Genomic DNA, 91,052 nt, shown 5'->3' on the forward strand with positions numbered 1-91,052 from the left:
CACTACTTTGGCAGAAGTGTGATTTTTGGGATTCCCTGCAGGGGAGATGCGTGATTCATAGGAAGCCAGCTTTGATGGAGGCTGGCGATGGAAGAGGATTGGCAGCGGGATCTCGAGCATTGGCTTGAGCCGTATCTGCAGAAGTTGGGTAACAAGACGCGGCGGCGGATGTGCCCGGCCTATATCGCCGGCTTGATTGGCCCGGGCGATCGCAAGAGCATCCAGCCCATGGCGGCCCGCGCAGACGCGCTCAGCTATGACCGGCTGCATCATTTCATCGGTGCCGGGATCTGGGACAGCGCGCCGCTGGAGGCGACGTTGTGGCGGCAAGCGGATGAGTTGGTCGGTGGCGACAAGGCCTGGCTGATCATCGACGACACAGCCCTTCCCAAGAAGGGCAAGGCCTCGGTCGGGGTCGCGCCCCAATATGCTACGGTACTGGGCAAGAACGCGAACTGCCAAACGCTCGTGTCGGTGACCCTGGCTTCGGGGGAGGTGCCGGTCATGCTGGGTTTGCGGCTATACCTGCCGGAAAGCTGGACCAGCGACACGGCCCGGATGGAGAGGGCCGGCGTGCCCGAAGATTTCCGGGCCTATCGTACGAAGCCCGACATCGCCGTCGAGGAGATCGACCGCGTCATTGCTGCCGGCGTGCGCTTCGGCTGCATCCTGGCCGACGCCGGCTATGGCCTGTCAGCGCCATTCCGCCAGGCGCTCAGCGCACGAGGCTTGCGCTGGGCCGTTGGTATTCCCCGGCACCAGAAGGTCTATCCCGCAGACGTGCAGTTGATCTTTCCGGTGGCGGGGCGTGGGCGTCCGCGGGTTCGGCATGTGCCAGATGTCAAATCCCGAGCCGCCCATGCCATGCTTGAAGAGGTGAAGTGGCGGAAGGTCAGTTGGCGCCGAGGAACCAAAGGCCGCCTGACGGCTCGCTTTGCCGCCATGCGTGTGCGTATTGCAGATGGCGCGCCACAGCGGATCGGCGCTGCTGGCGCACAGCATATGCCAGGCGAAGAGGCTTGGCTGGTGGGTGAGCATCGCTCGAACGGCGAGCGAAAATACTATCTCTCCAACCTTCCCGCCGACACCGCGATCAAGGACGTCGCCGGCGCCATCAAGGCGCGCTGGATTTGCGAACAGGCGCACCAGCAACTCAAGGAGGAACTTGGCCTCGACCATTTCGAAGGACGATCATGGACGGGGCTGCATCGCCACCTTCTCATGACAATGATGGCCTATGCCTTCCTGCAAACACGAAGGCTCGCGCAGGCGGGGCGGAAAAAAAAGAGTCTCCGGACCTCCGCCTCAACCGAGCATGCCCGCCATCCGACAAGCCATCATTGACCGAATATCGCGACCTCCGCCAAACCAATGCCCTCACTGCGGTGAGAGCCTATCAGTCACGCATTCCACACTTCTGCCAAAGTAGTGCTTGGCCCTGGCGACAAAAGCCGCGATGTCCGCCAATATCTGGCTCGCGGTGCGGCCACTGCTCATGTCGTTGACCGACCAGTTGCACAATATATCGCTGACATAGGCGATGATCCCAATACGTAAGGCCGGTCGGGCAAAGCCGCTTGCGACGAAATCCTGGATCTTGGATCCGGACCGTGCCTGCATCGCGTGCGGAATGCCCGCCTGTTCCAGCGCCATGCGCGGCGGCCCGCCTGCCGTGCCTGTACCGGGGCCGGCATCGCCCGATACGCCGTAAAAGCGACTGTCGCCGCCGACCAGCACCGTGGGACCATGATCGGTGGCAAGGCCGATCAGCACGCCCGGCGCACCATCGATTTGCGCCCTTGCTCCACCATCGGCGGGAAGCACGCCAGTCTGCATCAACCGGTCGATGCTGGTTGACGTACCCCTTTGATCTTCACCCTCAGGCGTGCCAGGCCCGGTCATTGGAAAGTTGGCGCGGGTGTCACCGACCAGATTATCCTTCATGGATCGGTGCCACACCGTGGCACCAGGCGGGAATTCGGACAGGCCGAGCGCACCGGGTAAGACATCGTCCGACCATATCAGCCCTCCGCCGGGAATCGCGCCGATATCGCTGCCCGACCAGGTTACGCGCCCGACCGCCGGGCCGATTTCCAGCGCCCGTTGAATCAATTGCGGGCTGACTGCGGTTTCGGATTGGTCGGACCCGATGATGAATGCCGCATCGGCATAGCGCAGAGCGGTCATGTGCGCGTTGGACAGCATATCCTTTATGCGCCCGCTGGTCCGCGCCGAATTCGACGTCGATACATTGCCGATGCCATAGGCGCTTTCCCCGGCGCGGATGGTGCCAAGGCGCCATAGCGCTGCGGGGCGCGCGGTCACCGGGCCGCGCGCGCCGTGGCCAAAGCCATATCCCAGCCGCCCCATCAGGCCAGCGCCACGATGTTCGCCGCCGTCGTTCCCGTGGCGCGGACGTAACGGGCGCGGACATCCAGGACCTGCCCGTCGGCGACATGAAGGAAGCTGACGTCTGCCGCCCCGTCGACTCCCCGCAGCACGACCGTGCCGCCGGTGCCGACGTACAGCGCCTTTGGTACGACCGGCAATGCGTCACTGTCATGGGGAACGACGGCATAGGGCGCCCGCGCCGATGCAATCGGATTATCGATGAAGCTGGTATAGGGATCGGTCATCTTGCGCCTCCTGCGTAAAGAGGCGACTCACATATACCGGACCATGATCTGTAGGAAAGCAAATAGGATAGATGTTCCGAACGAATATATCCTATTTGGTTCACACTGATTTTATTTCCAGGCTGGCGCTGCCGGGACCGGTCGCCGGACTGTGTCGCCGCGCCGGCGCGCCCGTTGCTCCTCGATGGCGATGACCTCGAACAATTCGTTAGGGAAGCGGCGCGCGCGTTGACGCAATATATCTATGCCCGACGACAGATAGAGCGCGACGATCAGGATCATCATCGCGGACATATCGCCCAGTCCGGCGATATCCCCGGTCGCGATCCGCGCGCCACCAGCGACGATGACCAGGATCAGCATCGCCGCAAGCAGATCGGATCGACGCGAGTGGGGAAACGCCACGAGTAGCGTCGGGAAAAGGACCGCAACCATGCTGAGCGAGAGCCAGGATATGGTGGAGGACGACAAATGGGCCCGATCCGTTGCCAACATGACTCCAGCTACCAACAGAGCCAATGCCATCAGCCCAAGCGCGTAGCGCGTGGCCAGGATAAGGGATTTTGGATTGGGGAACATGCCAGTGCCTTCGTCGCCTTGTGATGCGGAAAACGGCATAGGCTCGACTCCCTTAAACCCGAATCACTCGTTAGGGTTAATTAGTTGAAAACCACAAATTAGCTGGGCAAGGTGCCGACGCGCCGCGCCATATTCATGTATCGATTGGCTATTGGCCAAATTGATCGGTCGTCGAAGCAGGGAGAGAACCATTTCCGCGCGCGTCAATGCCAAGTTGCGCCTTCCCAAGCACAAGCCAATCGTGCATGTCCGACCAGTCGTCCGTCACTGAGCGGGCAAGGGGGACGCGGATTGATGATCGACTGGGTGCACAGCCTTGCTGGCCTGCTCGTGGGCTTGCTCGTTGGAATAACCGGCGTGGGCGGCGGGTCGCTGATGGCACCCATCCTCATCCTGCTGGTAGGCGTCGTGCCGGCGACAGCCGTCGGGACCGACCTGTGGTTTGCTGCGATCACCAAAACCGTCGGTGGTGCCGTCCATCATCATTTTGGCAAGCCGGACTGGAGTGTGGTGCGTCGCCTGTTGATGGGCAGCCTGCCTGCGTCCATCCTGACCATCGCCTTATTGTCCAAGCTGCCCCGCAGTTCGTTCCAGAGCGATCTTATCCTTTCCGCGTTGGGTGTGTTGCTGATCCTGACGGCGCTCGCAACGCTTTCGCGCCGGCGCATCCACGATTTTGCGCGCGATTTGGAGCCTGAGCGCGCGCAGCGCATTCGGCGTATGCAATGGCCATTGACGGTGCTTGCCGGCTTCATCCTGGGCGTGCTTGTCACGCTGACGTCGGTGGGCGCGGGTGCCCTGGGGGCAACCATGCTGATCGCGCTCTATCCGATGCGCATGAAAGCGGCGCGCCTTGTGGGCACCGATATCATCCACGCCGTGCCGCTGACGGCCGTGGCCGGGCTGGGCCATCTGTGGATCGGCAATGTCGACTTCGCCCTGCTGGGTTCGCTTCTGGTCGGATCGATACCGGGTATCATCGCGGGATCGCTGCTGTCGTCCAAACTGCCCGATCGCCTGGTGCGGCCGGCGCTTGCGTTGGTGTTGTTGCTGGTCGGCATAAAGCTGCTGGCGGGTTAAATCGCTCATGCACGTCGCGACATTTCTTCAAGACCTGGCGGGCGGCGGCGCGGAGCGTGTGGCGGTCCTGCTGATGAACGGGCTGGTGGCACGGGGCGAACGGGTCACGCTGATCCTCGCGCGGCGGGAAGGTCCCTATCTCGACGATCTCGACCCCGCCATCGAACTGGTCGACCTTGGCAATCGCCGTTCGATTTCGAGCATTCGTCCGCTCGCCCGCTGGCTTCGTTCGGCGCGGCCGGATGTTCTCGTCAGCCATCTCACCCATGTTAATGTCGCGGCCGCGCTGGCCAACCGGCTCGCGCGGGCCGGCATCCCGCATGTGGCAGTCGAACATAACCAGATGGGGCAGAATTACGCGCTGCTGACCAACCGCTCGGTCAAGGTGGCCTATCGCCTGGCGCGGTTCGTTTATCCCGGCATTGCGCGAATTGTCAGCGTTTCGCAGGGTGTCGAGGCTGCTGTCCTGGCCTTCACGCGCGGGCGTGCGCATAATCATCAGGTGATCCATAATCCGGTCGTCACTGACGGGCTGGTGGCGCTTTCCGGCGAAGCCCCCGAACATCGCTGGTTGGCCGACGGGGCAGACATACCCGTCTTGTTGGGCTGTGGGCGTCTGCACCATCAAAAGGGTTTCGACGTCCTGATCAGCGCCGTGCGCCAGGTGCTGGACGATCGCCCGGTCCGGCTGGTCATTCTGGGCGAAGGCCCGCTGCGCCCGCAATTGGAGGCGCAACTCAGCTCTCTGAACTTGGGCGATCATGTCGATCTGGCGGGGTTCAGCCGCAATCCGTTCGCGATGATGCGCGCTGCGGACGCCTTCATATTGTCGTCGCGTTGGGAAGGGTTGCCGACCGTATTGATCGAAGCACTTGCCTGCGGCGCCAATATCGTTGCGACCGATTGCCCCAGCGGCCCAATGGAAGTGCTGGAAGGGGGCAAGTTCGGACGGCTCGTCCCTGTCGATGACAGTGATGCCTTGGCCAAGGCGATATGCGCGGCGCTTGATGCACCGCTCGACAGTGCATCGGCCATGGCGCGCGCATCCGATTTCACCCTGGATCGCGCGGTCGATAATTACATGGCGCTGTTCGACCATTTGCAGCCACGGCGCGGAAAGCCGTCGAGGGGATAGTCTCCCATCGGCGGGGCCATTTGCCATGCTGCCCCATAGATAGCCGGCAACATGCCCAGGGCACCCATGGGTCGCGGACGGCGCCCGACATGACATTGCCGACAATCGCGCCGGATAACACCTGATCTTTCATGGGCTTTTACGATTTCTTAGGCCAATGCGTCCAAATTGCGGTCCCCGGCTATGGAGCCCGCCAATGTCAGTTCGAGCGACCCTGTACAGCGATAATCGCGGCGCGCAGCGAATGCAGCTGGATCGCGCTTCTACCTTGCGCGATGATGACGATACGCCGTTCGACGTCCAGATCGAGGATATCTCGCTCACCGGCTTTCGCATGCAATTGCCTTTCGAGATTCTGCCCGATCAGGCGCTGACCATCGGCGTGCCGGGGGTAGGGATTCGACCGGTGCGGATCGTCCGCGTCGAAGGCGCGACCGCTGGCTGTATCTTCGTTCAGCCGCTCAATCCGGCAGAGCTCGACACGATTCTCCGCTTCGACAGTTCCGTCGTCCAGGAAAATTTCAATTATAAGCCCGGCCCTGCGAACATCGTGGAAAAAGACGGCTCGGCATTGTCCGAAGAAGCCGTCGGGCTCAGTCCGCCCCAAAAATTGGCAATTGTCGCTGGAGCGGCATTGACCATTTGGCTGCTGATTGTGGCGGCCATTTCCCTCATTTAGGGATACAGGCCGTTCAGTCCCCGCATTTGGTGGCACATTTTCAGCCAGGAATGGAAATATGCACGATGTACGTCGTGCCTGCGCAAATCGTGGCCTGCTCTGGGTGGCGGACTTTTTAGGGGAGCGGGCAGCTTTCGCCGCCCCGCGAACATCATCATCGCCGAATATCACCTCCCGCGCTTGCGCTTGAGAGATTTTCGGGCGTCCGACCCGGACGGCCCCTACTTCCGAAAATTTGGTCGGGACGAGAGGATTCGAACCTCCGACCCCCACACCCCCAGTGTGATGCGCTACCAGGCTGCGCTACGTCCCGACCGGAGGGCGGCCAATAGAGGCACATGGCGCAAGTTGCAAGGGATTCGATGCGGGCTTTTGCCAAGGCGTGCATTTCCCTAATCATATTGCCTCCCCGCCTGCATCTGTGGTAGCCGCCGCGGCTTGATCCGTGGGCGTTGCGTTCGTCCCGCGGCCGACAGAAACCAAGGCGCGACCTGCTTCAGGAAAGTCCCACCCATGTTCATATCGACAGCCTTTGCCCAGACTGCGGGCGGGCCAGCATCCGGCAGCGGCATATTGGTGCAGATGGCCCCGCTGGTCCTGATCTTCGTGGTATTCTATTTCCTGCTGATCCGTCCGCAGCAAAAGCGGATGAAGGCGCACAAGGCCAAGATCGACGCGGTGAAGAAGGGCGACCAGGTCATCACCGGCGGCGGCCTGTTGGGCAAGGTGATGCGCGTGGACGAGATTTACGCCGAGCTTGAAATCGCGCCGGGCATGAAGGTGAAGGCGGTCAAGTCGACCCTGACCGACGTGATCGACCCGACCACCGCCAAGCCAGCGAACGACTGATCCCACGATGCTGAATTTTTCGCGCTGGGCGGTCTTTGCAATCATCCTGCCGCTGGCAATCGGCGTGCTGTGCGCTGTTCCCAGCTTTCTGCCGGACTCGGTCGTCACCCGCTTGCCCGGTTTCATGCAGACCCGCGTGAATCTGGGCCTCGACCTGTCGGGCGGCAGCCACTTGCTGCTGGAAGCCAGCACGCAGGATGTCGCCAAGCAGCGGCTGACCAATATGGAGGAGCAGGTTCGCACCGAATTGCGCCGGGCTGATCCCCGCATCGCGATCGGCGACATCTCCAGCCGCGACGGGAAGCTGAGCTTCATGGTGCGCGAACCGTCCCAGGTGGACGCCGCGGTCGAGCGCATCCGCCAGCTGACGCAGGGCGCGGCACTGACCGGCCAGCGTGATTTCAATGTCGAGGTGGTCAACAGCTCCACCATCGTCATCACCCCGACCAGCGCGGGCATCAGCAACGCGGTCAAGAGCGCGATGGAAGTCGCGACTGAAGTGATCCGCAAGCGCATTGACGAAATGGGCACGCGCGAACCCACGATCCAGCAGCAGGGCGACAATCGCATCGTCGTGCAGGTGCCGGGCCTGCAAGACCCCAAGGCGTTGAAGGATCTGCTGGGCCAGACCGCCAAGCTGGAATTCAAGCTGGTCGATTTCACTGCCAACCCCGCCGAAGTGGCGCAGGGTCGCGCGCCGGTGGGCAGCGAAGTGCTGCCCTATCCCGACAATCCATCGGGCGTGCCGCTGATCGCGGTCAAGCGGCAGGTGATGGTGTCGGGCGAGGATCTGACCGACGCGACGCAGGGCTATGACCAGAGCAATCAGGCGATAGTCAATATCCGCTTCAACGGCTCTGGCGGGCGCAAATTCGGGCAGGTGACGTCGCAAAATGTCAACCGCCCCTTCGCCATCATCCTGGACGGCAAGGTGCTGTCCGCCCCCAACATCAACGAACCGATCCTGGGCGGCAGCGCGCAGATCAGCGGCAATTTCACCGTCGAAAGCGCCAATCAGCTGGCGATCGCGTTGCGGTCGGGCAAGCTGCCGGTCGCGCTGACCGTGGTGGAGGAACGCACCGTCGGGCCGGGCCTGGGTGCCGATTCGATCCGCGCGGGGCTGATCGCGTCGATCATCGCGGTGGTCGCGGTCGCGATCTTCATGTTCGTGAGCTATGGCCGCTTTGGCATGTATGCCAATCTGGCGGTCGCCATCAACGTGGCGGTCATATTGGGCGTGATGGGCATGTTGGGCGCAACCTTGACGCTGCCCGGTATCGCTGGCTTCGTGCTGACCATCGGTACAGCGGTGGACGCCAACGTGCTGATCTATGAGCGGATTCGCGAAGAACGGCGGCGCGGACGCAATGTCGTGCAGGCGATCGAACATGGCTATAAGGAAGCGAGCCGCACGATTTTCGAGGCGAACGTGACCCACGCCATTGCGGGCGGCATCATGCTCGCGCTCGGCTCCGGCCCGGTCAAGGGCTTTGCCATCGTGCTGCTGATCGGCATCGCGACCAGCGTGTTCACCGCCGTCACCTTCACCCGCATGGTCGTTGCCAACTGGGTGCGCCGCACCCGGCCGACGGACATCACGATATGATCGTGCCACTCCCCCTCTCTGCCCGTCATCCTGACGAAAGTCAGGATCCAGAGCGCCACGCGCAGCGCTCCGGGCACTGGATCCCGGATCAATTCCGGGATGACGAAGGAAGCCTGCCATGAAACTTCTCAAACTCGTCCCCGACAATACCAATATCGGCTTCGTTGTGATGCGGAAATGGGCGTTCGCGCTCACCGCCTTGCTGACGGTGCTGGCGGTTGGCGCGACGGCCTATAAGGGTCTCAACATGGGCGTCGATTTTGTCGGCGGCCTGATGATCGAGGCGAAATTTCCGCAGAATGTGGAAACCGACAAGGTCCGGGCGACCATCGGCACGCTGGGCGTGGGTGAAAGCTCGCTCCAGCAATTTGGCGATCCCAAGACAGTGCAGATTCGCCTGCCCTTGCCCGAACAGGGCGGAGCTGGCGCGGCCAATGCCGTGGTGGAAAAAACCCGTAACGCGATGACCGCGCAATTCCCCGGCGTCACCTTCTCCCGCTATGACACGGTGTCGGGCAAGGTGTCGGGTGAGCTGATCCAGAATGGCGTGCTGGCCGTCGTGCTGGCGATCCTGGGCATCGCGGTGTTCAGCTGGTTCCGCTACGAATGGCAGTTCGGCGTCTCCACCTTCGTCGCGATCGTCCATGACGTGCTGATGACGCTGGGCTTTTTCGCGGTGACGCAGCTGGAGTTCGACCTCAATATCGTCGCCGCCGTGCTGACGATCGTGGGCTATTCGATCAACGACAAGATGGTGATCGACGACCGTATCCGCGAAAACATGCGCAAATATCGCAAGATGGACATGAAGGCGCTGATCGACCTGTCGGTCAATGAAACGCTGCCGCGCACGGTGATGACGTCGGTGACGATCATGCTGGCGCTGGGCGCGCTGCTGCTGTTTGGCGGCCATGTGTTGCGTGGCTTCACCGCGGCGATGATGCTGGGCATTATCGTGGGCACGTACTCGTCGGTCTATGTGTCGTCCTCGCTGCTGATCTCGCTCGGCCTCACCCCGATGTCGTCGGAGAAGAAGGCGGGCAAGGCCAATATCGCTGCGCAGGCCGAACGGGTCGGCCCGCGTGACGGAGCGCAACCCTGAGCCGCGACAAGCGCATCGGCATCGAACTGCGCCGCGACGATAGTGGCCAGGGTCCGATCGTCACCGGATTCCAGGCGCGCGGTTTTCGGGTGCGGGACGATGTATTCCCGACCGGGCTGCTGCTCAGTCCGCTACGGGCGATGGCGTGGGACGACGCGCCAGCGATCGACGCGCTGACGCTGGGCGCGCTGGGCGATTTGTTCGATGGCGATCCGCGCCCTGAATTTCTGCTGCTCGGCACCGGCGCGGGATTGCGCCAGCCGCCCCGCACCTTCGTCCGCGCGGTCGAGGCGCTGGGGATCGGCGTCGAAGCGATGGACAGCCGCGCGGCCGCCCGCGCCTGGGGCGTGTTACGCGCCGAGGAACGGTGGATCGTCGCGGCGCTGCTGCCGCTCTGAGCCGACTGCTCAGGCGGGATTGTCCGCCATATAGTCCCAGCTCTGCTGGATCAGCGCCTCCAGCACACCCATGTCGATGCCCGACAATCGCTTGATATAAAGACAGCCTTTGCCGCGCTTATGCTTGCCCAGCGGCACGCAATCCTCGTCCGATATGCCCGATAAATAAAGGACCAGTTCCGCCTTGCGCGGGGAAAAGGCGATGCGGGTGGCGTCACCTTCGCGCCCGCTGTCATAGCGATAATGATAGCTGCCAAAGCCGATGATCGAGGGTCCCCACAGCCGTGGCGGCTGCCCCGACACGGCCTGCATCAGCGCGGCCAGCCGCTCTCCATCCTCACGCCGTTCGGGCGGTTCGACCGCGGCCAGGAAGGTGGCCACGTCATTATCGGTCTCGATCGTCTTGTTGCCGTCCTTGCCCATGGCTTGCCATCCCTGCCCGCTTTGCGTAGAGGCTAGCGCGTCATCTGGGGAGTAGCCAGCCGTTCCGACGCAAGGGAACGGGCCTTATGTCAACATATTTGGCCGAGAGGTCATGGCATGGGGGACGCGGAATTTCTGCGTAAGGCGAGACCAATGGCATCGGCGCTTTTCTGTCCGGCCGGGCGGCGAGCGACGGTGGCATTGCGTCTATCACTTCCGCCCGGCCCCGGACATTTGCTGATGGAAGCCCTTTCTACCTCCGCCGCGCTCGTCGCCCTTGCTGAAATGGGGGACAAGACGCAATTGCTGGCGATGCTGCTGGCCACCCGCTTTCGCAAACCGGTGCCGATCATCTTCGGGATTTTGGTCGCGACGATCGCCAACCATTTCCTCGCCGCCCTGCTGGGTCACTCGATTGCGGGGGTGCTGACTCAGGACTGGTTCCGCTATGCCGTGGCCCTGAGCTTCATCGCCATGGCCGCCTGGACCTTGGTGCCCGACAAGATTGACGAGGATGCGCCGCTGAAGGCGCCATCGAAGGCGGGCGTGTTCGTGACCACATTGGTCGCCTTCTTCCTGGTCGAGATGGGCGACAAGACGCAGGTGGCGACGATCGCGCTGGGCGCGCGCTTCGACAATCTGGTCGCGGTGACGATGGGGACGACGCTGGGCATGATGCTCGCCAATGTGCCCGCCGTGCTGTTCGGCGAAGCGCTGGCGAAGAAGGTGCCGATGCGCGCGTTGCAAGTCGGCGCGGCGTTGCTGTTCCTGCTGCTGGGCCTGTGGATGATCGCCGATCTGGCGGGCTGGATCGGGTAAGAGTCTTTTGGTGAATATGCTTTCGCACATTCGGACCGTACCGGCCCGCTCCTCCACCCGACCGCCCAATTAGGATATACTGTGGGAGGTCGGGTGGAGGAGCAGGTCGGTGCGGACTATAAAATGCGCTCTTTCGCGCATCTTCAAACAGTCTCTAAGCTGTTGTCAGCGCGGCGCGGCTGGGGCAAGGGAATGGGCGGTATATTCCCTCTCAGACGAACGTGGGTCAGGTGATGAAAGACTATCTGGTTACGATATTCGGCGGCGGCGGCTTTGTCGGTCGCCAGGTGGCGCAGGCGCTGCTGGCGCGCGGCGCACGGGTGCGGATCGCCCAGCGTAATCCATCCACTGCGCTGCGGGTCAAGCCGCTGGGTGGCCTTGGCCAGGTGCAGTTCATCGCCGCCGACATCCGCAATCCTGCGAGCGTCGCGCGCGCCGTGGCGGGCAGCGATGTGGTCATCAATCTGGTCGGTATATTGAAGGGCGATTTCGACGCCTTTCACCATCGCGGCGCGGCCAATGTCGCGAAGGCGGCGGCGGAGGCTGATGTAGGCGCGCTGGTGCATATGTCGGCGATCGGCGCGGATGCCGACAGCCCGTCGGCCTATGGCCGGTCCAAGGCGGCGGGTGAAGCGGCGGTCAAGGCCGTTTTCCCAACCGCTACCATCATCCGTCCGTCGATCATCTTCGGCGCGGAGGATCAGTTCCTCAACCGCTTCGCCGAAATCATCGCTATGCTGCCGGTAGTACCGGTGATCGGCGCGGCAACCAGGTTTCAGCCGGTCTATGTCGCCGACGTCGCGCAGGCCATCGCCAATGCGGCCGAACAGCCGGGCGTCCATGGCGGCCAGACCTATGAGCTGGGTGGGCCGCAGGTACAGAGCATGAAGGATATCAACCAGTGGATCGCCACGGCGACCGGCCGGGACAAGGCGCTGGTGGAGGTGCCGCATGCGGCGGCGAAACTGCTGGCGATGCTGCCGGGCGGGCCGATCACCAGCGACCAGCTGGCGATGCTGGGGCGCGACAATGTCGTGGCGCCGGGAGCCAAGGGGCTGGACGCGCTGGGTGTCGTCGCCACGCCGATGGCCGGGGTCGCGGACAAGTGGATGGTGCGCTATCGGCGGCATGGCCGCTTCGCCGGACGCGCGAGCGCCTGAATGGAATGATCCTCCCCTGCAAGGGGAGGGGGACCGTCGGTGTAGCTGATGGTGGAGGGGTGTCAGCCCATCGATAAGGCGACACTCCTCCGTCAGGGCTTCGCCCTGCCACCTCCCCTTGCCGGGGAAGGACTGAACAGGAGCCTGCCTGCATATGGATCATTATCTGACCGTCATCCTGCTGGGTATTGTCGAAGGGCTGACCGAGTTTCTGCCGGTGTCCTCGACCGGGCATCTCATTCTGGCCAGCGAATTGCTGGGCTATGATGCGTCAACCTGGGCGATGTTCAATGTCGTTATTCAGCTGGGCGCGATCCTGGCGGTCGTCGTGCTTTACTGGCGCACCTTCTGGGCGGTCGGCATGGGGCTGTTGCGGCGCGAGCCGGTAAGCTGGCGATTCCTGCGCAATCTGCTGATCGCCTTCATCCCTTCAGCTATTATCGGCCTCGCGCTCCACGACTATATCGAGATTTTGCTGGGCGCACCGCAAGTTGTCGCCTGGGCGCTGATCGTCGGCGGGGTGGCGATTCTGCTGATCGAGCGGGCGGTCAAGGAACAGCGTTTCCACGGCATCGCCGATATTCCCGCCATGCGGGTGCTGGGCATCGGCCTTGTCCAGTGTATTTCCATGATCCCCGGTGTCAGCCGGTCGGGCGCGACGATCATGGGCGCGCTGATGCTGGGCGTGGAGCGACGCACGGCGGCCGAGTTCAGCTTCTTCCTTGCTATTCCCACCATGCTGGGTGCGACCGCGCTGGAACTGATCAAGAAGGGCGATCAGATCACCAGTGCGGCGGTCGGGTGGGACAGTATCGCGCTCGGCTTTGTGGTGTCCTTCATCGTCGCGCTGCTGGTGATCCGCTGGTTCGTCGGACTGGTGTCGAAACATGGATTCGCGCCCTTCGCCTGGTATCGAATCGTGGCGGGAATCGCGGCTCTGGTGTGGCTGGGGACGAGATAGGGCCGAAACGGTCTATTTATACGGCCAGTTTTTGCGATTGTTTCGCAACTAGGCACCATAAGGGCGATTAATTAGTCAGATATACTGTCCTATATGGCAGAATCCGCGTGACTCCGTGGGTCTTTATGCTATGCGCGCCTCTGCAACTTGAGTCAGGGGCGTATCATGGCCGACAATCCGATGCTGAAATTCGTAGGCAAGGGACAAGCCTATCCCGACAAGCGCGATGCCGATGCCCGCGCCGACGATTTTCTGGAAATCAGCCGCAGCTTCATCCTGGACAAGGCGGAGGAGCAGGCGTCGCGCTGCTCGCAATGTGGTGTGCCTTATTGTTCAACTCACTGTCCGCTGCACAATCATATTCCCGACTGGCTGCGCCTGACCGCCGAAGGCCGCCTGCGCGAAGCCTATGAGCTGTCGAATCTGACCAGCACCATGCCCGAAATCTGCGGCCGCATCTGCCCGCAGGATCGGCTGTGCGAGGGTAATTGCGTCATCGAATTTTCCGGCCATGGTGCCGTGACCATCGGCAGCGTCGAAAAGTTCATCACCGACACCGCCTGGAAAGAAGGCTGGGTCGAACCGTTGGTCGCGGGCAAGTCGACCGGTCAGTCCATCGGCGTGATCGGCGCGGGACCGGCGGGGCTGACGACGGCGGAATATCTGCGCGCCGCGGGCCACGAAGTGCATGTCTATGACCGGCACGATCGCGCGGGCGGACTGCTGACCTATGGCATCCCCGGCTTCAAGCTGGAGAAGGACATTGTCATGCGCCGGGTCCAGCGATTGAAGGATGGCGGCATCGTCTTTCACGAAAATTTCGAGGTCGGCCGCGACGCGACGCTGGAAGCGCTGCGCGACAAGCATGACGCGATCCTGATCGCCACCGGCGTGTACAAGCCGCGCGACATTCGTGCACCGGGCGTCGGCGCGCCGGGCGTGGTCAAGGCGCTCGACTATCTCACCGCCTCCAACAAGGCGGGCTTTGGCGATGATGTGCCCGAACATGCCGACGGCACGCTGCTGGCGACGGGCAAGAATGTCGTCGTCATCGGCGGCGGCGATACCGCGATGGACTGCGTCCGCACCGCGATCCGCCAAGGGGCGAAGTCGGTGAAGTGCCTCTACCGCCGCGACCGGGAAAATATGCCTGGATCGCAGCGCGAAGTCGCCAATGCCGAGGAAGAAGGCGTCGAATTCGTCTGGCTGACCGCCCCGATCGCCTTTGAAGGCACCGAGCATGTCACAGGCGTGAAGGTCACGAAGATGCGGCTGGGCGCGCCCGACGCATCGGGCCGCCGCGCGCCCGAACCCGATCCGGGCAGCGAACATACGCTGGAGGCCGATCTGGTCATCAAGGCGCTGGGCTATGACCCCGAAGAACTGCCCAAGCTGTTCGGCGCGGACGACCTGTCGGTCACCCGCTGGGGCACGCTGCGCGTCGATCACAAGACGATGATGACCAGCGTGGACGGCGTGTTCGCAGCAGGCGACATCGTGCGCGGTGCATCGCTGGTGGTGTGGGCGATCCGCGACGGGCGCGACGTGACCGAGCATATGCACCGTTATTTGAAGGCGAAGGCCAAGGTGGCGGGCGAGAGGGTTGCGGCGTGAGACGGATACCACTTCTCACAGCGTCAGCGCTAATCGCGGCAATGAGCGTGCCTGCTATGGTCGTGCCAAGTATTGCCCAAACCGCGAAGGCTGACGACGATAGCGCTGCACGCACCGCCATGGCATCCCGATTGACCTCAGCGATGCAATTAGATCGACAGTTCGAGGCAGTCATTCCCTCAATCGTTGGGATCATTATGCCGCTGGTCATCAAAGACAATGGCGGCAAGGAGCAGCAGCTTCGCCAGATCATAACCGAAGAAATGAACAGCGCGTTCGTCGGTCGTAAGCAAGATTTGGTCGACAGCGCACGAGATGTTTATGCGGAAAGCTTCACATTGGGCGAACTGACCGACATGCTCACTTTCTACACTTCACCCACCGGCAAAGTGTTCGTCGACAAAATGCCCGCCATCACCATGCAACAAATGCAGCGCGGCGGAGTCATCGGCCAGAAAGCGGCCGCCGACGCACTGCCAAAGATTTTCGACCGTATGCGCGCCGCGCAAATGACAGTCCCCAAAGGGGTTTGACGCCATGACAAACGAAGCTGAACGCGCCCGCATTGCCGAAGTCGGCATGTACCGCCCTGAATTTGAAGGCGACGCCTGTGGCGTGGGCCTTGTCGCCGCCACCGATGGCCGCCCGTCGCGCCGCGTGGTGGCCTCCGCGATCGACGCGCTCAAGGCGGTGTGGCACCGTGGCGCGGTGGACGCCGATGGCAAGACCGGCGATGGCGCAGGGATCCATGTCGATCTGCCGGTGCGCTTCTTTGACGATGCGATTGCGGACTCCGGCCACAAGCCGTTGCCCAACCGCCTTGCCGTTGGCATGATCTTCCTGCCGCGCACGGACCTCAGCGCCCAGGAAACCTGCCGCACCATCGTCGAGAGCGAGATCATCGACGCGGGCTATACCATCTATGGCTGGCGGCAGGTGCCGGTGGACGTGTCGGTCATCGGCGAGAAAGCGCAGCGCACCCGCCCCGAAATCGAACAGATCATGATCGCCGGGCCAATGCCCGAAATTCGCGATCAGGCCGAGTTTGAGAAGGATCTCTATCTGATCCGCCGCCGGATCGAAAAGCAGGTGATCGCGGCGCAGATCAATGATTTTTACGTCTGTTCGCTGTCGTGCCGCTCGATCATCTACAAGGGGCTGTTCCTGGCCGAATCGCTGTCGGTTTTCTATCCCGACCTGCAGGATGAGCGGTTCGAGAGCCGGGTAGCGATCTTCCACCAGCGCTATTCGACCAACACTTTCCCGCAATGGTGGCTGGCCCAGCCGTTCCGCACGCTGGCCCATAATGGCGAGATCAACACGATCCGCGGCAACAAGAACTGGATGAAGAGCCACGAGATCAAGATGGCCAGCCTCGCCTTTGGCGAGCAGTCGGAAGATATCAAGCCGGTGATCCCGGCGGGCGCGTCCGATACCGCTGCACTGGATGCCGTGTTCGAGGCGATCTGCCGGTCGGGGCGCGACGCGCCCACCGCCAAGCTGATGCTGGTGCCCGAAGCGTGGCAGGCCGACAGCGGCGAATTGCCCAAGGCGCATCGCGACATGTACGACTATCTCGCCTCCGTCATGGAGCCGTGGGACGGCCCCGCCGCGCTGGCGATGACCGACGGGCGCTGGGTCGTGGCCGGGGTGGATCGCAATGCGCTGCGCCCGCTGCGCTACACGCTGACCGGCGACAATCTGCTGATCGTCGGGTCGGAAACCGGCATGGTCGTGGTTCCCGAAACGACGATCGTGCGGAAGGGCCGCATGGGTCCGGGCCAGATGATCGCGATCGATCTGCAGGAAGGCGAAATCTATGATGACGCCGCGATCAAGGACCGGATTGCCGGTGAACGCCCCTATGGCGAGCTGATCAAGGATTTCATGGCGATCGGCGACCTGACCGATGCGCCGACCGCCCTGCCCGGCTGGGACAAGGCGGAACTGACGCGGCGGCAGGTGGCGGCCAATCTGACGCTGGAGGATCTGGAACTGATTCTGGCGCCGATGGTCGAGGACGCCAAGGAAGCGATCGGCTCCATGGGTGATGACACGCCGCTGGCGGTCATTTCCGACAAGCCGCGCACGATCAGCCATTTCTTCCGCCAGAATTTCAGCCAGGTCACCAACCCGCCGATCGACCCGTTGCGCGAACGGCACGTGATGAGCCTGAAAACCCGCTTTTCCAACCTGCATAATATATTGGAGCAGGATGCGCAGAACAGCCATGTGCTGGTGCTGGAATCGCCGGTGCTGACCAGTGCCGAATGGGCGCGGCTGAAGGCGCATTTCGGCCCGGCCGTGGCGGAAATCGACTGCACCTTCCCCGCGACCGGCGGGCAGGAACAGCTGCGCGCGGCCATATCCCGCATCCGCGAGGAAGCCGAACAGGCGGTGCGCGAGGGGCGGACCGAAATTTTCCTGACCGATGAAGGCGTCAGCGAGGCACGCGCCGCGATTGCCGGCGTACTGGCTGCTGCCGCGGTGCATACCCATCTGGTGCGCAAGGGGCTGCGTTCCTATGCGTCGATCAATGTGCGCTGTGCCGAAGCGCTCGACACCCATTATTTCGCGGTGCTGATCGGCGTGGGCGCAACCACGGTGAACGCCTATCTGGCCGAAGCGAGCATCGCTGATCGCCATACGCGCGGCCTGTTCGGATCGCTCGATCTGGAGGCCTGTTTCGAGCGCTATCGCGTTGCGATCAACGAAGGCCTGCTCAAGATCATGTCCAAAATGGGCATTGCGGTCATCAGCAGCTATCGCGGCGGATATAATTTCGAGGCGGTCGGCCTGTCCCGCGCGCTGGTCAATGATCTGTTCCCCGGTATGCCGGCGAAGATTTCGGGCGAAGGCTATGCCTCGCTCCATTACAGCGCGATCCTGCGCCATCAGCAGGCCTATGACGCATCGGTCGTGCGGCTGCCGATCGGCGGCTTCTATCGCCAGCGTAACGGCGGGGAGGCGCACGCCTATTCGGCGCAGCTGATGCACCTGTTGCAGACGGCGGTGGCGACCGACAGCTACTCCACCTATCTGCAATTTTCGCGCGGCGTGCGCGATTTGCCGCCGGTCTATCTGCGCGACCTGATGGAGTTCAACTTCGCCCGCGAAGCCGTGCCGATCGACGAGGTGGAAGCCACCACCGAGATCCGCAAACGCTTCGTGACGCCGGGCATGTCGCTGGGGGCGCTCAGCCCCGAAGCGCATGAAACGCTGGCGATCGCCATGAACCGGATCGGGGCGAAGGCAGTGTCGGGCGAAGGCGGCGAGGATGCCGCGCGTTTCAAGCCCTATGAAAATGGCGACAATGCCAACAGCGTGATCAAGCAGATCGCGTCGGGTCGTTTCGGCGTCCATGCCGAATATCTGGCATCGGCCGAGGAGATCGAGATCAAGGTCGCCCAGGGTGCCAAGCCCGGCGAAGGCGGGCAGCTCCCCGGTTTCAAGGTGACCGAGTTCATCGCCAGGCTGCGCCATTCAACGCCCGGCGTGACGCTGATTTCGCCGCCGCCCCATCACGACATCTATTCGATCGAGGATCTGGCGCAGCTCATCTATGACTGCAAGCAGATCAACCCGCGCGCGCGTGTCTGCGTCAAGCTGGTGAGCCAGGCCGGGATCGGCACGGTGGCGGCGGGCGTGGCGAAGGCCCATGCCGACGTCATCCTGATCGCTGGCCATGTCGGCGGCACCGGGGCGTCGCCCCAGACGTCGATCAAATATGCTGGCACCCCTTGGGAAATGGGCCTGTCGGAAGCCAATCAGGTGCTGACCCTCAACGGGCTGCGGCATCGGGTGAAGCTGCGCACCGATGGCGGTCTGAAAACCGGGCGCGACATCGTGATCGCCGCGATACTGGGCGCGGAGGAATATGGCATCGGCACATTGTCGCTCGTCGCCATGGGCTGCATCATGGTGCGCCAGTGCCACAGCAACACCTGCCCCGTGGGCGTGTGCGTGCAGGATGAAAAGCTGCGCGCCAAATTCACCGGCACGCCGGAAAAGGTCATCAATCTGATGACCTTCATCGCCGAGGAAGTGCGCGAAGTGCTGGCACGGCTGGGCTTCCGCAGCCTGGACGAGGTGATCGGACGGACCGAGCTGCTCAAGCAGGTCAATCGCGGCGCGGAACATCTCGACGACCTCGATCTCAACCCGATCCTGGCCAAGGTGGATGCTCCCGACGACCAGCGCCGCTTCAGCCTGAAGCAATGGCGCAACGACGTGCCCGACAGCCTGGACGCGCAGATGATGCGCGACGCGAAGGCGGTGTTCGAGCGGGGCGAGAAAATGCAACTGACCTATACGGTGCGCAACACGCACCGCGCGGTCGGTACGCGCCTGTCGTCGGCGGTGACCGACAAGTTCGGCATGTCCACCCTGGCCGACGGGCATCTGACCGTGCGGCTGCGCGGGTCTGCGGGCCAGTCGCTGGGCGCTTTCCTGTGCAAGGGTATCACGCTGGAAATTTTCGGCGACGCCAACGACTATGTTGGTAAAGGCTTGTCGGGCGGCATCATCACGGTGCGTACCACCGTCTCCAGCCCCCTGTCATCCAAGGACAATACGATCATCGGCAACACCGTCCTCTATGGCGCGACCAGCGGTAAGCTGTTCGCGGCGGGGCAGGCTGGCGAACGTTTTGCCGTCCGCAATTCGGGCGCGCAGGTGGTGGTCGAGGGCTGTGGTGCCAATGGCTGCGAATATATGACCGGCGGCACGGCGGTCATCCTGGGCAAGACCGGCGCGAATTTCGGCGCGGGCATGACCGGCGGCATGGCCTTCATCCTTGACGAGGATGGCAGCTTCCCGTCGCGCGCCAACCCCGAAGGGATCGTCTGGCAGCGGCTGGAAAGCGAGCATTGGGAGGCGCAGGTCAAGGATCTGATCGCGCAGCATGCCAAGGCGACCGACAGCAAATGGTCCGGTACGATCCTGGAGGATTGGGACCGCTGGCGGCGCTATATCTGGCAGGTCTGCCCCAAGGAGATGCTCACCCGCTTGGCCCATCCATTGAGCGATGCACAGGCGGAGGTCGTCGCCGCCGAATGAGCGCTTAGGGGAGGGAGCCGCCTGCTGCCGTCGCGACGGCAGCAGGGAAGCGCTCCACCTGGGTGGGTTGCAGAACCGGGGGAGGCGTAGCGGCTTCTCCGGCGGCGAAGCGTGCAATCGGCTGGGGCAATTGATGGACCGGCGATGGCGGCGGTGGTGCGGGGACGGCCGTGTCCGCCTCCGCCTCTTGCGCCAGATAGTCGCGCACCACCGGATCGCTCATGCCATCGATCATGCCGTCGACGTCCAGCCCCGCCATATCCAAAGCACTGCGCCGTTCGGCCAGGCTGGGACCACAACCGGTACAGCGGATTTCGCTGGGACCGTGATCGGCCGGATTGAAGGCATAATCCGACGCGTCGTTGTCACCGGTCTCCGCATAGACGGCGCCCCCATCGCCGGGCAGGGCGGAGGATTGCGGGCTGGTGACATAGGCACCAAGGCCCAGCCCCATGACCGTCGCGGCGGCCAGTGTCATGCCCGATAGCATCCAATGATGCATGGTCCTGCCTTCCATCCTCTCGCGCGTCGCTGCCAGCCCTTCGGCGCACCGCATCCAGCCCACTGATCAATCATAACGCAGATGCAGATCGGTTGTTGCATGGGATAAAAGCCTTTGCTAATGGCCAGCGCCTACCAGATGCCGGTCCTGCCGGTTTCCCTTTGAATGTGCGGCCATGGCGGAATTGGTAGACGCGCAACGTTGAGGTCGTTGTGGGCGAAAGCCCGTGGAAGTTCGAGTCTTCTTGGCCGCACCATTCACCTGCTGACACGCAGGATCAGTCAAAATTAATCAGCCCCCGTCCCCGCAAGGGTCGGGATCGTCGCGCGCGGGTGCAAGGGCTTGCGGGATCGTGGTCCGACCGCCTATCTGGCGCAGGTGCGCGGGATTGCCCCGCCTGACGATGAAAGGATGCCGCCATGTCCCCCATAGATTGGGACCAGCCAGCCACCATGATCGACCTGGACGGCAAAGCGCCGCTGATCGGCACGATTCGCCAGTGCGCGCAGCATTTCGCGATTTTCAAGGCCGAAGCCAAGGCGCAGGCGCGGGTGCTGCTGACCCAGCCAGTCCATCGGGAGGGCCGCCGGACGCGCACCTGGCTGCTGGAGCCGGATGAAATCGCGCAACTGGTTGAACGCCTGCGCGCGGAAGGCTGATCGATCCGACTTTAAGGATGAGCAGCCTGCGCCGTAACAGCCGGATATTTCCCTGTCCTACAACAAACCATATGGGATAAATGATTCGCCTCGTTCCACCCAGGGAGGCGCAGCATGGATATCCATACGCTCATCGACGAAGTCATCGCCCGCGAAGGGGGCTATAGCGACCATCCTGCCGATCGCGGCGGGGCAACCAACTGGGGGATAACCCGCGCGGTGGCGCGGGACTATGGCTATGTCGGGGATATGCGGGCGCTGCCGCGCGCCACGGCGGTGGCGATCTACCGGCGGCTTTACTGGGATCAGCCGGGCTATGCCTTTGTCGCAGAAATCGCGCCTTCCATTGCGGCTGAACTGTTCGACACCGGCGTCAACATGGGCGTCGCCACCGCGACCGGCTTTCTCCAGCGCGCGCTCAATGCGCTTAACCGCAACCAGCGCGATTATTCTGACCTGACGCTCGATCGGGCGATCGGCGCGCGGACGCTCTCGGCGTTGCGCGCCTTCCGGGCGTTGCGGGGCAAGGCGGGTGAGGCGGTACTCTTGAAGGCGATCGAGGCGATGCAGGGCGAACGCTATATCGCGCTGGCCGAAAACCGTCCGGCCAATGAAACGTTCCTCTACGGCTGGCTGGCCAACCGGATCGGTTAGACGGCGGTGAATTCGTGCAGAATTCTCCACCCCGGGAACAGTGTGAACTTCGCCCGAAATTGCCCTTTCAGTCAGGATATACACCCCATGACAACCGACACCACAGCCACCGATCCCTGGGCCACCCGCGCCCGGCCTGCCTTTCTCTACGTCATCTATGCGCTGCTGCTCTGGTCGCTGCCGATGGGGCTGATCGCGGGCTGGCGGCCCGACATTGCGGCGGCGATTACGGCAGGGATGCGTGACTATCTCAACGCCCTGCCCGAACCGCTCTATGCGCTGTTTGGCACCGGCTATCTGGGCTACACCGCCGCGCGCGCCTGGGGCAAGGCGAAGGGGGCTGAACGGTAGCGCTTACGTCGTCACGCCGCAGGCCGCCCCCACTACATCGCCATCTTCCTTGACGAAGGGGGTAGGCAGCGGATGGGGCAGCAGGTCCAGTACCGCTTCGGATGGACGGCACAGCCGCACCCCCTTGGGCGAGACCACCAGCGGGCGGTTGATCAGGATCGGGTGCGCCATCATCGCGTCGATCAGCGCCGCGTCGGAAAGGCTCTCGTCGGCCAGGCCCAGTTCGCCAAAGGGCGTCCCCTTCTGCCGCAACAGGGCGCGGGGCGTGATGCCGGCGCGGGCTATGAGATGTTCCAGCAACGCCCGTGACGGAGGCGTCTGGAGATATTCCACGACATGCGGCTCGATCCCGGCATGGCGGATGATCGCCAGCGTGTTGCGCGACGTGCCGCAGGCGGGGTTGTGATAGATGATGATGTCGGTGGCGAAGGATATGTCCTTTGCGTCAGCAACAGGGGGTGAGTTCGGCGATCAGCGGGGCGCAGACATCTGCGTTGCCGCCACAGCAATCCTTGAGCAGGAACAAGGTCAGCGCGCCCAGCACGTCAAGGTCTGCTCGATAATGGACCGACCGGCTATGCCGCTCCGACTGCACGAGGCCCGCGCGGGACAGGATGGCCAGATGGGAGGACATGGTATTTTGCGGCACCCCTACCAGCCGGGCAATCTCGCCAGCGGGCAGGCCGTCGGGTTCATGGCGCACGAGCAGCCGAAAACTGTCGAGCCGCGTGGATTGGGCAAGGGCGGCCAAAGCGGCGATGGCAGGCTCATTTTCCATATATCCAGATTAATGGATATATTGGGTGAAGCAAGCGGATATGCGAAATCAGGCATGATGGAGGAAAAAAAACGCAAATGAGAGGGGCCGCCGGGTCGAAGCCCGACGGCCCATCATGTGCATGGTCAGCGGCCGGAAGTGCCGCCCAGGGGAAACGAAGGTCGCGCTATCTTCTCCACATGGAGACGGCCTGTATGTCGGCGCGCTTTATCTCGCGATGTGGAGGAAGATCGACGGTGATGCGTCGCTCAGCGGCGCGTTCCCCGAATGGACTTGACCGACCCCATTGCTGAACCATGAGACATCGGATCACCTCCTTTCGCTATGTTGAAGCCCGTTATGACCGACTTCGACTGCGTCATCGTGCGGCCACGGGATGGAATGTGAATCAGACGCGCGGCATGATCAAGACTTGTATTATTCTTTTTTTGAATCATACTTTCGCGTCCGCAAGTCGGATCCGCGTCGCTATCCGCGACAATCCTCGATCACCCGCGCAATTTCTGGCCAGGCTGGAACGATCAGCGGCTCCAATCCGGCCGCCTCGACCGCGAATTTGCCCCGGCTATAGGCGATCTGATCCAGCGCCGTGTCGGCAGCAGCGCGGATCGCGACGGTCTGCGGTACGGACGCAGCGGCGGTCGCAGGCCAGCTGGTCGCGCCATAGCTGGTCCGCAGCGTCATGGCACCTTGGCCCGCGCCGGTACGGATGATGCTGATCCGTCGCACGGCCCGGTCGCAGCGTATCGTCAGTTTCGTGTCGGCGGCAGTCGGACCGAACCGGGCAACCGACATGGCCGCGTCGGATTGCCAGCGCCAGTCGCCCGGCGCAGCGGGGCGATCCTGCCATTCGCTGGCCAGCGGTGCGGCGGGGCTGGCGGACTGCGCGGGCGCCGGGGTTGGCGTCGGTCGGGGCGCAGGGGTCGGCGCTGGACCGGCCTGGCGTGGTGCAGGTCCGACGCAGGAGCCAAGCAGGATGAGGAAAGGCGCGGCGAAGGCAAGGGGCTGGATAAGGCGCATCCTGCCTCCATGCCCAAGCATGGCGGGCGGCTCAACCGGAAAAGGGTGAGTAGAAGGCATGGCGGGCTAAGGTCGCGATGCGGCGCTGCCGATATTGACACCGCGCGCCCGAATCGCTAGGGCGCGGACATCCCGACACGCTGGTGAGCGGCAGTGCTTCGCGCACTGGCCGTCTTTTTTGCGTCCGGGGGTATACATCGGTTGCGCATCCACGCCAAGGACCGCGCAGCCCTGACGCTTTGAGATGGGGTGACGCCAATCGCCCCGTGGAGCAGGAGATTTATTGACCATGGCACGTATTGCGGGTGTTAACATCCCGACCAACAAGCGCGTAATCATCGCGCTCACCTACATTCACGGCATCGGCCGCAAGACCGCCGTCGACATCGCCACGAAGCTGGGCATCGACCACAGCCGTCGTGTGCAGGACCTGTCGGACGCCGAAGTGCTCCAGATACGTGAAACGATCGACGCCGACCTGACCGTCGAGGGTGATCTTCGCCGCAACACCGCGATGAACATCAAGCGCCTGATGGATCTGGCCTGCTATCGCGGCCTGCGTCATCGCAAGGGGCTGCCGGTTCGTGGCCAGCGCACGCACACCAATGCCCGTACCCGCAAGGGCAAGGCCAAGGCGATCGCCGGTAAGAAGAAGTAAGCGCCAGAGGGCGGGGCTAACAGCTTCGCTCTCCCGACTTCTTTTTTCAGTATTTCGAGTAGGATAGAGCAAAATGGCACGCGAACCCCAGCGCATTAAGCGCCGTGAGCGCAAGAACATCTCGGCGGGCGTGGCACATGTCAACGCCAGCTTCAACAACACCATGGTGACCATCACCGACGCCCAGGGCAACGCGATTTCCTGGTCCTCGGCCGGCATGATGGGCTTCAAGGGCAGCCGCAAATCGACCCCCTACGCCGCTCAGGTGTGTGCGGAAGATGCCGGTCGCAAAGCCGCCGAACATGGCGTCCGCACCCTGGAAGTCGAAGTCAAGGGTCCGGGTTCGGGTCGTGAATCGGCCCTGCGCGCCCTTCAGGCCGTGGGTTTCCACATCACCTCCATCCGCGACGTGACGCCGATCCCGCATAACGGTGTGCGTCCGTCCAAGCGCCGCCGCGTCTAAACACGGCTGAGCGATATGGCGGGCGGCGGACGCGCCGCCCGTTACCCGTCTGCATCGGCCGCAACGTCCTGTCGGGTCCAGGATCATAAGCGTTTCGGCCACATCCCCAGGGGAATTACATGACTGTCAACATGAAGAACTGGCAGGAATTGAAGAAGCCCAACGCGCTGGAAATCAAGCCAACCAGCGACGGCAAGCGCAAGGCGACCTTCGTTGCCGAGCCACTAGAGCGCGGCTTCGGCCTGACGCTTGGCAACGCGCTACGCCGGGTTCTTCTTTCCTCGCTTCAGGGCGCGGCGGTCACCTCGATCAAGATCGAGAACGTCCTGCATGAATTCTCGTCGCTCGCCGGCGTGCGTGAAGATGTCACCGACATCGTCCTCAACATCAAGCAGGTCGCGCTGCGGATGGAAGGCGATGGTCCCAAGCGGCTCCAGCTGTCGGCCACCGGCCCGGCTGTGGTCAAGGCTGGCGACATCAGCGTTGTTGGCGACATCGAAGTGATGAACCCGGACCTGGTGATCTGTCACCTCGATCAGGGCGCAACGCTGAACATGGAACTGACCGCTGACGTCGGCAAGGGCTATGTCCCCGCCGTCGCCAACCGTCCGGCAGACGCGCCCATCGGCCTCATTCCGATCGACGCGCTCTACTCGCCGGTGCGTCAGGTTGCCTATAAGGTGGACAATACCCGCGTCGGCCAGGAACTGGACTATGACAAGCTGTCGCTGACCGTCGAAACCGACGGCACCGTCACGCCGGAAGACGCGGTCGCATTTGCCGCGCGCATCCTGCAGGACCAGCTCCAGCTGTTCGTCCATTTCGAGGACGCGCTGCCCACCGCCGCGCCGTCGCAGGGCGGCCATGCGGTCGCATCGGCATCGGAAGGCGAAAGCGACACCAACCAGATCAATCGCTACCTCCTCAAGAAGGTGGACGAGCTGGAACTGTCGGTCCGCAGCGCCAACTGCCTCAAGAACGACAACATCATCTATATCGGCGATCTGGTCCAAAAGACCGAAGCCGAGATGCTGCGCACCCCCAATTTCGGCCGCAAGTCGCTGAACGAAATCAAGGAAGTGCTGTCGTCCATGGGTCTGCGCCTGGGCATGGACATCCCCGGCTGGCCGCCTGAGAATATCGAGGAAATGGCCAAGAAGCTCGAACAAGAGCTGCTGGGGTAAGTCGGAGCGAGCCGCGCAGCGCAGCAGCGCGGCGGTTCGCAACGCGAACGCGCACGACCGGCCAGCGGCGCATAGCGCCGACTGACGTCACGGGATTTACTCCCGTGACGGTTGCCGGGAGACAGAATGGGTGTCGGCGGTGGCCCTATATCACCGCCTGGTCTGGGCTACCTGAAACGGGCCCTTAACGAACGAAGGAATGAAATATGCGTCATAGAATGGGTCAACGTCGTCTTCAGCGCGCCACCGGCCATCGCGTCGCCCTGCTGCGCAACCTCGCCGCCTCGCTGATCAAGCATGAGCAGATCCTGACCACCACGCCCAAGGCGAAGGAACTGCGTCCCTATGTCGAAAAGCTGATCACGCTGGCTAAGAAGGGTGGCCTGTCCAACCGTCGCCTGGCCGACGCCCGGCTGAAGGACGATGCGCAGCTGGCCAAGCTGTTTGAAGTCCTGGCCGAGCGCTACAAGGATCGCAACGGCGGCTATACCCGCGTGATCAAGGCCGGTATCCGCGCATCGGACGCCGCACCGATCGCGATCATCGAACTGGTCGACCGCGACGTCAGCGCCAAGGGTCAGGACAGCGGCCCGGTGCAGAGCGCCGACGAGGATGAATACGAAGCTGCCTGATTGGTGCGGTCCTCCCCGCGAGGACTGGATGCTTTACCGACAGGCCGTGGCTCTTTAGGAGCCACGGCCTGTTCTGTTTGATAAAAGAGAATGAAAGAGGATGCGCGTTACGGCTCGCCTGTTCCTGCTGCCGCTGTTGTTGGCGGCCAGCCCGGTCGTTGCGGGGCCGGAGGTGGCTGCCATCGACGCGGCCGGGCAGGGCTTGCGCTATCCGGCGGCCAGGCGTCTCGACCTGATTGAGGATCATTTCGGCGTGAAGGTCGCCGATCCCTATCGCTGGCTGGAAAATGACCTGCGCGCGGATCCTGCTGTACAGGACTGGGTCGCTCAGGAAAATGCGCTGACCCGCCGCTATATCGACGGACTGCCGGGCCGCACGGCGCTCAAGGCGCGGATGCAGGCATTGCTCTCGCATGGCCGTTATACCGTGCCGCGCAAGGCGGGCGGGCGCTATTTTTACGGCTATAACAAGGGGTTGCAGAACCAGACCCCACTTTATATGCGCGAAGGGCTGGACGGCCCGCAGCGGTTGCTGATCGACCCCAATGAATGGGCGAAGGACGGCGCGAGCGCGCTGGCCGAGTGGACCCCGTCCCCAAACGGCCGCTATCTTGCCTTTGCGGTGCAGGAGGCCGGCAGCGACTGGCGCACGCTTCGGCTGCTGGACGTGGATACCGGCCGGGTGCTCGATGACCGGATCGATTGGGTCAAATTCTCGACCATGGCCTGGGATGGGCGTGGGGAGGGCTTCTTCTATTCCCGCTATCCCGCGCCGCAGGGGGATATGGCATTTCGGTCGGCCAATGAGGACCAGCAGCTTTTCTATCATCGCGTCGGCACAGCGCAGGCGCAGGACCAGCTCATCTATGCCACGCCAGATCGCCCGAAACTGAGCCATACCGCGCAGGTTACCAATGACGGGCGCTGGCTCATCATCAACTCCTTCCAGGGGATCGACTCGCGCCGCGAAATTCACGTCGCTCCGCTCGACGGTGGGCCAGTCACGCCCCGCCGTCTGGTCAAGGGACCGACGCAGGACTGGCGGCTGATCGGCAGTCGGGGGGCGACTCTTTATTTCATCACCGACGATCATGCCCCAGGGTCGCGCGTGGTGACGCTGGACGCAGCAAATCCCAGGCGCAAGCCGCAACCGGTGGTAGCAGAGCGTCCAGAGACGCTGGCGGGCGGTTCGCTGGTCGGCAACCGCCTGATCCTGGCCTATATGAACCAGGCTGAAACCATCGCCGAACTGGTCGAGCTGGATGGGCGCAAAGTTGGCGACGTGCCCTTGCCCGGCATGGGGACGGCAGCGGGCTTTGGCGGGCGCGATGGCGATCCGGAGACATTTTTCAGCTTTTCGGGCTTTACCACCCCGTCCAGCATCTACCGCTTTGATACCTCGACCCTGCAAAGCCAATTGTTCGCGCAGCCCGAACTGCCTTTCAATCCCGACGAATACGGGGTGGAGCAGATCAGCTATCTGTCCAGGGATGGCACCCGCGTGCCGATGACGGTCATCCGCAAGAAAGCGCTGGCTGACCGGGCGATCGCGGCACCGACGATCCTTTACGGCTATGGCGGCTTCAACATCAGCCTGACGCCGGGCTATTCGGCGACGCGGCTGGCCTGGCTGGAACAGGGCGGGGTCTATGCCATCGCCAATCTGCGCGGCGGCGGCGAGTTCGGCAAGGCGTGGCATGACGCCGGACGTGGCCCCAACAAGCAGAATGTGTTCGACGATTTCATCGCGGCGGCCGAATATCTCAAGGCCAATGGCTATAGCACCCCCGATGGTCTGGCGATCGAGGGCCGCTCCAATGGCGGCCTGCTCGTCGGTGCCGTGGTCAACCAGCGGCCCGACCTGTTCGCCGCCGCCCTGCCTGCCGTCGGGGTCATGGACATGCTGCGCTTTGATCGTTTCACCGCCGGACGCTATTGGGTCGACGATTATGGATCGCCGGGCCGGGCCGAGGATTTTCCGCTGTTGTACGGCTATTCGCCCTATCACAACATCCTGTCCGGCAAGGATTATCCCGCGATCCTCGTCACCACCGCCGACACCGACGACCGGGTCGTTCCTGCCCACAGCTTCAAATATGCCGCCGCCCTGCAGGCCGCGAATGTGGGGAGCCGACCCCGGCTGCTGCGCGTCGAAACGCGCGCGGGCCATGGCGCCGGCAAGCCGATCGACAAGCTGATCGACGAATATGCCGACAGCTATGCCTTTCTGGCGTCCTTCACGGGTTTGCAGATCAAGGCGGATCCGCAATAGTCGTTCAGCCGTGCGACAGCCGGACGTGGATAGAGACCGTTTGACCGCAGGAGGAACAGGCATGGGCAAGTCGCGCTGGATGACAGGATCGCTGGTTGGGCTTGCACTGCTGGTTAGCAGTATCACCCCGGCGCAGGCGCGCCCGCGCTATGATCGCGGCCATGATCGTGGCTGGGGCCATCATCATCGTGATCGCGGCAATGGCTTCGGCTTTGGCGATGCCGTGGGTGTAGTCGCGCTGATCGGCGCGGTGGCGATCGTCGCTTCCTCCATGTCGAAGGACAAGAAGGCCGCGCGCAATAGTGACGGAACCGCACCCCCGCCCGCTAGCGGGACCGATTATGGTGCCGATGTCAGAAGCGACGATGATTTTTCCGATGTTGCCGCGACACATGGCGATCAGGACCAGATGACCGACGCCTGCGCGGTCGCCGCGCGCGATGAGGCGCAGGGTCAGAATGGCGGCTATGCCGAGGTACGGCGCATGGACGAACCGCGTGCCGCACAGGACGGCTATAATATTGACGGTGAGGTCGAATCCCGCGCCAGTTATCGCGCCGCAACCGGCACGACCCGCCGCTTCACCTGCACGATCAAGGACGGCCGTGTCGCCCAGGTCTATCTGAGCCGTGATGTCGTAATGCGCTGAGGCCGCAGCGATGCGCCGTCACCCACCGTCGCGCCATGTCCTGGCTTTTGGCCTGGCGGCGCTGGCAGGGATGGTCGATGCTTTGGGGCTACTCAAGCTGGGCGGGCTGTTCGTGTCCTTCATGAGCGGCAATTCGACCCGGATGGCGGTCGGCATCGCGACCCAGCCCGCGCTGGCATGGGCCGCAATTGGGCTGATCGGGGCATTTGTCGGCGGGGTATTTGCCGGTGCATTGCTGGCGCGGGCGGCCGGGCGGTGGCGCAAACAGGCGGTGCTGGGACTGGTGCTGGCGCTGTTGACCATGGCCGCAGCGCTGGCCGGATCGGCCGGGGATGGCCTCACCTTGCTGATGGCGGCGGCGATGGGCGCGGTGAACAATGTATTCCAGCGCGATGGCGAAGTGAGCATAGGCGTCACCTATATGACCGGTGCGCTGGTGAAGTTGGGGCAGGCACTGGCCAGCACAGTGACCGGCGGACCGCTTCTTGGCTGGGTGCCTCATTTGCTGCTCTGGCTGGGTCTGGTTGCGGGCGCAGTGGCGGGCGCTCTGCTGTTTGGACGGATGGACCTTGGCGCCTTGTGGGTCGCGTGCGGCTGGTGCGTGTTGCTGTTGCTGTGGAGCGCCTGGCTGGGGCCGCTGCCGCGCCCTGATCGCTTGGCATGATCATGCTTGCGCTCTAGGCGGTTGCCTATGCCCGCCACCATCCTGCCCCGCCGCAACGCGGCCATTGCCTTCATCCTGGTGACGGCACTGCTCGACGTCATGTCGATGGGGATCATCATCCCGGTGCTGCCGCAACTCATCCAATCGCTGTCCGGCTCCAGCAGCGCGGCGGGCCTGTGGAACGGCGTATTCGTGGCGCTGTGGGCGGGGATGCAGTTCATCTGCTCGCCGATCATCGGGTCCTTGTCCGACCGTTTCGGGCGGCGGCCCGTTATCCTCGTGTCGGTCTGCGGCCTCGCGCTCGACTATGTGCTGATGGCGGTGGCACCCAATTTATGGTGGCTGGCGCTGGGGCGGATATTGGCGGGGGTTACGTCATCCAGTTTCACCTCGGTCTTTGCCTATATGGCCGACATCACCCGGCCCGAAGAGCGCGCGCGCGGCTATGGCCTGATTGGTGCCGCGTTCAGCGGCGGCTTCGTCGCCGGGCCGTTGCTGGGCGGCATATTGGGCGAGATTTCGTTGCGCGCTCCCTTCTGGGCAGCGGCGAGCCTGTCGGGGCTGGCCTTTCTCTATGGCCTGATCGTCCTGCCCGAATCCTTGCCGCGCAAAAAGCGGATGGCCTTTTCATGGGCGCGGGCCAATCCGTTCGGCGCGCTGACGCTGCTGCGGTCCCACCCGGAACTGTCGAGCCTGGCGATCGTCAATTTCCTGCTCTATTTCGCCCATCACCTCTTCTCCGCCGTGTTCGTCCTCTACGCCGGGGATCGTTATGGCTGGGGGGCTTGGCAGGTCGGCAGCCTGCTCGCCATGGTCGGACTGCTTGACATGATGGTGCAGGGTCTGCTGGTCGGGCCGGTGGTGAAGCGGTTGGGCGATCGGACCACGATGGTGACGGGTCTGGCCTTTGGCGCAGTCGGCATCGCCTGCATGGGCCTGGCACCGACCGGCTGGTTATTCGTCGCGGCCATGCTGCCCAATGCCTTATGGGGGCTGGCGATGCCGACGATCCAGTCGCTGATGACGCGGCGCGTGTCCGAATCCGAACAGGGCCAGTTGCAGGGTGCCAACAACAGCGTTGGCAGCATTGCAGGGATTGTGTCGCCACTCTTTTTCGGTGGCGTCTATGCGCTGTCGGTCGGCGGCAATCCGACATTGCCCTTCATCGGCAGCGCTTTCCTGATGGCGGCGGGCGTGCTGGCTGGCGCGGCGATTTTGGGCTGGGCGGCCGGGCGCGGACTGGAGGCCGACACGGCATAGGTCGCGAAAACTGGACATACGGGCAAGGGGCGACTAACCGGACGCGAATCCCTTCCCTCGGTCACATAAAGGCGATTCGATGACGCTGCCCCTTCAGGATTCCATCCTTATCGTGGACTTCGGCAGCCAGGTGACCCAGCTCATCGCCCGGCGCGTGCGCGAAGCGGGCGTCTATTCCGAGATCGCGCCCTTCAACAGCGCTGCTGAAGCCTTCGCCCGGATGCAGCCCAAGGGCGTGATCCTGTCGGGCGGGCCATCCTCGGTCATGTGGGACGATTCGCCCCGCGCACCGCAGGCGATTTTCGACGCGGGGGTGCCGGTGCTGGGCATCTGCTATGGCCAGCAGACGATGATGCAGCAGCTGGGTGGCAATGTCGAAGGCGGCGAGAGCGGCGAGTTCGGCCGTGCCTTCATCGAGGTGCAAAAGCCCTGCGCGCTATTCGACGGATTGTGGGCGCCGGGCGAAAAGCATCAGGTGTGGATGAGCCATGGCGACAAGGTGACGCAGCTGGCCGACGGGTTCGAGGTCGTCGCGACGAGTGAGGGCGCGCCCTTTGCCGTCACCGCCAACGAAGCAAAACGCTTCTACGCCACCCAGTTCCACCCAGAAGTCGTCCACACCCCCGATGGCGGCAAGCTGCTCGCCAATTTTGTCCGCCATGTCTGCGGCTTGGCGGGCGACTGGACCATGGCGGAGTTCCGCGCGACCAAGATTGCCGACATTCGCGCGCAGGTGGGCCAGGGTCGAGTGATTTGCGGTCTATCTGGCGGGGTCGACAGCGCGGTCGCGGCCGTACTGATCCATGAAGCGATCGGCGACCAGTTGACCTGCGTGTTCGTCGACCATGGCCTGATGCGGCTGGGCGAGGCCGAGCAGGTCGTCACCCTGTTCCGTGAACATTATGGCATCAAACTGGTCCATGTGAATGCCGAGGATCGCTTCCTGGGTGGCCTCGCGGGCCTCACTGACCCCGAAAAGAAGCGCAAATTCATCGGCGGCGAATTTATCGCGGTGTTCGAGGAAGAAGCTGCGAAGATCGGTGGTGCGGACTTCCTGGCGCAGGGGACGCTCTATCCCGACGTGATCGAAAGCGTCAGCTTCACCGGCGGACCCAGCGTGACGATCAAGTCGCACCATAATGTCGGCGGCCTGCCCGAACGCATGAACATGAAGCTGGTCGAGCCGTTGCGCGAACTGTTCAAGGACGAAGTGCGCGTGCTGGGTCGGGAACTGGGCCTGCCGGAGATTTTCGTCGGCCGTCATCCCTTCCCCGGACCCGGCCTCGCCATCCGTATTCCAGGTGAAGTCACCAAGGAACGCTGCGACATTTTGCGCAAGGCGGACGCGGTCTATCTGGAGGAAATCCGCAATGCGGGCCTCTACGACGCGATCTGGCAGGCTTTTGCGGTGCTGCTGCCCGTCCGCACGGTTGGCGTGATGGGCGACATGCGCACCTATGACAGCGTGTGCGCGCTGCGCGCGGTTACCTCGACCGACGGCATGACGGCGGACATCTACCCGTTCGACGCGGCGTTCTTGAGCCGGGTGTCCACGCGCATCATCAATGAGGTCAAGGGCATTAACCGCGTGGTCTATGACTATACGTCCAAGCCGCCGGGAACCATTGAGTGGGAGTAAATCGGATAAAATGGCCGTCCGGGGGACGGCCATCCGATTTACTCAGCCGCGCAAGCGGCTGCCGCGGCACTCGACCATCCTGTGATGGAGTTGGCCATGCTTGATCCAGCCTTCGGCCACCCCGTCTATCGGGACATGCCGACCACCATTTTCGAGCATATGTCCGCGCTCGCGCGCGAGACCGGGTCGATCAATCTGGGACAGGGCTTCCCCGATGCGCCGGGGCCGCCCGACATTTTGAACATGGCGGCCCAGGCGCTGCTGACCCGCTCCAATCAATATCCGCCGATGGCAGGCCTGCCGGAATTGCGGGCGGCGGTAGCAAGCCATTATGCGCTGCATCAGGGGCTGGACCTGACCCCGCAGGAGGTGATCGTCACATCTGGCGCGACCGAGGCGATTGCCGCGACCTTGCTGGCGCTGGTGCAGCCGGGCCACGAGGTTCTGCTGCTGGCCCCGCTTTACGATGCCTATCTGCCGCTGATCGAGCGGGCGGGTGGCGTGGCCAAGGTCGTGCGTCTGACCCCGCCCGAATGGCGGATCACGCAAGCCGCGCTCGAGGCCGCTGCCTCGCCGCGCACGCGATTTCTGCTGATGAACAACCCGGTCAATCCCACCGGCATCGTCCTGCGCGAGGAGGAATTGGCGCTGCTCGCGCGCTTCTGCGTCGAACGCGACCTGATCGCCATTTGTGACGAAGTGTGGGAGCATCTGACCTATGATGGCGTGCGGCATCACCCGCTGATGGCGCAACCGGGGATGCGCGAACGGACGGTGAAGATCGGGTCGGCGGGCAAGATTTTCTCGCTCACCGGCTGGAAGGTCGGCTGGATGTGTGCCGCTCCGCCGGTCGCGACGCTGCTGGCGCGGGCGCATCAATTCCTGACCTTCACCACCCCGCCCAACCTGCAATGGGCGGTGGCCAAGGGGCTGGCCAAGCCGGTCGAATGGTTCGACGCGATGCGCGCGGATTATCAGGCGTCGCGCGACCGGCTGGTCGCGGGATTGACCAAGGCGGGATTCCTCCTGCTGCCCAGCCAGGCGACATGGTTCGTCTGCGTCGATCTGCCGGCCAGCGGCATCGCCATGGACGATGCCGAATTTTGTGAGCGGATCGTTCATGAGGCCGGGGTCGCGGCGATCCCGATTTCCGCTTTCTATCCCGATGACCCTGTCACCCATCTGGTCCGGCTATGCTTTTCCAAGGCGGATGATGTGCTGGATGAGGCGGTGGCGCGGCTGGCCGAGTTTCGGCGACGGGCAGTTGCGGCGGATGGCGAAGCCCGCTAAGTTCCCTTTTCGTTCCGGAAGGGCTGTTCATGGAAATTCTGCCGATCCTGTTGATTATTGTCGCATTGCTGGTCGGACTTGGCGTCGGCTGGCTGCTGCGCGGCAAGGCGCTTGGGCCATTGCTGGCGGAGAAGGCGGAGCTTGTGGGACGGCTGGACCTGACCACCAGCCAGCGCAATAGCGCGATCAGCGAACTGGCGGTGGAGAAGGAGCGGGTCGCGCAGGCTGCAGCGACGGCGCTACGGCTGGAAACGGCGCAGGCGGCGCTGACCCAGCGGCTCGACGCGGTGCAGGGGGAGCGGGAGGCGGCGTTGCGCGAACTGGCGGCGCTCCAGTCCGATACGCAGGCGCGGGCAGAAGCGTTCGAGGCGCAGATTGTGGCGTTGCGCGACGCCAAGGAGCAATTGTCCGCCCAGTTCAGCGAGATTGGCGGCAAGCTGTTGGGGGAAGCGCAAAAGACCTTTCTCGATCGCGCCGACCAGCGCTTCGCCCAGGCGAACGAGAAGAGCGAGGCGCAGCTCAAGACCTTGCTCTCGCCGGTCGAAACGACGCTCAAACGCTATGAGGAAGGGTTGCAGCGGGTCGAGAAGGACCGCGTCGGCAGCTATGCCGAGCTGCGTGAGGCGGTAAGTCAGGTCCAGCTGGGTCAGGGGCAGGTGCGCGACGAGACCGCCAAGCTGGTCAACGCGCTGCGCGCCGCGCCCAAGACGCGGGGGCGCTGGGGCGAACAGCAGTTCAAGAATCTGATCGAGACGGCGGGCCTGTCGCCCTTCGTCGATTTCAGCGAGGAAGTGTCGGTGACGGTCGAGGATGGCCGGTTGCGGCCCGACTTCATCATCCGCCTGCCCGGCGACCAGCAGATGGTGGTCGACGTCAAATGCTCGCTGGTCGCCTATCTCAATGCCGTCGATCAGGTCGATCCGGCAATCCGCGACGCGCATATGGCCGATCATGCCCGCGCGATGCGGACCCATGCCGACGCGCTGGGGCGCAAGGCCTATTGGGAACAGTTCGACAAGGCGCCCGATTTCGTCATCATGTATGTGCCGGGCGATAATTTCGTCACCGCCGCGCTGGAGGCGGACATGGACCTGTGGGAACGGGCGGCCAAGAACCGGGTCATCATCTGCGGCCCTGCGACCTTCCTGCCGTTGGCGCGGACGCTGGCGGGGCATTGGCGGCAGGCCAAGTTGCAGGATCAGTCGCGGCAGATCGGGCAACTGGGCAAGGAATTATATGAGCGGCTGGCGGCGGCGGCGGGCTCGCTCAAGAAGCTGGGCAACCGGCTGCACGGCGCGGTGGGCGATTATAACGCCTTTGTCGGCAGCTTCGAGAGCCGGGTGCTGGTGACCGGGCGCAAGCTGCGCGACCTCAATATCGAGACGGGTGGCAAGGAGCTGGAGGAGTTGGCACCGGTGGATGCACTGGTGCGCGATCCGGCTTCGGCGGAGGCGCTGCGAGCGCTGCCGGATGCGGTGGAATAGCGTTATCGGATAATCACGCCTCCGTTCGTTCAGCGATTCGCCGACGCCCCGCCGGCCGCCCGTACCCCCGCCCGGTTGCGGCGGGCGAGTTCGCGTTTTAGATCCTCCGGGCGCGGGGCGACGAGGAAGCCGAAGCTGACCGTGCCCTCCTTGGTCTCCACGACATGGTGCAGCCGGTGCGCCTGGACGATGCGCTTCATATAGGGGGAGCGGGCGACGTAGCGGTTCTTCACCCGCTGGTGGACGATGATGTCGTGGAAGCCCAGGTAAATCGCGCCATAGGCCGCGATCCCCGCGCCGCAGGCGGTGGCCAGACTGCCCCAGCCCCATTGCACCCCACCCAGCAACAGGATGATCGAGGGCAGGGCGAAGATCACGAAATAGAGGTCATTAGCCTCCCAGTTGCCCTTGCGCGGGCGATGGTGGCTGGCGTGCAGGAACCAGCCCGGCCCGTGCATGACCCAGCGGTGCATGACATAGGCAAAGCCCTCCATCGCGGCGACGGTCGCGAGAAAGACGAGGGCTGGCAGCAGGATCGACATGGCATCCATATAGGCGGGCAAGGGCGACGGCGCGACCCGTAAAGCTACGGGGTGGCCGAAAGGTCGGGACGGGGGGGCGACACGGGCGCTGGCGCGGCATGGATCACCCGCTGGGGATAGGGGATGATGATGCCATTATCCCTGAACAGGTGCCAAAGCCGGTTGAGGACGTCCGACTTCACATTGCTGACGCCGCCCTCCGGGTCGCTGATCCACACCAATATCTCATGATCGACACGGCTGTCGCCAAAGCCGATCAGCCAGACATTGGGTTCGGGCTCGCGCAGCACCCGCTGGCAATCCAGCGCGGCCTGCCGCATCAGGCTTTGCGCCAGCGTCAGGTCGCAATCATAGCCCACCCCCACCGGGATGCGGACGCGGACATTGCGGTCGGAATAGGACCAGTTCTCCACCTCCTGCGTCATCAGATTCTCGTTGGGGATCAGATGCTCCTTGCCGTCGCGGGTGATGACGCTGACGGCGCGGACGCCGATCTTGTTCACCCAGCCGAAACTGTCGCCCACGACGATGACGTCGCCCGGCTTGATCGACCGGTCCATCAGCAGGATGATCCCGGCGATGAGGTTACCGAAGGTCTTTTGCAGGCCAAAGCCGACGGCCAGACCCAGCGCGCCGGAAAAGACGGCAAAGGCGGTGAGGTCGATGCCGAGCAGATCGACGCCGATGAAGAAGGCGGCGACGATCACGGCGATGGCGGCGAGTTTTTGCGCCAGCAGCTTCTGGGTCGGATCGAAGCCGTCGGTATGGTCGATCGACCGGCCGATCAGCCGGTTGGCGAGGCGGACGAGGGCGAAGAGGGCGACGCAGGTGGCCGCGATCGACAGTAGACCGAGCAGGGTGACGCGCCGTTTGCCCAGGCTGATGCCGACCGTATCGAGCATCGCGCCGACCGGGGCCAGGCCGCCGCTGGTGCCCGACACGATGCTGAGGAACAGCAGCAGGGCGAGCGGCAACGCTGCCCAGCGCGGGATGGCGAGGGTGCGCAGCGCATAGGCGGCAAGCAGGGCGACCGAGAGGCCAAGGCCGATGCCCAGGATCAGGTGGCCGACCGAGGCGTGGGGCCAGAAGGCGGCGGCGATGCCGATCAGCAGCGCCGACAGCGCATAGCGCAGCATCGCCCGCAGCCGCTGGGTGAAGGCTGGACCCATGACATGGGTACGCGGATGCAGGCGGGGGGCGATGAAGCGGGCGAAACCGGCCGCAGCGAGATGGAGCAGCAGGGCAAATGCCAGCGCGATCAGCGGATGGATGATGCCGCTGTCGTCGGGCACATGGGCCAGAAGCCAGTCGATGCCGGGCATCATCCCCTAGCCCCCGTCGCGGACGGCGCGGAAGCGGGCGAGGCCCGCGTCGAGATCGGTGATCAGGTCGGCGGGATCTTCCAGCCCGATATGAAGGCGGACGGCCGGGCCTTGCGCCTCCCACTTCGTCGCGCTGCGGTAGCGGGCGGGGTCGATGGGGAGGGCGAGGCTTTCAAAGCCGCCCCAGCTATAGCCGATGCCGAAATGGGCAAGCCCGTCGATCAGCGCGGCGCGGGCGGCGTCGTCTCCACCGCTGAGAACGAAGCTGAACAGGCCGGTCGCTCCGCTGAAATCGCGTTGCCAGATTGCGTGGCCGGGGCAGTCGGGCAAAGCGGGGTGGAGGACGCGGGCGACCTCTGGCTGGTCCTTCAGCCAATGGGCGATGGCAAGGGCGCTGTCCTGATGCTGCTTCAGGCGCACGCCCAGAGTGCGCAGGCCGCGCGAGGCGAGCCAGGCGTCGTCGGGGCTGACCATCTGGCCCAGCAGATAGGCGGTCTGGCGTATCTTGGCGAACCAATGGTCATTGGCGGTGACGCTGCCCATCATGACGTCGCTATGGCCGACAATATATTTGGTACAGGCCAGGATGGCGATATCGACGCCGTGGGACAGGGCCGGGAAAAAGAGCGGGGTCGCCCATGTATTGTCAGCCAGGGTGACGACGCCATGCTGGCGGGCCAGCGCGGTGATGGCGGGGATGTCCTGCACCTCGAAGGTCAGGCTGCCGGGGCTTTCCAGGAAGAGGGCGCGGACCTTCTCATCGGCTAAGCCGACACTGAGCTGGACAATGTCACAGGAATCGTAAAATATCGTTTCGATACCGTAATTATCCAGCATTTGCGTGCAGAAATTGCGGGTCGGGTCATAGGCGCTGTCGACCATCAACAATTTGTCGCCCGGTTTCAGTACCGCCATCAACGCGCAGGCAATGGCCGCGACGCCCGACGGGAACAGCATCGTGCCCGCCGCGCCCGGCTCCATTTCGGTGAGCGCGTCGGCCAGGCTCCAGGCAGTCGGCGTCCCCTTGCGCCCGTAGAAGAGCCGTTCATGCGTGCTGCTGCCCGCCGCGCGGCGCAGATGGGCGACGTCATCATAGAGGATGGTCGATGCGCGCCAGACCGGCGGGCTGACGATCGCGCCGGGCTGGCCGGGCATACCGGTCCATTCGGGCTTGCGCCCCGCCTGCGCCAATTTGGTCAGCGGCTTGCGGTCATCGCTATCGCTCATGCCGGGCCGGTCGCCTTGGGCGTGGCGGGATCAAAGCCCCATTCCGACCAGCTGCCGTCATAGAGGGTGACGTCGCGCTGCCCCAGCAGTTCGAGGCCCGCCAGCAGGATGGCGGCGGTGACGCCGCTGCCGCAGGTGGTGATGACCGGGCGGCCGAGGTCGATCCCGGCATCCGTGACCAGCTGGCGCAGGGCGTCGCCGGTTTTCATACTGTTGTCCGGGTTGAACAGGGCGGAGGAGGGCAGGTTGCGCGATCCGGGGATATGGCCCGATGCCATGCCGGGTCGGGGTTCGGCTTCCTCCCCGGTAAAGCGCCCTGCACCACGGGCGTCCAGCGCCTGGGCTTCGTGGGTCGCGAGATTGGCGATCAGGTCGGCTTTGCTGCGGACCTGTCCGGGCGCGCGGCGGGCGATGGCGTTGCCGGGCGTAGGCGTGACTGGAGCGGTTTCGGTAGCACGGCCCTCCGCCACCCATTTGGGCAACCCGCCGTCCAGGATCGCGGCGGACGCGCCCAGACCGTAGAGCCGCATCATCCACCAGCCGCGCGCGGCGCTGTGGGTGGGGCTGTTGTCATAGACGATGATGCGGCTGTCGGCGTTGATGCCCAGCGCCTGCGCGCGCTGGGTCATCAGCGCGTCTGGCGGCAGCATCCCCGGCGTCGGATCGTCGGGATCGTTGAGGCTGGGCAGGTCCATGAAGGTCGCGCCGGGGATATGGGCGGCGTCAAATTCGGCGCGCGGGTCGCGCGGGGTGCCGGGCAGGAACAGGCTGGCGTCCAGGATGCACAGGTCCGGCTTGCCCAGTTCTGCGGCCAGCCAGTCGGTTGAAACGAGAATATCCATGCAATGCCCTTTGGCCTGATTTCCTGCGCTACAGCCTGTTAGTAGGACGCACAGCCAAGGCTGGAAAGGGGGATCAGGATGGAACCAGTTCGCCCGCGGTGCGGGTGGCGGCGCGGCGATATTGGCGCGGCCCCTGGTCAAGGCGGAAGGGGGCGAGCCGGTCGGCGGGTGGTTCCTGTTCCTGCCCCAATATGAATGCGCGGGCGGTGCGGCCATGATCTCGTGGCTCAGCCTCCTCCGGTCCCCAGCGATAGCTGGCGTCAAAGGCGGCAAGCGGGATCAGCAGGCTGCGCTGGCCCATGGTCACCGGCACGATCTGGTCGGGCATCAGCCGCAGTTCGCCGGTCAGCCGCCTTGTTTCGCCGGGCATGATCGACACGGCGGCATGGAGTGGCAGGCCGCTCTGCCGGGCGAAGAAGGACTGGAGCAGCGTCTGCTGCTCTGCCCCGGCATTGCCTATGATGCCGCGCACCAGCACGTCCTGCGCCGGGGTGTCGCCGCGATTGTGGAGCAGCAATGTGTAGCCGATGGTCATGCCCATCAGCGAATAGCGCGCCTGAGTGATGTCCAGCGCCATGTCGAGCCACGGGCGGTCAGGCGCGTCGGGGATGGCGGTGACGGGCGCGGGTTCGGGCGGCGCGGTATTTGGGGCGGGAGCAGGTTCGGGCGGGATTGGAACGGCGACCGGTGCGGGCGGCGCGATCTCTACATCGGCTTCGTCCTGCGCTGGCTGGCGACGCCGGCGCAGCAGGCGCGCTGCGGCGAGCGCCAGCAGCGCGAGCGCACCGCCGATGATCAAGGGCCAGGGCGTGGCGCCGGTGGGGGCGGTGGCGGGCGAAAGCGGCGCTTCCTCTGGCGCGGGAGCGGCAGGGGTGGGCGCAGGTTCCGGTACGGGCCGTGGCACTTGCGCAGGGGCCGTGACCAGGCTGCTTTGGTTATCGGGTGCTGCGCGTTCCGCTTGTGCCGCCGGGCGTGGGGCAGGCTGTGCCGGGGTGGCGCGTGGCGCAGGTGCAGGCGTGGGAGCAGCGCGCTGGGCCGGTGCTTGTCGTGCAGGCTGGACGGGCGCGGGCGTCGGGGTCGGCGTGATTGTCGGCGCGACGACCGGCGGTGGTGCTGTAGTCGTCGCGGGCGCGCGGAACACGTCAAGTTCCGGGCCTTGCTGGCGGGGATTGGCGGGCTGCGGCGGGCTGGAAGGGGGCAGGGTAAAGACCGGCGCGGCCTCCTCCGCCTGCTGGGCGTGGGCTGGCAGCGTCAGCAGCAACGACGCGGCGAAAAGAAACGAACGATGATACCCCATGGGCTGAGCCAAGGCACAAGACGGGCTGAACGGCAAGTGAACAATGAGAAGCCGATGACACCAGCCGTGCAATCGCGTAGGGCAGCGGCATGACCGACCCTGCCATGACCCCGCTCCATCTGGGCCAGACCAGCGCCCTGCCCACCCGCCCCGAAGAGGCGGTGCTGGATTATGTCCCCAACCCCCGCCCCGGCCGCACCTATCTGGTGCGCTTTGCCGTACCGGAATTTACTTCGCTCTGCCCGGTGACGGGCCAGCCCGATTTCGCTCATCTGGTGATCGACTATGCGCCCGGCGACACGATCGTCGAATCCAAGTCGCTGAAACTGTTTCTGGGGTCGTTCCGCAACCATGCCGCCTTTCACGAAGATTGCACCGTGGGGATCGGCGAACGGCTGTTTACCGAGATGAAGCCGGTGTGGCTGCGCATCGGCGGCTACTGGTATCCGCGCGGGGGCATCCCCATCGATGTGTTCTGGCAATCGGGCGCACCGCCGCAGGATTTGTGGCTGCCCTCACAGGATGTGCCGGGCTATCGCGGGCGGGGGTGAGGTTGCCATCTTGCACGTCGTCATCCTGAACTTGTTTCAGGATCCATTGGCGCAAGCGTCGTTCAAATGGGCCAAAGCTAGCGCGAATGGATCCTGACTTTCGTCAGGATGACGAGGATATAAAGCATCACTTGTGTTTCCTGTTGGACGAACGGTCAACAGGGTTCGACCAGCGACATTGTAATACCATATCATGGCGTGACCGATGCAGCGAAACGGGCTATTTGACGTTTCATCACGGTGCCGGTCCGATCGGGCGGTGCCTGCCTGACGTGTCGGAGTCTGAAACCCTATGTCGCTTGCCAAAATCCTGCCGCTGCTGATCGCGGCCGCGCCCATCGCCCTTGCCACCCCTGTGCTGGCACAAGCTGGCCCTTTGGCTGGTCCGGCGGCGGGCATCACCACCCAATTGCCGCGCGGCGCGGCGCCGGGCCATTATGCGATTGAAGTGACGCCCGATGCGGCGAACCTTACATTCACCGGCAAGGTGACGATCGACGTCATGGTCAGCACGGCGATGCCCGCGCTGGTCCTCAACGCCGCCGATTTGACTTTCGGCGACGTCATGTTGACCCCGGCCAAGGGGAAGCCGATCAAGGGCATGGCGAAGGTCGATGCCGATGCGCAGACGGTGACGCTGGATTTCGGCAAGCCTCTGGTTCCGGGCCAATATAAGCTCGCCATCGCCTATGCCGGTGTCATCAACACGCAGGCGAACGGGCTGTTCGCGCTCGACTACACCAATAATGAAGGCCAGGCGAAGCGCGCGCTGTTCACCCAGTTTGAGGCACCCGACGCCCGCCGCTTCGTGCCGAGCTGGGACGAGCCAAGCTATAAGGCGACGTTCGACCTGAGCGCGATCATCCCGACCGGCGAACTGGCGGTCGGCAATATGCCGGTCAAGACGACCAAGGATCTGGGCGGCGGCAAGACCCAGGTGACGTTCGGCACGTCCCCGAAAATGTCCTCCTATCTGCTCTTCTTCGGCCTGGGCGAACTGGAGCGCGCGACCAAAATGTCGGGCGCGACCGAAGTGGGCGTGATCACCGGCAAGGGCAATAGCGGCAAGGCGGCGCTGGCGTTTGATGCGTCCGCCAGCATCCTCCCCTGGTTCAACGATTATTTCGGCACCCCTTATCCGCTGCCCAAGCTCGACAATGTCGCGGGGCCGGGCCAGAGCCAGTTTTTCAGCGCGATGGAGAATTGGGGCGCGATCTTCACCTTCGAGCGCGCCTTGCTGGTCGATCCACGCTTCACATCCGAAGCGACCAAGCGGCGCATCTATGAAACCGTCGCGCATGAAATGGCGCATCAGTGGTTCGGCGATCTGGTGACGATGGCCTGGTGGGACGATCTGTGGCTGAATGAAGGGTTCGCCAGCTGGATGGCGACCAAGGTGACCGACAAGCTGCAACCGGGCTGGGAAATGCTGCTGACCCGCGTTGACGGGCGCGAGGCAGCGATGAGCCTCGATTCGCTGGCGACCACCCACGCGGTGGTGCAGAAAATCACCACCGTCGATCAGGTCAATCAGGCGTTCGATGCCATCACCTATCAGAAGGGTGAAGCCGTCATCACCATGCTGGAGGGCTTTGCGGGTGAGGATGTGTGGAAGAACGGCATCCGCAGCTATATGAAGGCGCACGCCTATGGCAACACGGTGACCGACGATCTGTGGAAGGCGGTCGAGGGCGCGGGGGCCAAGGGGCTGGTGTCGATCGCCCACGACTTTACCAGCCAGCCGGGCATCCCGCTGGTGACGGTAGACAGCGCCCAATGTCAGGGTGGTCAGACCGTGTTGAGCCTGTCGCAGGGCGAGTATAGCCGCGATGCGAAGGGCAAGGCGCCGCTCAAATGGAATGTGCCGGTGATGGCGCAGACGATAGGCGGCGCGCCGCAGCGGCTGATCTTGCAGGGCAAGGGGCAGATGACGCTGCCGGGCTGCGGTGCCTATGTCGTCAATGCCGGGCAGACGGGCTATTATCGCTCACTCTATCCCGCCGCCAATGTGCAGGCGCTGGCCAAGGATTTCACCAGGCTGGCCAGCATCGACCAGACCGGCCTGCTGGCGGATAATTTCCAGTTGGGTCTGGGTGGCTATCAGCCGATCGGGCTGGCGCTGGACCTGATCGACGCGGTGCCGGTGACGGCGTCGCCCGCCGTGCTGGCGGAGGTGCCGGGTTATCTGGACAGTGCCTATGTCATGCTGGAAAGCGACAAGGCGGCACAGGGCCGGGTTGCGGCCTATGCGTCGGCCAAGCTGACCCCGGCGCTGAGCGCGATCGGCTATGACGCGAAGGGCGGGGAAGGGCCACAGGTGCCGGTGCTGCGGTCCGCACTGGTGTCCACGCTGGGCGACATGGGCGACAAGGCGGTGGTGGCGGAGGCCGACCGGCGTTTTGCCGCGCTGGCGAGCGATCCCGCCGCGCTCGACGGGCCGCTGCGCAATGTCTGGCTGGCGATCATTGCCAAGAACGCGGATCAGGCGACCTGGGACAAGCTGCGGGTAATGGCCAAGGGCGCGAAGAGCGATCTGGAAAAGAGCAGCCTGTTCGCCCTGCTGGGCGCGGCGAAGGATGAGAAGCTGGGTCAGCAAGCGCTCGATCTGGCGCTGACCGACGAGCCGGGCAAGACGACCAGCGCGGCGATCATCGCGCAGGTCGGGGCCGAGCATCCGATGCTGGCGGTCGATTATGTGCTGGCGCATCGGGCGCAATATGAGGCGCTGATCGACGTGTCGGCGCGGAGCCAGGCATTGGCGCGGCTGGGCGGCGGATCGGCCGATCCGGCGATGGCGACCAAGCTGGACGCCTATGCGACCCAATATCTGACCCCCGAATCGCGCAAGGTGGTGGACCGCGCGATCGCCGCGATCAAGACGCGGATCGAGACGCGCAGCCGGTTGAAGGCACCGCTGGCGGCCTGGTTTACGGGGAAGAAGTAAGGGTTGATATCTCCCCTCCCGCTTGCGGGAGGGGAGACAAGATTGCTTAAAGCCCCATTGCCTTTACGATATCGCCCCACGCCACCAGCTTGAAATTCTGCGCTGCTGCCGCATTGTGACCGTCCTGCGCCACAAACAGTCCGCCGGGATAGTTGGGGCCGAAATCGCCGAGCATCAGGTCGATGCCGTCGGTTTCCTCCGACCCGCCAATCGCGCCGTCAACCACGCGGAAGCGGCCGACATAGGCGTCGTCGGACAGGCGGTAGGCGACATAGGCATTGTCGCCCTGGCTGGAGACGAGGACATAGCCGTCCTTCTCGCCCATCGGCGCGATGGCGACGCCTTCGGCATCCATGACCAGATTCTTGCCGTCGGCGGCTGCGATCTGGACCGGGGTGGTCGGGCCGGTTGCGCGCGCGTCGAAGCGCCAGAGGCCGACATCTTCCTCCGCCACATACAAGCGCCCGGTGCGATCATCGACGGCGCAGCCTTCCGACTGGGTGCCGAGTTTCAGGGTGCGGACGATGCGGCCGGTGGGTGTCGCGCCGGACGTGTCGAGCGCGACCTGATTGATCGTGCCATCCTTCAGCACGATGAAGGCATAGAGGCCTGCCGCGTCGGACCCCATGCAAATGCCATAGGCTTCGCCCGCACCGCCATCGACCGTGCCCAGCGCGGTCAGTTTGGCGGTGGCGGGGTCGAGCCGGAATAGCGCGATCTTGGCGCTGGTGACGGCATTGCGGTCACTGGCCGCGACCAGAATGCCGCGCTGGCCATTGATGGTGACGCCATCCTTCAGGTCGACATTATTGACCCGCCCCGCGTCCAGGAAGTCGCGCACCTTGCCGTCAAGGCCATAGACATAAAGACCCGCCTTCTTGTCGGTCCCAACGATCAGGCTGGCGGCAGGGTCAGCCGGGTTGCTCCAGATCGCAGGATCGTCCGCCGCATCGGCATTGGTGGTGCCGACAGGCGTGGTTTCACCGCGCGCCGTGACGGAGACGGCGGGCGTGGCATTGGCGATACGGACAGCGACCGGGATTTCGGTTTGGGCAGTGGTGCAGGCCGATAATGCAATAAAACTGCAATAACAAATCATGGAACTGTAATATTTGTTTCGCGATATAGTCACCATTGCCTCCTAGCGGCCCATTATGCCGGGCTAGATACAAGAGATAGCCCACTGGTCAATGTATCTGTTAAATAACAGGGGGAATATATGGTCGCGAATAAGTGGCTGATGCTGGGTTGTGCTTCGCTTGCACTGGTGTCGGCGCCCGCCGGTGCGCAGGCGCCTGCCGCCGCCGATGACATCGCCAAGACGGACGGGCCGATTACCCAGGCGGCGGACATCGTCGTCATCGCCGGGATCGGCTATCGCGACCGCACCGACACGCCCGAACCCGTGTTGAAATATGGCACCGAATATTTCCAGCGCTTCGAGCCGCTGACCGCCGGTGATGCGCTCAAGCGGGTGCCGTCCGTCACCTTCCTGTCCGACGTCATAGAAAGCGATGCGCCGCGCCTGCGCGGCCTGCCGCCCGGTTACACCCAGATATTGATCAATGGCGAGCGCGTGCCGGGCGCCAGCGCCGATCGCAGCTTCTTCCTCGATCGCATCCCCGCCGAACTGATCTCCAGCGTCGAAATCGTCCGCTCCTCCTCCGCCCGCCGCACCGGCGATGCGGTCGCGGGGACGCTCAACATCAATCTGCGCGACGGTTATGAGCTGAACGGCGGCTATGTCCGCGCGGGCGGGCTTTATTATGATGACAAGGAAATCGAGCCGAGCCTGGGTCTGGTCTGGGGCGGTCAGGTCGGTCCGGGCCGCCTGCTGCTGGGCGCGAATTTGCAGGGGCGTCATAACCCCAAGCAGAAGAAGAGCCTGCGCTATGGCGATTCGCCCGAAAACAACGCCGATTATGCGACCGACGATTTCGACAATCGCGAGGATCAGAGCGACACCCGCGACGGCAAGGATTACAGCTTTAACGGCAGCTATGAAATCGACGCGGGCGACACCAATTTCAAGCTCAATGGCTTTTATGTAAAAACCGACCGGACGGAGACCGAACGCAGCTTTGAATATGATGATCCCACCGCCACCACCGGCCCGGTGCCGATCGGCAATCTGCTGAGCGACAATGCCAATGTCGCAAAGATCGACCAGGAGAATTTCTCGGTCGATGGCAAGCTGACGCAGCAATGGGCGGCGGGCAAGACGTCGGTGCGCGTGGGTTATGCTCAGTTTATCGAGGACCGGAATGAAACCGAATATGAGATCGGCTTCGACGTCGATGAAGGGGATGAGCCGGAATTTGAAGGTGCTCTCACCAGCACAGCGATCAAGGACCGGGAATTTTCGGTCAAGTTGGAGCATGAGGTTCCGCTCAATGACAGCGTGAAATTCATGTTCGGTGGCTTCTATCAGGACAAGAATCGCCGCACCGGCATCTTCGAGGCCGAACAGGAAGGCACCGGCAGCTTCGTGTGGGACCAGTTCAGCCAGAACCCCACCGATCTTGCCACCGCTTTTGACAAAGTCGAAGCGATCGACGGCGGCGACAACCGTATCAAGGAAAAGCGTCGCGACGCCTTTGCTCTGGTCGAAGGTGACAGCGGCAACCTGAAATGGGAAGCAGGTCTGCGCTACGAGCATACGAAGGTCCGCATCAGCGACTTCACCGTCGCCGCGGCCATCGCCGATCAGGAAAGCGACTATGACGCCTTCCTGCCGTCCGCGTCGTTCAAATATTCACTGACCGACCATGATCGGATCATCGGTTCGGTTGCGCGCACGCTGCGCCGCCCGGAATTCAACTATCTGACGCCAGCCGTGCTGGAAGAGGAAGTGGGCGACAGCGACCTGCTCGGCAATCCGCAGCTTGGCCCGGAAACAGCCTGGGGCTTTGACATCGGCTATGAACATCGCATGGGATCGGGCGGCATTTTCGGCGTCAATGTATTCTATCGCGACGTCAAGGATCTGATTGAGCTGACCAATACCGGTGAAGAAGGGTCAGAAGGCGAAGGCACCTTCGTCTATCAGCCGATGAATGTCGGCGACGGCAAGGTGTGGGGCGTGGAGTTCGACCTGTCCACCGACCTGGGCTTTGTCGGCCTGCCCAACACCGGCATTTTCGGCAATCTCTCGCTGCTCGACAGCAAGATCACCGATGTTCTGGGCAAGCGCCGGTTCAACGACCAGTCGAAATATGTCTATAATTTCGGCTTCATCCAGGACTTCCCGCAGGCGGGCGCGGCATTCGGTGCGACCTATCGCAAACAGGGCAGCGCCTATGGCCGGGTGATCGCGGAGGAAGTGACCACCCGCTATGGCGCGGACCTCGAAATCTTCGTGGAAAAGCGGATCGGCAAGACCTTCACGATCCGCGCGGTCGGGTCAAACCTGCTGAACGGCGCCAAGCGCGAGACGTTCAACAAGTTCGACAATCTGGCCGACCAGATCGACCGCGATTTCGACGAATATGAACTGGAAAGCGAAAAGGCGGGGCCCGTGTTCCAGATCATGGCGCGCTACGCCTTCTGATCCTGGGTCTGCCGGACGGCAAGAAGATGGGGCTGCGGCGGACGCGGCCCCCCTTTTTGCGTCAGGATGCGGTGTTGAGATAGGCAGCGACAGCATCGACACTGTCGCCGACCGTCTCGACCGCTTCCTCCAGTTCCTCGCGCGACACGTCGAACCGGCGGGTCCAATAATCGATCGCTTCGGCATCATCCAGACAGACATGGCTGGCGTCCGGCGGCCCTGCCCGGCTTTGGTGGTCGTTCATCGTTGCGCCCGTCTGCTGATTCTTCTCAAAGCATCAGCAATGCACAAAATGCGATGATTTTCTGCTTCCCTTTAGGACAGGGGTGCCGACGCCCAGCGCCGCAATTTGGCATAGAGGCCGCCGATCACGAGCGCGAAGATGAGGATGGAGAGGGGGACGGCCCAGTGGCTTTCCCCGACCAGCGCCAGCGGCGCGTCGCTGTCGGTCGCCGCCACTATCCCTGCAAAGGCGACGCCGAACAGGCTTTCGCCCACGATGAAGCCGGTGGCCATCAGCACGCCCATGCGCTCGGCAAATTCGGGGTGCGACTGGCGCAGTGCCCAGCGATTATAGAGATGGCCGATGACCGCGCCGACCGGGATCAGCAGGGTCAGCGCCATCGGCAGGTAGATGCCCATGCCCACGGCGAGCGGGGGCAGGCGCAGCTTGCCCGCCTTGCCCAGCAATTCGTCCACCAGCACCACGACCGCGCCGATGCCGGCGCCGATGCCGATCAACCCCCAGTCAAGATCGCCGCCCAGCACGCCCTTGGCCAGCGCGGAGATGAGCGCGGCCTGTGGCGCGGGCAGGGCGTTGGGTCCGGCACCCGGAGCGCCCGCAAAACCGAAGGCGCTGTTGAGGAGGTCCAGCACCGGCGGGATGACCAGCGCGCCGAACAGCACGCCCAGGATCAGCGCGATCTGCTGCTTCCACGGGGTTGCGCCGACCAGCTGGCCGGTTTTCAGGTCCTGCAGATTGTCGTTGGAAATGGTGGCGATGCCGAACACGATGGCGGTGGTGAACAGGGCATAGGCGACCAGAGCCTGGGCACGATCCGGGTCGCCGCCCGATCCGTAGATCGCCGCCAGCATCAGCGACGCACCCAGCACGGCCAGGATGCCGACGCCCGAAATCGGGCTGTTCGACGCGCCGATCAGGCCCGCCATATAGCCGCAGACCGAGGCGATGACGATGCCCGCGACCAGCACATAGGCCAAAGTCAGCGCGATCACTGGAATGGGGTTGGCGGCGATCGGGCCACCCTGCGCAAAGATCCACAGCAGGACGCCGATGGGCAGCATCGACGCGATGATGGTGCCGCCGACAATGCCGATCGGCAGGTCACGCTCGGTCAGTTCCAGCAGCCCGGCATTGCCCGCCTTGCGCGTCGCGTTGGCGACAAGGGCGGAGCGGATGCCGCTGATGATGGGGCCAAGGATTTTGAGCAGGGTCCAGATCGCCGCGACGCCGATCGTCCCCGCGCCGATGAAGCGCGCCTTCATGCGGAAAGTCGTGCCGACGAGGTCCGCCAGGTCCGCGCCAGCCGGAACGGGCGTCGTCAGATAGGGGACGATGCCGACCCAGCTGATCAGCAGGCCTACGAACATGGCGACGCCGACCGACAGGCCGACCAGATGACCGACGCCGATCAGGGCCATGGAAAAGCTGGTCGACATGCTGGTCGCGCCGGTGCCGAATTTGAAGAAGGTGGCGGCTTCTTCGGCCAGCAGCTTGGTCTTGGCGACGATGGAGAAGGCGGCGGCGGCCAGCGCGCTCAGCAGGATGGCGGACAGGCCGCGCTTATTCTCTTCCTCGCCCAGCCGCGACCCGGCACCGACTTTGAGCACTTCGGCGGCAGCGACGCCTTCGGGATAGGGCAGGTCCGATCCGGTGACGAGCGCGCGGCGCAGCGGGACGGAATACATGACTCCCAATATGCCGCCCAGCGCGATGGTGCAGGCGCTCAGCCAATAGGGAAAGCCCTGCCACCAGCCGATGATGACGAGGCCCGGCAGCACGAAGATGATGGCGGACAATGTGCCTGCGGCCGACGCGATGGTCTGGACGATGTTGTTTTCCAGGATCGTGCCGGTGGCAAACAGCCGCAATACCGCCATGGAAATGACCGCGGCGGGAATCGAGGTGGCGAAGGTAAGCCCGATCTTGAGGCCCAGATAGACGTTCGCCGCCGTGAAGATGAGGGTGATGAGCGCGCCGAGGATGACCCCGCGCAGCGTCAGTTCGGCCATCGCGCTGGCCTGTGCCTTCTCCATTGTCACCCACTATCCCCTTGGCTTTGGCGCTTGTCGCTCGAACTTGTAATAATGTTGCTTGGCTGTGGATCAATCGGAAAGTGCGATCGGGTGACTCAGCTGGCCTTTCTTGCCGCATTCGCCGCAGGCGCGACCTGATCGAGCCAGTTGTCGATCAACTGCGTCCAGCGCTGATAGCCCTGTGGATTCATATGCAGCCCGTCGGGACGAAAGAGCGAGGCGTCGGGCAGGCCGTCCCGCGCCAGCAGCACCTGGCCGACATCGAGATAGGTGAAGCGATCGGCCCCGGCGCGATCGGCGATCGCCTGATTGACCGCCGCCATTTTGGGCCACAGCGTCCAGCGGATCGGGCTGGGCTTCAGGGAGAGGAAGGCGATCGGCGCGCGCGGATAGTCGGCGCGCAGGCGCTTGAGCAGGGTCAGGATGTCGTCGGCGACCTCATCCGGGCTGGTGCCTGCGGCCAGATCATTTTCGCCGACATAGACGACGATCGTGCGCGGCTGGATCGGCGGCAACAGGCGGCGATAGTGGCGCAGCACATCGGGCGTGCTGGCCCCGCCAAAGCCGCGTTTGAGGGTGGGGATGTCGGCAAAGCTACCCGCTATGTTCCACAGGCGAATGCTGGAACTGCCCAGGAACAGGGTGGCGCCTTCGATCGGGGGGCTGGCAGCATTGGCCTTGGCAAAGGCCTCGATCTCCCGCGCGAAGGGGAAGGCCGGGTCGGCATTGGGCGGCCGGTCCTGCGCCTGTGCGCCGCCCGTGCCGGGCAGCGCGAACGCCAGCAGCAGAGCAGTGGCGGCCTTAATGGCGATGGAGCGGGCGCAGGCGATATTTGCCGTCCGCATAGGCACCGAACATGCCGGTGATGGCGGGGTGATCGACCGGTTCATCGCTGTCGTCGGCAATTAGATTCTGCTGGCTGACATAGGCGACATAGCTGGATTCGCCATTTTCGGCGAGCAGATGGTAGAAGGGCTGTTCCTTGTCCGGCCGGGCATGTTCGGGAATGGCGTCATACCATTCCTCGCTATTGGCGAACACCGGATCAATGTCGAACACGACGCCGCGAAAGCCGAACAGGCGATGCTTGACGACATCGCCGATGCTGAAATGGGCATGGACGATCGGCGGGGCATTGATACCGGCACCGAAAATCTGAATCGTGTCTCTCATATGACCAATTTAGGAGCCTTCGCCCGCCACACAAGAAAAATACCGACAAGGCTGCTTGGCAAGGCGGGAATCATTCGCTAATGGCCGCGCTCGACCCGGTCGAGACGGGCTTTTCCTGTGCGAAAAGCCGCATGTCCCGGCCTTCTGCGGAGAGGTGGCAGAGTGGTCGAATGCACCGCACTCGAAATGCGGCGTGCCGGTGACGGTACCCAGGGTTCGAATCCCTGCCTCTCCGCCAATTACCCCTATTCAACTAATATCATACCCTCTCAAAGGGGCTGATTTCCATGCGTCTTCCTGCTATGTTCTCTCTCATGTTCTCTCACGGGACCGCGTCTAAGCGCGGGGTATTTGGGGGCATCATGTGGGGTACGACTAGCAAGGTAGGGGTATCAAATGCTCACGGACGCTATGGCGCGAAATGCAGCGCCGAAGGACAAGCCATATAAGCTCGCCGATTCTGGCGGGCTATATCTCTATGTCGCCCCGACGGGCCTGCGATCGTGGCGAATGAAGTTCCGGTTTCAAGGCAAGGAAAAGCTCCTGACCTTTGGGCCGTACCCCGATGTACCCCTATCCAAGGCCCGGCAGAAGCGGGACGAGGCGCGCCGACAGTTGCGCGAGCATGACGATCCGTCCGGGGCGCGCAAGAAGTCAAAGGAGGCCAAGGAGGCGGAGCGGATCGCGCGCGCCCAAAAGATGACCTTCGAGCAGTTCGCCCGGACATGGCATGAAGTGCAAGCGCCGCGATGGGCACCTGTGCACGCCAAAGATGTGATCACCAGCCTAGACCGTGACGTGTTCCCCGACCTTGGTCCGCTCGCGATGGATGAGATTGATGCCCCGACGGTTCTGGCCACCTTGCGTAAGATCGAGGCGCGCGGATCGATCGAGACCGCCCGCCGCATGAGGCAGCGCATATCCGCTGTGTTTTCCTATGCCATATCGGAAGGCGTCGCCACCTACGACCCGGCTGCCATTGTGATGAAGGCGCTGAAGCCACTTCCGAAAAAAGGAAAGCAGCCAGCCCTGACCCGGCTGGACGATCTGCGCGGCGTTCTCCTCGCCGCTGAGGCTTCAGGCGCTACACCCGTGACCAAGCTGGCGTCGCGCCTGCTGGCGTTGACGAGCGTTCGCCCCGCCGTCGTGCGGGGTGTCGAGTGGGCAGAGTTCGAGGAGATCGACTGGACGGGCGATTTCATCGGCCCGATGCTTCCGATCTGGCGCGTGCCAGCCGCCCGTATGAAACTGATACTTGACCGCAAGGACGAGGAGGCTTTCGATCATGTGGTGCCTCTTTCGCACCAAGCCGTGGATGTTCTGCGGCAGGTCCGCCGCCTCACCGGACGCGGCAAGCTGGTGTTTCCCGGCCAGCGGCACGCACATCGGCCCCTCAGTGAAAACGCGATCGGCTATCTGTATAATCGGGTAGGCTATCACGGGAGGCATGTTCCGCACGGCTGGCGCGCTGCGTTCAGCACGATCATGAACGAGCGGCACCGGCCCGACCGCGCGATTATCGACATGATGCTGGCCCATGTCCCTAAGGACAAGGTTGAAGCCGCCTACAATCGAGCGCAACACATGGCGCGTCGGCGGGCGCTGGCGCAGGATTGGGCAGATATGTTGATGGAGGGATTACCGCCAGCTGGCGCGCTACTCGACGGCCCGCGCAGGTGACAACGCCTGATCGTCTCATACGCCTAAAAGAAGTTTGCGAGATCACCGGCCTCAGCAAAACGATGATCTACAAATTGCTTAAGCAAGGGAATTTCCCGGTCCAGTATAAGCCTGGAGGCTTCTCTAGCCGCTGGGACGAGGCCGAGGTCCGGGCGTGGCGACAGGCGCAACGTCCGGACCCCAAAACATGATATAGTCGGGCGAATCGCAGGGAACCGATAATGCAGGAAAACGAACATGGCGAGACGTTCGGCGCGTGGCTGCTCAAACAGACCAAGCGTGATGACTGGATCGGGCCGCTGGCGAAGTCCGCGAAGGCCGATCCCAAGTTCCGGGCGGCCATGTCCCCGGACGACCTGCGCAAGAAGCTGCACGAGGCCGGTGCCGAGGGGGATGCCTTCGAAGCGCTGGATGATGCCGAGGCCGAATGGCAGAGCCAATGAGCGCCCTCGATTCCCCAACTTCGATACCCTTGAAGGACCGCTACCTGCTCGCGATTGCCTACATGGAGCAATATGGGGAGTATGTCGGGAATTTCCTTCTGGGCGCGCTTCAGGAAGCCATGGATAGCCGCGACCAAGGGAAGGCCGCCAATTGGATGGCCATCAGCGAGTGCGTGGACGAATTGAACGGTGGCCGGACGATCATTCAGCGCGATCCGCCTGATGGAATACTCTTCGTGCAGTGACATGCCCCTGACCGATTGGGAGATATGGGCCTGCGCGCAGCAGGTGATCAAACAGCACAAGGCCAAGGCCCCGCTGCATTGCGCCCTGCGCGTCGCCGAGCTGGCGACCGGCGGGGATCAGGAAGGAGTGCAGACCTGGCAGGCTATCGCCGCCAAGGTCGACCAGTTGATGGACTATCGGAGCGGGCGGCCGCTTAGTCGGCAGTGATATCAAGATCCTGCGAGGGGCGATCTCCGGCCGCGTTCCAGTCGATTGAGATTTGAAGATCTTGTGCGGGGACGGGCAACTCGCCGATCCCCCGGACCAACATCCTATCACCTGCGAGCGCCCTAATATCACTGTCGTCTGACAGAATTTCGTCGGCCTGCTCGACCAGCGCTATAGCCACGATCTGCTCATCGAACTTCACTTTTCGTTTCGTGTAGCCTTCGCGCCTTGGTCCGGCTTCGATCCGCTTCTTCGCCATGACCGCGCACTCGACCGCTGCCAACTGATCGAAATCGGCAATGCGGCAGTATTTTGTGTTCGATAGCACGCTAAGCCAGTTGGGTGCGGCATCGCCAGCATAAACGAGTATCTCGGACAACGCCGGGGCAGGAATGATTATGGTCGCCTTGGCTTTCTGAAGCTCGCTAATAAGCAGGGTTATACGCTCACGGCACAGTGCAACGGGAACCCCCGAAGCATCGAGCGGCGGGGCGGCCTCGGCATCAAAAAAGTATGCCAAAACAGTGGCATCGATGGCGACCTTCAATGCCTGCTCTCCATACCGCTTCGGTCATCAAGAAGCTGGCTTACTGGCGAAGAAAGCGCCCGTAAGTCGCTCGGCACTTTCCGCAATCGATCAATCACTTCGCTCAGTGGGGCGTCATCCAGCACATCAAAGTCTTTAACTTTGAAGGTTCGCAATTCCCATTCGCCATCAGCATGACGATACCATGTCCCGGTGCCATGAAAGCGGATCTGCCCGCTAAAGGCATGATGCCGCAGCTCTAGAGCGACGGCCTCACTCGTGACGAGATTATATTCGCGCTTGCCGTCGCGGATGCCGACATGTTTTGTCTCATCCTTGCCGCCTATCCGATAGACTTCGCCGTCCAGCGTTCCCTCCTTCTTAAAGGGGCCAAACGCAGGCTCCGGGGGACGCCGCTTTCCTGGAAAAGGAATGATAACCGCGCCTTCGACTCCTCCGTCGCCCTCTGTCAGGGTGCCGTAGGCGTTATCCTTCCGAAGCATTTCGTCAATTACTTCGAAGGCCCGAACCGCATCGACCGGCGCATCTCCAGCCCTGATCGCTGAAACGCGAGCAAACACCTTGGGTTGTGCAGGGCTGTCAACATTCGCCCGCAGCGCGGTCGAAGCATTGAATACATCTGAAAAATGAACGTTCGCTGTTTCGCCAAGCAGCTTGGCAAGCGCGCCCATATACTCAGCTAGGCGTTCCATAGGTATGGTCGCGGGGGTGTAGCTTTCGCTAATGTGAAAGACGTATTGGTCGGCCATCGCTCACATCCCCATATTGGCTCGCGTATATGCAAAGCATGAACAGGTCAATTACGGATGAACGCTCCGAGGGCGGTTGCGGCCCCCGAACATCGCGCTAAATCCCCCCGAAGTCATCCCTCGGCTCACGCGGTGGCCAGTCGTCATCCACCCCGCAATCGCCACCGTGAGGCGGGCGCTCGGGCTTTGGCTTGATGACTGGCAGCACCGGCTCGCTTCCATCGAAAGTGACGCGGATCACGGGGCCGAACGTGTCGGCACGTTGGAATATCGCGCGAACGGTCGGCAGGAGGCTGCCGATCCATTGTGCCTGTTCGGCAGGCACATAGCCCAGCTGGACATTGCGTTCAGAATATACGGCGATGGCGCGACTGTCAGCCGGGTTATTAGGCTCGCGCCGCAGATGCACACGCTCCCCTGGCAGGCATAGCGCCATCTCGAAGCGCCGAGCCGGGCCGCGCTTGTTCGGGTAATCCGCGCCCATGACGGCGATCGATTGGGCTGGTCGGGCCATGGGCTAGAGATATGGCCCGACCGGAAATCCCACAAGAGGTGATGTCAAGCGCGAACCGGTAGCCAGCGACGATTGAGGTCGTGTGGATGTCGCAGCCACCGGAACCGTCCTCCGATGGTCGGACGGTGGCTGCATAGTGCCGCCTCAAAACATGCGAGGTGACTATGGCGTTCGATTGGGCTGACGATAAGGAGCGAGCGGAAGAGGCTAAGCGCTGCCGCGATGCTAAGCGCAGGTGGTTTTGGCCAGCGGAAAAGGTGGAGCGGCCCGACGGGGTCGCACCGTCCTCGCACGCGGGGGAACCGCGCTCGTCCGATGGACGGGCCGCTCTGATGCAGTGCCTCTGGTTGGCGGGAACTGCAAGGTAAGATAACGATCCGTTCGAAATAGGAGAATCATCATGGATGACAGCGCCCAAGCAGCCCTGCGGGCAATCATCCGGGCGCTAGTTAGCAGCGCGCCGGACATCATTTTGCCCGACGCGCTGACGCAAAGCCTCTACGAGATGGAGACGGAGTTGCAGAGCAACTCTAGGCCAGCCGAAGCCAGAGATGTGGGCCGTTTGGCCACATTTGCTGGTGAGCTTCGGAACGCCCGCCTCAATCGACGCTGACACCATAGTCCGGCTTCGGGAACGGCAGCACCGGATATCTGCACCCCTTGGCGAACCGGGGCTTGAGGAACCGCAGATAGCGGAACTGGCGCAGCTTGTGCCGGGTCGCCCGGTCAAGTCCGGCTCTGATCGTTTGAGCGCGCGGCCCTTTGCTTTTCGAATTGGTGACGAGGCTGTTGTGATAGAAATCGCCGTCCAGTTCCCAGAAGATTCCTAGATGCTCGCCGTGGAAGGTGAAGCCAGCCGCCTGATAAACGGTGCCGAATAGGCCGCAGCGCTGATCAGCGAACGACTGTATCCATTTCACGGGTGGGCGGATGCGCCGGATCAACCGGATCGAGAAGGCAAGCGCCTTGCTCTCGCTGTTTCGCGGCGCGGCGTCGGAAAGCCACATTCGGTTCAGTTCGAGATATTCGGACATGCCGGTGCCTGCGACCACGCTATCAGCGCTGGCCGGGTTCATGGCGAAGCCGTATTGCAGAACGCCGACCATCTCCACGCCTATGAAGACGCCGAGGTGAAGCGTGGAGGCGGAATAGACGCGCCTGCTGTAGTGGTTCGCCTTGATGATCCGGTTGGCGATGTCGCGATCGATAATTGCGACGCTGAAGGCGGCGTTGCCAAAGCCGATCGCGTCTCGATTGTTCGGCAGATCGAGGTTGAACAGATAGCCGGTATCCTCGCCTGCGACGCCGAAAGGCGTCTGGCCCGTTAATAACTCCATAAGGGGAAGGTCTCACAAGAACCCCGCCTGTTGCGCAGGTGCGGGGGCGATGCGGCTACGCGAGCCGCTAGTGACGGATGCTAGTCCGTCGGTTGCCGTGTTACAGCACGGCACCCCCGCTCGCGATATCGGAAGGCCGATATCGATGCGGACGTGTCTTTAAAATGATCGTTTGGCGCGACGTGGGCGAGGGAGTGATCAGACCAGCGCCGGACCGTCCGTGCCTTTCTTGCGAAACCATGGCGCGTCGGTTGCATCGACCTCCAGCCGGTCCGCCGGATAGGGCCGGTCGAACCGATACAGATCGGCAAGCGGTGCGGTCAGCCATGCGTCCCAATCCTGCGGATCGAGGATCACGGGCGATCGATCATGGATATGGGCAAGCTCCGGCGCATTGTCGGTCATGACCCCGGTATAGACCGCGCCCCATTCGTCGCTCTGTGTCCACAGGCCCGCCCAGGCGAAGATCGGCTGTTTCTTCACCGACAGCCATGTTTCGGTCATGCGGCCCGGTTCGCCCACGGCCTCCGCAAAGCGCGCCGTAGGGATCAGGCATCGCTGGCGCGGCTCGGCCGCCCATCGCTTCCAGAACGACCCCAGCTTGTCGAAACGGGCATTGTTGACGGGCTTTGGCTTAAGCGGCTGCCCCGCCTTACCCCGCAGGGAAACGGGAAAGCCCCATGTCATCTGCTCCAGCACCAGACCATCGTCGCCCATGCGCACGACGCTGCCCGGCGATTTGGGATGCACCTGCAACGGCCCCTCATTGAACCGCGCGCCCAGCTGCGCGCCGAACAGCTTCAGCACCTTTTGCGTGTCGCCCCGTTCAGCCCGATTGCACATGCATGCGAAGGTGGTTTGCGACCGCCCGCCTGTCAACGCGCTTGACCCGACTCGTGTCTATGTTCTCATTACGTTCTTATGAGCAAGGCGACCATCATCTACGATCCCTTCATCGTGCGGCAATGGACGCTACCCACCGAAGCCTATTCTATCGCTCACCTTTTCAGAGAAGGGCTGCTGGGCGAAGCCTATCCCGAAGAAAGGGGCATAATCCGTATCGAACTGGAGCCGGACGTTCCTGTCGTCCTCCCCGTCGACTGGGTCGACAGACTGCTGAAAATCGCGATCGATCGCGGGGCGAGGAATTCTGCCGAGCGGCGGCTGTTTGAATATATCGCGCATGAAATTGGCAAAGTGAAGGATTAGTCTGGCACGGATAGCCGTTGGTCAGCCATAGACTTCGACCAGCCGCGCCATCTGCCCCTTGGCGCGCTTCGTCGTCGTCAACCTGTTGTCGCGCAGCAGCTGCGCCACGTCCGCATCCGCACCCTTCGCCAGAGCGATCGGGTTGCCGGTGACCGCTATGTCATTATTGACGATGGTGATGCGCTCAGCGCTGCGCTCGGTCCATGGTGCCTGCCAGCGCGGGGCGGTGCGTTCGCCGTAGTGGATGCCATCGACACACGCGCGGATATCATTGGCCCTGATCTCGATCGCCTGTGTGCCGCCCTTGCAGGTGATAGCACAGGTCGCGCCCCCGAACGCCGATCGCCGGATACTCCCGCGCTGGATGCCGAGGAAGTCCACAATCTGGTCACGACCGCCGCGCCCAGAACACAGGTTCATATGCGCCTCGCGACCGCCATTGAATTTGAAACAGTCATCGACCGGATCGGCGGCATGGCAATCGGTCAGATAGATCTGCTCGATCATGCTGGCCGGGTCATACGCATCGCCATTCTGGCTGAACTGAAACCCGTTCAGCCCGCCGACCGTGGCGATACCGCGCAGCCACAGCCATTTGCACCCGCCACCCCCGAGCGCCGCCTTCCGGTTGTCCTGGGCGATGATGCGCGTGCGCTCTCCTCCCCGGATCATGATCGGCCTGCCTTTCGCCCCGGACAATGCGCGTGGCAGGACGATATTGCCGATGATGTCCCCGTCCGGCAGCACAAACGTGTCGCCCGGCCTGAGCGCCGCCAGCGCGCGGGACAGGGAGGCCGCGATGGTCATTCCGCACTGGTCCATGTTGCGAATTCCGCCGCCGAACACTGGCCCTGCTGCGGATCTTCGCCTGTCTGTTCGAGATAGTCGACCACATCACCCGCCACCGCCAGCACCTCACGCACATCGCCGCTGGCGTTGGTGTAAAGCTGCCCATATTCGATCTGCATCTTGCCCTCCTAGGCTGCCATGTCTGCTTGCAGCGGCGCTTTCATCAACAGGTACATCGCCGATGTCGGGTGCAGGCCATCCGCACTGCCCGGTGACCCGGCAATTTGCGCGATGCGATCGGTCAGGGTCGCGTCGGACATGGCATTGGTGGATGTATCGACCACCGAAGCGATGCCATGTGTGCCGATCGCCGCGACCAGCCCGTTGTTCACATCGGTGCGCCCGCCAACGTCGCCCGTGGCATAGCCCCCAAAAGGCACCTGAGAGGCGGGAGCAAGCGAATAGGTGCCTGCGGAAACGCGCGGCGTCATCATGATGGGATGAATGGTCGCGGTCGGGTTCACGGCCAATATCTGGTCGTACATCGTCATGCGATCGGCGAGTATCTGCGTTGCCGTCCGCGCGCTGCCGGTCGATGTGTTGGTGTTGCCTAGGTCGTTGGTGCCGTAGCCGTCATAAACCCTGCGGAAATAGGGATAGAGCAGTGACCGCTTGGCATTGCGCGGCACGCCACTGTCCGACATGATATAGGCCGAAACCGATGTGGCCGGCCGCGCAACCGACGTCCATGGCAGACCAAGTGCAAAGGCCGCCTTGCGCAAAGCCCCGCCCTGGAACTCGCCATCGTTCGCACCAAGCAGACCTTCGCCCTGACCGTAGCCGATGCTGTTGGCGATGAAGAGGAGGGACTTCCCATGCGTGCTGGAAAGGCCGTTAAGCAGTAACGGCATGTAGAGATTGGTGTTTGCGCCGCCGCCCGTGGGCAGCGTCAACGCGCCGGTGCCCATATGCTGGTCAGTACCAGCGCCGCTATTGGGGCATGTATAGGCGCTTTCGCCGGTCACGCTGCCAACGGTCCCGTTGAATACGCGGAGATCGCCATTTACATTATCGCGAATGGCCCGCAGCCAGAAAACGGTCCCGGCAGCAAAGGTCGAAAGGCCGAACTGCGCAGGCAGGATATCGTCGCTCTCGACCCATGCCGCGCCGCCCGCCATGACCACGCTGCCCGCGCCAGACCATTTGACTTCGACCGTCTGGGTCGGCGCACCGGGTATCTCCATACCGACGATCAGCGTAGCGGCTGCGACCGCACCATCTTCCCTGTTCCTCGTCCCGACGAAATAATTGGCATAGACCAGCCGAAATCCGAAATAGGTGCCCGGACCCATGACGTGGCGGGTGCGGCACATGAAACGCGGATTCGCCCCGGTCGATCCGGTCGAGGTCGCAACCTCGCCCCGCGTTGCCGCCGCCATCCACGTCGGCGCAGGATCAGGCGTTGCACCCGCCACCCCCAGAACGCCGAGCTGGCCGAGCATGAGCGCACCCGCGTCGCCCAGACAGCCGAGCATCAGACGGCATCCATGATGGCGACTTTCTCGCCCGCCGCCGTCACCGCAAAGGATCGCGGCTGATTGGCCAGCACAAGGTGCCCGGTGTCGCTGTTGGCAGTGGGATCAGACCCGAACTTGACCCAGACGTCGCCCTTTGGCGCGATCGTCCAGAAGCGCGGCTTCAGCAGCACCGGCCCATCCGCCACGATCGACGATTGCGCGCTGGTGCCAGAGCTTGTCATCGTGTCCGCTGCGCCTTCGACGCTGTCGGGAATAGGCATCGTCGCGCCGGTATCGGCACGCGCCTGCACATTGCAGAGCGTGATATGGACTAGGGCCATGAATATGTCCTTTCAGGGGAGGCGGTGAAACTTAGCGGACGTCCATCGGGCAAACCCGCGCGACGACGCGCTCGGCCAGCGCCAGGGCCGCCTTGGCGTTGGGGCAGCTGGCATAGGGGCGGACCGTGGCGCAGCCGCTCAGCAGCAGCATCAGGGGGAGCAGGCGGATCACCAGTCCACCCCCTGCCTGATGGCGCGATAGACGAAGGGCGCGGCCCCCGCGATGATCATCAGCAGAAAGCTGACAAACCCGGCGATGAATATCCCGATATTCGCCATCACTTTTGCGCCAGCCTGCGGGTGCTGATCTGCCCCCACACCAGCGGAACGACGACCAGCGCGACCGCGCCCAGCATCTCGACCGTATCCGCGGCCAGCCAGCCCTTGCCGATGGCATAGCCGCCCACGATCAGCACGATCTGGCGCACGCCTGCTGCAATCTGTGTGGTAGTGACGTCGTTCATTTTTCGTCCTTTCCGTCAAATACAGGGATGTCGACCGTCTGACCCGCGAATGCGTGGGTGCAATCGGTCAGGAACTGGATGCGACCATCGGTGACGAACGAGTGACAGACCTCTGGAGGATCGCCTTCCTCCCACTCGTAGGAAGGGTCGACGGCTCGGCCCGTTCGGACAAGGATGGAGGGCGTGAAGGTCGGCTTGTCGGCGTCGCCATTCCAGCGCCAGCGAGTCCGTTCGTCATGATCAACATTCACCCCGTGCCAATATCGGCAACCAGGGCACATGAAGAAAAGCTGATGGTCGCTGCGGCTCAGAATGGGGGAAAGCGCTATAAATCCGCTCATCGCGATGCACTCCTATGTGCGTCCGCAATATGGACGTGGTGGTTGTTCAGTGCGTATCCGGTGCCGTTGTAACCCCGCGAAAAGGGTCGGCAGGTTTCCGGGTCGCTGCTGATCCGACGGAAGGCGGCTTTCAGCCCGCGACCCTCGACGAAGCGAACGAATGCTTCGACCTGGTCGCCTTCGGTCTGTGCCTGCCGCCAGGCGAACGACCATGGATCATGCGCGCCGCACACCGCATAATTCTCGCCCAGGATCTGGAAGCCGCCATAGCTGGCCGACATGAACCCGGCATCCACATCCAGGGCGACTGCATCGAGCAGCTGCTTCCACCTGCCCGCCTGGCTGCCGGGATAGAGCTTCTTGTTCCACGACCGAGACGACAGATGCGGGTGGCTCTTGTCATAGCGATGATCGGTCGATCGGCTGAACCGATGCGGCTCGAACAGGATCGAGGGCCGCCCGTCGATAAAAGCGTCGCCCGACGATTCCGCACGATACACCGCCCACACCTGCGCGGCCGTCCCGCCCAGCATCGCGGCTGCCTGGTCGATGTCGAACTGGGTGATGGCATGGTCGGGGCCGCGCGTCAGCTCATCATAGACAGCGGCGCGCATCAACGGTCCCCAGCCGGGCTTGCCTGTATCGTGGCCAAGCGTCGACAGCCGCCGCTGCAAATCAGCGTGGTTCATATCATCCTCCGGTAAAAGGGGTGCGGCTATTCGCCGCCCATCGGGCGTTTGCCGACGGCGATATCGGAAAGGGTGCGCTCCGCGCTCAACTCCGTCTGCATCTCTTCGCGAATGGCCGACTTGCGGCGCACAGCCTCATCGATCATCAGGTCGCTGACCCCGCGCACGAAGCGGTCAGTATAGAGTTTGACGATGCGATCTGCGCCCACGGTCGCCCCGGCCGTGATCAGCGCAGCACCCTCGCCACGCACCCCCGCCTGACTGACCAGCCAATAGGCGATCAGCGCCACCATCGGCAGGATGAGAATGTCCGCCAGCACCAGCGCGGGCTTGATCCTGACCCCTCGCTTGATCAGCAGCGCATATTTCGCGAAAAACCCGAACGTCAGCCCGACCCATATCCATCCATATTTGACGACAAGCGCCTCACCCCATGGCGACATCGCCGCTGCTCCCTGCTCTTGATAGATCGCATCCATTGAAAAGCCGCGCGAAAGGCTGGATCCGCCGACGATGATGTGAGGCGCTTGCTTCATGTCGCATCAGATCCCGTAATAGGCGCGCATCGCCGCAATCTCGCGGTCGAGCAGCGGGAGATAGGCCGGGTCGTTATAGGAGCGGTCCATGATCAGCGCGCGGCCGATCCTTCCATCCCAGCCCGATGAGCCATATTGATAGAGGCCACCGATCGCGATCTGTGTGTCATCGTCAATGGTCGGAGGTGTGCTGGTGTGGGTCAGGGTCGCAAGGGGCGTGGCGCTGTTCAGGAATATCGTGCTTGTCCGCGTGGGCCGGTCATAGGTGAGGGCCGTGATGAACGGCACGTCGCCAGCGGGCATGTCGATCGTCGGCAATAGCAGCGGCGTGCCGCCTGCTGCATAATTCTCCATGAACTGGAGGCGGTCATCGGAATTGCGCCAGGACAGCGCATATTTGGCCGTCGATGCGTTGATGGGACCGTTGAAGAAGGCCCATAGCGTGCTGCCCAAGCCCGCCGTAATCCGCGCCTGCGACAGGTCGCAGGCCATAAGGATTGTGCAAGATTCGAGCGCGGTCCCTGCACCATAGGCGAACGCCGCCTGCGTAGCGGTTTTGGTTACAACTGTCTTGTCGTCATAGGCAGAGGATGTGCTGGCCGTGATCGCCGACGATGGCGTGGAAATAGGATGGCCCGGCGTCGCGCGATCCTTGGCGGCAAGCGGCGATCCCGAAAGCCGATCCGGCTCGAAGAAATGCACCAGGCCGGGCAGGCGCGCGATGCGCTTTTCCTCTTCGGTCTGCACCGGGATGCGCGGCATGTTCGGTGCGGCGGTCAGGTTGAGACCAGGAATAATCTTCATGGTGGCGACCATTGGAGGCTCCTTTAGCTGATGGCGATGAACTGGTGGCAGGCGTAATAATCGCAGGCGCGGCCTTCCGGGTCGGTCTCGGCAACGGCGGATCGGATGCAGGACCGCCCGCCAGTCGTCGGGCCAGCGGGTTGGCCAGCGGTGCCGGTGGCGGCGATGCCGATCTTCTGGTCCGTGCCGGTCGGCGTGGCACTCAGGGTGACGGTGATCTCGAAATCGCCGGTCACCGCAACGCCGGTCACTGTGACCGCGGCGCCACCGGTTTGATGGAAGGTCACGCCATAATTTCCGGGGTCGGAGACGATGGATGTGTTGAGGTCGATCGGCGCGCCGCCATAGGGCGCGTTGAAGGTCAGGACGACGCTGTCGCCGGTCCTGACCGCCGACAAGACATAGAGCGGGCCGTTCCAATCGCCCTCACGGTGCAGGCGCATAGCCCGCCCGTTGCAATGGCCGAAATGGATAGAGCCTTCCGCCGTCGTGTGCGTTGAATCGACATAGGGCAGGTGATATTTCGGGCCGGTGCATATGAACTTGTCGGGATACAGGATCGAAGATTCGAGCAATTCCAGCGTCATCGGCGGCGCTTGGGTCAGGCTGTAGGCGGTGAAATTGCTCACCTGCGTGGTGACGATGATCACTTCGTCCGTGGTGCCGACGATCTCTTGGTAATCGGTGGTCAAATCTGCTTGATACTCGACCTGCTTGCCCAGATAGACCCCGACCGCATTGCCGCTGTCCGCCTCACCCTGCGTCCATTCATGGTAGCGCATCCGGTAGTTGCGCCCCGCCAAGGTCTCCCTACGCGCGGCGGTGGTGATCGCGGTAATCTGATTGGCGTAGGGTACTGTGCCCTTGCACAATTGGTCGTAGCGATATCCGCCGACGCCATGGCAGGAAACCAGCACCCCGACCGTCGATGCCTTGTCGGACAGGAAGGCCCGCCCAGCGCTCAGGACCGGAGGTTCTGAGGCGGTGACAGAAGCGCTGGCGAACGTGTCGAAGTTGGCCGCCGAAAGCGCGGTCGTATCCGATGCATTGACGCCCTGGTCGAACATCATCAGGCGAAGCGGATCAGGTGCGCCGGTCGTGACAGGCGGCGACAAGGCTGATCCGCGTGACAGGCTTTGCCCGCTGGCAGTGATATGCTCAACCGTCGTGATGGTCGCGCCAAACTCGGTCGTTACCGAAAGATCGACGCTCGTGGTGACGCCCATGCCGGTGGCAAAGTCGGTCCAGCGCACAGAATTACCGACAATTTCAGGGTCGGTTAAATTGGTCCCGGCTGTGTCCGATATTCTGACCAGCGCCGTTCCCGTCGCCCCAACCCAAATATGACCGTCACGTTCGCTCGCGGACCATTCGCCCACCACTTCCGGGTCAGGATCATTGCCACCTTCCGGCGTCGTGGCGACCAGAATGGCCATGTCCTCCGACACCACGACATAGACTAAGGTGTCTGACAGAAACGGGACCGTATCTGGAATATAAGCGTAGCCGTCAGGATGCACCGCCAGTAAAGCGTTGCCCTGTTCATCGGCCGATTCGACATGCGGCCAAAAATCGTCGAGCACCGGGCCGCCAATGCTATACGGCATCCGCGCATGGAAATCGCCGCTCCGCATCGCAACAGGTCCGCTGGTTTCGCCGGGAGCAGCCCAAATGATATCGTCCGACAGCACCCGCTCAAAGCCATCGGCCGCAGGAAGCTGCGCGCGGCGCGTGATCTGATAGGAAACATCGGCCACAGCCGCGTCGAGCGCCGTCCGGTTGGGATAGCTGTCCTGAGCGACACCCGCGCCCGCCACCATCAGATAGCGGGTGGCCCAGTTATTCTCAGGCCCATAAGCGACGAACTGCTGCCCGTTCGGCGTGACCAACTCGCCTTCCTCTATGGTCAGAAATGGCTCTCCGCCCGCAGCCAGCAGGACGATCCCCAGCGCCAGCTCGGCGCGATTGGCGGCGGACTCTGCCTGTTCCAGCCTGGCTTCGGTGGCCAGCGCGTCCTGACTGGTATGAAGGCGATCCTGGCCGGTCTGTGCTTCGGCGGCCAATGCCTGGTCACGCGCCGCTTCTGCCTGTTCGGCAAATGGTCGAGCGCCCTCTGCGCCTGCCTGAAGGTAGCGCTCATCCATCTTCGGGACGGTCGGTTCGTCGATCAGGCCCGCGTCATACAGGCGCCGCTCCGCGCCAAAGCCGGGCCGACCGCGCTCGACGACCAGCTTGCGCTGGGCCGCCACGGTGACGCTCAGCATGGGCAGATCCATATATTGCGGGACGACGTCGCCGGGGATGTCCGACCCCGGCTCCACCGCCACCCGCTCGGTCAACCGGCTTGCCGTCGCTCCGCCGGTCAATTCCATGAAATCATAGGACAGGGACCGGGCAAGGCCCGCCGCGTAGATCAGGCTGGCCTGTTCCGCTGTCCCCAGCGCCACCGCAGTGACCGCCAGACCGTCCAGTTCCGCATCGATCGTCAGAATTGGCACCGTCTGGTCGGTATAGCGGATCGCCAGCGCGAACAGGCGGCCAGTCAGATCCTGCAATGCGTCGGCTTCATCGACATAGCCGACCTGCAACGCAAAGGGTTCGCCAGCGCGCACGATCAGCGCACCGGCGGGGGAAAGGCCCGCCAGGGTCATCAGATTCACCTCAATGAAAAAAGTCTAGGTCCAGTCAATCGCCGCAAAGGCGGCCTTCTTTGCCGCAGCGGTTGCCGCCGCACGGATTGCCCGCTTGGCCTTTGTGGCAACCGCTTCGACCGCGGCGATCCGGCTGCGAGATGTCGCCATCCCTGCCTCGAAGCGGGCAATGACAACCGCCAGCGTGTCGCCGGTCGCCACGGCTTCGGCCATCGCGAACGGATAGCGCGCCGTCTTTTGCGGCATTGTCAGCGCCGTGAGCAGGGTGCCGACGATATTGCGATAGTCATACACTTCCGATGCCTTCTGGCCATAGGCGTAGGACTGGCCCACGCCCTGCGTCATCACCGACGCCCGCAAGGCTTCCCGCCTGCGATCGACCTCGGCCAGTAACTTGTCCTCGATCGCAGTCAGGTCGCTTGCCGCATAATAATCCGCCGGCAGCGCCTCGATATCGCCGGCAGCATAGCCCTGTGGATAGACCAGTGATCCGTCGGCCTTCAGCCGGTGGGTCGGACGTCCCATCAACTCCACCCCACCGTCATCGCGCCATCCAGCGCGACAAGCGTGCCGGTCCCGGATGATCGCCGGGTGAGCAATTGGAATTCCCAGTCCGCCGCCGACGATGGTCCAGCGATCGACGTGGACAAAGTGAGGGTGGACGGCTCGCCGACCGTCGCGCCATAGGGATCGCTTTCCTCGGCCGCCATGTCGGTCCACGAACCGCTGCCCGGCGTCGTGCGATACTGGATCTTGCCCGCCAGCGCGCCCGTTCCGCTGCTTGCCCCATAATTGAGGTTCATATCGACCAGGATCAGTCCATCCGGCCCGACATTCAGGGTCAGCGGCCCGCCGCTGACACCGGCGTAGGTCCCGCTGCTGTTGACCGACAGCGTCGAATCCGTCGCTGTGTTGACCGAACCGCCATCGCGAACCTTGGTCAGATTGATGCTCGCCACGGACACCACGGTGCCGTCATAGCTGATCGTCACCTCGGCAGAGGCGCGATCGGCCGACATCGTGTCGATCGTCAGCACACGGTCATTGGTGCCGCCGAGCGCGGCGACGCAATTCGTGGTCGCCAGGCTATAGGTTGTCAGCACATCTTCGCTGATCTCCTCGGCCCCCTGATACACATAATAGGTCGCGGTGAGCGGGAACTGCCCCGACTTGGGTGTGCCGGCATAGGTGCAGCTGATCGCCCGCACCCAGCTGGACGGCGCAACCGAAAAGCCGTCAGCGCCGCGGACGATTTCCGTGGCGATATCGTCGCGATCTTCGCCCGTGGTCAGCGCCGGGGTCGGCGGCGCGGTGCCGGTGCGCCCCAGCGCGAAATCATGCTTGCCCGCGCTTTCCGACATGAAGGTAAAGGTGACGACCATCCGCGCCGGATCGATCTGGCGCTTCAGGATGATGGCGTCGATGCCGCCCAGTCCATGGTCCGGCAGATCCAGCGTCAGCATGTCACCCGGCCCGAAATGCCGCATATGGGGCTTGCAGGGGACGACGATCGGCGCAAGCTCCCGGCTGTTCAGCAATTTATAGGCCGCGATCTGCGCCGCCTGGTCTTTCTGCTGGATCAGGTCATATTGCTGCTCTTCGATCTTCTCTTCGCCATCTTCCGTCAGATAGCTGGCAATGCTGACAAGGTCAGACTGCACATATTCCCACTTGTTGGCCTCCGACCGATATTTCGGGCGAATGCCGTTCAGGCGGGCGGCCCATGTCTGCTGCGCGGTGGCGTCGACATCCTCATCGGCCAGATCGTCGGCGGTCAACGTGTAGAGCGACAGGCGCGGCGCATTGAAGCGCAGCCCCAGCTTGCCGCCACGCCACATCGGCTCCGCCGCGCCCGCCTCCAGGATGCGCTTCAGATTGGCCCAGCGGTCGCCCGGTTCATAGACGACGCCGCCGACCGTCCACCCGTTTGCATCGCAGATGTTCGACAGGGTGACAAAATCCTGGACGATGATGCCATCCGGCGGCAGCCCGACGCCAAAGACCTTCTTGCCGTTGCGGAACCGGCCCAGCACATAGGCCAGCGCGTGCTGGCCGGGGCACTGCGAATATGCCCACGTCGTTTCGTCCGCGATCCGGTGCGCCCCCGACCCGCCGGGATAGGTGCTGTCCTGGCGGGCGTCATAGGTCATGACCCCCTCCCACACCGCGCCCGACGTCGGCCAGCCCGACGCGAAGCGCTTGCCATCCTTGTCGAACTTGCCGTTCCACAGGATCGCGGCCTTGCTCGACAGCTTGTGCGCGGACGACCAGTTCGGCATCCCGGCAAAATGCGGGGTCAGCGCCGTTTCGCTCAGCAGGCCGCTGCGCACATCGCGATAGAGAAAGCTGCTATAATAGCCTGTCGCCGCATTCCCGCTGAACGGGACCACGGCATAGTCCATATAGCAGGCCTCCAGGCCCAGCAGCGGGCCGGCGACCGAATAGACCAGCACCATGCCCCGATAGGGGTTCTTCACCTTCTTGAGCGTCGCGCCGTAGCCGACATCGTGCCGCAATACCCCGCCGCTATAGGTGCGGCCGATGATATAGGGCGACACCGGCTCTGCGGCGATGATGACCTGGTTGATGGTCCCGCGCGCCGGCGGCTTCTTGGCCATCAGTTGCGCACCGATTGAGGCGAGGGTGGACGCGACTGATGCGACGGTCGCGACCGTGGCGAGCGTCGCCGCAGAGACGCCGGCCAGTGTGGCTGTCCCTGCCATGCCAGCAGGCGCAAGCGCCGCGAGTGCGGCACCGCCGGTTGCCGCAACCAGCGCGACGGCGCCAGCAATAACGGCTACAGTCCGCAGCGTCTTCGACATAGGAAGGCTTTCCGGTGGGAGGGTTTATGATCAGGGTTGGTAGTTTGTTGGCAGGATGCGCTTTGGCATCCTGCGCGTCTGTCGGTGAACTAAGGGACCGGCCGCCTATCATCGATGTACAAACGGAAAAGTCCGTCAATCAGGTAGCAGGCTGCGTGTCAGAGCAATGGAGCCGACAGAAAGGAACCACGGTCAACACAATGATTATAGAAAATGGCGTGGTGGTTTCGATCGGGTGGCATTATTATTCTACGCCTGTCACGGAGGCTGTTCTTGAAGTTACTGACGAGGGACAGCGTCGCAGGGTCAAATTGATTTCACGTTTTAAGAAAATGAAGGAAAAGAATATTGAGGCCTATCGTGAGGCCCTTAAGCCGTGCCTGACATAGGCGTGTTGGACAGTGGAATTTATACACGCCAGGCTCCGATCACATGGTCGAGAGACAGCACAAGCTGCGGTTTCACGCCATCCTCTCCATCCTCATGAAAGCCGATCAGCATTCCGACGGTGTCGCTGATACAGATCGAATCGAACATCTGGTCGCCCGGCAGAATGGCAATATCCCCGACCCACATTTCCGCAGGCGTGATCCGGGGCAGAAGGCTGTCGAACAGATCGGCCACAGTGGGGAACCCTGCCTTCTTCAAGGCCGTGCGCGCGCCAAGCGCTGACCGGAAATCAGGGATCGACGGGGGACGATGCCCCATGTTGCGCATCTGCGTCCGCGCCATATGAAGGCATGTCGCACGCCCGCGCCAGCTGAACGGGCGCGCATATTTGCTCAGCGTCTTGCGGGTCGCCTCTACGCGCCGTGTCATTTCAGACAAGTTGCGTCCTCACCATGTTAGCGTAATTGGACCAGCCGGCGCTGGGATAGACTGTCGATCCCGCGCCATTGGAGCCGGGCTGGGCCTCCGTGCCCCACGCGACGGCGGATGACAGACCGGTCGCATTGTCCTCGCCCAGCTCGCCGGGGAAAACCGACTTGTGGAAGGCGGGCGACAGGCTGTTGCCCTCGTTGGAATTGAAGAAGCGCTCACCGCGTGGAACGAATGTCATCGGCAGCTCACGCTTGCGCAGCCCGGTTACCAGTCGGACCTGATCCATCTGGCCGTCAAACTGCTGGTCGGGCGTGCCGATGATCTGCCCGGTCAAATCGTCCAGCTCCGCGATCCAGAGCCGAAGCCGCGATCCCTGCATCCCCGGCGCGGCCAGATCGACGGCGGCGGCAGTGCTGGCGGGCAGAAAGGTCAGGGAAAAGGCCGGGACTTCGTCGCCGACGCCTTCTTCAAATGCCTCCATCGACCCGATGATGCCGAATGTCGGATCGCGCGCGATATATTTTTCCGAGGCCCATGGCACCCATCCGCCGTCGCACAGGCGGATCGTCCGTCCGTCCCGCAATTCGAGCTTCAGAAGGCCGCTCAGCCGCACACGCTGCATCAGGCCATTTCCTCGATCGTGAACTGAATGCCGGTCACCCGGTTGCCGCGTGACAGCTGCCAGTTTTGCTCATTGCCCGCGATGTCCCCCTCGATCATGGGCTGGTCCAGATGCACGGTCGCGCCATCGGCAAACGGGACGCGCAGATGTTCGCCCAGCGTGATCGTCACCGTGCCGTCGCCCGCCACGATGCCACCGGCAAACACATTGTGCAGATAATGCTGGCCCGTCGCATCCTCGATCGACATCCAGAAACCCTTGGCCAAATCATAGCCCGGCGTCAGTCCGCGCAGCGACAGGACCCGCCCTGCCTGGTCCGCGCCATCGACCACGGGCGAACCTGAACCGCTCTGATCGACGCCCTGCAAAGGGTAGGCGGTGCGCAGCCCTTCCTGCTTGCCGCGCACCAGATCGGCAATCAGGGCGGATCGCTGCGCAGCGGTCCCTATCCCGATGCTGATCGCGGCGCGATAATGGCCGCCGGGCCGGTCGATACGCACACCCACTGCATTGGTCGCGCCGCGCACAGTCCCGCCGACATCGACGAAGGCGGGCGTGACCGATGCGGGCAGGTCGCTGGCGGACAGTTCGATCATGCAAGCCTCCGGCTGTTGCGTCTGGACACCGCCTGCTGTGCGCCGTTGCTGGCACCCGATGCGATGACCGGTGCCGCCGCACCCACGACCTGCGCGCTGACCCCCGCGCTGATGCGGGTGATTTCGACATCGAACAGATCACCCTTGATGACGCGGATCTGAAGCCCGTTGTCATTACCGGCCATGGCCCGGCGCGTGTCGCTGGCCGTCATGACCTGCGCACCGCGTGGCATGTTGACGATTTCCGGCCCGTTCTCGCCCACCAGCATGGCACCAGCGGGGGTGTACATATTACCGATCGCCGAACCGCCCTTGGCCGCAGCACGACTGCCCCCGCCGAGAAGGCCGAACAGGCTGCCGATCGTGGGCAGGTTGCCGCCGCTGATCCGATTCTGGATCGGATTGATGACCGCCAGTTTCCACATGGCTGACACGACATCGTTGATGGCGCTCATCGCCACATTCTTCCAGCTGCTCCAGTTGCCCGGATTCAGCACCGTATCGACGACATTGGACCCGATGTCCCGCATCGCCATCAAACGCCCATTGCTGTCGTCGAGCGCGTTGGTGAAGGCGATCTGCGCGGCCTTCGCCTTCACCAGCACGTCGACCTGCTCTGCGGTCAGATCGCGGCCCTCCCGCTCCAGGTCCAGCTGATAGCGCCGCACTTCCACGGCCGCCTCGATCTCCCGACGGCTCTTGCCCCGCAATTCCCATTCAAGATTGAGCAGCACGGTCCCGGCGCTGATATCGTCATTGGCGGCGCTAAAGAACTTCTGGCGGTCGGAGAGTTTATCACCTTCGACATCGAAAGCAGCCTTAGCTCCATCGCCGACCTTCAGGCTCTGCTCGTTGATCCATTCATTACGCTGCTTTTCCAATGCCAGAGACTTGCGCACCTCTTCAGCCATCATTTGGCCCGCGATTCGCGCGCTATCCATCTGACCTTTGCCGCTTGCCCAAGCGAGGTGGAAGTGGTCGCTGTGCCCCTTGTCGCCTGGACCCAGCAACTCCTTGATCTGGAGGCCGGCCCCATCCGCAATGGCTCGGATCTGATCTTTCGATATCGACGCCATCCCTCCAGCTGGGACAAAATCGACCGCTTGGCCCTTATAATGATAGGACCCTTTGACGTGCTTCCCGCCGGTCGTGGACGTGATCGTCCCGCCAAAGGCTTCGAGAAGCAGCTTACTCACCTGAGACGTTGTGGCGGCATCGCCATCCCGGCGAGCGCTGCCACTTTTCCGCAATGCATCGGCCTGTTGCTCGATGGTTTTCAACTCCGCCGCGCGAGCTGCCTCCAGACGGTTGATGGCTGCGGCCTGCGCGTTCGCATCCCCGCCCGCGCGAATGACGCCGTTGATCTGCTGATTATACCGCTCGTTCACCCGGCCTTCGGGGGTGCGCATGTCGCGGAGGATCTGTGCGATATACTGCCCCTGGGCGATACTCGCGGTTGCTGTCTGCTCTTTGATTGCCGCCTGATTTTCCTTCAGGGCGCGCTCCAGCCGCTCAACCTCCGATGCATATTGATTGGCGACAACCGACTGTGCGCCGTTCGGGCCATTGGCACCGATCCAGCTGCCCTGCGCATTCTGCGCGCGCACCTTGGCCTGTTCCAGCATGGCCTGCGTCTTGTTGCGCGTCTGGATCGCCGACAGGCGCTCACTTTCCGCTTCGATGTAACTGGTACGGGCGCGGTCCTGCGCGGTCAGGATAGACGCGCGCATGGCCTGATTGAGCGCGTCGATCGATTCCTTATGTTTTTCAGTAGCCTTTTGCGCTTCAGCTGCCGCATCCCCGCTGGCAAGCAGCTTTTCTGCCAGCATCGCTGCGGCGGGGATGGCGATGCCGAGCGCCACACCCCAGGGACCTCCCAAAACACGCGCGAACGCAGCAAATCGTCCAGCGCCGGCTTCGGCTCCATGCGTCATCATCTGCAGATTGCCGATGAGTTGCGGAGCCTGCTGCGAAAATGCTCGCAACGCACTCGTGCCGCCCTGAACCTGCACCAGGAAATCCTGCACCTGAAAGCCAGCTTGCTGCAGGCCAGAACGCATCGCACCTGAACTCGCCATTACACGGCCATGACTGCCGCTTACTGCATTCAGCGCCACCTGCTCCATCCTCAGCTTGGCGCAATATTCGTCCAACGTGATCGACCCGGCGGCGATGAGCGTTCGGGCCTGCAGCATCTCATTGTTGAACCGCTGCTGCGCCGCCCATGTCGGATCGATCTGCGCGCGCAGCATCGCCGCGCCGGCGGTCAGCCTTTCCTGCTCGGCAAATAACTCGCGAAACGCCGCAGCCGACGCGCGCGCAGAACCTTCCTGCAACGACGAACCGGTGCCGACCGCATCGTTGATCCGCATCTGCACCGCCGTCTGCGGCATGATCGCCGCGATCTTTTGCGCAGCCGCAGCCCTACGTCGCTCGGCAGATTCAAAGTCGGTGGCGGCTTTGTCATAGGCTCGGACAGCCCGCCTTGCGGATGCTTCCCAGGCATCACCGACCTCACGGGCGTCGCGTTTGACATCTTCCTTGCCCTCCGTCCCCAGACGGATAGCGACTTTAGGCACTGTCATCGTCCGGTCGCTCCTCGGTCATTTGGTCGAGCAGGATGCGCTCGATCGGCGGCAGAACTTGCGCGAGCAGGGGCATGTCGGCATGTTGGGCAGCGCCCAGCGCCAGGACGGCCCCGAAATCGAGGCCATAGGGCGCGCCCATGCCAGCGCGAAGCTGGCGGCCGCAGCCCGATATCACGTCCCAGACGGAGACGCCTGCGTCAGTGCGCAGTTCGTTTTCGCGATAGGGGCAGCTTTTTTCGCGGCCTTTTTCCGGGTCTGCTTCGCACCGGCCCTGGCGCTGCGCCTGGCAGACCGATTGGCAATATCCACTTCCTGCGTCGCCCCCGCTGAAATGCCATTCGGCAAGGGCGATGATCCGTTTTTTTCCAGTTCCTTCATGACGAAGGGGCGAACATAAACTTCGTCCAGTCGCTCGAACCGGATCGGATCGGCCAGGAATATGGCAAGGCGCTCGGGCGTCACCGTGACCGGATTGCCATCGCTGTCGCCCACACCGCGCCAGTCGTCGATGCCCGCCATCAACAGGCTTTCGGACAATATGTCACCTGCCTGCTCGATCAGGTCGATCGGCAGCGGCGCATCGTCATCGTCGGGCAGGGCGCTACCGATCGCGGTGGCGGCGGCCCGACGGGCATTGCGCAGCGCCACACGCCCTATCGGGACGAAGCGCACCTCGACCGCCGGCAGGTCGCCGGTTGCCGCCTGGTCTGTAAACCACCATGGTTCCAGTGCTTGCTTTTCCGCGTCCAGGTTCAGCATCAGAAGCTGTCTTTCTGCTTGCCGGTACGCCACTCGATGCGGATCGCGCGGGTCTCCTCGATCGTCTTGAAGCGATTATCGTCCCGCACCAGCGCGCCATCCTCGACCAGATAGCGAACGACAAGGCCCTTGTCGGCGTCGGCTTCGATGACCTTCTCGATCAGATCGCCGGTTTCGGCGTCGATGATGCGCAGCCGATCGCAAACCGCCATCGGCGTGACACCGATCTTCGCATAGCTGGGCGGCGCTTCTTCCGTGACGTTCGGCGTAACGTCGGGCGCGGACGTGGCGGTAGCCTTCACGACTTCGTCGGGTTTGGGCGCGTCTTTGATTTTCGTCATGATGATCTCCGTCAGTAGCTGGTGACGCTGTTGATCAACCGCGCCATGATCTTGTGCCCGCCGGGTGCAGCCGCAGCCTGGCAGTTGAAATCCGCCGTGATGCCGCCGGGACCATTGATCGTGCGCTTGGTGCGCGGCAGGAACACGCGCGGCATTTCAAACTTCAGGCCGCTGGTCCCGCGCTCCCACCCGATTTCACTCAGGTTGATCGGTGTGCCGTCCGTTGCGGCATTCAGCAGATCAAGACTGTTGAAGCGCGCCGTCATGCGCAGCTGCGCCTGCACCACGCCAGGAACGACGCCGCCTATCCGCCCATCCTGCCGGATAACCTCGACCTTTTCGAGCGAGTTGGACAGGGACAGGTCGGCAGACACGATATTGCCCAGCGCCACGCCGTCGCGTTTGATAACGCCGGTAGCGTGTGCGAATCGTGCACCCTGCTGCGCCGTGGGTGTCCCTGCGACTGAAGTCGAGACGGGCGCGGTCTCCCCCTGTGCGATCAGCGACACGGTGCAATTGAGCATCCCCGACCGCGCCATCGCGATCCGCAGCTGATTGACGACAGCGCCATAATGGACGGAAAAGCTGGGCACGTCGGGGTTACCCACCTCGATCGAGCGCGATGGCAGCGACGCTGCGCCGGACTGGAACAGATGGGTGTAGGGACCCGTGCCAGTGACGGCAGCGCCCCCGAAAAATCCCTTCAGCCAGAAGCCAATGGCATCCAGATCGACAGGCACGACGATATCGCCGTCATTGGTCGCGACATCATAGGCCGGATCAAGCCCCTCGCGACCGAAACCCAGCTGGTCATCCTCGATCAGGGGCCGTTCTTCGCCCATGCTGCTGCTGACAAAGGGCAGCTTCTTGAAGCCGCTGGCCGGGGTCACGCCATAGGTCACCTCGTCGACCGCGTGCATGACGGCATTGATGCCCATCGCAAAGCCCATAATAGGTCTCCGTTCTTAAAGAGGATTGTCTGTCGAATATTGAGCGATGATGTCGAACATCCCGCCCTTCTGCGTCTGGCCGCCTGTGACATTGATGTTCACCAGGTCCAGCGCCGTGACGTCGATATAATTGACCAGACCGCCCAGAAAGCGGTCGGCCTTGATCGGGGCCGCGATCATGGTCGCCATCCGATCCAGCACCAGCCGCAGCGGCTCGGACGATGTATAGGCGGCTATCTCCACCGGGATGCGGTGCGTGTAATGATAGGTTGGCGGCGACAGGTCGATGTCCGGATCGGCCAGCTCACCGTCACGCAGCCACACCGTGCCACGCGGATCTATGCGCCGAGGCCGATCGCCACCATCATCGTCGAGCGAGATGATGAGATAGTCGGGCACTGCCAGGCGGATCAGATTGGAGACCGCCTGATCCACCTCATAACTTTTCGCCATATCAGCCCCATCGCGCCTGTATGCGCCGCGCGACATTGGCGGCGCGCTTCTGTGCTGGCCCGTCCAGATCGAACAATCGCGGCATCCGCACCCCGCGCACCAGATTGAACATCAGCACAGCTTTCTGCTTGCGCGGTGCCATGCCCCGCCGTCCCTGCGTCCTGCCGGGCGTCGCGCGGCGATAGCCCCCGGACAGGCCCGACACGACGTCGATGAAGGCTGATCCCTTGCTGCCCTCGATCACGACCTGAAGCTCCGCATTGAAATGCAGTTCGACCTCTTCGGGCGACATCCGCGTTCCATTGGAGCGCTTGACCGAGGATGCATATGTCCCACCGCGACGTCGGGCAGGTACGTTTCGGGTCGGTATCCACAGCCACTTCGCGCCGTTGACCGGGCGAATATGTGCGCCCCGCGCAAACGCGTCGATGATGACTGGCGCATTCGACCAGATATAGCCTGCCGGATTGAGGGACCGCCCGCCCTTGGGATAGACCTCGGCGCGCCATGTGTTGGCAAGGCGATTGCCCATGCCCGCGTCACGAACCTGCTGGCGATAATCCATGGTGAGATCACGCGTTTCTTCGCGCATGATCTGGGTGACATCATCGGCGATCTCGCCCTCGATGACGTCCAGCATCTTGGTGAGCGAACCGGGCCGATATTCAGCGCTGATCCTCAACGGGACGCGTCAACCGGCTCTGCGCCGATTGTCCATGTCAGATTCTCGCTATCGCCGACAGGCTCCCCGGTCAAAACCAGTTCCTCCACCGGGGTGAAGATATCATCTTCTCCGATCTGCCCGACGATGATCGTATCGCCTTCGCGCAGGTCCGGCAGCTGGGATTTGCGGACTTCGATCAGGTGCGTGCCGGTGATGATGGGCGCATCGCCTAGCCGCGCCATCTGGTCGTTGCGCGACCGGATGATGCGGACGCCAGATGTCTGCACCCCGAAAATGGAGGTGTGTTCCGCCGCTTCGGAGCCGGGTGCCGTGAATATGGCGTCCAGCGCCGAAGCGAACGGATCGGGCATTATGCGGGAGTACCGTTGAGCTTGACGCGCCCGACGGTATCGGCAGATGCGGCGGCCTGGACCGATACGCCAACATAGGTGTTGCCCGCCGACGTGGTCGTAAGACGCTTATTGGTATTGTCCCAATAGACTTTGGCGAACGCCGTCCAGGCTTCACCAGTCGCCTTGGCGATATCCCAGACATCCCTCACCCGACCCTCGACCGAAGCCCCGTTGGCGGCATCGGTCAGGGCAACAGCAAATTGAACGCCAACCAGAAAGCCGCCACCGGCGGTGACATCGTAGGGTGCGGTGAAAGTCAGGGTTTCCCCCGGCTGAACATAGTTGCGTGCCATCGCGGCTTACTCCTTTGCGGTATCGGCCGCAGGCTTGGCAGCACGCCGGTTTGGCGCACCCCTGTCGGCATCGGTGGTGATGGATTCTGCAGGCGTCTGCGCATCCTGCAGGTCGGAAAAGTCGTCCGTCACGTCCAGCGCGGCATCATTCTCGATGACACGCTTCGCCTCTCCATCGGTGACATGCAGGACGCCCTCGTGGGGGTGGCGCAACACGCCGTTGACGTGAGCGGCAGTGGTAAGTTTGATGAATTTCATGGATGGTCTCCTGGAATAGCTGGCGCGACCGAAATCGCGCCTGCCATTGCCTCAATGTCCCCCGACGGTTATGCCCCCGGCTGCTTGTAAGCGGAGCGGTAGTTCACCGCGCCGACGCCGTAATCGTGCCGCACCTTCCATTCGACGCCATCGACCCGCCAGCCGTCCTGACTGTCGGTGAAGGGCTCGGTGACCCCGTTGAGGAACACAACCTCGATCGCCGGCGCGACATTCGGATCGGCAAAAGCGTAGTAAGCCGTGCCGGTGATCCGCTGCGTCGCCACGATGTCGCTGAACATGCCCTTCACGATATTGGGCTTCTGGAGCTTATTGACGGCATCGGGGTCATATTCGCTGCCATTGATCGTCAATGCAGCGCCGCGAAGGCCACGCGGGACCAGCAGCACGCTCGGCGTGATTTCGAGATACTCGTTTCCGCTGATATCCTTCTGCGCGCCCATCGCGGCGTCGATCGCGTCAAACGATGCCATGCTTGGCGCTGCACCGACGCCGGCAAGGTTGCCGTGGGTGGCGTGGAATAGGGCAATGCCATCGTTCATCAACGGATTGGAGTTGAGGAGTGCATAGACATCGATTTCGATGGTCAGCTTTGCCGCACGTCCAAGATCGACGGCGAGGCCGGAAAATACTTCCATATCGTCATTGACGATCGCCTGGCGCGACAGGTTGATGATGTTACCCTTGGTGGTCGCGCGGATCTTCTCCTTGGCCAGGTCGGGGATCGGCTTGTTCTTGAACTCGCCAGCCTCGTTGACATTGTCGAGCGCGCCGAAGCTGCCGCGCAGGTAGCGGCTGTGATCACGGAAGTCCGTTACCGTACCGGTGCCGCAGAAGCGAGACCATGTGTCCGGCGTGATCGCATAGGCGGCCTGCAGAGTGCGATGGATCGCATTTTCGAACAGGACGGGGAAGTCGCTGGTCGTCTGTGTGATCACCGCACCCCGTGCGGTCATCGCTTCCCGCACGATTGCATCGGGGTCGCGCGACGCAATGTTGACGCCCATGTTCGACAGGGCTTCGCGCGCCAGATCGACGTTGCGCACGCCCCGGAACTCGCCAGGATCGATGCGCAGGGTTTCGCCGCGCGCGGCGGCGGCCTGCTCGATCATGGGCGCGACGCCAGCCTTCACGAGAATCCAGTTGGTCGCGCCTTCGATGAACTTTTCGCGCTGGTCGGTGGTGACCCGGGCGGGGCTATTATGACCGATATTGGCGGCGTCACCCTGTTCCGCGAGCTTGTCGAGGATCTTCTCCCGCGCGACGGCAAGGGTCGTGTCGGAATTGATCAATTCATCGATAAACGCGGCCTCCATGCCGTGCTTGGTGCCCAAGTTGCGGATGCCGGCGACACGTGCGCGCTCGGTGGCGACAGCGTTCTGGACATCTGCGGCGGTCAGGGCGGTAACCGAGGTGTCGGTAGGCGACGTTCCAGGTGTGCCGGCAAGCGCGCCGGTGGCGGGCAGGGCGTCCTTGGCGTCGAGCGCGATGGCGGAATTGCGGATCTTGTCGATCTCTTCCTGGGTGCCGCCGTCCTTCTGGAACTTGGCGATCGCGGCAACCAGCGCCGCGCGGGTCTGATAAAGGTTCATGGAATGGTCCTTGGTCTTTGGCGTGGGCGCCGTCGGGGTGGTGCGCGCCATCGCCATTGCGGAGATGAGCGGGCTATCGGGCACATGCTTGAACCCGAATGCTTTGACGTCGCAGGCAGAAGCACTCGACGCTTCCGAGATGGACGTAATGAAATTCTGCTCGAGCGCCTGCTCGGATGTGAGCCAGGTCTCCGCATCGAGCATCGCGATCAGTTCATCGGCGGAAATACCAGTCTGACCGGAATAGATGCGCACCAGCTGATCGCGGATGATGTCGAGCTTGTCTGCGGCAGCGCGCAGCTCCCGCGCGTCGCCGATCGCGACATCCCAGGGATTGTGGATCATCATCAGCGCGTTGTCGGCCATGATGATCTCATCGCCCGCCATGGCGATCACGGACGCCATCGAGGCGGCAAGGCCGTCGATATGGACAGTGACCTTCCGCCCCGCCGCCTTCGCGCCGACAATGGCGTTGAAGATGGCGAGCCCTTCCATGACGTAGCCGCCGGGCGAGTTGATGCGAACGACGATATCCCCGTCGCCGCCAGCGATCAGGGCGAAGATGGTTTTGGCGTCCAGGCCGTCCCATTCATCGCCGACGATCCCATAAATCAGGATTTCGATCATTTACGTGTTCCTTCGCCGGTGGCGGGCCTGGGTTCGGTAGGGTTGCCGACGGCCGTCACGCGGCGCGGGTCGCAGTCGAGAATGAGCCCAAGATCGTCGAGCCGCTTTGCGTCGCTAGCCATCTCCGCGAAGAAGGTGTCGGGGTCGTCACCGTTCTCGCGGATGACCCCGCTCAAGGTTTTCTGGCCTGACCGGATGGCATCGCGGTTGGCGGGGACTTCGCTCGCTGGATCCAGCATTTCTTGCTTTGGCGGTGTCCAGCGCATGGAAACGCCCGCGATATTGTGCCCTTCCATTTCGGCGGCTTCGAGGAACCACCGTTCTACTGACGCACAGAATTGCGGAATGAACATGAGCCATTGCCACGTGGAAACGGCGCGATTGAAGGTCAGCCGCCCGAACCTGCCGGAGATGAAGCTGACCTGGGACAGGTCGCCGGTAAGAAGTTCATACGGCACGCCCAGCCCGGCCGAGATCGCCCGCTGAGACACGCGGGAATAGTCCATGTAGCCGTCGACACCGGGCGGGGTCGGAAACGTGATTTCCTCGCCCGGTCGCAGATACTGGATCGTGCCACTTTCCACGAAGTCGAGTGGTTCGCGATCGGCAGGATCGTCGTCGTCTACATCGTTGCCGATGCCTGGGAATTGGCCGTCCTCATCGCCCTTCACATAACCAGCAAAGGCCGCGGCGATCTTTTGGCGCGTCAGCTGCGCGTCTTCATAGTCCCCAAAGTCCTTCATCCGCAGGATGACCGGGGCGAACCACGTCGCGCCATGTTCCTGCTCTGGACGATCGGCCCGGAAAACATGGGCCACATCGCGATCCAAGACGTAGGTCGAGGTGCTATCACTTGGGCGCGTCGAGCCCGGATGCGTATTGTAGAGCCAATAACCCTCGCGGCGGCCGAGTGGGCTAAACTGGATACCGTGAACAAAATAACCCGCCGTCATCCCCGGCGAGGCCGCCATCGGACCATTGCGCGAGCCATCGATATAATCAGGCTCAAGCAACTGCAACTGCATGGGTAGAGGAAGGCGATCGCTCTTCCTGCGCCACCGGCGGCGCAGGATCACACTGCCGCTGACGACGATAGTGCGCGCGGCCTGCAACTGGATGCCATACAGGTCGTGCCGGCCAGCCGCATCGCAACTCGTGGTGTCGAAATGCTTGCGAGCAAGCTCGTTCAGAGCGTCATCGACCTTGCCGTTGCGATAGACCTGGAACGTGATACCCGTCCCGACCATGTGCTCGGCGATCTTGTTCGCGCCGGACTGCGCCCATGGATTATTGCGGTCGAGATCGCGCGCGATGCCGCGCAACGCCATTTGGGTGGCCGGTGTAAGCTCGCCGTTAGCGTCCAGCCGGGTGCGCCGCCATCCGGCCGCGCGGCGACCAACTGTAGCGCCATCATATTCCGCGCGCTGGGCAGTGCGAATGCGTTGGCGCGCGGGCTTCGCGATATTCTCATCCGCGCCAGCCTTGCCGCCGCGCCCAAGGATGCGGTCAATAAAGCTGGGCATTATAGCCCGTTCCGATAATATGGTGTGCGGCGCCGAAGCACTCCGCTTACGGCCTGCGCCTGCATCTTCAACGCAGCTTCGATAACACGCTCTGCGGCGAGCAGCTGATCGAGCGAGTGATATTCGGTCCGGCGACCATCAGCGAAGGTGACGGAACGGATGCCGGAGGAAATCGCCGATCGCACGCTAGCGAGGTCGGAAACGGCCCATGTCGTCATACTACCGCCTCCTGCTCGTGTAAGGATTGTCCCGCCGCTGCTTCACGCGGCGTTCGGCTTTGGGTTTGGTTGGCAACGTTGCGGTACGTTCAGCGGGGGCATCAGCATTCGGCTCATCGGCTGGCGCGCCCTTCGGGACGACATGCTCGCCCATGGCCCGCGCCCACTGTTTCGGCTTCCATTGATCGATGCCCAGACTCACGGACACGGCGCGGGCGTAGATCGCATTGTCGAGCGCTTCGTTTCGGTCCCTGACTTTGTGCCATTCGCGCCGGACGCCGCCGTTGCGCAGCTTCACGAACCGCAGCTCTTCGGCGACCAGCTGCTTGATCCACTCATCACCCAAGCCGTCGGGTAGATAGATATAGCCGTCCGGATATTCGTCGCCATCGACCGGCTTTTCCAGTCCAAGCTGGCCGTAAAGCTCCATTTTCAACATCGATGTGCCGATGTTCCACAGTCGTACACCGCGCTTGAGCTTGCGGCCGTTGACCGTGACATCCTGCCAAGTGGGACTGCCTATGGCTTGCTGGGCAGCGATACTTTCGCGCCCCTTCACCGCCATGGCAAAGCCAGGGTGGCGGCGCGCCCACTGATACACTTCCATCGTATTCTCGCCGTCACCGGAATCGACAGCTACACGTGCGAGCCTCAACTGACGGCCGTCTTCCGATTCCCAGGTCCGCGCGACTTCCTGATCAAGCTTGCTCCATGTTCGCTTGTCCGCGATAGGGCCAAATACTTCGACGCGCTCGACAAACGCTCGGCGCTTACCCGCGCCAAATGCCCAGATGTCCATGTCGATGCGCCCGCCGCCGCCCCGCTGGACGTCCGCTGCGCCGATCAGCAGCCCGGCCCATGCTGGCGGCGTGCCCAGTCGCATGGTCTTCTCCCGCCGGTCATAGAGCCGCTGCCACTCGGGCGCTTCGCCGCGTTCGGCCCATGCCTCCCCCAGAACCTGGTTGACGAAGGTGCGGAGCAGGTTCGGATCCTTGCGGACCTCCATGAACTCGCGGGCGATTTCTAGCCATGCCGCGCCTGGATGCTGGCTGTAGGCAGCCCAGATGTGGAACGATCGGTGGCGGGGGAAAGCGCCCGGATTATGCGCTCGCCATTCCCCATTCTCATCCATCCATGGCTTTTCAGCCTCGGAGATCTCGCATCCATTCTCGCACTGATACCACGCGCGGGTCGGATTTTCCTTCGGCTCCCACCTGATGCCAGGGCCAGTGCCGTCGCCGAACACCAGCGTCTGCATGTGGCCGCAGTCAGGGCAGGGGACATATCGATATTCCTGACTGCCCTGTTCAAACATCGAATCGATGCGACTGAAGCCCTTGACTTTGGGCGTCGATCCAGCCGCACTGAAGCGCCGGGGCGATGTCAGGTTGCGCTTGTATGCCAGTCGGGCCGGGTCGCCTTCCTCCTTCGAGGCCCACGGATAGCCGTCACATTCTTCGAGGAACACGTCATCGGACGTGACGCGGCGAAACTCCTTGGGGCTGTTCGCGCCCTTGATCTGTATCCACCCGCCCTTGTACCGCTTCGCCCGGATCTGATTATCCGAATGCCGCGGCTTGAACTGGGCAACCGAGCGAACGACGGGCCATTGCAGGACGGGGTCGAGGTCGTCGCGGCTGAACTTCTCGGCGTCATCGATCGTCGGCTGGTAGATGAGTGTGCGCGCCGGATCGTATTTGATGCGCCATGCGACGAAGGATTGCAGAATGGTCGAATAGCCGATGCGGCTGCTCTTGCGGACCGATACCTGTGACGTTTCCGGGTCGGTAAAGGCGTCCGCCATGTCCGACTGAAACGGGAACGGCCGGATCTTTGCGCCATCGTCCGACCTGGCGTGATCGCACATGAACTGCGACAGCTTCGGCCTTATTTTGGGTGCGAACGCTGAAAGCCAGTGCTGGGCAACGATTGCGCCATCGACGCCCGTGACCCGCATTGCCTCAGTCGCCTTCGTCTTCTGGGGCTTCCTCGTCATCCAAGCCCCCGCCGACCGCCTCCTCGATGCGTGTCATGCTGAGATCTGTCAGCACGTCGTTGATGGCGGTTTCGATCCTCTTGCGCAGTTTCGTGTCGCCCTGGGCAACCTGCGCGCCGATCTGTTGAAGCCGGGACACGGCCATGATGATGACGCCTGCGCCGGCGGCGATCATGTCAGTGCGCGACGCCAGTTCCTTGCGACGCTCGGCATTGTCCATGGCCTTGCCGTCGGCCTGTTCCTTGGCAAGCCGCGCGCGCTCTGATTCCAGGTCCAGGCTGTCGGGGTCATGCCGCCCGATCTTGATGTTGACATAGGCTTCAAGATTTTCAGCCCAACTGGCTCCGTCCGCAGGGAGGTCACCCTTTGAACGCAGCTCGCCGATCCAGCGGCTGGAACATCCGAGTAGAGCGGCAAGGTGGGGCCGGGTCGGTTCGTTCAGGTCGATGTCCATGCACTTCCCTGTTCGATTACTGTGTAACCCGCAGAAAACCGTCGTTTATTACTTTGGGGAGGAAGAACTAAGGCGACTTTCGTGGCTAGCGAGTTTCTGCGCCTTTGCCCCCCGTACTTGTTGATCGGCTGGGAAGGACCCAAGGGTGGGGTGGTTCGTTGCGTCGTCGCGCAACAATGTTACGTGACGACGCGGGGGGCAGGCAGCGGTGCTCGAAGTTCTTTGTCGCGCTCAATGTCGCGCTCCGCTTCAGCTTCCTCAAACCTCCATTCAGCGTGCAACATCGGCCACCAGCCGAACCATCTCCTCTTCCGCTCTGCGATGCACATGCGCTCGCGCGAGATCTGGTGCCCATTCCCATGGCTGACGATGGACCAGCGAATGCGGTATTGCCCGCTGGATCGGGCCGGGATGCCCTTGTGTCCGGCGGTAGGTCTTGTGGGCATGCTCGCCTCGCTGTCGCGGTAACAACCACACGATCTAGTGTTATGAGCCAGCCAGCCTAAGCAGGGCGGGCGCGGAGGTACATATCCGTCGCTAGTCACGGCTTGCCTCGCACCACGCGCCGCACATCGCCAGCTATCCGCTCAGCCTCGTCAATGATGCGATCAGACCGGGCGGTCGATCGTGACGGCTCGCGCATGTCGAAGGCCAGCATGTGCAACTCGCCGGCAAGGCGTTCCATCTGATCGGCTGGGGAAGGGCGCTGGGACATGGGCGCTCCGATGACTGGTTAAATGTCCGGCGTGGGCCTGCTGATGACTCCCGCTGCGCATATGATAGGATCGGGCGCAAGGGGAATACTCATGCGCAAACTAGACGTGAACAGCGCTGTAGGCCGGACATTCATCGAACGAAATTTCCCAGGACAATTGCCTGTTGTCGTCCCGCGAACCCACAACCTCCAGAACGGCCAGTGCTACCAAAACGTGCGTCAAATCGTAGCCGCCAACGGCGGTCAAGCCGTCTGGGGTTGGTATCTACAGGAGACACCGGGAAGCTATATCGAAGCAATGCATCATGCCGTCTGGCAAAACCCATCTGGCATACTCGAAGATGTGACCGGCACAACCACTGCCGACGAGTCGCCAGGCGACATTGTTTTCATCCCATCAAACGATATTGAGCCGAACCAATATGACCCCCTGATCCCATCTATCTTTCATCAGATAGACACTTCACCGCTTACCCGGTTCTGGATCGAGGGTAACATTCTTAGGGTCAAGCTCATGGCAAGAGAAACCGCTCTCGTCCGCAACCTCCGCCATCGGATCGACGCCCAAGGCAGAGTTGTCTTGATGGGAAGTCCCACTGCCGAAATCCGAGCCATCGCTACCCAAATTCGCGAGTTGACGAGCCACCTCATCGCCTGTGATGCCAAGATGGCGGAAGTCGAGTGAGATGCCGCGCGAAAGGCTGGAACCGCCAGTTAGAACATGCATGGTCGCCTCCAATGGTGGCTGCCACAGCGAGAAGCGGATGAGCCTGACGATCCGCCGGACTGTTCCAGGCTGCTTTAGAATTTTGGACATTGCGCCGCACTCCCCCATAAACGGGGGCATCAATGGGGCGAACCATGGTGCAAGCACACTTGGACGGTCGGTAACCCAGGCTGCTGGAGCAGCGGTGCCGAAAGGCTGACGCAGGTCTACCCTAAGCCGAGACTCGCCGTCAAGCGCCGGATTTCAGCGCAGCGCCCATCAAGCCGCCGTCTTGCTGGCGATCAGGTCGCACATCTCCACCTCGACCATCATCTCACCGATGGCGGCGGTGATCCGCACCATCGCAAACCGGCCCTTGGTCTTATCCACCACCCCGATCAGGCCACCGAAGGCTGACGACGGTATGCGGACCTCGTCTCCTGCATGGACCGTCGCCTCCTTGGACCGTGGCCGCATCCGCCGCTCTGCCTGTCGTAGCGGGTCCAACTGGCGATCAGCTATGCGGGGAAATTTGCCCTGATGCCGGAATACCGAAAAATAGGGGCAGCCGTGCAGTTCCATGCGCCGCGTGGTTGGGTTCCATGCGAGGAATGTCGGTGTCGGCGCGCGCATCATCACGATCAGGTCGTCCAGCCGATCGTCCCGCGCGAACACGATGCCCGGCGTAATCGGCAACGATATCTCGCGGACCAGCCGGTCGCGGCCAACGCGCCGCTTTTGCACTTCCACCGGCGTCCAGACGTCAAACCCCGCCTCGCCCAGCGACCGTGCGACCGGCAGCGTGTTGCCGCCCGACATGCGCAGGATGCACCAGCGACCCTGTTCGTCCTTCACCTCGCCATCCTTCCAATATGGGTAATCGTGCTGCCCGCGCCGTGTCGGTTCACGCGGAGCGACCTCCGAAGCGCAAGACGAACTGCTGACGCGCATCACAATCCGGTTGCAGTTCGCCCCAGATGTTAGCCAGCCAGCCGGTGGCATCTGGCCCATGTTCATCGCGGAACAGGCCGATAATCTCGTCCACCACTCCCAGTCCGCCTATCTCGCGCAGGGTCACACCAATCTGAAACGCGGAGAACTCCAGCGCATCGGAGGGGTCGGTGACTGCCCAGATCGAACCCGGCTCCCACCAGCTATCGAAGGGCCGACGCGCCCTACGAACCCCGTTCTTGCTGTAAGTGGCATAGGCTTGATGGATGCGCCCCAACTGCCAAACGACCGTGCCTTGGTGGATCATGACGTAAATGGCCCCCGTATGCGCCCATCTGGGTCAATCTGACTAAAGCGGCACAGCGCCAGCCCGCCGCGTTTCATGGGCGGCTCAGGGGCTAGTCCCAACCGAACCGCTTCCGGGCAATATGAGAGGGCGCGGCGAACGGCCTCCAAGGACACACTATCGCGCACGATAATCTCCCCAAGAACCCCATACAGTTTGTCCATTCGGTCCATGTCACCAATCGAGGCCCAGCCGTCAGAGCAGGCGAGGTCACTGCGATCCAGCAGAACCCCGTTATCGTCATAGTCGGGATGAAGAACCGCCATGACGTGAACGCCGGGCGTCCAGCAGAGCATCAGATGTTCCAACGGAATTTCCGCATGTGAGGCGCTTGGCCAAAGCGCCCCTTCCATCCCATCTTTAGCTACTTTAGCTACTTTAGCCTTAGTGCGGCTAAAGCCTACATCAAACCGTCCACTCATAATGAAAATATCCTTATTATTGTATATATTACAATAGGATAGCCGCCCTCCATTCCTATGTAGGATGTGGTGAATTGAGGTTGGCAATGATAACTTTAGCTCCACTTTAGCTACGCCTTGGCTATTGTTACGGACCCCCGTGAGCGCGATAGGCGATCCACATCGGAACCTGCCCGGCGCGATCCATGCGGGTGAAACGAAGGAGGGTGCCGCGTTGGTCGGCGAAGTGCCAGGCGTCCGCATCGACGGCAGCGACGGTAAGCGGCGAGAGCATCCGGCCCAGCGTCATGGCAACACCGTTGCGATCGACCCGGCGCGCGATCGGGTCAGGATTGCAGCCAAACATATCGAGCAACGTCCAGCCATAACGCAGGCCGTCATCTGCCCATGCGGTTGCGAATGAATAGACACGCCAGCAAAGCGTGTCCCACTCCGACGGGCTATGAAATGCAGGGCACGTGTACGCGATCAGGGCATGAACACCCGTCGCCCATTCACTGCCCCCGGCTAAAGTAGCTAAAGCGGCTAAAGTTTCGTCGCGATCGATACGAAAACGGCGGAAATCCTCGGCTTTCGCGGACGCTTCGAAGGCGTCGACGGAATAGCTATCGCAGGCTATTGTTGGCGAAAGTTTAGTCATTGCGCACCTGCACCCGCCACACGTCGCGGACTTTATTGCCGCTGACCATGCCGCCGCTGGGTAGCCGGGCAGACAAATGATCGTGCTCTACCAGCACGGCGATGACATCTTTCACGAAGGTGGCGGCCTTCTTCTTTACCGCGGGTGGCCCAAAATTCTGAAGAATGCCGACCGAGATCAGGTTCTCACCCCACTTGTCCTTCAGCCAGTCGGAAACCTTTTGGGCCGCCATTATGATAGGATTGGGGGAGGCAGAGCCGAATAGGCGCGCGGCCTCCGCAAGATAGTATCGTGCGAGCAAGATGCCGTTGGCCATCTGCTCGTCTTCAATTTCTTCGATCCGAGGGCCTTGTTGGAACACAGAAAGCACAGCCGCGATGCGCGCCGCATGTTCCGCCAGTTTGAGTGCAAAGCCCCTGACCTCACTCATGTCGCCATCCTTGCCTGCGCGCTTCTCCATCTCGTTTGAGAAGTCCCACCAAAGTATTTGGGCGGAGCGAGACAGGGGAACAGGATTGGGCCGCAGCGCCCTCGTATCCTCATCCATGGGCATTTTCGCTCGGATGATCTGCGCCAGTCTGCGGTTATAGCTGTCGATCCGCTGCGCGATCGTGTCGTCCACCGGCGCATGTGGATCAACGAACCGGGTGCCAACCAGACTTTCAGGTTGTGCGACGAGTAGGCGGCTCAGGAAGCCCTGGCCTTTGAACTCAGCGTCGCCCAGCAGGCGGCCAGCCAGGACCGGCTGGATCATCATGTGGAAGGTCAGGCGACGTCCATATAGCGATGTCGCGCCTTCCCCAGCCGTGAGGCGCTGGACAGGCTGGCCATCCCATAGGTCGCTGAGCGTCGCCACGGTGAACAGGCGGTTGTCTTCCGACAGTCCATAGCCGCCCAACCACGAGCCGCCTTCGTCTGACATCAGGCCGAGGGAAGGCCGGGCGATTTCGAATTGCTTGAGAAGGCCCTGTGTCGTGCCGACGCGGACGGTAATGGTCGGCACCATAGGATCTAGCGGCTTCGCGCCCAGATCGTTGAGCGCCTGCTCAATCGCCTCCCGGCCCCGCTTTTTCGATGTCGCCAGCGCTTCACCCTTGCTCGCGTCCCATGCGAGCTTGCGTGCCGTGATTTCATGCTCCGATCGAACATGATGCTCCTGAAGCTCGCGCTGGTAGACTGCGATTTCCCCGGTGGCGAGATTGTCCGTAGTGGATTTCCGATCACCGCTTTCCGCTACTGTGACGAGAAAAAGGCTAACGGGCCGGGCATCGCCGATAGGAAGAAGGACATTGACGTAGGGCTGGACGGCGAGCGAGCAGGCACTGAGAACCGAGTTAGCGGCCAGCGCGGGCGGGACCATCACCTTTTCGGATATGGCAGCGACGGCACCTCCGATCGTCTCACCAAGGGCATGTATCGGATACTTCTCCCCTTTCGCGACTTCGCCCATAAGCGACAGAGGCTCTGGACGCGCAAAGTCTGCGTCCCGCATTTTATCTGCTACCGACGCCATCAGCCGCGCACCCCGCGAAGCTGATCGTTCCAGTCCTTGAACCCGTCATCGGGGAAGATCGCGTTGACCGCGATCCCGGCATCCAGATAGGCAGCCGTCGCCTGATCGACGGCGGCTAGCCCCGCCGAGCCATTGTCACCGGCCAGCGTGACCCGATGGATCGAGGATGGCAGCGACACGCGGGACATAAGGGCGGTGCCGCACGCGACCCAGACGGTCGTGTCGGGCAGTTGCTGGCGCAATGTCAGTCCATCCTCCGGGCCTTCGCAGATGACGATATGGTCGGATGGCGGGCCGATGCGGAATGCCGACCCGACGATCACGCCGAAGGTCAGCTTGGCCTTGGCCTTGCTGCCATCCTCGCGGAGCCGCTCATATTTGCGACGGCCACCATCCTGCAGGAAAATGCACTGGACACCCACGACCCGGCCCGGCGCATCGACCAGCGCGCAGACCATCGCGGGATGATCGCGTCCGACTTCGCCGGTTTCGCTATCCCGCCAACGCGGGGTCATGACGAAGCGGACGGTAGGGGGCAGCGTCATGCTGATCCCCCGTGATCGGGCATAGACCTCTGCCGGGGTGCCGACGGGCGGGGCGCCACGTTCCCAGATGGACCGGGCGAGAGCGATGCGTTCCGCCGTCTCGCGCGCGTCCGCTTCCTTGCCTGTCTCTTATACACATCTGACGCTGCCGACGAGCG

The 91,052-nt window shown here is 62.9% G+C and carries 101 protein-coding genes, 3 tRNA genes and 1 riboswitch; of the genes, 42 read left to right on the forward strand and 62 right to left on the reverse strand.

Annotated features, from left to right (window positions below; translation table 11 throughout):
• Positions 1-87 precede the first annotated feature (87 nt).
• Positions 88-1,344 carry an IS701 family transposase gene (locus EBBID32_RS21800; RefSeq protein ID WP_006967335.1) on the forward strand — a complete coding sequence of 419 codons (1,257 nt, stop codon included), beginning with the start codon at positions 88-90 and terminating at the stop codon, positions 1,342-1,344.
• A 33-nt stretch (positions 1,345-1,377) separates the two neighbouring features.
• Here EBBID32_RS21800 and EBBID32_RS21805 read toward each other — a convergent pair whose 3' ends face one another.
• The 3 genes from EBBID32_RS21805 to EBBID32_RS21815 all read right to left on the reverse strand — a co-directional run bounded on the left by EBBID32_RS21805 (position 1,378) and on the right by EBBID32_RS21815 (position 3,254).
• Positions 1,378-2,370 (reverse strand): hypothetical protein, encoded by a 993-nt coding sequence (locus tag EBBID32_RS21805; protein ID WP_006967336.1) that lies wholly within the window; start codon positions 2,368-2,370, stop codon positions 1,378-1,380.
• Positions 2,370-2,636: a spike base protein, RCAP_Rcc01079 family gene (locus EBBID32_RS21810; RefSeq protein WP_006967338.1), complete on the reverse strand. Its 267-nt coding sequence runs from the start codon at positions 2,634-2,636 to the stop codon at positions 2,370-2,372. The genes EBBID32_RS21805 and EBBID32_RS21810 overlap by 1 nt, the downstream gene beginning before the upstream one ends.
• Before the next feature lie 111 nt (positions 2,637-2,747).
• Positions 2,748-3,254, reverse strand: a complete 507-nt coding sequence (locus EBBID32_RS21815) for a hypothetical protein (protein WP_231382282.1) — start codon at positions 3,252-3,254, stop codon at positions 2,748-2,750.
• A 255-nt stretch (positions 3,255-3,509) separates the two neighbouring features.
• On the opposite strand from EBBID32_RS21815, the gene EBBID32_RS21820 reads away from it, so the two are divergent.
• The 3 genes from EBBID32_RS21820 to EBBID32_RS21830 all read left to right on the forward strand — a co-directional run bounded on the left by EBBID32_RS21820 (position 3,510) and on the right by EBBID32_RS21830 (position 6,109).
• On the forward strand, positions 3,510-4,295 hold the full coding sequence (locus EBBID32_RS21820) for a sulfite exporter TauE/SafE family protein (protein WP_006967340.1): 786 nt from the start codon (positions 3,510-3,512) through the stop codon (positions 4,293-4,295).
• A gap of 7 nt (positions 4,296-4,302) precedes the next feature.
• A complete protein-coding gene (locus EBBID32_RS21825) occupies positions 4,303-5,430 on the forward strand; it encodes a glycosyltransferase (RefSeq protein WP_037492444.1) in 1,128 nt (375 codons plus the stop codon).
• Positions 5,431-5,626: 196 nt separating this feature from the next.
• A complete protein-coding gene (locus EBBID32_RS21830; protein ID WP_231382283.1) occupies positions 5,627-6,109 on the forward strand; it encodes a PilZ domain-containing protein in 483 nt (160 codons plus the stop codon).
• Between the two features lie 236 nt (positions 6,110-6,345).
• On the opposite strand, the gene EBBID32_RS21835 is transcribed toward EBBID32_RS21830, so the two are convergent.
• Positions 6,346-6,422, reverse strand: a tRNA-Pro gene (locus EBBID32_RS21835).
• 200 nt (positions 6,423-6,622) lie between these two features.
• Here EBBID32_RS21835 and yajC point away from each other — a divergent pair.
• The 4 genes from yajC (at position 6,623) to EBBID32_RS21855 (ending at position 10,064) form a co-directional block, all read left to right on the forward strand.
• On the forward strand, positions 6,623-6,958 hold the full coding sequence (gene yajC, locus EBBID32_RS21840; RefSeq protein ID WP_006967344.1) for a preprotein translocase subunit YajC: 336 nt from the start codon (positions 6,623-6,625) through the stop codon (positions 6,956-6,958).
• A 7-nt stretch (positions 6,959-6,965) separates the two neighbouring features.
• A complete protein-coding gene (gene secD / locus EBBID32_RS21845) occupies positions 6,966-8,564 on the forward strand; it encodes a protein translocase subunit SecD (RefSeq protein WP_006967345.1) in 1,599 nt (532 codons plus the stop codon).
• 118 nt (positions 8,565-8,682) lie between these two features.
• Positions 8,683-9,666: a protein translocase subunit SecF gene (gene secF / locus EBBID32_RS21850; RefSeq protein WP_006967346.1), complete on the forward strand. Its 984-nt coding sequence runs from the start codon at positions 8,683-8,685 to the stop codon at positions 9,664-9,666.
• Between the two features lie 56 nt (positions 9,667-9,722).
• Positions 9,723-10,064 carry an Mth938-like domain-containing protein gene (locus EBBID32_RS21855; RefSeq protein ID WP_081628158.1) on the forward strand — a complete coding sequence of 114 codons (342 nt, stop codon included), beginning with the start codon at positions 9,723-9,725 and terminating at the stop codon, positions 10,062-10,064.
• A 9-nt stretch (positions 10,065-10,073) separates the two neighbouring features.
• Here the strand turns inward: EBBID32_RS21855 and EBBID32_RS21860 are convergent, their stop codons facing one another.
• Complete coding sequence (locus tag EBBID32_RS21860; RefSeq protein WP_006967349.1) at positions 10,074-10,487, reverse strand: DUF1801 domain-containing protein; 414 nt, start codon at positions 10,485-10,487, stop codon at positions 10,074-10,076.
• Between the two features lie 33 nt (positions 10,488-10,520).
• Positions 10,521-10,713: riboswitch (yybP-ykoY riboswitch) on the forward strand.
• 14 nt (positions 10,714-10,727) lie between these two features.
• On the opposite strand from EBBID32_RS21860, the gene EBBID32_RS21865 reads away from it, so the two are divergent.
• The 6 genes from EBBID32_RS21865 to gltB all read left to right on the forward strand — a co-directional run bounded on the left by EBBID32_RS21865 (position 10,728) and on the right by gltB (position 20,099).
• Positions 10,728-11,306, forward strand: a complete 579-nt coding sequence (locus tag EBBID32_RS21865; RefSeq protein ID WP_037492466.1) for a TMEM165/GDT1 family protein — start codon at positions 10,728-10,730, stop codon at positions 11,304-11,306.
• A gap of 233 nt (positions 11,307-11,539) precedes the next feature.
• Entirely contained in the window at positions 11,540-12,466 is a 927-nt protein-coding gene (locus EBBID32_RS21870; RefSeq protein WP_037492467.1) for a complex I NDUFA9 subunit family protein, read from the forward strand.
• A 154-nt stretch (positions 12,467-12,620) separates the two neighbouring features.
• On the forward strand, positions 12,621-13,427 hold the full coding sequence (locus tag EBBID32_RS21875) for an undecaprenyl-diphosphate phosphatase (protein ID WP_006967356.1): 807 nt from the start codon (positions 12,621-12,623) through the stop codon (positions 13,425-13,427).
• 165 nt (positions 13,428-13,592) lie between these two features.
• Positions 13,593-15,041 carry an NAD(P)-dependent oxidoreductase gene (locus EBBID32_RS21880; protein WP_006967357.1) on the forward strand — a complete coding sequence of 483 codons (1,449 nt, stop codon included), beginning with the start codon at positions 13,593-13,595 and terminating at the stop codon, positions 15,039-15,041.
• A gap of 56 nt (positions 15,042-15,097) precedes the next feature.
• Complete coding sequence (locus tag EBBID32_RS21885; RefSeq protein ID WP_037492445.1) at positions 15,098-15,574, forward strand: DUF2059 domain-containing protein; 477 nt, start codon at positions 15,098-15,100, stop codon at positions 15,572-15,574.
• Positions 15,575-15,578: 4 nt separating this feature from the next.
• On the forward strand, positions 15,579-20,099 hold the full coding sequence (gene gltB, locus EBBID32_RS21890; RefSeq protein WP_006967360.1) for a glutamate synthase large subunit: 4,521 nt from the start codon (positions 15,579-15,581) through the stop codon (positions 20,097-20,099).
• A gap of 4 nt (positions 20,100-20,103) precedes the next feature.
• On the opposite strand, the gene EBBID32_RS21895 is transcribed toward gltB, so the two are convergent.
• Entirely contained in the window at positions 20,104-20,577 is a 474-nt protein-coding gene (locus tag EBBID32_RS21895; protein WP_231382284.1) for a hypothetical protein, read from the reverse strand.
• A gap of 193 nt (positions 20,578-20,770) precedes the next feature.
• Between EBBID32_RS21895 and EBBID32_RS21900 the strand changes: the two genes are divergently transcribed.
• The 4 genes from EBBID32_RS21900 to EBBID32_RS21915 all read left to right on the forward strand — a co-directional run bounded on the left by EBBID32_RS21900 (position 20,771) and on the right by EBBID32_RS21915 (position 22,265).
• Positions 20,771-20,857, forward strand: a tRNA-Leu gene (locus EBBID32_RS21900).
• Between the two features lie 163 nt (positions 20,858-21,020).
• Entirely contained in the window at positions 21,021-21,260 is a 240-nt protein-coding gene (locus tag EBBID32_RS21905; protein ID WP_006967364.1) for a hypothetical protein, read from the forward strand.
• Between the two features lie 114 nt (positions 21,261-21,374).
• On the forward strand, positions 21,375-21,914 hold the full coding sequence (locus EBBID32_RS21910) for a glycoside hydrolase family 108 protein (RefSeq protein WP_006967366.1): 540 nt from the start codon (positions 21,375-21,377) through the stop codon (positions 21,912-21,914).
• An 87-nt stretch (positions 21,915-22,001) separates the two neighbouring features.
• On the forward strand, positions 22,002-22,265 hold the full coding sequence (locus tag EBBID32_RS21915) for a 3TM-type holin (RefSeq protein WP_006967367.1): 264 nt from the start codon (positions 22,002-22,004) through the stop codon (positions 22,263-22,265).
• Positions 22,266-22,268: 3 nt separating this feature from the next.
• Here EBBID32_RS21915 and arsC read toward each other — a convergent pair whose 3' ends face one another.
• From arsC to EBBID32_RS21930, 3 genes are all read right to left on the reverse strand, one after another.
• Positions 22,269-22,700 (reverse strand): arsenate reductase (glutaredoxin), encoded by a 432-nt coding sequence (gene arsC, locus EBBID32_RS21920; RefSeq protein WP_037492446.1) that lies wholly within the window; start codon positions 22,698-22,700, stop codon positions 22,269-22,271.
• Between the two features lie 10 nt (positions 22,701-22,710).
• Positions 22,711-23,043 (reverse strand): ArsR/SmtB family transcription factor, encoded by a 333-nt coding sequence (locus EBBID32_RS21925; protein WP_006967369.1) that lies wholly within the window; start codon positions 23,041-23,043, stop codon positions 22,711-22,713.
• A 468-nt stretch (positions 23,044-23,511) separates the two neighbouring features.
• A complete protein-coding gene (locus tag EBBID32_RS21930) occupies positions 23,512-24,063 on the reverse strand; it encodes a hypothetical protein (protein ID WP_006967372.1) in 552 nt (183 codons plus the stop codon).
• Between the two features lie 289 nt (positions 24,064-24,352).
• Here EBBID32_RS21930 and rpsM point away from each other — a divergent pair, with 289 nt between their 5' ends.
• From rpsM to rmuC, 11 genes are all read left to right on the forward strand, one after another.
• A complete protein-coding gene (gene rpsM, locus EBBID32_RS21935) occupies positions 24,353-24,721 on the forward strand; it encodes a 30S ribosomal protein S13 (protein ID WP_006967373.1) in 369 nt (122 codons plus the stop codon).
• Positions 24,722-24,794: 73 nt separating this feature from the next.
• Positions 24,795-25,184 (forward strand): 30S ribosomal protein S11, encoded by a 390-nt coding sequence (gene rpsK, locus EBBID32_RS21940; protein WP_004208752.1) that lies wholly within the window; start codon positions 24,795-24,797, stop codon positions 25,182-25,184.
• Positions 25,185-25,303: 119 nt separating this feature from the next.
• On the forward strand, positions 25,304-26,368 hold the full coding sequence (locus tag EBBID32_RS21945; RefSeq protein WP_006967377.1) for a DNA-directed RNA polymerase subunit alpha: 1,065 nt from the start codon (positions 25,304-25,306) through the stop codon (positions 26,366-26,368).
• Positions 26,369-26,574: 206 nt separating this feature from the next.
• Positions 26,575-27,000 carry a 50S ribosomal protein L17 gene (gene rplQ / locus EBBID32_RS21950; protein WP_006967378.1) on the forward strand — a complete coding sequence of 142 codons (426 nt, stop codon included), beginning with the start codon at positions 26,575-26,577 and terminating at the stop codon, positions 26,998-27,000.
• A gap of 100 nt (positions 27,001-27,100) precedes the next feature.
• Positions 27,101-29,272, forward strand: a complete 2,172-nt coding sequence (locus tag EBBID32_RS21955) for a prolyl oligopeptidase family serine peptidase (RefSeq protein WP_006967379.1) — start codon at positions 27,101-27,103, stop codon at positions 29,270-29,272.
• 61 nt (positions 29,273-29,333) lie between these two features.
• A complete protein-coding gene (locus tag EBBID32_RS21960; protein WP_006967381.1) occupies positions 29,334-29,921 on the forward strand; it encodes a hypothetical protein in 588 nt (195 codons plus the stop codon).
• Positions 29,922-29,931: 10 nt separating this feature from the next.
• Complete coding sequence (locus tag EBBID32_RS21965; RefSeq protein WP_006967382.1) at positions 29,932-30,585, forward strand: YoaK family protein; 654 nt, start codon at positions 29,932-29,934, stop codon at positions 30,583-30,585.
• A 27-nt stretch (positions 30,586-30,612) separates the two neighbouring features.
• Positions 30,613-31,845, forward strand: coding sequence for a TCR/Tet family MFS transporter (locus EBBID32_RS21970; protein WP_006967384.1), 1,233 nt, complete (start codon positions 30,613-30,615; stop codon positions 31,843-31,845).
• Positions 31,846-31,924: 79 nt separating this feature from the next.
• Positions 31,925-33,484, forward strand: coding sequence for a glutamine-hydrolyzing GMP synthase (gene guaA, locus EBBID32_RS21975; protein ID WP_006967385.1), 1,560 nt, complete (start codon positions 31,925-31,927; stop codon positions 33,482-33,484).
• Positions 33,485-33,580: 96 nt separating this feature from the next.
• Positions 33,581-34,774, forward strand: a complete 1,194-nt coding sequence (locus EBBID32_RS21980; protein WP_006967387.1) for an aminotransferase — start codon at positions 33,581-33,583, stop codon at positions 34,772-34,774.
• 29 nt (positions 34,775-34,803) lie between these two features.
• Positions 34,804-36,258, forward strand: a complete 1,455-nt coding sequence (rmuC, locus tag EBBID32_RS21985; protein ID WP_006967388.1) for a DNA recombination protein RmuC — start codon at positions 34,804-34,806, stop codon at positions 36,256-36,258.
• Between the two features lie 29 nt (positions 36,259-36,287).
• Here the strand turns inward: rmuC and EBBID32_RS21990 are convergent, their stop codons facing one another.
• From EBBID32_RS21990 to EBBID32_RS22010, 5 genes are all read right to left on the reverse strand, one after another.
• On the reverse strand, positions 36,288-36,800 hold the full coding sequence (locus EBBID32_RS21990; RefSeq protein ID WP_006967390.1) for a sterol desaturase family protein: 513 nt from the start codon (positions 36,798-36,800) through the stop codon (positions 36,288-36,290).
• A gap of 44 nt (positions 36,801-36,844) precedes the next feature.
• The gene (locus EBBID32_RS21995; protein WP_006967391.1) at positions 36,845-38,125 is read right to left on the reverse strand and encodes a mechanosensitive ion channel family protein; all 1,281 of its coding nucleotides are present in this window, start codon (positions 38,123-38,125) and stop codon (positions 36,845-36,847) included.
• A gap of 3 nt (positions 38,126-38,128) precedes the next feature.
• Entirely contained in the window at positions 38,129-39,349 is a 1,221-nt protein-coding gene (metC, locus tag EBBID32_RS22000; protein WP_006967394.1) for a cystathionine beta-lyase, read from the reverse strand.
• On the reverse strand, positions 39,346-40,191 hold the full coding sequence (locus EBBID32_RS22005) for a sulfurtransferase (protein WP_006967396.1): 846 nt from the start codon (positions 40,189-40,191) through the stop codon (positions 39,346-39,348). Before EBBID32_RS22005 ends, metC begins: the two co-directional genes overlap by 4 nt.
• Positions 40,192-40,264: 73 nt before the next feature.
• Positions 40,265-41,488, reverse strand: a complete 1,224-nt coding sequence (locus tag EBBID32_RS22010) for a hypothetical protein (RefSeq protein WP_037492448.1) — start codon at positions 41,486-41,488, stop codon at positions 40,265-40,267.
• Between the two features lie 89 nt (positions 41,489-41,577).
• Between EBBID32_RS22010 and queF the strand changes: the two genes are divergently transcribed.
• Both queF and EBBID32_RS22020 read left to right on the forward strand, forming a co-directional pair.
• Positions 41,578-42,039, forward strand: coding sequence for a preQ(1) synthase (gene queF, locus EBBID32_RS22015; RefSeq protein WP_006967405.1), 462 nt, complete (start codon positions 41,578-41,580; stop codon positions 42,037-42,039).
• A gap of 292 nt (positions 42,040-42,331) precedes the next feature.
• Positions 42,332-44,983 carry a M1 family metallopeptidase gene (locus EBBID32_RS22020; protein WP_006967407.1) on the forward strand — a complete coding sequence of 884 codons (2,652 nt, stop codon included), beginning with the start codon at positions 42,332-42,334 and terminating at the stop codon, positions 44,981-44,983.
• Between the two features lie 46 nt (positions 44,984-45,029).
• Here EBBID32_RS22020 and EBBID32_RS22025 read toward each other — a convergent pair whose 3' ends face one another.
• Entirely contained in the window at positions 45,030-46,118 is a 1,089-nt protein-coding gene (locus EBBID32_RS22025; RefSeq protein WP_006967409.1) for a phytase, read from the reverse strand.
• Positions 46,119-46,202: 84 nt separating this feature from the next.
• On the opposite strand from EBBID32_RS22025, the gene EBBID32_RS22030 reads away from it, so the two are divergent.
• Entirely contained in the window at positions 46,203-48,533 is a 2,331-nt protein-coding gene (locus tag EBBID32_RS22030) for a TonB-dependent receptor plug domain-containing protein (RefSeq protein WP_006967411.1), read from the forward strand.
• A 61-nt stretch (positions 48,534-48,594) separates the two neighbouring features.
• On the opposite strand, the gene EBBID32_RS22035 is transcribed toward EBBID32_RS22030, so the two are convergent.
• The 4 genes from EBBID32_RS22035 to hspQ form a co-directional block, all read right to left on the reverse strand.
• Positions 48,595-48,777 carry a DUF3606 domain-containing protein gene (locus EBBID32_RS22035; RefSeq protein WP_006967413.1) on the reverse strand — a complete coding sequence of 61 codons (183 nt, stop codon included), beginning with the start codon at positions 48,775-48,777 and terminating at the stop codon, positions 48,595-48,597.
• 71 nt (positions 48,778-48,848) lie between these two features.
• Positions 48,849-50,810, reverse strand: coding sequence for an OPT family oligopeptide transporter (locus EBBID32_RS22040; RefSeq protein ID WP_006967415.1), 1,962 nt, complete (start codon positions 50,808-50,810; stop codon positions 48,849-48,851).
• A gap of 95 nt (positions 50,811-50,905) precedes the next feature.
• On the reverse strand, positions 50,906-51,655 hold the full coding sequence (locus tag EBBID32_RS22045) for a GDSL-type esterase/lipase family protein (protein WP_006967416.1): 750 nt from the start codon (positions 51,653-51,655) through the stop codon (positions 50,906-50,908).
• Positions 51,612-51,983, reverse strand: a complete 372-nt coding sequence (hspQ, locus tag EBBID32_RS22050) for a heat shock protein HspQ (RefSeq protein WP_006967417.1) — start codon at positions 51,981-51,983, stop codon at positions 51,612-51,614. The genes EBBID32_RS22045 and hspQ overlap by 44 nt, the downstream gene beginning before the upstream one ends.
• Before the next feature lie 148 nt (positions 51,984-52,131).
• Here hspQ and EBBID32_RS22055 point away from each other — a divergent pair.
• From EBBID32_RS22055 to EBBID32_RS22075, 6 genes are all read left to right on the forward strand, one after another.
• Positions 52,132-52,221: transfer RNA gene (locus EBBID32_RS22055), tRNA-Ser, on the forward strand.
• A 158-nt stretch (positions 52,222-52,379) separates the two neighbouring features.
• Complete coding sequence (locus tag EBBID32_RS22060) at positions 52,380-53,663, forward strand: tyrosine-type recombinase/integrase (RefSeq protein ID WP_037492451.1); 1,284 nt, start codon at positions 52,380-52,382, stop codon at positions 53,661-53,663.
• Positions 53,660-53,854 (forward strand): helix-turn-helix transcriptional regulator, encoded by a 195-nt coding sequence (locus EBBID32_RS23870; RefSeq protein WP_081628161.1) that lies wholly within the window; start codon positions 53,660-53,662, stop codon positions 53,852-53,854. Before EBBID32_RS22060 ends, EBBID32_RS23870 begins: the two co-directional genes overlap by 4 nt.
• A 30-nt stretch (positions 53,855-53,884) precedes the next feature.
• Positions 53,885-54,106 carry a hypothetical protein gene (locus EBBID32_RS22065; RefSeq protein WP_006967421.1) on the forward strand — a complete coding sequence of 74 codons (222 nt, stop codon included), beginning with the start codon at positions 53,885-53,887 and terminating at the stop codon, positions 54,104-54,106.
• Positions 54,103-54,351, forward strand: coding sequence for a hypothetical protein (locus EBBID32_RS22070; RefSeq protein WP_037492452.1), 249 nt, complete (start codon positions 54,103-54,105; stop codon positions 54,349-54,351). The genes EBBID32_RS22065 and EBBID32_RS22070 overlap by 4 nt, the downstream gene beginning before the upstream one ends.
• A gap of 1 nt (position 54,352) precedes the next feature.
• A complete protein-coding gene (locus EBBID32_RS22075) occupies positions 54,353-54,559 on the forward strand; it encodes a DUF6961 family protein (protein WP_006967424.1) in 207 nt (68 codons plus the stop codon).
• On the opposite strand, the gene EBBID32_RS22080 is transcribed toward EBBID32_RS22075, so the two are convergent.
• The 3 genes from EBBID32_RS22080 to EBBID32_RS22090 all read right to left on the reverse strand — a co-directional run bounded on the left by EBBID32_RS22080 (position 54,546) and on the right by EBBID32_RS22090 (position 56,369).
• The gene (locus EBBID32_RS22080; RefSeq protein ID WP_006967426.1) at positions 54,546-55,106 is read right to left on the reverse strand and encodes a hypothetical protein; all 561 of its coding nucleotides are present in this window, start codon (positions 55,104-55,106) and stop codon (positions 54,546-54,548) included. The genes EBBID32_RS22075 and EBBID32_RS22080 overlap by 14 nt on opposite strands.
• Positions 55,103-55,855: a hypothetical protein gene (locus EBBID32_RS22085; protein WP_156022656.1), complete on the reverse strand. Its 753-nt coding sequence runs from the start codon at positions 55,853-55,855 to the stop codon at positions 55,103-55,105. Before EBBID32_RS22085 ends, EBBID32_RS22080 begins: the two co-directional genes overlap by 4 nt.
• 97 nt (positions 55,856-55,952) lie before the next feature.
• Positions 55,953-56,369, reverse strand: coding sequence for an HIRAN domain-containing protein (locus EBBID32_RS22090; protein ID WP_037492453.1), 417 nt, complete (start codon positions 56,367-56,369; stop codon positions 55,953-55,955).
• Between the two features lie 400 nt (positions 56,370-56,769).
• Here EBBID32_RS22090 and EBBID32_RS22100 point away from each other — a divergent pair, with 400 nt between their 5' ends.
• Positions 56,770-56,982 carry a hypothetical protein gene (locus tag EBBID32_RS22100; RefSeq protein WP_037492455.1) on the forward strand — a complete coding sequence of 71 codons (213 nt, stop codon included), beginning with the start codon at positions 56,770-56,772 and terminating at the stop codon, positions 56,980-56,982.
• Here the strand turns inward: EBBID32_RS22100 and EBBID32_RS22105 are convergent.
• Positions 56,969-57,706, reverse strand: a complete 738-nt coding sequence (locus tag EBBID32_RS22105) for a hypothetical protein (protein ID WP_006967434.1) — start codon at positions 57,704-57,706, stop codon at positions 56,969-56,971. The genes EBBID32_RS22100 and EBBID32_RS22105 overlap by 14 nt on opposite strands.
• 198 nt (positions 57,707-57,904) lie before the next feature.
• Positions 57,905-58,549: an SOS response-associated peptidase gene (locus tag EBBID32_RS22110; RefSeq protein WP_006967435.1), complete on the reverse strand. Its 645-nt coding sequence runs from the start codon at positions 58,547-58,549 to the stop codon at positions 57,905-57,907.
• 78 nt (positions 58,550-58,627) lie between these two features.
• On the opposite strand from EBBID32_RS22110, the gene EBBID32_RS22115 reads away from it, so the two are divergent.
• On the forward strand, positions 58,628-58,915 hold the full coding sequence (locus tag EBBID32_RS22115; RefSeq protein ID WP_006967438.1) for a hypothetical protein: 288 nt from the start codon (positions 58,628-58,630) through the stop codon (positions 58,913-58,915).
• 21 nt (positions 58,916-58,936) lie between these two features.
• Here the strand turns inward: EBBID32_RS22115 and EBBID32_RS22120 are convergent, their stop codons facing one another.
• The 13 genes from EBBID32_RS22120 to EBBID32_RS22170 form a co-directional block, all read right to left on the reverse strand.
• Entirely contained in the window at positions 58,937-59,722 is a 786-nt protein-coding gene (locus EBBID32_RS22120; protein WP_006967441.1) for a hypothetical protein, read from the reverse strand.
• On the reverse strand, positions 59,719-59,883 hold the full coding sequence (locus tag EBBID32_RS24710) for a hypothetical protein (RefSeq protein WP_006967443.1): 165 nt from the start codon (positions 59,881-59,883) through the stop codon (positions 59,719-59,721). The genes EBBID32_RS22120 and EBBID32_RS24710 overlap by 4 nt, the downstream gene beginning before the upstream one ends.
• A 9-nt stretch (positions 59,884-59,892) precedes the next feature.
• Positions 59,893-61,239 carry a hypothetical protein gene (locus EBBID32_RS22125; protein ID WP_006967446.1) on the reverse strand — a complete coding sequence of 449 codons (1,347 nt, stop codon included), beginning with the start codon at positions 61,237-61,239 and terminating at the stop codon, positions 59,893-59,895.
• Complete coding sequence (locus EBBID32_RS22130) at positions 61,239-61,562, reverse strand: hypothetical protein (protein ID WP_006967447.1); 324 nt, start codon at positions 61,560-61,562, stop codon at positions 61,239-61,241. The genes EBBID32_RS22125 and EBBID32_RS22130 overlap by 1 nt, the downstream gene beginning before the upstream one ends.
• Before the next feature lie 31 nt (positions 61,563-61,593).
• Entirely contained in the window at positions 61,594-61,734 is a 141-nt protein-coding gene (locus tag EBBID32_RS24330) for a hypothetical protein (RefSeq protein ID WP_006967451.1), read from the reverse strand.
• 106 nt (positions 61,735-61,840) lie between these two features.
• Positions 61,841-62,026 carry a Pam3-gp28 family putative phage holin gene (locus EBBID32_RS22135; RefSeq protein WP_006967457.1) on the reverse strand — a complete coding sequence of 62 codons (186 nt, stop codon included), beginning with the start codon at positions 62,024-62,026 and terminating at the stop codon, positions 61,841-61,843.
• Positions 62,023-62,367 carry a DUF6527 family protein gene (locus EBBID32_RS22140; RefSeq protein ID WP_037492456.1) on the reverse strand — a complete coding sequence of 115 codons (345 nt, stop codon included), beginning with the start codon at positions 62,365-62,367 and terminating at the stop codon, positions 62,023-62,025. Before EBBID32_RS22140 ends, EBBID32_RS22135 begins: the two co-directional genes overlap by 4 nt.
• Positions 62,364-63,056, reverse strand: coding sequence for an N-acetylmuramidase domain-containing protein (locus EBBID32_RS22145; protein ID WP_006967459.1), 693 nt, complete (start codon positions 63,054-63,056; stop codon positions 62,364-62,366). Before EBBID32_RS22145 ends, EBBID32_RS22140 begins: the two co-directional genes overlap by 4 nt.
• Positions 63,057-63,082: 26 nt before the next feature.
• A complete protein-coding gene (locus tag EBBID32_RS22150; RefSeq protein ID WP_006967461.1) occupies positions 63,083-63,592 on the reverse strand; it encodes a hypothetical protein in 510 nt (169 codons plus the stop codon).
• A 6-nt stretch (positions 63,593-63,598) separates the two neighbouring features.
• Positions 63,599-64,408, reverse strand: coding sequence for a hypothetical protein (locus EBBID32_RS22155; protein ID WP_006967464.1), 810 nt, complete (start codon positions 64,406-64,408; stop codon positions 63,599-63,601).
• Positions 64,409-64,419: 11 nt separating this feature from the next.
• Positions 64,420-67,047, reverse strand: coding sequence for a hypothetical protein (locus EBBID32_RS22160; protein ID WP_006967465.1), 2,628 nt, complete (start codon positions 67,045-67,047; stop codon positions 64,420-64,422).
• A 24-nt stretch (positions 67,048-67,071) separates the two neighbouring features.
• Positions 67,072-67,572 carry a hypothetical protein gene (locus tag EBBID32_RS22165; RefSeq protein WP_006967466.1) on the reverse strand — a complete coding sequence of 167 codons (501 nt, stop codon included), beginning with the start codon at positions 67,570-67,572 and terminating at the stop codon, positions 67,072-67,074.
• A complete protein-coding gene (locus EBBID32_RS22170; RefSeq protein WP_006967467.1) occupies positions 67,572-69,869 on the reverse strand; it encodes a phage tail protein in 2,298 nt (765 codons plus the stop codon). The genes EBBID32_RS22165 and EBBID32_RS22170 overlap by 1 nt, the downstream gene beginning before the upstream one ends.
• Positions 69,870-69,895: 26 nt before the next feature.
• On the opposite strand from EBBID32_RS22170, the gene EBBID32_RS24335 reads away from it, so the two are divergent.
• The gene (locus EBBID32_RS24335; RefSeq protein ID WP_156022657.1) at positions 69,896-70,258 is read left to right on the forward strand and encodes a hypothetical protein; all 363 of its coding nucleotides are present in this window, start codon (positions 69,896-69,898) and stop codon (positions 70,256-70,258) included.
• 19 nt (positions 70,259-70,277) lie between these two features.
• On the opposite strand, the gene EBBID32_RS22180 is transcribed toward EBBID32_RS24335, so the two are convergent.
• From EBBID32_RS22180 to EBBID32_RS24340, 19 genes are all read right to left on the reverse strand, one after another.
• Complete coding sequence (locus EBBID32_RS22180) at positions 70,278-70,688, reverse strand: DUF6950 family protein (RefSeq protein ID WP_006967468.1); 411 nt, start codon at positions 70,686-70,688, stop codon at positions 70,278-70,280.
• 1 nt (position 70,689) lies between these two features.
• The gene (locus tag EBBID32_RS22185; protein ID WP_006967469.1) at positions 70,690-71,313 is read right to left on the reverse strand and encodes a hypothetical protein; all 624 of its coding nucleotides are present in this window, start codon (positions 71,311-71,313) and stop codon (positions 70,690-70,692) included.
• A complete protein-coding gene (locus tag EBBID32_RS22190; RefSeq protein ID WP_006967470.1) occupies positions 71,313-71,909 on the reverse strand; it encodes a hypothetical protein in 597 nt (198 codons plus the stop codon). The genes EBBID32_RS22185 and EBBID32_RS22190 overlap by 1 nt, the downstream gene beginning before the upstream one ends.
• A complete protein-coding gene (locus EBBID32_RS23325; protein ID WP_006967472.1) occupies positions 71,906-74,494 on the reverse strand; it encodes a hypothetical protein in 2,589 nt (862 codons plus the stop codon). The genes EBBID32_RS22190 and EBBID32_RS23325 overlap by 4 nt, the downstream gene beginning before the upstream one ends.
• Positions 74,481-74,672 carry a DUF7697 family protein gene (locus tag EBBID32_RS24715; protein WP_006967473.1) on the reverse strand — a complete coding sequence of 64 codons (192 nt, stop codon included), beginning with the start codon at positions 74,670-74,672 and terminating at the stop codon, positions 74,481-74,483. The genes EBBID32_RS23325 and EBBID32_RS24715 overlap by 14 nt, the downstream gene beginning before the upstream one ends.
• Positions 74,669-75,256 (reverse strand): hypothetical protein, encoded by a 588-nt coding sequence (locus EBBID32_RS23330; RefSeq protein ID WP_006967475.1) that lies wholly within the window; start codon positions 75,254-75,256, stop codon positions 74,669-74,671. Before EBBID32_RS23330 ends, EBBID32_RS24715 begins: the two co-directional genes overlap by 4 nt.
• On the reverse strand, positions 75,256-75,597 hold the full coding sequence (locus tag EBBID32_RS22215) for a hypothetical protein (protein ID WP_006967476.1): 342 nt from the start codon (positions 75,595-75,597) through the stop codon (positions 75,256-75,258). Before EBBID32_RS22215 ends, EBBID32_RS23330 begins: the two co-directional genes overlap by 1 nt.
• 11 nt (positions 75,598-75,608) lie before the next feature.
• Positions 75,609-76,547, reverse strand: coding sequence for a phage tail tube protein (locus tag EBBID32_RS22220; protein ID WP_006967477.1), 939 nt, complete (start codon positions 76,545-76,547; stop codon positions 75,609-75,611).
• 15 nt (positions 76,548-76,562) lie between these two features.
• Complete coding sequence (locus EBBID32_RS22225; protein WP_006967479.1) at positions 76,563-77,000, reverse strand: hypothetical protein; 438 nt, start codon at positions 76,998-77,000, stop codon at positions 76,563-76,565.
• A 1-nt stretch (position 77,001) separates the two neighbouring features.
• Positions 77,002-77,682, reverse strand: a complete 681-nt coding sequence (locus tag EBBID32_RS22230) for a DUF6441 family protein (RefSeq protein ID WP_006967481.1) — start codon at positions 77,680-77,682, stop codon at positions 77,002-77,004.
• Positions 77,679-78,035, reverse strand: coding sequence for a head-tail joining protein (locus EBBID32_RS22235; protein ID WP_006967483.1), 357 nt, complete (start codon positions 78,033-78,035; stop codon positions 77,679-77,681). The genes EBBID32_RS22230 and EBBID32_RS22235 overlap by 4 nt, the downstream gene beginning before the upstream one ends.
• Complete coding sequence (locus EBBID32_RS22240; protein ID WP_006967485.1) at positions 78,035-78,370, reverse strand: DUF2190 family protein; 336 nt, start codon at positions 78,368-78,370, stop codon at positions 78,035-78,037. The genes EBBID32_RS22235 and EBBID32_RS22240 overlap by 1 nt, the downstream gene beginning before the upstream one ends.
• Before the next feature lie 6 nt (positions 78,371-78,376).
• Positions 78,377-78,628 carry a hypothetical protein gene (locus tag EBBID32_RS22245; RefSeq protein ID WP_006967487.1) on the reverse strand — a complete coding sequence of 84 codons (252 nt, stop codon included), beginning with the start codon at positions 78,626-78,628 and terminating at the stop codon, positions 78,377-78,379.
• Positions 78,629-78,696: 68 nt separating this feature from the next.
• On the reverse strand, positions 78,697-80,865 hold the full coding sequence (locus EBBID32_RS22250; protein WP_006967488.1) for a ClpP-like prohead protease/major capsid protein fusion protein: 2,169 nt from the start codon (positions 80,863-80,865) through the stop codon (positions 78,697-78,699).
• The gene (locus EBBID32_RS22255; RefSeq protein WP_006967490.1) at positions 80,862-82,388 is read right to left on the reverse strand and encodes a phage portal protein; all 1,527 of its coding nucleotides are present in this window, start codon (positions 82,386-82,388) and stop codon (positions 80,862-80,864) included. Before EBBID32_RS22255 ends, EBBID32_RS22250 begins: the two co-directional genes overlap by 4 nt.
• Positions 82,388-82,606, reverse strand: coding sequence for a phage head-tail joining protein (locus EBBID32_RS22260; RefSeq protein ID WP_006967492.1), 219 nt, complete (start codon positions 82,604-82,606; stop codon positions 82,388-82,390). Before EBBID32_RS22260 ends, EBBID32_RS22255 begins: the two co-directional genes overlap by 1 nt.
• Position 82,607: 1 nt before the next feature.
• A complete protein-coding gene (locus EBBID32_RS22265; protein WP_006967493.1) occupies positions 82,608-84,563 on the reverse strand; it encodes a phage terminase large subunit family protein in 1,956 nt (651 codons plus the stop codon).
• Between the two features lie 4 nt (positions 84,564-84,567).
• A complete protein-coding gene (locus tag EBBID32_RS22270; protein ID WP_006967496.1) occupies positions 84,568-85,056 on the reverse strand; it encodes a hypothetical protein in 489 nt (162 codons plus the stop codon).
• A 541-nt stretch (positions 85,057-85,597) separates the two neighbouring features.
• Positions 85,598-85,771 carry a hypothetical protein gene (locus EBBID32_RS24340; RefSeq protein ID WP_156022659.1) on the reverse strand — a complete coding sequence of 58 codons (174 nt, stop codon included), beginning with the start codon at positions 85,769-85,771 and terminating at the stop codon, positions 85,598-85,600.
• A gap of 91 nt (positions 85,772-85,862) precedes the next feature.
• On the opposite strand from EBBID32_RS24340, the gene EBBID32_RS22275 reads away from it, so the two are divergent.
• Positions 85,863-86,456, forward strand: a complete 594-nt coding sequence (locus EBBID32_RS22275; protein WP_156022660.1) for a hypothetical protein — start codon at positions 85,863-85,865, stop codon at positions 86,454-86,456.
• A 300-nt stretch (positions 86,457-86,756) separates the two neighbouring features.
• Here EBBID32_RS22275 and EBBID32_RS22280 read toward each other — a convergent pair whose 3' ends face one another.
• From EBBID32_RS22280 to EBBID32_RS22305, 6 genes are all read right to left on the reverse strand, one after another.
• Positions 86,757-87,332, reverse strand: a complete 576-nt coding sequence (locus tag EBBID32_RS22280) for a hypothetical protein (protein ID WP_006967499.1) — start codon at positions 87,330-87,332, stop codon at positions 86,757-86,759.
• Positions 87,333-87,381: 49 nt separating this feature from the next.
• Entirely contained in the window at positions 87,382-87,735 is a 354-nt protein-coding gene (locus EBBID32_RS22285; protein WP_006967503.1) for a hypothetical protein, read from the reverse strand.
• On the reverse strand, positions 87,732-88,196 hold the full coding sequence (locus tag EBBID32_RS22290; protein ID WP_037492462.1) for a hypothetical protein: 465 nt from the start codon (positions 88,194-88,196) through the stop codon (positions 87,732-87,734). The genes EBBID32_RS22285 and EBBID32_RS22290 overlap by 4 nt, the downstream gene beginning before the upstream one ends.
• A 127-nt stretch (positions 88,197-88,323) precedes the next feature.
• Positions 88,324-88,551 (reverse strand): hypothetical protein, encoded by a 228-nt coding sequence (locus EBBID32_RS22295; protein WP_006967505.1) that lies wholly within the window; start codon positions 88,549-88,551, stop codon positions 88,324-88,326.
• A gap of 277 nt (positions 88,552-88,828) precedes the next feature.
• On the reverse strand, positions 88,829-90,328 hold the full coding sequence (locus EBBID32_RS22300) for a YfjI family protein (RefSeq protein ID WP_051093408.1): 1,500 nt from the start codon (positions 90,326-90,328) through the stop codon (positions 88,829-88,831).
• A 20-nt stretch (positions 90,329-90,348) separates the two neighbouring features.
• On the reverse strand, positions 90,349-90,981 hold the full coding sequence (locus EBBID32_RS22305; protein WP_440590975.1) for a DUF7146 domain-containing protein: 633 nt from the start codon (positions 90,979-90,981) through the stop codon (positions 90,349-90,351).
• Between the last annotated feature and the right edge of the window lie 71 nt (positions 90,982-91,052).

The sequence above is a fragment of the Sphingobium indicum BiD32 genome, from assembly GCF_000382885.1.
Lineage (GTDB): Bacteria > Pseudomonadota > Alphaproteobacteria > Sphingomonadales > Sphingomonadaceae > Sphingobium > Sphingobium japonicum_C.

What these genes read in the sequence shown, in the direction of transcription:
- EBBID32_RS22220 (WP_006967477.1), bottom strand. Translation starts at nt 76,547, where the DNA reads ATGGGCTTTGCGATGGGCATCAATGCCGTCATGCACGCGGTCGACGAG.
- yajC (WP_006967344.1), top strand. Translation starts at nt 6,623, where the DNA reads ATGTTCATATCGACAGCCTTTGCCCAGACTGCGGGCGGGCCAGCATCC.
- secD (WP_006967345.1), top strand. Translation starts at nt 6,966, where the DNA reads ATGCTGAATTTTTCGCGCTGGGCGGTCTTTGCAATCATCCTGCCGCTG.
- EBBID32_RS21875 (WP_006967356.1), top strand. Translation starts at nt 12,621, where the DNA reads ATGGATCATTATCTGACCGTCATCCTGCTGGGTATTGTCGAAGGGCTG.
- EBBID32_RS21965 (WP_006967382.1), top strand. Translation starts at nt 29,932, where the DNA reads ATGCGCCGTCACCCACCGTCGCGCCATGTCCTGGCTTTTGGCCTGGCG.
- rpsK (WP_004208752.1), top strand. Translation starts at nt 24,795, where the DNA reads ATGGCACGCGAACCCCAGCGCATTAAGCGCCGTGAGCGCAAGAACATC.
- EBBID32_RS22005 (WP_006967396.1), bottom strand. Translation starts at nt 40,191, where the DNA reads ATGGATATTCTCGTTTCAACCGACTGGCTGGCCGCAGAACTGGGCAAG.
- EBBID32_RS21955 (WP_006967379.1), top strand. Translation starts at nt 27,101, where the DNA reads ATGCGCGTTACGGCTCGCCTGTTCCTGCTGCCGCTGTTGTTGGCGGCC.
- EBBID32_RS22165 (WP_006967466.1), bottom strand. Translation starts at nt 67,572, where the DNA reads ATGGGACGTCCGACCCACCGGCTGAAGGCCGACGGATCACTGGTCTAT.
- rplQ (WP_006967378.1), top strand. Translation starts at nt 26,575, where the DNA reads ATGCGTCATAGAATGGGTCAACGTCGTCTTCAGCGCGCCACCGGCCAT.
- EBBID32_RS21810 (WP_006967338.1), bottom strand. Translation starts at nt 2,636, where the DNA reads ATGACCGATCCCTATACCAGCTTCATCGATAATCCGATTGCATCGGCG.
- EBBID32_RS23330 (WP_006967475.1), bottom strand. Translation starts at nt 75,256, where the DNA reads ATGCTGAACCTGGACGCGGAAAAGCAAGCACTGGAACCATGGTGGTTT.
- EBBID32_RS22270 (WP_006967496.1), bottom strand. Translation starts at nt 85,056, where the DNA reads ATGGACATCGACCTGAACGAACCGACCCGGCCCCACCTTGCCGCTCTA.
- EBBID32_RS22060 (WP_037492451.1), top strand. Translation starts at nt 52,380, where the DNA reads ATGCTCACGGACGCTATGGCGCGAAATGCAGCGCCGAAGGACAAGCCA.
- EBBID32_RS22075 (WP_006967424.1), top strand. Translation starts at nt 54,353, where the DNA reads ATGCCCCTGACCGATTGGGAGATATGGGCCTGCGCGCAGCAGGTGATC.
- secF (WP_006967346.1), top strand. Translation starts at nt 8,683, where the DNA reads ATGAAACTTCTCAAACTCGTCCCCGACAATACCAATATCGGCTTCGTT.
- EBBID32_RS22045 (WP_006967416.1), bottom strand. Translation starts at nt 51,655, where the DNA reads ATGCGGACGGCAAATATCGCCTGCGCCCGCTCCATCGCCATTAAGGCC.
- EBBID32_RS22225 (WP_006967479.1), bottom strand. Translation starts at nt 77,000, where the DNA reads ATGGCGAAAAGTTATGAGGTGGATCAGGCGGTCTCCAATCTGATCCGC.
- rpsM (WP_006967373.1), top strand. Translation starts at nt 24,353, where the DNA reads ATGGCACGTATTGCGGGTGTTAACATCCCGACCAACAAGCGCGTAATC.
- EBBID32_RS21905 (WP_006967364.1), top strand. Translation starts at nt 21,021, where the DNA reads ATGTCCCCCATAGATTGGGACCAGCCAGCCACCATGATCGACCTGGAC.
- EBBID32_RS22130 (WP_006967447.1), bottom strand. Translation starts at nt 61,562, where the DNA reads ATGGCCCTAGTCCATATCACGCTCTGCAATGTGCAGGCGCGTGCCGAT.
- EBBID32_RS21945 (WP_006967377.1), top strand. Translation starts at nt 25,304, where the DNA reads ATGACTGTCAACATGAAGAACTGGCAGGAATTGAAGAAGCCCAACGCG.
- queF (WP_006967405.1), top strand. Translation starts at nt 41,578, where the DNA reads ATGACCGACCCTGCCATGACCCCGCTCCATCTGGGCCAGACCAGCGCC.
- EBBID32_RS21815 (WP_231382282.1), bottom strand. Translation starts at nt 3,254, where the DNA reads ATGCCGTTTTCCGCATCACAAGGCGACGAAGGCACTGGCATGTTCCCC.
- EBBID32_RS22235 (WP_006967483.1), bottom strand. Translation starts at nt 78,035, where the DNA reads ATGCCCGATCCGTTCGCTTCGGCGCTGGACGCCATATTCACGGCACCC.
- EBBID32_RS21830 (WP_231382283.1), top strand. Translation starts at nt 5,627, where the DNA reads ATGTCAGTTCGAGCGACCCTGTACAGCGATAATCGCGGCGCGCAGCGA.
- EBBID32_RS22180 (WP_006967468.1), bottom strand. Translation starts at nt 70,688, where the DNA reads ATGACACGGCGCGTAGAGGCGACCCGCAAGACGCTGAGCAAATATGCG.
- EBBID32_RS22065 (WP_006967421.1), top strand. Translation starts at nt 53,885, where the DNA reads ATGCAGGAAAACGAACATGGCGAGACGTTCGGCGCGTGGCTGCTCAAA.
- EBBID32_RS22140 (WP_037492456.1), bottom strand. Translation starts at nt 62,367, where the DNA reads ATGAGCGGATTTATAGCGCTTTCCCCCATTCTGAGCCGCAGCGACCAT.
- EBBID32_RS21860 (WP_006967349.1), bottom strand. Translation starts at nt 10,487, where the DNA reads ATGGGCAAGGACGGCAACAAGACGATCGAGACCGATAATGACGTGGCC.
- EBBID32_RS21895 (WP_231382284.1), bottom strand. Translation starts at nt 20,577, where the DNA reads ATGACACTGGCCGCCGCGACGGTCATGGGGCTGGGCCTTGGTGCCTAT.
- EBBID32_RS21980 (WP_006967387.1), top strand. Translation starts at nt 33,581, where the DNA reads ATGCTTGATCCAGCCTTCGGCCACCCCGTCTATCGGGACATGCCGACC.
- EBBID32_RS22085 (WP_156022656.1), bottom strand. Translation starts at nt 55,855, where the DNA reads ATGGCCGACCAATACGTCTTTCACATTAGCGAAAGCTACACCCCCGCG.
- EBBID32_RS22160 (WP_006967465.1), bottom strand. Translation starts at nt 67,047, where the DNA reads ATGACCCTGGCGGGCCTTTCCCCCGCCGGTGCGCTGATCGTGCGCGCT.
- EBBID32_RS21915 (WP_006967367.1), top strand. Translation starts at nt 22,002, where the DNA reads ATGACAACCGACACCACAGCCACCGATCCCTGGGCCACCCGCGCCCGG.
- EBBID32_RS22250 (WP_006967488.1), bottom strand. Translation starts at nt 80,865, where the DNA reads ATGATCGAAATCCTGATTTATGGGATCGTCGGCGATGAATGGGACGGC.
- EBBID32_RS22030 (WP_006967411.1), top strand. Translation starts at nt 46,203, where the DNA reads ATGGTCGCGAATAAGTGGCTGATGCTGGGTTGTGCTTCGCTTGCACTG.
- EBBID32_RS21820 (WP_006967340.1), top strand. Translation starts at nt 3,510, where the DNA reads ATGATCGACTGGGTGCACAGCCTTGCTGGCCTGCTCGTGGGCTTGCTC.
- EBBID32_RS21970 (WP_006967384.1), top strand. Translation starts at nt 30,613, where the DNA reads ATGCCCGCCACCATCCTGCCCCGCCGCAACGCGGCCATTGCCTTCATC.
- EBBID32_RS21805 (WP_006967336.1), bottom strand. Translation starts at nt 2,370, where the DNA reads ATGGGGCGGCTGGGATATGGCTTTGGCCACGGCGCGCGCGGCCCGGTG.
- EBBID32_RS22260 (WP_006967492.1), bottom strand. Translation starts at nt 82,606, where the DNA reads ATGACGACATGGGCCGTTTCCGACCTCGCTAGCGTGCGATCGGCGATT.
- EBBID32_RS22145 (WP_006967459.1), bottom strand. Translation starts at nt 63,056, where the DNA reads ATGAACCACGCTGATTTGCAGCGGCGGCTGTCGACGCTTGGCCACGAT.
- EBBID32_RS22100 (WP_037492455.1), top strand. Translation starts at nt 56,770, where the DNA reads ATGGATGACAGCGCCCAAGCAGCCCTGCGGGCAATCATCCGGGCGCTA.
- EBBID32_RS24710 (WP_006967443.1), bottom strand. Translation starts at nt 59,883, where the DNA reads ATGCAGATCGAATATGGGCAGCTTTACACCAACGCCAGCGGCGATGTG.
- EBBID32_RS22090 (WP_037492453.1), bottom strand. Translation starts at nt 56,369, where the DNA reads ATGGCCCGACCAGCCCAATCGATCGCCGTCATGGGCGCGGATTACCCG.
- metC (WP_006967394.1), bottom strand. Translation starts at nt 39,349, where the DNA reads ATGAGCGATAGCGATGACCGCAAGCCGCTGACCAAATTGGCGCAGGCG.
- EBBID32_RS22035 (WP_006967413.1), bottom strand. Translation starts at nt 48,777, where the DNA reads ATGAACGACCACCAAAGCCGGGCAGGGCCGCCGGACGCCAGCCATGTC.
- EBBID32_RS22135 (WP_006967457.1), bottom strand. Translation starts at nt 62,026, where the DNA reads ATGAACGACGTCACTACCACACAGATTGCAGCAGGCGTGCGCCAGATC.
- EBBID32_RS22245 (WP_006967487.1), bottom strand. Translation starts at nt 78,628, where the DNA reads ATGAAATTCATCAAACTTACCACTGCCGCTCACGTCAACGGCGTGTTG.
- guaA (WP_006967385.1), top strand. Translation starts at nt 31,925, where the DNA reads ATGACGCTGCCCCTTCAGGATTCCATCCTTATCGTGGACTTCGGCAGC.
- gltB (WP_006967360.1), top strand. Translation starts at nt 15,579, where the DNA reads ATGACAAACGAAGCTGAACGCGCCCGCATTGCCGAAGTCGGCATGTAC.
- EBBID32_RS21880 (WP_006967357.1), top strand. Translation starts at nt 13,593, where the DNA reads ATGGCCGACAATCCGATGCTGAAATTCGTAGGCAAGGGACAAGCCTAT.
- EBBID32_RS22070 (WP_037492452.1), top strand. Translation starts at nt 54,103, where the DNA reads ATGAGCGCCCTCGATTCCCCAACTTCGATACCCTTGAAGGACCGCTAC.
- EBBID32_RS24340 (WP_156022659.1), bottom strand. Translation starts at nt 85,771, where the DNA reads ATGTCCCAGCGCCCTTCCCCAGCCGATCAGATGGAACGCCTTGCCGGC.
- EBBID32_RS22215 (WP_006967476.1), bottom strand. Translation starts at nt 75,597, where the DNA reads ATGACGAAAATCAAAGACGCGCCCAAACCCGACGAAGTCGTGAAGGCT.
- EBBID32_RS22150 (WP_006967461.1), bottom strand. Translation starts at nt 63,592, where the DNA reads ATGAAGCAAGCGCCTCACATCATCGTCGGCGGATCCAGCCTTTCGCGC.
- EBBID32_RS22300 (WP_051093408.1), bottom strand. Translation starts at nt 90,328, where the DNA reads ATGCGGGACGCAGACTTTGCGCGTCCAGAGCCTCTGTCGCTTATGGGC.
- EBBID32_RS22025 (WP_006967409.1), bottom strand. Translation starts at nt 46,118, where the DNA reads ATGGTGACTATATCGCGAAACAAATATTACAGTTCCATGATTTGTTAT.
- EBBID32_RS22190 (WP_006967470.1), bottom strand. Translation starts at nt 71,909, where the DNA reads ATGATCGAACTGTCCGCCAGCGACCTGCCCGCATCGGTCACGCCCGCC.
- EBBID32_RS22115 (WP_006967438.1), top strand. Translation starts at nt 58,628, where the DNA reads ATGAGCAAGGCGACCATCATCTACGATCCCTTCATCGTGCGGCAATGG.
- EBBID32_RS22125 (WP_006967446.1), bottom strand. Translation starts at nt 61,239, where the DNA reads ATGCTCGGCTGTCTGGGCGACGCGGGTGCGCTCATGCTCGGCCAGCTC.
- EBBID32_RS22020 (WP_006967407.1), top strand. Translation starts at nt 42,332, where the DNA reads ATGTCGCTTGCCAAAATCCTGCCGCTGCTGATCGCGGCCGCGCCCATC.
- EBBID32_RS22240 (WP_006967485.1), bottom strand. Translation starts at nt 78,370, where the DNA reads ATGGCACGCAACTATGTTCAGCCGGGGGAAACCCTGACTTTCACCGCA.
- EBBID32_RS22275 (WP_156022660.1), top strand. Translation starts at nt 85,863, where the DNA reads ATGCGCAAACTAGACGTGAACAGCGCTGTAGGCCGGACATTCATCGAA.
- EBBID32_RS21930 (WP_006967372.1), bottom strand. Translation starts at nt 24,063, where the DNA reads ATGCGCCTTATCCAGCCCCTTGCCTTCGCCGCGCCTTTCCTCATCCTG.
- EBBID32_RS22010 (WP_037492448.1), bottom strand. Translation starts at nt 41,488, where the DNA reads ATGGGGTATCATCGTTCGTTTCTTTTCGCCGCGTCGTTGCTGCTGACG.
- EBBID32_RS22265 (WP_006967493.1), bottom strand. Translation starts at nt 84,563, where the DNA reads ATGCGGGTCACGGGCGTCGATGGCGCAATCGTTGCCCAGCACTGGCTT.
- EBBID32_RS22185 (WP_006967469.1), bottom strand. Translation starts at nt 71,313, where the DNA reads ATGCAGCGTGTGCGGCTGAGCGGCCTTCTGAAGCTCGAATTGCGGGAC.
- EBBID32_RS23325 (WP_006967472.1), bottom strand. Translation starts at nt 74,494, where the DNA reads ATGACAGTGCCTAAAGTCGCTATCCGTCTGGGGACGGAGGGCAAGGAA.
- EBBID32_RS22255 (WP_006967490.1), bottom strand. Translation starts at nt 82,388, where the DNA reads ATGCCCAGCTTTATTGACCGCATCCTTGGGCGCGGCGGCAAGGCTGGC.
- EBBID32_RS24335 (WP_156022657.1), top strand. Translation starts at nt 69,896, where the DNA reads ATGATCAGGGTTGGTAGTTTGTTGGCAGGATGCGCTTTGGCATCCTGC.
- EBBID32_RS22105 (WP_006967434.1), bottom strand. Translation starts at nt 57,706, where the DNA reads ATGGAGTTATTAACGGGCCAGACGCCTTTCGGCGTCGCAGGCGAGGAT.
- EBBID32_RS21910 (WP_006967366.1), top strand. Translation starts at nt 21,375, where the DNA reads ATGGATATCCATACGCTCATCGACGAAGTCATCGCCCGCGAAGGGGGC.
- EBBID32_RS21865 (WP_037492466.1), top strand. Translation starts at nt 10,728, where the DNA reads ATGGAAGCCCTTTCTACCTCCGCCGCGCTCGTCGCCCTTGCTGAAATG.
- EBBID32_RS21870 (WP_037492467.1), top strand. Translation starts at nt 11,540, where the DNA reads ATGAAAGACTATCTGGTTACGATATTCGGCGGCGGCGGCTTTGTCGGT.
- EBBID32_RS21960 (WP_006967381.1), top strand. Translation starts at nt 29,334, where the DNA reads ATGGGCAAGTCGCGCTGGATGACAGGATCGCTGGTTGGGCTTGCACTG.
- EBBID32_RS21800 (WP_006967335.1), top strand. Translation starts at nt 88, where the DNA reads ATGGAAGAGGATTGGCAGCGGGATCTCGAGCATTGGCTTGAGCCGTAT.
- EBBID32_RS21885 (WP_037492445.1), top strand. Translation starts at nt 15,098, where the DNA reads ATGGTCGTGCCAAGTATTGCCCAAACCGCGAAGGCTGACGACGATAGC.
- EBBID32_RS22290 (WP_037492462.1), bottom strand. Translation starts at nt 88,196, where the DNA reads ATGAGTGGACGGTTTGATGTAGGCTTTAGCCGCACTAAGGCTAAAGTA.
- EBBID32_RS21925 (WP_006967369.1), bottom strand. Translation starts at nt 23,043, where the DNA reads ATGGAAAATGAGCCTGCCATCGCCGCTTTGGCCGCCCTTGCCCAATCC.
- hspQ (WP_006967417.1), bottom strand. Translation starts at nt 51,983, where the DNA reads ATGAGAGACACGATTCAGATTTTCGGTGCCGGTATCAATGCCCCGCCG.
- EBBID32_RS22285 (WP_006967503.1), bottom strand. Translation starts at nt 87,735, where the DNA reads ATGATCCACCAAGGCACGGTCGTTTGGCAGTTGGGGCGCATCCATCAA.
- rmuC (WP_006967388.1), top strand. Translation starts at nt 34,804, where the DNA reads ATGGAAATTCTGCCGATCCTGTTGATTATTGTCGCATTGCTGGTCGGA.
- EBBID32_RS22155 (WP_006967464.1), bottom strand. Translation starts at nt 64,408, where the DNA reads ATGGTCGCCACCATGAAGATTATTCCTGGTCTCAACCTGACCGCCGCA.
- EBBID32_RS22120 (WP_006967441.1), bottom strand. Translation starts at nt 59,722, where the DNA reads ATGACCATCGCGGCCTCCCTGTCCCGCGCGCTGGCGGCGCTCAGGCCG.
- EBBID32_RS22040 (WP_006967415.1), bottom strand. Translation starts at nt 50,810, where the DNA reads ATGGAGAAGGCACAGGCCAGCGCGATGGCCGAACTGACGCTGCGCGGG.
- EBBID32_RS22170 (WP_006967467.1), bottom strand. Translation starts at nt 69,869, where the DNA reads ATGTCGAAGACGCTGCGGACTGTAGCCGTTATTGCTGGCGCCGTCGCG.
- EBBID32_RS21995 (WP_006967391.1), bottom strand. Translation starts at nt 38,125, where the DNA reads ATGATGCCCGGCATCGACTGGCTTCTGGCCCATGTGCCCGACGACAGC.
- EBBID32_RS22110 (WP_006967435.1), bottom strand. Translation starts at nt 58,549, where the DNA reads ATGTGCAATCGGGCTGAACGGGGCGACACGCAAAAGGTGCTGAAGCTG.
- EBBID32_RS21825 (WP_037492444.1), top strand. Translation starts at nt 4,303, where the DNA reads ATGCACGTCGCGACATTTCTTCAAGACCTGGCGGGCGGCGGCGCGGAG.
- EBBID32_RS21990 (WP_006967390.1), bottom strand. Translation starts at nt 36,800, where the DNA reads ATGTCGATCCTGCTGCCAGCCCTCGTCTTTCTCGCGACCGTCGCCGCG.